The following is an 89,544-nucleotide window of genomic DNA, read 5'->3' as shown; positions in this document are numbered from 1 at the left end:
GGTGCCCCGCCCGTCGACTTCGGCGCGGGCCCGAACTCCGGTCCCGACTGCCGCGAATCCGTCGGCTGGATGATCCTGCTGGTGCTGCCGAACGGCTTTGACGGCAGCGCGCGGCTCTCGCGATAGGGCAACGACTCCGGGCCGTGCATCTCGTCGAGATGCGGCTTGTGCACGCGGGAGCCCTTAGCCCCGCCGGCCTTGAGCGCGGTTGCGGCACTCTTGTTCTTCATGGCGCTGACCGGGAGGTTGGCGGCATCGCCGTATTTCTTCGCTCCTGCATAGGCGCCCGCCTTGGTCGCGACGGTGCGCTGCTTGGCGGTGGGGTCGTCGACCACGGCGAGCTCGGTCGCGCGCAGGCGCTTGACCTCGTCGCGCAGGCGGGCGGCTTCCTCGAAGTTCAGATCGGCGGCGGCCTCGCGCATCCTCGTTTCGAGATCGGCGAGCACGGCTTCGAAATTATGGCCGATCGAGATGACGTCGTCGGTCATGTCGTGACCGCCGACCTCGACCAGCACGTGGTCGCGCTCGTAGACCGAGTTGAGGATGTCGCCGATCTGCTTCTTCACGCTCTCCGGCGTGATGCCGTTGGCGTTGTTGTACTCGACCTGCTTCTCGCGGCGGCGGTTGGTCTCGGCGATGGCGCGCTCCATCGATCCCGTCATCTGGTCGGCATAGAGGATCACCTTGCCGTCGACGTTGCGCGCGGCACGGCCGATGGTCTGGATCAGCGAGGTCTCGCTGCGCAGAAAACCTTCCTTGTCGGCGTCGAGAATGGCGACCAGGGCGCATTCGGGGATGTCGAGACCTTCGCGCAAGAGGTTGATGCCGACCAGCGCGTCGAAGGCACCGAGACGCAAGTCGCGGATGATCTCGATGCGCTCGATCGTGTCGATGTCCGAGTGCATGTAGCGGACGCGAATGCCCTGCTCGTGCAGATATTCGGTGAGGTCCTCCGCCATGCGCTTTGTGAGGACCGTGATCAGTGAGCGATAGCCCGCCTGCGCGGTGGCGCGCACTTCGCCGACGAGATCGTCGACCTGCGTGCGGGCGGGGCGAATATCAACGGGAGGATCAATCAGCCCGGTGGGGCGAATGACCTGCTCGACGAACACGCCGCCGCTCTCGTTCAGCTCCCAGCTGCCCGGGGTCGCCGACACCGCGACGGTCTGCGGCCGCATCATGTCCCATTCCTCGAAGCGGAGCGGGCGGTTGTCCATGCAGGACGGCAGGCGGAAGCCGTATTCGGCCAGTGTCGCCTTGCGACGGAAGTCGCCGCGGAACATGGCGCCGATCTGCGGGATGGTGACGTGGCTTTCGTCGGCGAAGATCAGCGCGTTGTCGGGCACGTATTCGAACAGCGTCGGCGGCGGCTCGCCGGGGCGGCGGCCGGTGAGGTAGCGCGAATAGTTCTCGATGCCGGCGCAGCTGCCCGTCGCCTCCATCATTTCGAGGTCGAAGGTGGTGCGCTGCTCCAGCCGCTGCGCTTCCAGCAGGCGGCCCTGGTTGTTGAGCTGGTCGAGCCGCTGCTTCAATTCGAACTTGATCGACTTGATCGCCTGCACCAAGGTCGGGCGCGGCGTCACATAATGCGAATTGGCGTACATCTTGATGAATTCGAGCTCGTCCTGCTTGTGGCCGGTGAGCGGATCGAACTCCTCGATGGTCTCGATGGTGTCGCCGAACAGGTTCACGCGCCAGGCGCGGTCTTCATAGTGAGCCGGAAAGATGTCGATGACGTCGCCGCGCACGCGAAACGTGCCGCGGGTGAAATCGGCCTGGGTACGCTTGTACTGCAGCGCGACGAGGTCGGCGATCAGCTGGCGCTGGTCGATGCGCTCGCCCTTCTTCAGCGCGAAGGTCATCGCGGTGTAGGTCTCGACCGAGCCGATACCGTAGATGCAGGACACCGACGCGACGATGATGACGTCGTCGCGCTCGAGCAGCGCACGCGTCGCCGAGTGGCGCATGCGGTCGATCTGCTCGTTGATCGAGGAATCCTTTTCGATGTACGTGTCCGTGCGGGGCACATACGCTTCCGGCTGGTAGTAGTCGTAATAGCTGACGAAATACTCGACCGCGTTGTCCGGAAAAAAGTTCTTGAACTCGCCATAGAGCTGGGCGGCCAGCGTCTTGTTCGGCGCCAGGATCAGGGCCGGGCGCTGCGTCGCCTCGATCACCTTGGCCATGGTGTAGGTCTTGCCGGAGCCGGTGACGCCCAGCAGCACCTGCGAACGGTCGTTGCGGTTGATGCCCTCGACCAGCTCGGCGATTGCGGTCGGCTGGTCGCCCTTCGGCTCGTAGGACGACTTGATCTCGAAGCGGACACCGCCTTCGGACTTCTCCGGGCGCGGCGGCCGGTGCGGCGTCCACACCTTCATGGAGCCGTCGCCCTTGCGGAACTCCGGCCGGCCCTCGCGGATCAGCGATTCCAGCGCATCGGCGGTCGCCTTGACGCCGAGCGCCTCCATCTTGGAACGCGGCGGGCGCGCCAGCGCTTCGGCATCGTCCTCCTCGGTGGGCAGGCCGAGCTGCCGCGCCAGTTCCGGATCGAGCGTCGGGATGGTGGCCGCAGTTCCGTAATTGGCCTGCGGTGCCTCCTCTAGCCCGGCAAGCTCACTGGACTGACGGGCGCCCGGCGGCTGCGGATTGGGCCGCAGCGGCATCGGCCGCGCCGCATCTTGCGGAAACTCCTTCGGTGTCGAAGCCCGCGCGCGATGCGCGGCGGCCTCGCCCCCGGCACGGCGGTCGCGCGAATTGTCAGGCGGCGGCTGCAGGCCGGTGCCCGATCCCAAGCCCGCATCGCCGCGGTTGATCGCGGGATTCAGCAATTCGGCCAGCGCAGGCCCGATCGGCTGCACATCGGGGCGATGCGCCTTCGATTTGGGGGATTTGCCGGATTTTTCGGGGGATGCAGGTTTCTTCGCCATGAGGCGAATATGGGACGAGTCCGCCCCGCGATAAAGGGTGAATGCCCCGAGCCATGCAGGCTGCTGACAGCAGGTTGGCAGCAGCCTTGCGGTTCACGCCGCGGGCAGCGGCCCCTCGTCGTCTCCGGCCGCGACATTCGGCTCGAGGATGTCGAGATGAATGCCGCCGCAATCGGTGCAGCGCATGGTCCAGTACTCGCATCCGGCGCGGCCGCCGATCACACGGAGCACCGTGAGATCGCCGTCGCATTCCGGGCAGTTGGAGAGCACTGCGCGGGCGTAGATCCGCGGCTGCACCGCATCGGTTTCGATGATGGACATGACCGGTTCCCCCCCTTTTTTTCGCCGCCCTGTCTCTGGTCGGCCTGCGGACCGCCTATTCGTCGGCGTCGCCGGCCCGCCGCCGGAAACGATCGATGTGGTGCTTGGCATCGGCAATCGCGGCATCGCGATCGGGCCAGGCGAAGCCGACTTCCATGGCCGGAAACAGCACGCCGTCGATGGCCACCGGGCTGAGATCGGCCCGGCGGATCCGCGCGTGCCACAGCCCCTTGCCAGCTTCGAAGGATTCGATGTCAAAGCCGTCGTAGAGGGTCGTCATGAGTGTAGGTCCCACGTTTCTTTTCGGAGGGTCACGAGACCACGTCTGCGGAATTTGGGATGTGAAGCCGTTCACAAGCAGACGGCTTTTTTGCCCGCCAGGCTTCAGTTCCGCGCTGCGGCGCGGCCGATCCGGCGCGGGCGGGCGGCGGGTTCCGATGCCGCCCGCATGATCCAGCGGCGGAAGGCGGCAAAGTCGCGCTGCTCGGTCTGGAAGCTGCGATAGAGCAGGTACCAGCGCATGCCCTTGGGCACTGACAGGTCGAACGGCGCCACCAGTCGGCCGGCCGCAAGATCGTCGTCGATATAGGGGCGGATGCCCATGGCGATGCCGAGCCCGTCGGCCGCGGCCTGCAGCGCCTGGCCGTAGAACTGGAACTCGGGCCCGCGCGCGTTGATCCTCGCCGTGCCCGCCGCCTTCAGCCAGATCGGCCAGTCCTCGGGTGAGTGCGCGACGCGGATCAGGCTCGGTCCTTTCAGGTCGCCCGGGCGCTTCAATCCGCCGGCAAGGCGCGGCACGCAGACGGGGGTGAGGTCGCCCGCGAACAGCGGCTCGGCGACGAGGCCGGGCCAGTCGCCGGTGCCGAGCTTGATGCCGCAATTCCAGTCCTCGCCGAACGGCACCGCGGCGCCGCCGGTGGTGAAGCGCACCTCGATGTCGGGCTCCTCGCTGCGAAACTCCGACAGGCGCGGGATCAGCCAGCGCATCGCAAAGGTGTGGCCGACGCCGATGGTGAGCACGCGCACGCTGGCGGGCGCCGTCACCTGCGCCGTGAGGCTCGCCAGCGCATCGAAGATCGGGGTCAGCCCGCTCTGATAGGCGCGGCCCGCCTGCGTCAGCACGAGCCTGTTGGCCTTGCGCTCGAACAAGGCGACGCCGAGCCGCTCTTCGAGCAGGTGCACCATGCGGCTGACGGCGGCCGCCGATACGCTCAGCTCCAGCCCGGCCGCAGCAAAGCTGCCGGTCCGTGCCGCCGCCTCGAACGCCTTGATGCCGTTGAGAAACAGCAGCCGCCGCAAATGACCCACCCTCAGGAAAGCTGATGCCAGGGCAAGATATCTCAGTTTGCGGAACAGGCGCAAGCGAGGCACAAACATCAGCGTATTCGTGCTGATTTGTTGAAGCAGGCGCGGTGCCTTCGACTCTCCCCGCCTGCGGTCCCTCACTCGCCCCCAGGAGATTCCTTTCGTGACGCCCATCATGGTCGCTGCCCTCGGATTGCTGATGGTGGCCACCGCGTTCCTGTCGGGGCTGTTCGGCATGGCGGGCGGGTTGATCCTGATCGGCGTGCTCTTGGCCCTGATGCCGCTGCCGACCGCCATGGTGCTGCATGCGGTCACGCAGATGGCTTCGAACGGCTGGCGCGCGTTCCTGTGGCGGGCGCACATCCGCTGGCGGCCGGTTGCGAACTATATGGTCGGCGCGGCCGTGGCGCTCGCGGCGTGGTCGCTGACCCGCTACGTGCCGGACAAGCCGGTCGCGCTGCTGCTGCTCGGCATCACCCCGTTCATGGCGCGGCTTTTGCCGGCGAACATCAAGCCGGACCCTGATAGCCTCTGGCAGGGCACGGTCTACGGCACGATCTGCATGGGCCTGATGCTGATGACCGGCGTCTCCGGCCCGCTGCTCGACACCTTTTTCCTCGGCGGCGATTTCGGCCGGCGCGAGAAGGTTGCGACCAAGGCGATGTGCCAGGTCGTCAGCCATTTCACCAAGCTGATCTATTTCGGCGGCATCATCGACCAGGCCGCGGGCCTCGATCCCGTGCTCGCTGCCGTCGCCATCGCAGCCTCGATGCTCGGCACCACGCTGGCGCGGCGCATCCTCGAAGCCATGACCGACCAGCAGTTCATCGCCTGGTCCAACAAGCTGATCACCACCATCGCCTGCTACTACATCGTCCACGGCGGCTGGCTGTTGCTGCGTGCGCCGGTTCTGGCCGCCTTCGACAAGGGAGGTTTGCAATGAGCTGTAACGCCGATCCGCTGGTGCTGGACTTCGTCGAATGGGTCGCGCGCGAGCCGCGCGTCTACGCCGAGGTGCTCGCGACCTGGAAGACCTCGTGCCCGCGCCTCACCATCTGGGAGGACGCCGCCGAGCGCGGCTACGTCGCGCGCGAGACGATTGCCGGTCTCGGGCTGGTGATCGCGGTGACGGAAGGCGGCGAGAGGCTGTTGCGCGCCAACGGGCGGTGACGCGCACATCTGCCTCCACATCGTCATTGCGAGCGCCAGCGAAGCAATCCAGAATGTCTTTCGCGGAAGCAGCCTGGATTGCTTCGCTGCGCTCGCAATGACGGAGCACTGCTCAATGTCGCTCAAACTCTACGAACTCGTCGGCACCGATCCCGCGCGCCCCTTCAGCCCGTATTGCTGGCGCACGCGGATGGCACTGGCGCACAAGGGCCTTGCGGCGGAATCGCTGCCCTGGCGCTTCACCGAGAAGAGCGCGATCGCGCCGCACGGCTCGGAGAAGGTCCCGGTGCTGCTGCATCACGAGAGGGCGGTGGTGGATTCCTGGACCATCGCGAACTATCTCGAGGACACTTTTCCGGATCGCCCGTCGCTGTTCGGCGGCGAGGGCGGCCGCGCCATGGCGCGCATGATCAATGCGTGGGGCGACATCGCCATCGTCGGCGGCATGTTTCCGCTCATCATCGCCGATATCCCGAACAATCTGAATGAGGTCGATGCCGCCTATTTCCGCAAGTCGCGCGAGGCGCGCTTCGGCGGCAAGACGCTCGAGGAGATCATGGCGGGCCGCGACACCGGCATCGTCGCGTTCCGCAAATCGCTCGAGATCATGCGGCAGACGTTCAAGACGCAACCTTTTCTCGGCGGGCAGGCACCGAACTACGCCGACTACATCGTGTTCGGCGGATTCCAATGGGCGCGCGTGGTCAGCCCGTTCAAGCTGCTCGAAGCGGATGATCCGGTCTATGTGTGGCGGGAAAAGCTGCTGGATGCATTCGACGGCTTGGCGCGCAAATCGCCAGGACATGAGGTGTAAACTTCGTAGCCCGGATGGAGCGCAGCGAAATCCGGGGCCGGTGCTAGCGGAACGATTCCCGGATTACGCTTGCGCTCCGTCCGGGCTACGCGTCGCCGCTTTCCGCAAACATTCCCGGCACAGGCAATCCTCCCCCTCGATCGGCATCGGCAGCCGTGCCGTCTCCTCCGCGCACCAGCAAGTCCCTGAGAGATCGCAGCCGAATTCGCTGCCGCAACGGGAACAGGTGAGACGGCGCGCAAGTGCCGGCGCTGACGGGATTTCTTTCGGATTTGTCATGTTTTACGTCGAAGCTTCGCCGTCATTTTCATGGCGGGTTCATCTGCCGCTGCAGTATATTACGCGCCGACCGCGTCGAAAGGAAAGCACCTCGCAGCGCGCGAAGGACAGATCATCGATGGCCCGCGATTCGCAAGCCGCTCTCGTCGCGCTCAACCGCTTCGGCTTCGGCGCCCGCGGCGGTGCATCGGGCGATCTCGTCAACGCAAGCTCCGACCCGCGCGGCTTCGTGAAGGCGGAGCTTTCGCGTGCCAATGGCGTGCTGCTGGAAGCGCCGGGCCTGCAATCGACGCCGCAGCTCGGGCAGGCCGTGTTTGCCTATCAGGACCAGGTCAAGCAGGCGCGTGAGGCGGCGAAGGCCGCTGCGCCCGCCGAGACGCCGCCCGCCGATCAGAACGCGCCCTTGCGCCGCAATCTCTCGCTGAATGCAGCGGCAGAGATCACCGGCCAAATGGCCGATGCAAAGCCCACAGGCAGCGCACCGAAGCCGGAGACCATGCAGCCGAACGCCGCGCAGCCCGCCGCCAAGCCTGCGCCGCAGCCGCTCAACGTCATCCAGAAAACCTTTCGCGCCGAGGCACTGGCGCGGCTGCAGCGCGCCACGCTCGCCGAATGCGGCTTCACCGAGCGCTTGGTCGCGTTCTGGTCCAATCATTTCTGCATCTCCGCCAGCAAGGGCGAGCTGGCGCGGATCTGGGCCGGGGCGTTCGAGCGCGAGGCGATCAGGCCGCACGTGCTCGGGCGCTTCGCCGACATGCTGAGGGCGGTCGAGCAGCACCCGGCGATGCTGTTCTTCCTCGACAACCAGCAATCGCTTGGACCTGACTCGCGCGCCGGGCAAAACCGCAAGCGCGGGCTGAACGAAAATCTCGCGCGCGAGATCCTGGAGCTGCATACGCTTGGCGTCGGCGGCGGCTACACGCAAGGCGACGTCACCTCGCTCGCGCGCATCATCACCGGCTGGACCTTTGCCGGCAGGCAAGGGCAGCTCGGGGTTCCCGGCTCCTTTGTCTTCAACACCAATGCGCATCAGCCGGGGCCGCAGGTCCTGCTCGGCAAGACCTACGATCAGGCCGGCCTCGCACAGGGCGAAGTTGCGCTCGCCGATCTCGCGCGGCATCCCTCGACCGCGAGTTTCATCGCCACCAAATTCGTCCGTCACTTCGTCGCGGACGAGCCGCCGCCGGCGCTCGTTGCGCGCCTGCGCGACGTCTTCGTCAGGACCGACGGCGATCTCAAGGCGCTGGCGACGGCGCTGGTCGATTCCGAGGAAGCATGGAAGGCGCCGCTCACCAAGCTGCGCTCACCATACGATTTCCTCGTTGCGAGCGGCCGGCTGCTGGCGCGCGTGCCGGAAGATCCCGGCGCCTATCTCAACAACCTCAATCTGCTCGGCCAGCCGCTGTGGTCGCCGCCGGGCCCCAACGGCTTTCCCGACAGCAATGCCGCCTGGGGCGCGCCTGAAGGCATCAAGCTCAGGCTCGACATCGCGGCGCAGATCGGCGCGCGGCTCGGCAACAACATCGATCCGCTCGACCTGCTGGAGTTCGCCGCCGCCGATGCCGCCTCGGCCGAGACGCGGCGGACCATCGAGCGCGCGGAGTCGCGGCAGCAGGCGCTGGCGCTGCTGCTGATGTCGCCGGAAATGCAGAGGAGATGATGACAACCGACTGCGTCGAGAACCGGCTCCTCACCTCCCGCCGCGGTCTCCTGCTCGGCGGCGCGTCCTTTGCAGCCTGGGCCTACCTGCCGAAATTCGCCCGCGCGGCCGACGGGCGCGATCCGCGATTGATCGTGGTGATCCTGCGCGGGGCGCTGGACGGGCTCTCGACCGTCGCGCCGCTGGGCGATCCCGATTATGCCGGCCTGCATGGATCGATCGCGCTCAGCGCCGACGGTGCCCATCCCGCGATCATGCTCGATTCCTTCTTTGCGTTGCATCCGGCGATGCCTGAGTTTGCGCGCATGTATCGCGACAAGCACGCGGCGGTGATCCACGCGGTGGCGACGCCCTATCGCGACCGCTCGCATTTCGACGGCCAGGACGTGCTCGAAAGCGGCTATGCCGGCCCGGGCCGCGTGCAGTCCGGCTGGCTCAACCGCGCACTGGAAGCGCTGCCGCGCGGCGAGCGCGTGTCGAGCGGGCTTGCGGTCGGTCCTACCACGCCGCTGGTGCTGCGCGGCAATGCGCCGACCGTCGGCTGGGCGCCGGTGGCGCTGCCGCAGGCCGACGACGACACGGCCATGCGCCTCGTCGAGCTCTACCGTCATCGCGATCCCGCTTTGGCCTCCGCGCTGTCGCAAGGCCTCCAGCTCGACAAGGTCGCGAGCGGCGACGACATGAAAGCGACGCGCGGCAATGCGGTCGCACAGATGCGCCAGATCGCGCGCGGCGCCGCAAAGCTGATGGCGGCTGATGATGGCCCGCGCATCGCCGCGCTCGCCTTCGACGGCTGGGACACGCATGCCAATGAAGGGGGCCCTGTGGGGCGTCTCGCCTTCCTGCTCGGCGGCCTCGACGGCGCGCTCGCGGAAGTCGAGAGCAGCCTGAGGGATCGCTGGCGCGATACGGTCGTGATCGTCGCCACCGAGTTCGGCCGCACCGCGCGCATTAACGGCACCGAGGGGACCGATCACGGCACCGGCACGATCGCCTTGCTCGCCGGCGGCGCGGTGCAAGGCGGCCGGGTGATCGCGGACTGGCCCGGCCTCAAGCTCGCGAACCTGTATGAGGGCCGTGACCTCAAGCCGACCACGGATCTGCGCTCGGTGATCAAGGGCGTGCTGCAGGATCAGTTCGGCCTGTCCGATCGCACGCTGGCCGAGACGGTGTTCCCCGACAGCGCAAGCGCAAGGCCGATGAAGGGACTGGTTACCTAACCCACAGATGCTGTCATTCCAGGGCGCGCCTCTTGGCGCGAGCTATGATGCGCAATTGCGCATCTGAGAATCCATACTCCCGATCGGGGTTATGGATTCCGGGCCCGCGCCTTGCGGCGCGTCCCGGAATGACGAGATAATGGCGCAGTATCAGGAGACACCACCCCATGTACATCGCCATGAATCGCTTCCGCGTCGCCAAGGGCTCCGAGGCTGCCTTCGAGCAGGTCTGGCTCACGCGCGACACCCATCTCGACAAGGTGCCTGGCTTCATCGAGTTTCACCTGCTGCGCGGGCCGGAAGCCGAGGACCACACGCTGTACGCCTCGCACACTGTGTGGGCGAATTATGCGGCGTTTGAGGCCTGGACCAAGTCGGAAGCGTTTCGCGCCGCGCATCATAAGGCCGGCGACAACAAGCCGCTTTATCTCGGCCATCCCCAGTTCGAAGGTTTCGAGGTGATGCAGACCGTGGGGCGCGGCGCCAAGTAACGCTGCCAAGTAACGCTGCCAGCAAAAAAATGCGGCCCCTGTCAGACGCGGCGACTGACGGGGACCGCTTGGGGCGCATGATCGGTGACGGGGGGCCTGACCAGACGCAGGGGCAGCCTAGCCTTGCTGTGTTACGCGCGGGTGACAGGTGGAGTTATCCACAGGCTCCCGGCACGCCTCAGAAGATCTTGCGATAGACGATGAAGCCGGAGCGCTCCGCGACCTTGTCGTACAGGCGCTGCGCCGTGAGATTGGTCTCGTGCGTCTGCCAGTAGACGCGCGGCGATCCCGCCAGCTTCGCCCGTTCGTAGACGCCATGGATCAGCGCCGAGCCGACGCCCTTGCCGCGCGCGGCCTCGGAGGTGAACAGGTCCTGCAGATAGCAGGACGGCTCGATCGCGGTGGTGCTGCGATGGAACAGATAATGCGTCAGCCCGAGCAGGCGGCCGTTGTCCTCGGCGACCAGCGCATGCATCGGCTCATAAGCATCGAAGAAGCGCTGCCACGTCATCGCAGTGATCTCGGGCGCGAGCGCGGTCGGACCGGAGCGGCCGTAAAAGGCGTTGTAGCCGTCCCACAGCGGCAGCCATTGATCGTAATCCTGCCTGGTGACGGCGCGAATGATGAGCGACATGTGAATTTCCGCGATCTCGGAGGTGCGCGATGAAGGGATGTCCTTCATACGTGATGATCGTATTGCCGATCAATCGCACACTCGCCTCACTCCGCAACGCGCAAGTACTGGATCAGCTTGCGGCCGGTCGGATCGCGCAGCGAGCGGTAGTAGTCGGCGCGCGCCGGCGCATCGGTGTGGCGCACGAGGTCGGTCACGGGCGTGTAGCTCAGCATCCGCCCGCCGTCCGGCAGTGCGGCGCAGACGAAGCGCAGCACCTCGCCGTTGCGCAGCGCGACGTTGATCGGCGTGGCATCGCCGACCCGCACCATCTCCATGCGCTGCGCGATGAAAGTGCCGAGCTCGTCCTCGGGCAGCGCGAACGCGCCGGTGTCGCGGCCGTGATACATCAGCGCGATGAAGGGTGGCTTCGCCTCGGCGACCTCGTCCGGCACCGCAAAATAGTCGCGGAACGCGCGGTTGATGAATTCGGCCCGGGTCTCGGCATCGAGCAGCACGATGCCGATATCGACCTTGTCGAGCGCGGCCGACAGCCGCGCGGCAATGGCGTGGCTGCGGCGCTCGGCCGCGAAACTGCCGAGCAGCCGCTCGCGCATCAGCCCGGTGATGCCGGCGGTTCCGAAAACGGTGACGGACAGGAGGCCGAGCGGCGCCAGATCGGCGGCGCCATGGCCGGAGACGCCGTGGCGGTTGAGGAAGAACAGCGCCGCGCCGATCACCGCGACAATCGCGGTCGTCACGGCGGAGGCGAGACCTGCGAGCGCGCCGGCGAGAGCCACGACGGCAACGAACAGCGGGGCGGGCGAGGGCGCGGGGACGAAGCGATCGAGCAGCATCGCCAGCAGCAGGGTCGCTGCCGTCAGCGCCGGACCGGAGATCGCACGCCATCCGAACCGCATGGACCTGTCTCGCTCCTCCCGAAAGAGGTAAGGCCGCAACACTGGCTGATTGTTGCGTGACTGCGATGCGATTTCGTGCGGCGTGCTTAAGGCGCGCTTGCGTGCAAGATTAAGGCTTTCGGATGATTTTAAAGCATGATCCGGAAAAGTGTGAAGCGGTTTTCCGAAAAGATGCTCAAACAATAACCTAAAGCGCGATGACGATTCATCCTAATCGCATCGCGCTTTAGACCATGTGCGCGCGCTGCTGCAGCGTCGGCGCATGCAGCGTCGACGTGCCCGTGCCCTTGCGCGTGCCGACGATGATCAGCAGCGAGGCCGCGACCAGGATGGCCGCAGTCAGGGTGATTGCAACGACTACCACAGGTGATTTCATCGACGTCCTGTCGCGATGCCGGTCGGCGCGGGCCGCACGGCGCCCTGAAGGCTGGTCCAGGATGAAACGGGAATCAGACCGGCAGGCCCATCGCCATGGTCGCCTTGGTCGACAACACCGTCAGGGTGACGATCAGGCACAGCGAAAGCGCGGCGACGGCGAGCGAAGCCGCGACCGCATGGGTGAGCCGGGAAGACGCGACGGTAGCGGATGGGCTCTGAAACCCCGCTGTGCCGGACGCCCGCATCATGGTCTAAATCCTTCAACACGCGAGCGAATCACCCGCGACTTTCCAGAATTTCCCAGTTTCAACCGGCAACATTGCGGCGGCGACCGCGCCGAAAGTGGCGGGATTGCGGCAAAGGCGGCCCTTATGCCCGCTATTCGCCGCGGACGCGCCTCAGGCGCTCGCGGCGATGCTGGCGGGGTCGTCGATGTCGGCCGGGCGCCAGTCCATGGTCACGAAGCCGGGCGCGGCTTCGACGCGTTTGAGCCAGTCCCGGATCGCCGGGAAGGCCTGGAGGTCGAAGTCGCAGCGGTCGGCGAGGTGGGTGTAGCCGTACAGCGCGATGTCGGCGACCGTGAGCTGGCGCGCGGCGAAATAGGAATTGGTCTTGAGGTGATTCTCCATCACCTGGAGCGCGCCATAGCCGCGCTCCATCCAGTCCTCCAGCGAATGGGTCTGCAGGTCGCGGCCGCCCTTGACCAGCGACAGCCAGAAATAGGCCGCGCCGATGTTCGGCTCGAGCGCGTGCTGCTCGAAGAACATCCATTGCAGCGCCTCGGCGCGGTCGATGCGGTTTTCCGGCGCGAGCGGCGTGCCGACGGCAACGTACCAGAGGATGGCGTTGGACTCGGCGAGATAGCGGTCCTCGCCGACCTCGAGCAGCGGCACCTGCCCCGACGGGTTCTTGGACAGGAAATCCGGCGTGCGGCTCTCGCCGCGCAGAATGTCCACCTCCACCGCTTCGTAAGGCAGGTTGAGCAGCGCCAGCGCAAGGCGGACCTTGTAGCTGTTGCCCGAGCGTTGCATCGAATAGAGCTTGTACATTCTGGCGTTCGAAATCCGAGGACGAGAAGACGCGGCGCCCGTTGCCCCGCGAGGCGGTTAAACAATGATGCCGATGCGAATCCGCCGCAAGTGCCGGCCGATAGAAAAACTCGAAAACCCTACCGCACTGCAATGGAGGGGAAGATCATTTTCGCGACGATGCAGTTCAGTTCACATGTACGTCAATCTGCGGACACATCGCTCTACGTAGGCTACCGCATAGACGATCGAGATTAGGACGCCAGTGTTTGCGCATCGTCATGGCCGGGCTTGACCCGGCCATCCACGTCTCACTTGCCGCACGAAGAACGTGGATGCCCGGGACAAGCCCGGGCATGACGACGAGCGGTTTCCTGGAGACCTGCACCATCCAGAATTGCTCCGAGGACAGGCCTTGTCGGATATGAGCAATTCCGGAGGCAAAAGTTACGGAATATTGCGGGAAACCGCGCCTCGCAGCGCTCCAAATCGTAAACTTTTCCGGGATCGGGCCGAAGTTTCTTGCGGCCCAGCGGCACACGTTTTAGGGTGGCTCATTCCCACAATCAGAGTCGTGAGGCGAAGGGCTTCACGACGCTCGCCAGGAGATGATGATGTCCTTCCTTGCCGCTGCGCTCGACCGTGTGAAGCCGTCCGCGACCATCGCGGTCACGGATAAAGCACGCGCGCTGAAAGCGGCGGGCCGCAACGTCATCGGCCTCGGTGCCGGCGAGCCCGACTTCGACACGCCCGCCAACATCAAGCTGGCGGCGATCCGCGCCATCGAGGCCGGCAAGACCAAGTACACCGCGGTCGACGGCATCCCCGAGCTGAAGGAAGCCATCATCGCGAAATTTCAGCGCGAGAACGGCGTCGCCTACAAGCCGAACCAGATCATCGTCGGCACCGGCGGCAAGCAGGTGCTCTACAACGCGTTGATGGCGACCATCAATCCGGGCGACGAGGTGATCATTCCCGCGCCCTATTGGGTCAGCTATCCCGAGATGGTCGCGCTCGCGGGCGGCGAGCCGGTGCCGGTGGTCTGCACCGCCGCGACCGGCTTCAAGCTCCAGGCCGAGGCGCTCGAGCGCGCGATCACGCCGAAGACAAAATGGGTCATCCTGTGCTCGCCGTCGAACCCGACCGGAGCTGCCTACACGCGTTCGGAACTGAAAGCGCTCACCGACGTGCTGGTGAAGCATCCCCACGTCTGGGTGATGACCGACGACATGTACGAGCATCTCGTCTATGACGACTTCCAGTTCACCACGGTCGCGCAGGTCGAGCCGAAACTCTACGACCGCACGCTCACCGTGAACGGCGTCTCGAAGGCCTATTGCATGACCGGCTGGCGCATCGGCTACGCCGGCGGTCCCGCGCAGCTCATCAAGGCGATGTCGACGATCCAGTCGCAGTCGACCTCGAACCCGTCGTCGATCGCACAATGGGCCGCGGTCGAGGCGCTGAACGGTCCGCAGGACTTTATCCCGGCCAACAACAAGGTGTTCAAGGAGCGGCGCGACCTCGTGGTGTCCATGCTCAATCAGGCCAAGGGAATCGAGTGCCCGCGTCCCGAAGGCGCGTTCTACGTCTATCCGTCCTGCGCCGGCACGATCGGCAAGACCGCGCCGTCGGGCAAGGTGATCGCCAATGACGAGGACTTCGTCACCGAGCTCCTGGAGACCGAAGGCGTCGCCGTGGTGCAGGGGTCGGCCTTCGGCCTTGGACCGGCGTTCCGCATATCCTACGCGACCAAGACCTCGGACCTCGAAGACGCCTGCAAGCGCATCCAGCGCTTCTGCGGCAATCTGCGGTAAGACGGTCGCGACAAGAATCGGAAAGGCCCGCTTCGGCGGGCCTTTTTTGTTGTTTTTCGATAAGAGGAGTCGGATGGACTTTTTGTTTCTGGTCGGCGTTGTGCCCGGCCCCTCACCCGGATCACATCTGCGATGTGATCCGACCTTTCCCGCGGAAGAGCGGGGAGAGGTTGAGCAAGGCCGGCGACGTTGCATTGTGAGGGACGCACGGCTCTCTCACTCCCTCGCCCCGTTCTTACGGGGAGAGGGTGGGGTGAGGGGTCTCTCCGCAAGTTCGATTCTAAACGCGCGCGAGCTGGCACGGCCGCGGCTCTTGTGGCATAGACCCGCAACACGGGTGGGGCGCTCTCTCTGCTCGCATCACACTTTTCGCCGGAGACATTCATGCGCCGTTCGTTCCTCTTCGCCGGACTCACCGCTGCCAGCCTCATCGCGTCCGTCGTGAACACCGGCGCGCAGCAGCGGATGGCGCGGGTCGGCGTGCTCGAATGCCGCGGCGGCGCCAGCGTCGGCTTCATCGTGGGATCGGTGACTCATCTCGGCTGCGTGCTGCGCGCCGACGGCTTGCCCGACGACCGCTACGTCGCGACCATCCGTAAAGTGGGCCTCGACATCGGCATCACCCAGGAGACGGCTTTGGCCTGGGGCGTGTTCGCGCCGGTCGACCGGCTCGGCCCCGGCGACCTCTCCGGCAATTACGTCGGCGCGCAGGGCAGCGCCTCCGTCGGTGTCGGCTTGGGGGGCAACGTGCTGGTCGGCGGCTCCAACAATTCGATCGCGCTGCAGCCGCTGAGCGTGCAGGGCCAGGTCGGCCTCAACATCGCCGCCGGCCTCGAGAGCCTGGAACTCCGTCCAGGCCGTTGAGATATACGGGCGAAGCTCTCTCCTTACCTCTCCCTTCGGGAGGGGTGGAACACCGAGCCTGCAGTCCGTGGAATTATAAGACTTGATCCAACTGACGACGCACCGCAGCGACGTTTGATGCTTGCCAAATCTCGGGGAGGGGCAGAGCATCGGCGTTTGCCGACCCAATCACGGGCCGAGCTCCACACCAAGGAGGCGGCGAAATGGGACAAGACGTCAGAAGTCCCCGAGGTCCACGGTGCATAGCGCTGGTGGGCCCTTTCCAAAGCGGTAAAACCACACTTTTGGAAGCAATATTGGCGCGAACGGGCGCAATCCCGCGCGCCGGCAGCGTCGACGCCGGAACGTCCGTCGGCGATGCCACGGCGGAGGCCCGTCATCACAAGATGACCGTCGGCCTTACTGCCGCCACCACGAGTTTCATGGGCGACAGCTACACCTTCCTCGATTGTCCCGGTTCCGTCGAGTTTGCCCACGACATGCGCGCCGCGTTGCCGGCGGTCGACGCCGCAATCGTGGTCTGCGAGGCCGACGAGAAGAAGCTGCCGCAGCTTCAGATCATCCTGCGCGAGCTGGAGGAGCTGAAGATCCCGCGTTTCCTGTTCCTCAACAAGATCGACCGCGCCAGTCAGCGCATCCGCGAGACGCTGGCGATGCTGCAGCCCGCCTCGCGCGTGCCGCTGGTGCTGCGCCAGATCCCGATCTGGAAGGGCGAGCTGATCGAGGGCTTCGTCGATCTCGCGCTGGAGCGCGCCTTCATCTATCGCGAGCACAAGGCCTCCGAGGTGATCGCGCTCGAAGGCGGCGATCTCGATCGCGAGAAGGAAGCCCGCTTCTCGATGCTGGAGAAGCTCGCCGATCACGACGATGCGCTGATGGAGCAGCTGCTCGAGGACATCCAGCCGCCGCGCGATGCCGTCTTCGACGATCTCGCCCGCGAATTGCGGGAAGGGCTGATTTGCCCGGTGCTGCTGGGCGCCGCCGTGCGCGAAAACGGCGTGTTGCGCCTGATGAAGGCGTTGCGTCACGAGGCGCCCGGCGTTGCGGAGACCGCAAAACGTCTTGGCGTACCGGAGACCAAGGACGCGCTCGGCTACGTCTTCAAGACGCTGCATTCGCAGCACGGCGGAAAGTTGTCGCTGACGCGGCTGCTCGCCGGCCATCTCGACGACGGCGCCACGCTGCAATCCTCATCCGGCGGTGCCGGGCGCATCTCCGGCATCCTCGCCGTCAACGGCGCCTACGACACCAAGCGCGCCTCGGCCGAAGCCGGCGAGACCGTGGCCCTCGCCAAGCTCGATCCGGTCAAGACCGGTGACACGGTGTCGAGCGGCAAGACGGCGCCCGCGGCATTGATCGCGATCGAGCCGACGCCGCCGGTGCTCGCGATCTCGGTCGCGGCCACCGACCGCAAGGACGACGTCAAGCTCGGCCAGGCGCTGACGCGCCTGCATGAGGAGGATCCCTCGCTCATGATCGTGCAGAACGCCAAGACTCACGACACTGTGCTGTGGGGCCAGGGCGAGATGCATCTGCGCGTCGCCAGCGAGCGCTTGCGCGACCGCTTCGGCGTCAAGATCACCTCGCATCCGCCTGCGATCGGCTATCAGGAGACCATCCGCAAGCCGATCACCCAGCGCGGCCGTCACAAGAAGCAGTCCGGCGGCCACGGCCAGTTCGGCGATGTCGTGCTCGACATCACGCCGCTGCCGCGCGGCGACGGCTTCAAGTTCGCCGAGAAGGTGGTGGGCGGCGCGGTGCCGCGCAACTACATCCCGGCGGTGGAGGAGGGCGTCGTCGATGGATTGGCGCGCGGTCCGCTCGGCTTCCCCGTCACCGACGTGCAGGTGACGCTGACCGACGGCTCCTATCACAGCGTCGATAGCTCCGATCTCGCCTTCCGCACGGCCGCGCGGGTCGGGCTCAACGAAGGCCTGCCGCAATGCCAGCCGGTGCTGCTGGAGCCGATCCACATGGTCGAGATCGTCTGCCCGACCGACGCTACCGCCAAGATCAACGCGATCCTGTCGGCGCGGCGCGGCCAGATTCTCGGCTTTGACACCCGTGAGGGCTGGACCGGCTGGGACTGTGTCCGCGCCATGATGCCGGAAGCGGAGATCGGCGAGCTGATCGTGGAGCTGCGCTCTGCCACCGCCGGCGCCGGCAGCTTCACGCGCCAGTTCGACCACATGGCCGAAGTCACCGGCCGCGCCGCCGACCAGATCATCGCCGCACATCAGCACGCGGCGTGACCGGTTAGGAAGGCACCGCTCTCTCGCTCCCTCTCCCCGTTCTTACGGGAGAGGGAGGGGTGAGGGGCTGTATCTACACGTGCGGCGTTTCACGGAGGCCGCGCTCTCCCCACGCGTCATTGCGAGCGAAGCGAAGCAATCCAGGATCCCTCCACGACCGGTGGCTCGCAATGAGGGAGGAGATGACGAGGCCTCCCCCTTGCACATGCGTGCAGTTGATGTACTTTACATCATTGTATATGTTCCAGATATCACTTATAACTGCTCGTAAGTGAGGCCAAGGTGATCACCTCGTTCCAGATGCGGGCAGCCCGCGCGTTGCTCGGCATCGACCAGAAAACCCTGGCCGAGCTCGCCGGCGTGTCGCTGCCGACCATCCAGCGGATGGAGGCCTCCACCGGCAATGTTCGTGGCGTGGTCGAGACCTTGATCAAGGTGGTCGAGGCGTTCGACCGGGCCGGCGTCGAGTTGATCGGCGAGCAGGCCCGCAGCGACAGCGGCGGACGTGGCGTTCGCTTGAAGGAGCCGGGGCCGCCGCGCCGTGTCGGAGCATGATCGCGCGTTGATCATGCCCGGGATCAAGATGGGCTAGCGCATCGTCGCACCTTAGGACGCACGATGCTTCGGAGCATTGTGGGGCCAGCGGAGCACCTTGCTGACATGAGCATCACGAGCGATCAGGCAGGACGGCTGCACCAGCTGCGTCAGCCGACCTTTGCCGAACTGTATCTGCCGAAGCTCGTCACCGTCTTTCGCGAAGGCTACGGCCTCGCGGATTTCCGCGCCGACGTCTTCGCAGGCCTCACGGTCGCGATCGTCGCGCTGCCGCTGTCGATGGCGATCGCGATCGCCTCGGGCGTGACGCCGGACCGCGGCCTCTACACCGCCGTCGCCGGCGGCTTCATCGCCTCCTTGCTCGGCGGCAGCCGGTTCCAGATCGGCGGCCCTGCCGGTGCGTTCATCGTTCTGGTCGCGGCGACTGCGGAGCGGCATGGCGTCGATGGCGTCATCCTCGCCACCATGATGGCGGGCCTGCTCCTGATCGCCGCGGGCCTGCTGCGCGTCGGCACCTACATCAAGTTCATTCCCTATCCCGTCACCGTCGGCTTCACCGCCGGCATCGCCGTCATCATCTTTGCCAGCCAGCTCCGCGATCTCTCCGGCATCACGCTCGCGGGCAAGGAGCCCAGCGAGTTCGTGCCCAAGCTCGTCGCGCTCGCCGGCGGCCTCAACACGATCAATCCGTCCGCCGTCGCGGTCGCCCTCGTCAGCCTCGGCATTATCGCCGCCTTGCGCCGCTGGCGGCCGTCCTGGCCCGGGATCCTGATCGCGGTCGTGTTTGCAGCCGTCGCCAGCGCGGTGCTGTCGTTGCCGGTCGAGACCATCGGCTCGCGCTTCGGCGGCATCCCGCGCGAATTGCCCTCGCCGGCGCTGCCCGCGTTCTCACTGGAAAAGGCAAGGGCGGTGTTGCCGGATGCGATCGCGTTCGCGCTGCTGGCGGCGGTCGAATCGCTGCTGTCGGCGGTGGTGGCCGACGGCATGACCGGCCGCCGTCATCGCTCCAATTGCGAGCTGGTGGCGCAAGGTGCGGCCAATATCGGCTCGGCGCTGTTCGGCGGCATCTGCGTCACCGGGCTGATCGCGCGCACCGCGACCAACATCCGCGCCGGCGCGCGCGGGCCGCTCGCGGGCATGCTGCATTCGGTGTTCCTGCTGCTGTTCATGCTGGTCGCGGCGCCGCTTGCAAGCTACATCCCTCTGGCCGCGCTCGCCGCGGTGCTGGTGGTGGTGGCCTGGACCATGGCGGAGAAGCATGAATTCGCAACTCTGCTGCGCTCGTCATGGGGCGATGCGGTGGTGCTGCTCGCGACCTTCCTGCTCACGATCTTTCGCGATCTCACCGAGGGCATCCTGGTCGGCTTCGCGCTGGGCGCGGTCCTGTTCATCCATCGCATGGCGGAGATGACCGGCATCGAGGAGCGCACGCCACTGGTTGCGGATGATCGCCCCGACGACGGCAACGGCGACCGTGTGCGTTACGATCCCGCGCTTGCGGTCGACCGCGACGTGCTGGTCTATCGCATCACCGGCGCGTTCTTCTTCGGCGCGGCCTCGGCGATCGGCAGCGTGCTCGACGGCATTGCCGACAGGCGTAAGGCCTTCGTGGTCGATTTCGCCGCGGTGCCGTTCCTGGATTCGACCGCGGCCAACGTGCTCGGCCGCGTCGCCGCCAAGGCGCACCGCCAGGGCATTCGGCTGTTCATCACGGGGGCCTCGCCCACGGTCCGCCGCGCGCTGCTCACCCATGGCGTCACGCCGCCGCGCGCGCGCTATCGCACGAGCCTCGAGCGCGCCATCGCCGACATCAAGGGCCGGGCCGCCGACGAGACCGCTGCGAGCTGACCGCGCGCGCTTGACAGAGCGGGCGCGACGCGAAATGGATCGCCTCGGAAACGACCCGAGGTAAAGATGACCGCGCCCAAGCCCCCTGCAGCCTGTCTGATCGGATGGCCGGCCGCGCATTCGCGCTCGCCGCTGATCCATCATCACTGGCTGCGCACGCTCGGCATCGAGGGCGGCTATGTCATCGAGGCGGTGCCGCCCGAGGATCTGCGCGATTTCGTGCTGCGGCTGTCGCTGCGCGGCTTCGTCGGTGCCAACGTCACCATCCCGCACAAGGAAGCCGTGCTGGCGCTGTCGACGCCCGACGCGCGCGCCAGGACGGTCGGCGCCGCGAACACGCTGTGGTTCGCCGACGGCGAGCTGCGCTCAACCAACACCGATGTCGAAGGCTTCATCAACAATCTCGACGCCAGCGCGCCCGGCTGGGACATGGCCGAGGCGGCGCTGGTGCTGGGCGCCGGCGGCTCCTCGCGCGCGGTCGTGTTCGGCCTGCTGGAGCGCGGCATCAGCTGCGTGCATGTCGCTAATCGCTCCATGGCGCGGGCCGAGACGCTGGCACAACAGTTCGGATCGAACGTGCATCCGCTGCCGTGGGACGCGATCGGCGACGTGCTGCCGCGCGCAAAGCTTCTCGTGAACACGACCTCGCTCGGCATGCATGGCCAGCCTTCACTCGACGTCGACCTCGCGCGCCTGCCGCAAGATGCCGTCGTCGCCGACCTCGTCTACGTTCCCCTGGTGACGCCGCTGCTCGCCGCGGCGACGGCGCGCGGCCTGAAGACCGCCGATGGGCTCGGCATGCTGCTGCATCAGGCGGTGCGCGGCTTCGAGCTGTGGTTCGGGCGGCGGCCCGAGGTCACCGCCGAGCTGCGCGCATTGGTCGAGGCCGATCTCACGAAGTCTTGAGAGGGGCGCGGCGAATAGCACACCATCTCTGGAGTTCTACGTCGTGGGACAATCGGAGACCGTCATGCCTGTTCAACGTGCAACTTTCACACGCCCCCTGATCGCCGTCGCGATGATGGTCGTCTCGACCTACTGCGCCTTCGCCCAGAGAGCGCCGGTGCCGACGCGCGTGCGCGGCACCATCGAAAGCGTCAATGGCGACACCATGCAGGTCAAGTCGCGCAGCGGTGAAGAGCTCAAGCTTCACCTCGCCTCCGACGTGAACGTGTCGGGCGTTATCAAGATCTCGCTCGCCGACATCAAGCCGGGCTCGTTCATCGGCGCCACCACCGTGCCGGGACCGGACGGCAGCCAGAACGCCGTCGAGGTGCACGTGTTTCCGGAAAGCATGCGCGGCACCGGTGAAGGTTCGCGCCCTTGGGACCTCAAGCCCAACTCCAGCATGACCAATGCGACCGTGGCCGAGAGCGTCGTCGGCAATGACGGCCACACGCTGCTGGTCAAGTACAAGGACGGCGAGAAGAAGGTGTTCGTCGCCGACGACACGCCGGTCGTGACCTTCGTGCCCGGCGACAAATCCGAGCTGAAGCCCGGCGCCAAGGTCATCGCCTTCATGAAGCAATTGCCCGACGGCTCGTTCGAGACCAACCGCGTCAGCGTCGGCCGCGACGGCCTGACGCCGCCGATGTGAGGGGCTGTGAGACGCGCACCTGCCGCCTGAAATGCCGCCGTCGTCCCGGACAAGCGTCAGCGCAGGTCCGGGACCCATAACCACAGGGAAAAGTTGTTGCGCGAAGCAGGCCACTCCGAGCCCCCATAGCCACACCCTTCTGTGGCTATGGGTCCCGGATCGGCGCGCGCTTTGGGCGCGCTTGTCCGGGACGACAGTGATTATTGCTGTGGCATCCCGGCAGACGCACTCACACCGCAATCACGTGATCGTCGATCTCGTCCACCCGGTTGACGCCGCACAGGCCCATCGTGGTGAGCAGCTCCTTCTGGATGATGTCGATCGCCTTGGCGACGCCGGCCTGGCCGCCGGCACCGAGGCCATAGGCATAGGCGCGGCCGATCATGCACGACTTTGCGCCGAGCGCCAGCGCGCGCATCACGTCCTGGCCGGAGCGGATGCCGCCGTCGAACATGATCTCCATCCTGTCGCCGACCGCGTCCGCGATCTCCGGCAGGACTTCGATCGAGGACGGCGCGCCGTCGAGCTGCCGGCCGCCATGATTGGAGACGACGAGGGCCTGCGCGCCGGTCTTGGCGGCTTCCTCGGCGTCCTCGACGTCGAGGATGCCCTTGATGATCAGCTTGCCGGGCCAGATGCTGCGGACCCACTCGACGTCCTTCCAGTTCAAGGAGGTGTCGAATTGCGAGGCCGTCCATTCGGCGAGGCGGTTGAGATCTTCAGTGTTCTTCACGTGGCCGGCGAGATTGCCGAAGGTGCGGCGCTTGCCCTGCAGCACGCCGGAGACCCAGGCGGGCTTGCTGGCGAAGTCCAGCAGCTTCGACAGCGACCATTCCGGTGGCACCGTCATGCCGTTCTTGATGTCGGCGTGGCGCTGGCCGATCACCTGCAGGTCGACCGTGAGCACCAGCGCGCTGCACTTGGCGGCCATCGCGCGCTGGATCAATTCCTTGATGAAGCCGCGGTCCTTCATGACGTAGAGCTGGAACCAGAACGGCTTCTCGACACTGGCGGCGATGTCCTCGATCGAGCAGATCGACATGGTCGATTGCGTGAACGGGATGCCGGCAGCCTGCGCGGCGCGGCAGGCGTGGATCTCGCCGTCGCCGTGCTGCATGCCGAGCAGGCCGACCGGCGCGAGGATCAGCGGCATCGTCGACGGCTCGCCGAGGATCGTGGTCGAGGTGTCGCGCTTGGAGACGTCGACCAGGATGCGCTGGCGGAACTTGATCGCCTGCATGTCCTCGCGGTTGGCGCGCAGCGTCTCCTCGGCGTAGGAGCCGCGGTCGCAATAGTCGAAGAATGCCTTCGGCACGCGGCGCCGATGCAGCGTGCGAAGATCGTCGATACAGGTAATATGCTTCATGTCGTTTCCCGGCCCGTCACGTACCAAACAGTCTTGCATCGGAAGATTTCGGGGTCATCTAGCATGGTTGGATGCACAGCCAAATCGTTTGCAGAACGTTTTGGAAGGAGAGTGCCAAGGAGAGCGTCATGACGAAGCCGCACGCAGGACCTTCGCCGGAAGAGATCAAGGAGAAGCATGATCTCGAGGAGGCGCTCGAAGAGGGGCTTGAGGAGACCTTCCCGGGCTCCGATCCCGTCAACGTCACCCAGCCGGCGCCCAGCCGCGCGGACGGCCATGTGAAGCGCTCGGATTAAGGCGAGTTCCACCGCTTTTCGCTGGTCACGCCGGAATTGCAATGTTAACAATCTGTTATCGGGGGCGGTCGCGGCGCCGGTTCCGTAATGATTCATCATATTTTTTGAAGCCAAGTTAGCCGCGATAGCTTTATAAGACCTCGGCAAATCAGGGATGCGGGTCCCGTTGGGGCAGCCCGTGGTTGTAGAGGGGAGTCCCTGGTTGCTGCTTGGGGGACGATATGAGCCGCAAATATTTCGGGACGGACGGGATTAGGGGCCGCGCCAACGGACTGATCACGCCGGAGCTCGCGCTCAAGGTCGGCCAGGCCGCGGGCCTTGCGTTTCAGCGCGGCGACCATCGCCACCGCGTCGTGATCGGCAAGGACACCCGTCTGTCCGGCTACATGATCGAGTACGCCATGGTCGCAGGCTTCACCTCGGTCGGTATGGACGTGCTGCTGGTCGGCCCGATGCCGACGCCGGCGGTCGCGATGCTGACCAAGTCGATGCGCGCCGATCTCGGCGTGATGATCTCGGCCTCGCACAATCTGTTCGAGGACAACGGCATCAAGCTGTTCGGCCCGCAGGGCTTCAAGCTGTCCGACGATGTCGAGCGGCAGATCGAGCAGCTGCTCGACGAATCCCTCGACAAGCGGCTCGCCCAGAGCGCGAGCCTCGGCCGCGCCCGCCGCATCGACGGCGTGCATGACCGCTACATCGAATTCGCCAAGCGCACGCTGCCGCGCGACCTTTCGCTCGAGGGCCTGCGCGTCGTGATCGATTGCGCCAACGGCGCCGCCTACAAGGTGGTGCCCGAGGCGCTGTGGGAATTGGGCGCCGACGTGGTGCCGATCGGCGTCGAGCCCGACGGCTTCAACATCAACAAGGATTGCGGCTCGACCTCGCCGGAGGCGCTGTCGAAGAAGGTGCGCGAGATGCGCGCCGACATCGGCATTGCGCTGGACGGCGACGCCGATCGCGTCATCCTGGTCGACGAGCGCGGCCATGTCGTCGACGGCGACCAGCTGCTCGCGGTGATCGCGCAGAGCTGGAAGGAGGACGGACGCCTTTCGCGTCCCGGCATCGTCGCCACCGTGATGTCCAATCTCGGGCTGGAGCGCTTCCTGCAAGGGCAGGGCCTCGAGCTCGTGCGCACGCCGGTCGGCGACCGCTACGTGCTCGAGCAGATGCTGAACGGCGGCTACAATCTCGGCGGCGAGCAGTCCGGCCACATCATCCTGTCCGACTACGCCACGACCGGCGACGGTTTTGTCGCCGCATTGCAGGTGCTCGCCGTGGTGCAGAAGCTGCGCCGCCCGGTGTCCGAGGTCTGCCACCGCTTCGATCCGCTGCCGCAGATCCTCAAGAACGTCCGCCACAAGGGCGGCAAGCCGCTCGATGATTCCGACGTCAAGTCGGCGATCTCCGACGGCGAGAAGCGCCTCAACGGCCACGGCCGCCTCTTGATCCGCTCCTCCGGCACCGAGCCCGTGATCCGCGTCATGGGCGAAGGCGAGGACCGTCACCTCGTCGAGGACGTCGTCGACACCATTGTTTCGGCATTGGGGCAGGCCGCGGCTTGAGTCCTTCCTTCTCCCCTTGCGGGAGAAGGTGGCGCGAAGCGCCGGATGAGGGGTTCTATCCGCTCGCAACACAGCTCGTGAGGATAGAAACCCCTCACCCGTCTCGCCGCTAATGCGGCGAGCCACCCTCTCCCACAAGGGGAGAGGGTAAGAGGCGCATCCCAGCCATTTGCGATTGACGCTGGTCCCACCGTCGCTTGCGTCGTAATCAGCACCTCGCGGCAATCTGCCGCGCCGGATTGCCGCCTTGAACAAGCCTGTCGTCGTCTCAGAGGAAACGCTGACCGAGCCCGTCGTCGTCGCCGAATTGGCGCCGGCCGCCGCCAAGGGGCCGGCCTATATCGTGCTCGCCGGCATCAGCGTCTCGCACTTCCTCAACGACACCATGCAGTCGCTGATCGCCTCGGTGTACCCGATCCTGAAGGACGCCTACGCGCTCGACTTCGCGCAGATCGGCATGATCACGCTGGCATTCCAGTTCACGGCCTCGCTGCTGCAGCCGGTGGTCGGGCACTACACCGACAAGAAGGCGCAGCCCTATTCGCTCGCGGTCGGCATGGCCTCGACCTTCTTCGGCCTGCTGCTGCTTAGCGTCGCGCACCAATATCTCGTCCTCCTCGTCGCCGCCGCGCTGGTCGGCCTCGGCTCGGCGGTGTTTCACCCGGAATCGGCGCGCATCGCGCGGCTCGCCTCGGGCGGACGCTACGGCTTTGCGCAATCGGTGTTCCAGCTCGGCGGCAGCTTCGGCACCTCGATGGGGCCGGTGCTCGCCGCGTTGATCGTGGTGCCGTTCGGGCAGGGCAGCATCGCCTGGTTCTCCTCGATCGCGTTTCTCGCCATCCTGATTCTCTGGCGCATCGGGCGCTGGTACGCGCCGCAGATCGCGACGAAGAAAGCGGCGCCCGTCCACACCCAGCCCGGTGCGCCGAGCTCGCGCCGTGTCGCGGTAGCGCTCGCAGTGCTCGTCGTGCTGTTGTTCTCCAAGCAGCTCTACGTCTCGAGCCTGTCGAGCTATTACATCTTCTACCTGATCGACCGTTTCGGCGTCTCGACGCAGGCAGCCCAGATCTATCTCTTCGTCTTTCTCGCGGCGAACGCCGTGGGTGCGTTTCTCGGCGGTCCGCTGGGCGACCGCTTCGGCCGCAAGATCGTGATCTGGATCTCGATCCTCGGCGCGCTGCCGTTCACGCTGGCGCTGCCCTATGCCGGGCTCGTTGCGAGCGCGGTGCTCAGCGTCGCCATCGGCCTGATCATCTCCTCGACGACGTCGTCGATCATCGTGTTTGCGCAGGAGCTGGTGCCGCACCGCTTCGGCATGATCTCCGGCGTGTTCTTCGGCGTCGCCTTCGGCATCGGGGGCCTGGGCGCGGCCGTGCTCGGCAAGCTCGCCGACCACACCTCGATCGAGTTCGTCTACCAGGTCTGCGCCTGGCTGCCGGCGATCGGGCTGCTCGCGGTGTTCCTGCCCAAGCTGCCGCGAAACGCGCGTTAACGCATCCTCTCTTGCCGCGTTGCGGCTTCACACATCGTTAGGGAATGCGGCGCCGATGTCGCATTTGGCGCGGCATTTTTGCAACGCTCGCACGGCGCGCGCGTGTAGGGTGAGAAAAAATCAACCTTAAAAATTAGGGTTAAGTGGCGCTTAAACATTTGCTGGCATCGTCCCCCCGTGAGTTTCCAGAACGTGAGGCGCTCGTATTCAGCCTCACCGGCCATAAGGACGAAGCCAATGCGTAGCGTTAAGTCTCTCCTTGCCGCGGGTGCGGCAACCCTGATCTCGTCGATGGCGTTCGCCGCCGATATGCCGATCGCCGCCCCCCCTCCGATGTACGCGCCGCCGGCTCCGCCCGCCGACTTCGGCGGCTGGTATCTGCGCGGCGACATCGGCATGACCAACCAGAGCGCGAAGCGCATCGAGAGCGCCCTGCCGGCCGGGTACTCGAAGACGACGGAAGGCCTCGGCTTCGACTCCTCGCCGCTGTTCGGCCTCGGCGTCGGCTATCGCTTCAACAACTGGTTCCGCGCCGACGTCATCGGCCAGTACCGGGGCAAGGCCAATTTGCACGGTAGCGACAATGTCGTGGGACCCGGCTTCGTCGGCGTCAACAACTACAGCGGCAGCAAGTCCGAGTGGCTCGTGATGGCCAACGCCTATGTCGACCTCGGCACCTGGTGGTGCGTCACTCCGTTCATCGGCGCGGGCGTCGGCGGCTCCTACAACAAGCTCAGCGGCTTCCGCGACGACGGCGTGTCCTACAGCCCGCTGCTCAACAACAGCGTCGCCTACTTTGCCGACAACGGAAAGTGGAACCTCGCCTGGGCCGCTCACGCCGGTCTTGCCTACAAGGTCAATCCCGGCTTCACCGTCGAACTGGCCTACAGCTACATGAACCTCGGCGATGCCGCGCCCGGCAACTACCGTTTGTTCGACAACAGCGCTTCCGGCCCGACCTCGATCAAGGTCAGGGACATCACCTCACACGACGTCAAGCTCGGCGTGCGCTGGGATCTCAACAGCCCGCCGGCCTACGTGCCGCCGCCGCTGGTCACCAAGGGCTGATCGCAACCTGATCGGTTAGGACTCCTTAACGGCGCGGGATCATCCCGCGCCGTTTTGCTTTGCGTATTTTTCATGGCGAGGTGCGGCGAAGGCGCCTGGCGCAACCATTGGTTAAGGTTAACAGGCGATGATCATCGCAACAGTTCGAGTCCGATGGAGCGTGGTGATGCGTAGGCTGGTGTTGGCAGCGGCGATGTTGGGGACGGTGTCTGCCGCGCAAGCGGCCGACATGCCGGACCTGCCCGTGCTGCGCGGCGGCTTCGCCGACGGTCTGTCGAAGACCTCCGTCAATTGGAATGGCTTCTATGTCGGCGGTCATGGCGGTTATACCGCAGATGCCACGGATTTCAGTCAGAGCGTGGTCGGACTGACCAACTACATCTTCCGCGACAGCGTACTCCAGGGGCCGACCTCGACGTGGTCGCTGCTGAACAAGACCAACACTCAAAGCACCAATTTCGGTGGCTTCGTCGGCCGCAACTGGCAATGGTATGATGCCGTTCTCAGTCTCGAGGGCACTTACAGCTACTTCAACGATATGGCGACATTGACGTCAGGAACCAACTCGCTCGTCATCGTCAACCCGCCTGGTGAGGTGCGGGCGCCCGGCGTCACCAACAACTATGCCGTCACGCTGACGGGTGCCGCGGCGGCACAGGTCAAAGACATGGTGACGCTCCGCGGCCGCGTGGGTTGGGACGGCGGCAGCTTCATGCCTTATGCCTTCATGGGCGCTGCCGTCGGGCGAATGGACGTGTCGCGCACCGTGACCAGCAGCGTCTCGATGCGACAGGACACGACGACGACGGATTTCTTCGGCAACACCACGACGATACTTGGAACGTGGGGCCCGGTTCCTGCGCAGTCGGGCACGCAAGGTCAGCACAGGACCAACACGTACGCAGTGGGTTGGACCGCCGGCCTCGGGCTCGAATACTGCGTTTGGGACGGCTTGTTCGCCCGCATCGAATACGAATATGTGAGATTCTCGCCCGTCATGAACACGCAGGTGACGTTGAACAACGCGCGCCTCGGCGTCGGCTACAAGTTCTGAGCCGTCCGCTTCCTGTTGACAGCTGCGCTTCGTCCTGATGCTCTCTCGTTCCGAAAGCGGGGCGGCAGCGATGAAGATCTACGGCGACAGCAATTCCGGCAATTGTCTCAAGGTGAAGTGGGTCTGCGACAAGCTCGCTGTGCCCTACCAGTGGATCGAGATCGACACCCGCAAGGGCGAGACGCGCACGCCGCAATTCCTGAAGATGAACGGCGCCGGCCAGGTGCCGACCGTCGCATTCGACGACGGCCGTACGCTGGCGCAGTCCAACGCCATCATCCGCTATGTCGCCCGCGACAGCGTGCTGGTTCCGCGCGACGCCTTCACGGCGGCCAAGATGGACGAATGGCTGTTCTGGGAGCAGTACAGCCACGAGCCTTATATCGCCGTGTGCCGCTTCCTCATGGTCTATCTCGGCAAGGATGCCTCCGAGCTCGATCCTGAAAAGGTCAAGCGCGGCTATGCGGCGCTCGACCGCATGGAGCAGCATCTCGCCGCCAGCCGCTTGTTCGCCGGCGAGGAGGTGTCGCTCGCCGACGTGTCGCTGCTCGCCTATACGCGCCTCGCGCATGAAGGTGGCTTCGACCTCGGTCGTTATGCCTCCGTCCGCCGCTGGATCGGCGACGTCGAAGCGTTTCTCGGCCTTCCGCCGGCGCGCTGAGGTGCGGAGTCGCCTGACATGAATGCCGAAGCCGTCTCTATCCGTCCCGCGCGCCGCGAGGACGTCGTCGCGATCGTGGCGATGCTCGCCGACGATCATCTCGGCCGCGCGCGCGAGCGCGTGGAGGATCCGTTGCCGTCCTCCTATTACGACGCATTCGCGCGGATCGCGCGCGATCCGAATCTGACGCTGGTGGTTGCCGAGAGTGAGGGCAGGGTGGTCGGCTGCCTGCAACTCGCGATTCTGCCGGGCCTGAGCTCGCAGGGCGGATCCCGCGGACTGCTCGAGGACGTTCGCGTTGCCACCGAGTGTCGCAGCCGCGGCATCGGCGAGCAATTGGTGCAATGGGCCGTGACGGAAGCAAAGGCGCGCGGCTGCAATCTGGTCGAGTTGCTCACGCATCAGACGCGCGTCGATGCGCAGCGCTTCTACAAGCGGCTCGGCTTTGCGGCGAGTCACGTCGGCATGACTGTCCGCTTTTGAGGCAGCGCGACGCGAGCGCTTCGCAGCCGGCGAAAAGCGGGCTTTTCATTCGGTCGTGTTAAGAGCCGGTAAACTACCGCTCCGTCGTTCACATTGATGAAGGAACGAAGGGTGCTACGGGGGCATCTGACACCGGGCTCGCTCGGTTCGGGACATTTCAATGACAAGCTATTCGATGATCAAGGTCGGCAACGACTACGTCGTGCAGGCCAATGACAAATGCATTTTGAAGGTCGGAAGCCGCCGCAAGGCGGCGCAATTGATCAGCGATGCCACGGACTTGCTGAACGCGCTCACTGTTGTCGAATCCCCTGATATTGCACCGGAAGCGCCATCACTGGCGCGTGAGGCCCCGGAACTTCCTTGACGGACCTTCCCGATTCCCGTATCAGCCGCGGCGGGACACCTCCCCCCAACGGGAGGCTTACTATCTGGAAGGGTAGATCATGACTGTAGCGAAGCCCGCTTCGCGGCCGACCGTGCCGCATTTCTCCTCCGGCCCCTGCGCCAAGCGCCCCGGCTGGAACGCCCAAAATCTCAAGGACGCAGCTCTCGGCCGCTCGCATCGCGCGAAGATCGGCAAGGCCAAGCTCAAGCTAGCGATCGACCTGACGCGCGAAGTGCTTGAGGTCCCCTCCGATTACCGCATTGGCATCGTGCCGGCCTCCGATACCGGCGCGGTCGAGATGGCGCTGTGGTCGTTGCTCGGCGCACGGCCCGTCACCACGCTCGCCTGGGAATCCTTCGGCGAGGGCTGGGTCAGCGATATCGTCAAGGAATTGAAGCTCAAGGACGTCACTAAGCTCAATGCGGCCTACGGTGATATCCCCGATCTGTCGAAGGTCGATCCCAAGAGCGACGTCGTCTTCACCTGGAACGGCACCACGTCGGGCGTGCGCGTTCCGAACGCGGACTGGATCAGCGCGAGCCGCGAAGGCCTGACCATCTGCGATGCGACCTCCGCCGCATTTGCGCAGCCGCTCGACTGGGCCAAGCTCGACGTCGTTACCTTCTCCTGGCAGAAGGCGCTCGGCGGCGAGGCCGCGCATGGCATGCTGATCCTGTCGCCCCGCGCGGTGGAGCGGCTCGAGACCTACAAGCCGGCCTGGCCGCTGCCGAAGATCTTCCGCATGACCAAGGGCGGCAAGCTCAACGAAGGCATCTTCGTCGGCGAGACCATCAACACGCCGTCGATGCTCTGCGTCGAGGATTATCTCGATGCGCTGAACTGGGCCAAGTCGATCGGCGGTCTCAAGGCGCTGATCGCGCGCGCCGATGCCAACACCAAGGTGCTGGCGGACTGGAAGGCGAAGACGCCCTGGATCGACTTCCTCGCCAAGGACGCTTCGATCCGCTCCAACACCTCGGTGTGCCTGAAGTTCACCGATCCTGCGATCACCTCGCTCTCCGAGGACGCGCAGGCGGAGTTCAGCAAGAAGCTGGTGGCCCTCGTCGAGAAGGAAGGCGCGGGCTACGACTTCGCCTATTACCGCGACGCGCCGGCCGGCCTGCGCATCTGGTGCGGCGCCACGGTGGAAGCAAAGGACGTCGAGCTGCTGACGCAGTGGATCGACTGGGCCTTCGCCGAGACCAAGGCCGCTCTGCCCAAGGCAGCGTGATGCTCTGACCCTCCCCTGGAGGGGGAGGGTCGACGCACCGCCAGGTGCGGCGGGGTGGGGTGATCTCTCCACACGACGTACCGGCGACTTTCTTTGTTGCAGCTTCACCCCACCCCGGCGCTTCGCGCCGACCCTCCCCCTCCAGGGGAGGGTGTGAAGGACAAATCCCATGACCAAACCCAAAGTTCTCATTTCCGACGCGCTCTCGCCCGCTGCCGTGCAGATCTTCAGGGATCGCGGCGTCGAGGTCGACTTCCAGCCCAATCTCGGCAAGGACAAGGACAAGCTGGCCGAAATCATCGGCAATTACGACGGCCTTGCGATCCGCTCCGCGACCAAGGCGACCGCCAAGATCCTCGAGAAGGCGGCCAGGCTGAAGGTGATCGGCCGCGCCGGCATCGGCGTCGACAATGTCGAGATCCCGGCCGCGACGGCCAAGGGCATCATCGTGATGAACACACCGTTCGGCAATTCGATCACGACCGCCGAGCACGCCATCACCCTGATGCTCGCGCTCGCCCGCGAGATCCCGCAGGCCGATGCCTCGACGCAGGCCGGCAAGTGGGAGAAGAACCGCTTCATGGGCGTGGAGATCACCGGCAAGGTGCTGGGCGTCGTCGGCTGCGGCAATATCGGCTCGATCGTCGCCGACCGCGCGCTCGGCCTGCGCATGAAGGTGATCGCGTTCGACCCGTTCCTGTCGCCGGAGCGCGCCAAGGACATCGGCGTCGAGAAGGTCGATCTCGACGATCTGCTCAGGCGCGCCGACTTCATCACGCTGCACACGCCGCTGACCGAGAAGACCAAGAACATCATCGACGCGGCCGCGATCGCCAAGATGAAGAAGGGCGTGCGCCTGATCAATTGCGCCCGCGGCGGTCTCGTCGACGAGCAGGCGGTGGTCGATGCGCTCAACGCCAAGCACATTGCCGGCGCCGCCTTCGACGTCTTCGTCGAGGAGCCCGCGACCAAGAGCGTGCTGTTCGGCCATCCCAACGTGATCTGCACGCCGCATCTCGGCGCCTCCACCACCGAGGCTCAGGAGAACGTCGCGCTGCAGGTTGCCGAGCAGATGTCGGATTACCTGCTCACCGGCGCGATCTCGAACGCGGTCAACTTCCCCTCGATCACGGCGGAAGAAGCGCCGAAGCTGAAACCGTTCATCGCGCTCGCCGAGAAGCTCGGCTCGTTCGCCGGCCAGCTCACCGAGAGCGGCATCCTCAAGGTCGAGATCACCTATGAGGGCCACGTCGCCGAGATGAAGATCAAGGCGATCACCTCCGCGGTGCTGTCGGGCCTGCTGCGGCCCATGCTGGGCGAGGTCAACGTCGTGTCCGCGCCGGTCGTCGCCAAGGAGCGCGGCATGGTGGTGGACGAGATCGTCCGCGCCGCGCAGAGCGATTATGAGAGCCTGATCACCGTCACGGTCACCACCGAGCGGCAGGAGCGGTCGGTCTCGGGCACCGTCTATGCAGACGGCAAGCCGCGCCTCGTCGACATCAAGGGCATCCGCGTCGACGCCGAGTTCGGCAAGTCGATGATCTACGTCACCAACGAGGACAAGCCGGGCTTCATCGGCAAGTTCGCGGGGCTTCTGGGCGACGCCAAGATCAACATCGCGACCTTCCATCTCGGCCGGGTCGCTCCGGGCAGCGATGCCATTGCGCTGGTCGAGGTCGACGGTGTGGTGCCGGCCGACGTGCTCGCCAAGGTGCAGGCCCTGCCGCAGGTCAAGCAGGCCAAGGCGCTGACGTTCTGAGCGGCTCCCACCGGCGTCATGGCCGGGCATAGCTGTCCGAAGGACGGCGTCGCTTCCGCTGGCCTATGACCCGGCCATCCACGTCTTGCCGCTCGGCGCGAAGAACGTGGATGCCCGGCCCTTCGCCGCGCCGAAGCGGCTTCGGCCGCGCAGGCGGGACAAGCCCGGGCATGACGTGTGGATAGAGCGGGCGCGCACGCCCCGGAATGACGATCATCATATCATATATTCCGACACGCGGAACAACGCCGTCTCCATCGCCGGAGGCGGCGTTTTCATTTTCCCCACCCCCAATCTTTGTGTACCAATGGCGTCAGGACGCTCCGTTCCAAATCGTTCGACAAGGGAGAAAACAATGCGTGAAGCCGTCATCGTTTCCTATGCGCGCACGGGCCTGGCGAAATCCGGCCGCGGCGGGTTCAACATCACGCCGCCGATGTCGCTCGCGGCCCACGCCATTCATCACGCGGTGGACCGCGCCGGCGTCGAGAAGGACTATGTCGAGGACTGCTATCTCGGCAATTGCGCCCATGGCGCGCCGAACATCGGCCGCCAGGCCGCGCTGCTCGCCGGCCTGCCGAAGACCACCGCCGGCGTGTCGGTGAACCGCTTCTGCTCGTCGGGCCTGCAGACCATCGCGATGGCCGCGAACTCGATCCGCTCGGACGGCGCCGATTGCATCGTCGCCGGCGGCGTCGAGAGCATCTCGATTCCGGGCGGCGCCACGCCGAAGGAATCGGTCGACCCGGAGCTGCTCAAGGTCGCCCCCGACATCTTCATGGCGATGATCGACACCGCCGACATCGTCGCCGAACGCTACAAGCTCAGCCGTGAATATCAGGACGAATTCTCGCTGGAATCGCAGCGCCGCATGGCCTCGGCGCAGCAGGCCGGCAAGTTCAAGGACGAGATCGTCCCGATGAAGACCAAGATGAAGGTCGTCGACAAGCAGACCAAGGCCGAGTCGATCGTCGATTACGTCGTCGATCGCGACGAATGCAACCGGCCCGAGACCACGATGGAAGGCTTGGCAAAACTCGAGCCGGTGAAGGGCCCGGGCAAGTTCGTCACCGCCGGCAATGCCAGCCAGCTCTCCGACGGCGCCGCCGCCGTGGTGCTGATGGAAGCCAAGGACGCCGAGAAGCGCGGCCTCAAGCCGCTCGGCCGTTTCGTCGCCTGGGCCACCGCCGGCTGCGAGCCGGACGAGATGGGCATCGGCCCGGTGTTCGCGATTCCGAAGCTGCTCAAGCGCACCGGCCTCAAGATCGACGACATCGATCTGTGGGAGCTCAACGAGGCCTTCGCCAGCCAGTGCCTGTATTGCCGCGACCAGCTCGGCATCGATCCCGCCAAGTACAACGTCAACGGCGGCTCGATCGCGATCGGCCATCCCTTCGGCATGACCGGCGCCCGTCTCACCGGCCATCTGCTGCAGGAAGGCGCCCGCCGCAAGGCCAAGTGGGGCGTGGTGACGATGTGCATCGGCGGCGGCCAGGGCGGCGCCGGCCTGTTCGAGATCTATAGCTGAGCCGATCCAACCACGGCTTGAACGTTGCAAACACGGCGCCGCTGGGCGCCGTGTTTCATTTTCTGGAACCTACTTGTGCACGCAACCGTGCACAGAAGCGAGCATTGTGACAAATACACGTATTCGTACGTGCCCGCAAATTAACGGAAGTTTTTACGCTTTATCGCCTCATCAAGCGTATCGATCACCAGCGGGTTCTCGTTAGATGCGGCTCCTCTCCCTGCGACTCACTCACAAGATCACCGCGATCGGCGTCATTGGCGTCATCGGCGTCGTCCTGATCGGCGGCATTCACCTCTACGGCGAGCGGAGGATGGGCGTCTATCGCGACGCGGCCGAGGATGCGCGCACCGTGTTCGAGCTGAACAACAGGATCGCGGTCGAGCTGCTCGAGGCGCGCCGCGCCGAGAAGGATTTTCTGCTGCGCAGCGATCCGGCCAGGGCGCAGCGACAGGTCGAGATCGGCCGGCAGGTGGCGCTCGACATCGAGACGCTCCGCGGCAAGATCGCAGCGCTCGGCCAGCCCGAGCTGGCGCAGAAGATCGACGCGATGAATGCGTCGCTGAAGACCTATCAGGCCCGCTTCGCCGCGGTGGTCGAGGAACGGCAGCGGCTCGGCCTCGACGAGAAGTCCGGGCTCGAAGGCCGCCTGCGCGCTTCCGTCCACGGTATCGAGAGCCAGGTCGACCAGTTCCAGAATTCCGAGCTCAAGGTGATCATGCTGATGATGCGCCGGCATGAGAAGGATTTCATGCTGCGTCGGAACGCCAGATATGGCGAGGAGATGAAGAAGCGCGCGTCCGAATTTGCCGCCGGCCTCGACGCGGCAGCCATTGCCGACGGCGCCAAGGCCGAGCTGCGCCAGAAGCTCGCCGACTATCAGCGCGACTTCTCCGCCTGGATGGAGACCGCGCTGAAGCTGGCGGCTGAATCGAAGGCGATGTCCGAGGCCTTCGCGTCGGTCGAGCCCGTGATCGAGCAGGTCTCGACATCGGTCGACCGCATCCGCGCCGATGCCGACCGTCTTAACGAGGCCGAGCGCACCAGCATCCAGTTCTGGATTGCGGTCGCGATCGCGCTGATTGCGACGGGCGTGCTCGGCCTCGGCATCTTCATCGGACGTTCGGTCTCGAGGCCTTTGACCGCGATGCGCGCGGCGATGATCGAGCTTGCCAACGGCAATTTCGCCATCGTTCTTCCCGGCCTCGGCCGGCCCGACGAGATCGGCGAGATCGCGCAAGCCGTCGAGACTTTCAAGATCAACGCCGAGCGGAAGGCGCAGGAGGAGGCCGAAGAGAAGATCAGGCAGGACAAGCTCGCCGCCGAGCGCCGCCGCGCCGACATGATCAGGATGGCGGACGATTTCGAAGGGGCGATCGGCGAGATCGTCGAGACCGTGTCGTCGGCGGCCAATGAGCTCGAGGCGTCGGCGACGTCGCTGACCACGACCGCCAGCCGCTCGACCGAGCTTGCCACGCTGGTCGAGGCGGCGTCCGAGGAAGCGGCGACCAACGTGCAGTCGGTGGCGTCCGCCGCCGAGGAGCTGACCGCCTCCGTCAACGAGATCAGCCGCCAAGTGCAGGCCTCCGCGCGCATGGCGGGCGAGGCCGTCACCCAGGCCGGGCAGACCAATGACCGCGTCAGCGAATTGTCCAAGGCGGCCGCGCGCATCGGCGACGTGGTCGAGCTCATCAACGCCATCGCCGGCCAGACCAATCTGCTCGCGCTGAACGCCACCATCGAGGCCGCGCGTGCGGGCGAGGCCGGACGCGGCTTTGCCGTGGTGGCTTCGGAAGTGAAGGCGCTGGCCGAGCAGACCGCGAAGGCGACCGGCGACATCGGTCAGCAGATCTCGAGCATCCAGGTCGCGACGCAGGATTCCGTCGGTGCGATCAAGACCATCGGCGGCACCATCGAGCGCCTGTCCGAAATCTCCTCCACCATCGCGGCCGCGGTGGAAGAGCAGGGCGCCGCGACCAGCGAGATCTCGCGCAACGTCCAAAGCGCCGCCGCCGGCACCACGCAGGTCAGCGCCAACATCTCCAGCGTGCGCCAGGGCGCGACCGAGACGGGATCTGCCTCCTCGCAGGTGCTGTCCGCGGCGCAATCGCTGTCGAACGACAGCAGCCGGCTGAAGATCGAGGTGAGCAGGTTCCTGGAGACGGTGCGGGCGGCGTGAGCCCCCGCCGTCGTTCCGGGGCGTCGCGAAGCGACGAGCCCGGAATCCATTGCACCACCATTGATGCGGATCGATGGATTCCGGGCTCGCGCCAAGAGGCGCGCCCCGGAATGACGGCTTGAGCGTGCCGCGCCCTACGCCCCCGCCAGCGCGGGCGCGAGCACCACCTCGATCAGCGTGCCGTGGCCGGCGCTCTTGATGTTGAACCGGGCGCGGTTGGCTTCGACCAGCGCTTTGGTCAGCGACAGGCTCAGCGCCGAGCTGTCGGCGGCATCGCCCGGCGGCGGCGTGCGGAACGGCTCCATCGCGGCGGCGACTTCGCGCTCGGAAAGGCCATGGCCGGTGTCGCGGATGCGCAACGCGATCTCGCCGCGATCGGTCAGCGCGGTCGAGACGATGACCTGGCCGCCGGCGCTGGCGAGCCGGATCGAGTTCGAGATCAGGTTCATGGTGATCTGCCGCATCGCGCGCGCATCGACGCTCACCTGCGGCAGCGCATGGGCGAGCGAGGTGCGGATGATGATGCGCTCGCGGTTGGCCTGCGGCTGCATCACCGTCACGCAGGCCTCGACCAAATCGTTCAGGTTCAAATTCGCGAAATTCAGATCGAGCTTGCCGGTCTCGATCCGCGACAGCTCCAGGAGGTCGTCGATGATGGCGATGACGCGCTCGCCGGAAGCGCGGATGTCCTTCATGTATTCGCCGTATCGCTCGTTACCGAGCGCGCCGAAGCGCTCGGAGATCATCACCTCGGCAAAGCCGATGATGGCGTTGAGCGGCGTGCGGATCTCGTGGCTGATCCGCGCCAGCATGTCGGCCTTGGCGTTGGCTGCGCCGTCGACGAGGCGGCGGGCCTTCGTCAATTCGCTCTCGCCCTTCTTGGCGTGCGAGAGATCGCGGAACACGGCGAAGAAGTTCGGCCCGTCGGGGCGGGTGCGGCCCATGATCATCGCGAGCGGAATGACGCCGCCCTTCTTCTCGCGGCCCAGCACCTCGCGGCCGTGATCGAGCAGGCTGGAGATGTCCTGGCTCTTCAGGCTTTCCAGATAATCCGCGACGATCTGCTGGCTCTCGGGGGCGAACAGCGTCAGCAAATTCTGCTGCAGCAGCGCCTCGCCGTCATAGCCGAACAGCGCCTCCGCGCTGCGGTTACAGGCGTGGATGTTGCCTTCGGCGTCGAACATCACGATGCCCTCGGCCGTGGTGTCGAGGATGGCGGCGAGATCCTCGGCATCGGCATCGCCGGCCGCGGGCTCCGCGTCCGCGGCGTCAGGCTCTGCGGCCACCACGGTCTCTGCGACAGCAGCCGCCGCGATCGGCGCCGCCTGCGGCAGCGCGCAGATCAGTGCATGCGCGCTGTCGCCGTCCCAGTCGATCGTGTGCAGATGCGCTTCCGTCGCGGCCGGCGGCGCTTCGCCATTTGGCGCCGTCGCGCTGATCGTGACGGGCGTGCCGCCTTGCGTGGTGCTGCTGGCCGCCGACACGCCCGGCTCGACATAGAGCGCATCCAGCCCGCCGGCATGCTCCAGCGCGTTCAGGCTGTCATAGCCGATGCGCGCGAGGAAGGCGGGATTGGCGTAGAGCAGGCGGTCGAGCCGGTAGATTAGGATGCCCGTCGGCAACAGGTCGAGCAGCGTGCGGTCGCGCGCGCTCATCCCGCGCGGCGGCGGTGCGGGCTCGGTCAGCCATTCGGCTGCGGCCTGCGGCGGCTCCGGCTCCGGTGCTTCGGCGCTGATCTCCGCCACTGGTCCGGCCGCGTCGGTCGTGATGGTCTCGCGCTCGCGTTCAAGCCGCTCGGACAATTGCCGCGCGAGCTCGTTGAACGCGCTGTTCTCGACCGGCGTCAGCGTCGGAGGCCGCGTATCGCCGGCGACGCGGAACGGCACGACATTGGGAGGCGTTTCCACGGGCGTGTCCAGTTCGGTTGGGTGTGAAGTCGTCTCGCTTGTGGGCTCTGGCAGGTCGGGTTCGGCTTGCGGTTCGGGCTCGGCTTGCGGCTCAGGCTCGGATGGCGCGATCGGCGGTGCCTCTGCTTCGCCCTCCGCCTCAGCTTCCGCCGCCGCTTCAGGCTCGGGCTCCGCATCGAACGCGACGGCCTCAGTGGAGCGATCCTGTGCCGGCGGCTCGACCAGCAGCTCGAAGCGCCTGAGCGCCTCGAGCCGGTTGAGCGCGTCGAGATCGCGGCAGACGCCGAAGCCGCGGAAGCCGGCGAATTCACGGTTGCGGTCGTAGACCGGCAGGCCCGCGAGCTCGACCGGAATGTGCTCGCCGCCGTCGGCCGGCCAGTTCACTGTGATGCCGGCCCAGGTATCCTTGCTTTCGAGCGCCTTCGCCACGCGCCCCTCGGGATCGAGCGAGAATTCCTCGGCGATCTCGCGCCAGGGGCGGCCGAAGCCGGCGGCCGTATGCGTGCCCATCAGGCGGATGAATTCATCGGAGCCGAGCACAAAGCGGCCCTCTTCATCCATCTGCCAGAGGAAGCGCAGCGGATGCTGACGCGGTGCGGGCGGCTCGTGCTGGCCCGACTGCTGGTCTGAAGTCGGCTCGACCATGCCTGCATTGATCGGCGCGGGCTGTGGCGAGGCAATGGCCTGCGGCTGGTTTTCAACCGGAGTTTTGGTCGCCACGTCAGCCGCCGCGGGGACGATCGGCGCGGGCGCGATGGTCTCGGCGGGTGATTCGGCAGGCTCGGCGAATGCGTCGAACAGCGCGATCGCAGACGGTGCCTCGTCTGGCGCAGGCTGTGCGTCCTCCGGCACCGCGGCCGGAGGCTGCGCGGGCGTCACGTCGGGTGCGGCCTCGTGCGCCGCCGTGGTGGCGGCGGGCTCGATCAGCGCGACCAGGCCGATATCGGCGCCGCTGCCAACCCGTTGCAGCACCATCTGGCCAATGCCGATCGGCGTTGCGGCGCGGCCGGTTGCCAGCGCATCGCTGCGGGCGCGATCGAGGCCGGCCTCGAGCAGATCGCGGAAGCCGAGCAGGGGGCGCGCGGCCTCGCTCGCGCCGACGAACAGCCCGTCCGGCGCGAACGCCGCCATCGGCACCTTGGCGCCGGCGACCAGCCGATGCAGCCGCTCGACCAGCGGCATGGTGCGCAGCGTCGGGTCCATCGCGATGACCAGAACCGCATGGCCGCCGTCGGCAAAGTCGAGCCGCGCGCAAGCACAGGTCATCAGCGCCCCTAACCGGGCGCCGAAGCCGCGCAGCCGCTGCAGCCGCATTGCGCCGTTCGCCGGCAGCTGGGGGGCGAGCCTGACGATTTGGCGGCGATGGCTGTCGGCGGGGCCGAACACCTTGTCCGCAAGGCCGGCGCTGTTGGCCGCGCCGAACAGTTTTGCGCCGACCGGATTGGCCCACAGCACGCGCGCGCCGTCGGTCGACCATAGCCAGGCCGGCAGGGCAGAGGTCGCATGCACGGCCAGCCGCGGATCGCCCACCCCTCGCAACTGGAAATCCGAACGCGTCATCAGGCCGGCTGCATCTCACGCTTCACGAGTGGCGGCTGCCGGGAATGACAGCCTTAAGAAAGGGTTAGTATCGCCCGGAAGGCGCGACCAGGTCCACGGCCCAAAGCCCGCAGGCGCTCCCCAAGCGGCGATAACCTTAATCCCGCCAACCCCGCAAGCCGAGCCGACGTTGCATCCAAGGGATTCAAGGCGTGGGGCGCTTGCGAAGAGACGCACCCGCGCGGCATCTCAGGTGCCCATCCTTCCCTAGAGGGGTCCGGGACGAGCGAAGCTCGCCCGTAGATCGGTTCGCACGCAGCGAAGCGGAGAGCGGACCGAGGTGGGGTGACAGTCTCTCCCCACAGGCGGTCCCCGAGCGGAGAGATCACCCCACCCCGGCTCGCATCGCTGACGCGTTGCGAGCCGACCCTCCCCATCCAGGGGGAGGGTAAGAGCACGTGTGTTGCCGGGCGCATCCCACTACCTCAACCCCCGGTTCCCCCATACCGGAACCTCATCCTCCCCGAGATTAAATTTCGCATCGCACCCCTCTGCCGCGTTGCGATGCACAATGTTGACATGATAGGCAGCCATAATTCTGGCGCTGGGCGAGCCATCTCATTGTTTCGCGTTTCCAGTCTTCGTACCCGCTCAATGCGCAGGGCCCATGGTCGGGGCCGGCGGGCGCGCCAGAAAGGCTCACTCCATTTTTTCAATTAGCGTGAGGGACCAACATGACAGGTGCGACTGATCCGTTTTCTGCCTCGATCATCCCGTTCGAGGTTCCCGAGCAGGTGCGTGCGTTCGCCGAGAAGGGCGCGGCGCAGGCCCGCGAGAACTACGCCAAGTTCAAGGACGCCGCCGAGACCCATAACGGCACCGTCGAGGCCGTGTTCACCTGCGCTTCCAAGGGCGCGAGCGAGTACACCGCCAAGTTGGTCGAGTTCATGAAGGCCAATTCCAGCGCCCAGCTCGACTTCGCCCAGCAGCTGTTCGGCGCCAAGTCGCCGACCGAAGCGATGGAGCTGTGGACCGGCCACGCCCGCAAGCAGCTCGAGACCTACCAGGCCCAGGCCAAGGAGCTGGTCGAGCTCACCCAGCGCGTTGCCAACGAGACCGCCGAGCCGATCAAGGCCAGCGCCTCGAAGTACTATCCGCCCGCCGCCTGAGCGGAGCGGATCGGTGTGAGATGCGAAACCCGGGTCGAGAGGCCCGGGTTTTTTCTTCGCCTCTCCCGCTTCGCATTTGGGAAGGTCGTCATGCCCGGGCTTGTCCCGCCTGCGCGGCCGAAGCCGCTTCGGCGCGGCGAAGGCCCGGGCATCCACGTTCTTGGGGCCGCGGGCAGAAGCCGTGGATGGCCGGGACAAGCCCGGCCATGACGATGTGGGACCTAGAACGCCCCAATCGTCGGGGTCATATGCGAGGTCTCCCCACCGCGCCCGATTTCCCCGCGCCGACGATGATTTCACCCGGTTTTTCACCCCATTGCGGCCTTGCCAAACCGGGCCGTTGCACCTAGTTTCCGCCCCGTCCAGCCCCCTCGGCGATGAGCCTTTTCAGGCAGCCCCAAGGCGCGGCTCGCAAGGATGCAGTTGTAGCTCAGTTGGTTAGAGCGCCTGTCTGTGGAACAGGAGGTCGGTGGTTCGAGCCCACCCAACTGTACCAGCGGGATCAACCAGTTAGCATCGGTCGCTATTTGCTCGACCGTTTGAGTGGCGCGCTCCCTACGGCCGCGGCTTAAAGAGATCGGCGAGCCTCTCGACGGGATCCTAAGGCAAAGCCACTCCCGGCGATCTCCAGATCGTCAAGAACTGACGGACTGCGTCTCGAAATCGCCGAACGACGCGGCGTGGCAGCGAGTGGAAACAATAAGTTTGCGGCGGAGCCAAACTTGCCGCGCTCTTTCGATGCTTTCCCGAGTTGCGCTTCGCACTTCTTAGGAACGCCAGTTTTCCGGCCTCAACTCGAGACGCAAACCTCAGGCTCAGCGCTAGCGCGCCACCACCCACACCACCACCGGTAACGTCACCGCCGCCAGCAGCGTGCCCAGCGCCACTGCGCCCGACACCGGGCTCACCATCCGCTGATACTGCACGGCGCAAATGTACGCATTGCGCCGGTCGGCATCGCCGCGAACAGCACGATGACGCCGGCGATCGGCGGCAGGTCGAGCAGTCTTGCAAACAGGAATGCAGAGGCCGGCATTGCCGCAAGCTCGAGCGCGCGCATCACCAAAAATGCTCTGCCGCTCGCTCTTCACCTCGCGCGAAACAAACAGATGCCGAGATTGATCAGCGCCGTCGGCGAGCCCGAATGCGCAAAGGATGTGATGATTGTTCGGAAGACTGCCGAGATTGCAGGTCGTGCATCAGGTAAGCCAGTCGATCTTACTGTTTGGGGCGCGCCTCAAACTCTTTTCGACGAAAGCGAGGACGGGTGTAAACTGTTTCACAGCAGCCGGCTGGCTGCGACCTTAAGATCGTTCTGCACTTCTACGTTCTTGTGCGGCTCGTCCGTACAAGATGTCGCTCTCTGTTGAAACAACGAGGAGCATGAAGATGAAGACGTTTCTTGCAACGAAATCTCCATTCCTGATCATCGCCACTCTTGCAGTTTGCATCGGCACTGCGCGTGCCGATGTCATCATGGACTGGAATGCGAAAGCAGATGCGATTGCCGCTGAAAAGAAGGTGCTGCCTGTGCCACAGGCCCGCACGATGTCGATGCTTCACGTTGCCATGTTCGAGGCCGTGAACGCGATCGACAGGCGATACACGCCATACAAGCTGGATCTCGTGGCAGACCGCTCCACGTCCAAGGAAGCCGCAGCGTCGACTGCGGCTTACAACATTCTTCTGACGATCTATCCGGACCAAAAAGCTGCCCTCGATGCGGCATTGATTGCATCGCTTTCCGGCATTCCGGACACGGAGGGAAAGGCGAAGGGAATCGAGCTTGGAAAGGTGGCCGCTTCCGGCGTGATGGCGTTGCGCAGGGATGACGGCAATGATGTCCAGGAGACTTATCGTCCCTATACAGCCCCGGGGGCCTATGTGCCGACCGTGGTGCCGATCGGCACGACGGCTGGAATAATGTCCCCTTGGGTCATGACATCGGTCTCACAATTCCGTCCAGCGCCACCTCCGGCGCTTGATTCCGAGACCTGGACCAGAGACGTCAACGAAATTCGGGAGCTCGGCGCTCGCAACAGCACCACCCGAACGGCAGAGCAGACCGCGATCGGACGAGTCTGGTTTCTGGTCGGGCCTCCCAGCTTCAATCCAATCGTCCGGCAGGTCGCCTTGGCCAAGCACATGGACGTCGTTGACTGCTCGCGCCTCTTCGCCCTCACCGAGATCGCTGCGAACGACGCAATCGTTGCCGTCCTTGATGCGAAGTATCATTACAACTTCTGGCGGCCTGTAACGGCCATACGCAACGCGGACATCACGCACAACCCGATGACGCCACGCGAAGCGTCTTGGTTGCCGCTGGGTGAAACGCCGATGCATCCCGAATACCCCTGCGCCCACTGCATCGTATCGGCGGCGGTGTCCACGGTTCTCCGGTCCATCGCGGGCGACGAGGTCGGAGAGCTAACGATGACCAGCCCCACTGCGCCAGGGGTGACTCGCAAATGGACCAAGCTCCAGGATTACAGCGATGAGGTCGCAAATGCCCGCATCTATGCCGGTTTCCATTACCGTTTCTCGACGGAGGTCGGAAAGGACATGGGCCGTAAGATCGGTGACTTGACTGTCGGGACACAGCTTCGCGGGCTGGAAGCGCGAGCTGAACCGAAGCAGTAAGCCGGCGTGCAGGTACACTGCGAACCACACAGAGGTCGAGAAGCGCTCGACATCGAGGCATCCAGGCTCGAGATGGCAGAACAAGTCGACGTTCGAACATGGTGGGCAGGGCCGCCAGTGCTCTGCCCACTCATATGGCGGCTTGCTGCCCGCTCTGAAGCAAATCGAACTTCATCGTCCTTCAGGAGATCATCGCCTTGACCTGCGCCGTATCCGCAAACTCGATCAGCTCGACGATCTTGCCATCCTGAAATCTGAACAGGTCCAAAAGCTCGGTACTGAACGTCTTGCCAGTTGGATGGTAGCGGACGTCAAGGCGGGAATGGACCGCGACGCGATCACCGTCGACCAGCTCGGCCAGGATTTTGCGGTTTTCGAAGCCGAAGTTCTTGATCAATTCACCGAAAACCCCTCGTAGGGCTGGGTGACCCTGCACGCTTCCTGCCAGTTCGAGCGTGCTCTTGTCGCCCTTCAAAGTGAATGCGCCCTCGGGATGAAAGGTCGTCACCAAGCCCTCGACGTCATCGTCGCCGCGCGCGGCGTAGGCGTGCCGGATCGTTGCGAGCATGTCTTCGCGCTGTGCCATGTTACCCTCCCTACAACGTATCAGGCAGACTAGCGACCTTTGCGTGTAAACGCAAAACTATCGCGGGTGGTGCGAGGGCTCCAGCGCGCCGAAGCAGCATCGTTCGTTTTCGTTCCCCGATACTGCAAGAAAACGGCGGCGAGCACCGGCGAACCTTTTCACGACCCCAGGTGTTTGTAGCTGCGGCAGGACTGACAACGCTGAGGGAGCTGAGCTATGAACGGTATCATCTATATCATCGGGCTGATCGTCGTGATTGCTGCGGTGCTCTCGTTCTTCGGCCTGCGCTGATGATGGATTGGGCGCAGCGAGGCCGTGAGGCGTCGCCGGCAAAGCCTTTGACGCCTCACCCCGCCACCACCCACACCATCACCGGCAGCGTCGTCGCCGCCAGCAGGGCGCCCAGCGCCACTGCGCCCAACGCCGGTTTCACCCGCCGCTGATACTGCATGGCGAAGATGTACGCGTTCGCACCGGGCGGCATCGCCGCGAAAAGCACGATGGCGCCGGCGGCGATCGGCGGCAGGCCCGGCAGCTTGGCCAGCATGAACGGATATTTCGGTGATAGTGCACGAAACTGCACAACATCGGGCGAGATCGATCTTGTCACCGCCCGCGGTCACCCTAACCTCGCGCAGTACTACGCGAGCCGCCTGAGTTTCCCGGAAAGTCTGCTCCTGAACACTTATATCAAGCCGCGCGATCGAATTGTGGGCCTGCGTTCGGCTGGACAAATTCGCCATTTGGAGTAGCCTTTTCAGACACAGCAACATGTTGGCGGAGGTTCTCCGTGGAACATCGCGGCGTAAGCTTCTCGGTCGTTGAGATGAGCTACCCGGCTGGTTGGAAGTGGACTGTCGGAAAGGGCCGAACAGTGTCGGTCGGTGTCTGTGCGACGAGGCTCGACGCGATCCGCCAGGCTCAGACCTTCATCGACGCGATCATGGACTGGGCTGCCTAGGCTAAAGTCAGAATACTCGCTCTCGATTGGTCATGCCGAGCACCGTAAACCAGCAGCTGAGTTTCTGTCGGCGCGGCGCTACCTCCCCCCTACGGTGACAGTGCACCAAACCCCGATTTCGTGGGGCGTTCATTAGACCACTGGCGAAGGCCAATTTTCTGGACTGTCACGGTACTGTAGCTGCCTCACGTCTGGGGCAACATCCCGAGATCAGCCAGCATCGACAATCTTTGGAGCCTGAGAAAATGATCTCAGCCGAATACTGCCGGCTTATGTCCCGCTACAACATTTGGCAGAACGCCTCTTTGGTAGCTGCCGCCGACCGGCTGACCCACGAGGATCGCTGGAAGGATCGAGGGGCGTTCTTCCGGTCGATTGCAGCTACGTTGAACCATCTCTATTGGGCTGATGCCCTCATACTGGAGCGGCTGACAGGGAATGCGCGTCCAGAGCAAACCATCAAGCACTCCCTCGCAAATCCCTCGGATTGGGAGGCCTTCAAGGCGCTCCGCTTGCAACGGAACGAGGAAATCGAAGCGTGGTCAGCGCGATTGCGCGACGCGGATCTGAACGGGATGCTCGTTTGGTATCCTGCAGACGGTTCGACTCGGATCGAGAAACCAAAGACGCTGGTGGCTGTTCAACTCTTCAATCACCAGACCCACCATCGAGGTCAGGTGCACGCGATGTTGACGGCAGCGGGTGCAGACCCAGAGCCGACTGACCTTCATCTTCTGGCGTAGCGCGAGGACGCTTCATCCATCTCGCAGGTCAGGAGATCATCGCCTTGATCTGCGCCGTATCCGCAAACTCGACCAGCTCCGCGATTTTGCCATCCTGAAATGTGAACAGGTCCACGATCTCGGTGCTGACCGCTTTGCCGGTCGGGTGGTATCGCACGGTGACGCGGGAGTGGACGGCGACGCGATCGCCGTCGACCAGCTCGGCGAGGATCTCGCGGCCTTCGAAGCCGAAGCCTTCGGTGAATTGATGGAAAGCTTCGCGCAGGGTCGGGTGGCCCTGTATGCGTCCTGTCAATTCGAGCGCACCCTTGTCGCCCATCAGGGTGAATGCGCCCTCGGGATGAAAGGCCGTCACCAGGCTATCGGTGTCACCGCCATCGCGCGCGGCGTAGCCGGCCCTGATCAATGCAAGCATGTCTTCGCGGTTCGCCATGTGCCCCCTCCCTGCAATGTGTATCGGGGCAGCCTAGCGACCTTTGCGTGCAAAGGCAAAGTGATTGCAATCGTGCTGCGATTGCTCAGCGTGGCGCGATCCAGGCCCGTTAGCTGGCTGTACAGCGACACCGCCTGAGCGCGCGTTTCGGTCCCTACGACCCCAGCCCAATGATCCTCCGCGCCATGCGCACATTGGCGTAGTCGATCATCTTGCCGTCCAGCGTCACCGCGCCCTGTCCCAGCGCCTCGGCCTGCTCCATGGCTTCGACGATCCGCCGCGCCTGGGCCAGCTCCTCGGCCGAGGGCGTGAACGCGCGCAGCGTCGGCTCGATCTGGTCGGGATGGATCACCTGCTTGCCGTCGAAGCCCATCGCAGCGGCCTTTTGCGCGCTGGCCTCGGTCAGTCCAGCATCGCGGAACGCGCCGCAGGGGCCATCGATCGCGCGCAGGCCGTGCGCGCGAGCGGCGACCAGCAGGCGCATCATCGGATAGGCGAACAGGTCGAGCGGCGCGGCGGCGTAGCCGCTTTGAGCTGATCCGACATGACGGTAACCATCCGGCGAAATGCCGATGTCGGAGGTGCGGGCGCCGAGCGAGGCTGCGAGGTCGCCGACGCCGAGATGCAGCGCGGCCACGCTGTCTTGGCACGCGGCGAGGGCGTCGACATTGACGAGGCCGAGCGCGGTCTCGATCAGCAGCTCGAGCGTAACAGGCGCGGCCCGATCGGGCGCGGCCGCGTGCAGCTGACCGGCGATGGCAACGATGTCACTCAACCGCTCCGCCTTCGGCACGATCAAAGCATCCAGCCGGGGCAGGGCCGCCAAGCTGCGGATCTCCTCTGCGATGAACGGGCTGTCGACGGCATTGAGCCTGACCGCGACGTGCTTGCTGCCCCAGTCGAGCGAGGACAGCGCGCGGGCGGCTTCCGTCAGCGCAACGCCCTTCTCCGCGGGCGGCACGGCGTCTTCGAGGTCCATGAACACCGCGTCCGCCGATGATGCCGCCGCCTTGGCGACGACACGGGCGCGATGCGCGGGAACGGCGAGATAAGCCCGCGTCGGGCGCTGCGAGGCCATTCTCACGTTCCCTTAACGAGGCCAAGTTCGCCGAGGATCTTCTCGTTGTGCTCGCCGACATCAGGCACCGGATCCATCCGCGGCGTCACGCCGGGAATGGTGAGCGCGGGCAGGAAGCTCATCACCGGCCCGCACGGCGATCCCACGCTTCTCACCCGCGCGCGGGCATGCAGCTGCTCATGCTGCAGGAACGCCTCGACCGAGTTCAGGTGCGCATTCGCGATCGCGGCTTCGTCCAGCAGCCGCAGCACCTCCTCGCTGGTCATCGAGGCAAAGCGCCGCTCGATATGCGCTTGCAGCTCGTCGCGGTTCTGCATGCGCAGCGGATTGGTGCGGAAGCGCAGGTCGTCGGCGAAGTCGGGGTCGCCCAGCACGATGCGGCACAGCGACCGCCATTCCCGGTCGTTCTGGATGCCGAAGAAAATGGTGTTGCCGTCGCCGACGCGGAACGGGCCGTAAGGCGCGATCGTCGCATGCTTGGCGCCGGTGCGCGGCAGCGGCCGGCCCGTACTCTCGGTGTAGAAGGCGGGATAGCTCATCCAGTCCGTGATGGAATCGAACAGCGAGGCCTGGAACGCCGTGCCCTTGCCGGTCCGTTCGCGCCGATATAGCGCCATCAGCACGCCGTTGAGGATGTACATGCCGGTGGCGATATCGACGACGGAAAGCCCGACCTTGGCCGGCTCGGCCTCCGTGCCGTTGATGGCGAGCACGCCGGCCTCGCACTGCACCAGGAGATCATAGGCCTTCTTGTCGCTGTAGGGGCCATCAGTGCCATAGCCCGAGACGTCGCAGGCAATCAGGCGCGGAAATCTGCGCAGCAGCGAAGCGGCATCGAGGCCGAGTCGCTCCGCCGCGCCGGGCGCGAGGTTCTGGATGAACACATCGGTGCGCGGCAGCAGGGCGTCGAGCACCTTGCGACCCTCGGGGCTCTTGATGTCGATGGCGAGGCTTTCCTTGGAGCGGTTGGTCCAGACGAACTGGCTCGACATGCCGTTCATCACATGATCGTAGTCGCGGCAGAAATCGCCGCTGCCCGGCCGCTCGATCTTGATCACCCGCGCGCCCCAATCGGCGAGGTGCCGGCTCGCCAGCGGCGCCGCGATCGCCTGCTCCAGCGACACCACCATCACGCCCGACAGCGGCAGCTCCGCTTCATTCCCCGTCATGTGATTGTCCTCCTCGTGTGCGCTTTTCGACCAGCGCAGGAGAGAGGCCGGCCACCCCACGCGCATCTTCTTGAGGGTGACATGATGCCCCTGTTTTGCCCGACAAGTCAAATTTGGCTTCGAAAAATCCTAAAATTCGGCGACGTGAGTGTTTGCAATGACTTGGCTACTGTGCATGGGGTTGTTTTCGCACTTTTGTGTTGGGGGGCACAGTCGCTCTCCCACCCACAGCTGTCATCCCCCGCGCAGGCGGGGGATCCAGTACGCCGCGGCTTCTCAGGGAACGTTGGACGTCTCTGGAATACTGGATCCCCGCCTTCGCGGGGATGACAGCTGTCCCGCCGCACCCTGTTGCCGAGAGCGCACACGTGCCGGCTTTCGCACTTGCCCTCGGTTGCCAACGAACCGCCGTTCACCCACTATTCGCGCTGACTCGTGATGTGGGGGGATCGATGCCGGCGTTTCGCTTCAAGTCCTTTGCAAAGCCCTTGGCCGTTGCAAGCCTCGCGCTTGCCCTGGCCATCCTGGCGCTGCCGCGCGCCGGCTTCGCCTACACCCAGGAGGAGCAGCAGGCCTGCACGCCGGACGCGATGCGGCTGTGCGGCGAGTTCGTCCCGAACGTCGATGCCATCACCGCCTGCATGATCAAGAAGAAGGCGCAGCTCTCGCCGCAATGCGCGGTGTTCTTCCGCCGCGGACCGGCGCCGCGCGAGCAGCGCGCCGGCAAGCCGACCCAGATCGCGCCCAAGGCTGCGAAGAAGACCGCCAAGCCGGCGCCCAAGAAGAAATCCAGCCAAGGCTGAGCGCCCGGCGACCAAAGCCGCGCCATCGCGCGCTTTCCTCGTTCCGGCCCTGACTTCGGCTTCGCGGGCAGCCAGCGGACTCGTTTTGTTCGCACGGCGCCGGAAGGCTTGCATCGATTGACGGGCGTGCGCCCCTGAAAAGAAAGCGCGCGGCAGGTTTGCGCGGCAAGGTTGCATTCCGCTTTTGTCCCGCGCGTTGCTCAAAAAACGCACAGACGCCTCGCACGGGCGGCATTTCGATGCGGCCCGTGTCCGCCTCCTGCGAAGCAGTGTGACTCAAAAGCCAACACGTCTTGTTATTTCGTGGCTGTCGCGCAGCTCCCGACAAATTTTTCTTTCACGAATCAGCGCGCTGATTCATTTTCGCGGCCTGGGGTCAATCTGGAGGCGGAAGGTATGAACGTCATTGTTTTTGCATCACGTAAAGGCGGTTCGGGCAAGAGTACCCTCGCCGCGCATCTCGCCGCGCAGATCAAGGCGAGCAAGCAGGTCATGCTGGTTGACGCCGATCCGCAGGGCTCCCTGACGCTGTGGCACAAGCTGCGCGGCACCAACGAGCCGCCGATCAAGGCTGCCGTCAACTCCGTCAGCGGCATCGTCTCCGCGGCCAAGCGCGACGGTTATGAATGGGTGTTGATCGACACGCCGCCGAACCTGTCGGCCGTCGTCGACGACGCGATCAAGAATGCCACCATGGTGGTCATCCCGGCGCGTCCCGGCGTGTTCGACGTCAATGCCGTGCAGGAAACCATCCAGATGTGTCGCGCCGCGCGCAAGCCCTACGCGGTCGTGCTCAACGGTGCCCCGGCCAAGCGTGACGAAGCCGAAAGCCCGATCGTCACCATCGCCCGCGAAGCACTGGCGAAATTCCGCGCTCCGGTGTGGGGCGGCCAGATCACCAATCGTTCGGATTTGTTGATGGCGCTCAGCCACGGCGAAGGCGCGCGCGAATATCAGGCCGAGAGCCGTGCGGCTCAGGAAATCGCAAGACTGTGGGCGGCGATCGAGCGTTCGGTGAAGGCTATCCGCGGCACCGCGTCGGCCTCCGGCGCAATGCACAAGCAGGCAGCTTAATTTTCATTGATCATGTCGAACGGCGAAAAACGCGCGGGAAGTCCGCGCGTTTTGCGTTTCTGATTTCGCTCACGCCACTATCAGCATGTAGAACACGATGACCGGCGACAGAGTCAGGATCACCGACCAGATGCCGACGGCCCAGAGAATGTCCTCGGTGGTAAAGCCCTGCTGTTCGGCGTCGAAATGCGACGCCATTTCATTCTGACTATTCACAAACGCCCCCGCGATTTCTTCGCTTATGGACGTCAGTGATAGCAGCGATGTTTTAAGATCCGGATCGCATCTGCCCGTGCATTTTGAACACAGGTGCTACCACGGATTAACCATCCCGCGCGCGCAGCTTCAGCCGACCAGCCAGACGCGAAACAGCAGCACCGGCATCAGGCCGAGCATCACGGCCCAGAACCCGAACGACGAGACGACGAGAATTCCCTTCAAGAGATCGGCGGGCGCGAACTGGCTCGCGGCCGTAGGCCGGGTGCGATACCCCATGGTCATTTCCCCTTCGGTAACTTTGGACAGAACGATAGGCGCAGTCACGTAAACGAGACGTGGATACGGATTGCGGCAGCTGCGAAGGCCGTTGGGGCGCGGTTAACCAAACGGGCACGCTTCACCCTCTCCCCTTGTGGGAGAGGGTGGCTCGCCGCGGAGCGGCGAGACGGGTGAGGGGTCTGTCTCCACACAAACAGTCTTGCGCTTGGAGAAAACCCCTCATCCGGCGCTTCGCGCCACCTTCTCCCACGAGGGGAGAAGGAAGAGCAGCGTGCACGGAGAGAAAACTACGCCGCGATCGTCACCCGTCGCTCGATCTCGCGATCGATCGTTGCCGCGAGCTCGCTGCTCACTTCCACCATCGGCAGGCGCACCTCCGGGCTGTCGATCAGGCCGGATCGCCACAGCCAGTACTTCGCCGGCGCGGGGCTCGGCTCGGCGAACAACAGCCGCGTCAGCTCGCCGGCCTCGTGCCAGCGCGCCAGCGCCGCATCGTGGTTGCCGCGCTTGTGCTCGCTATAGATTGCCGCAAACGTTGCGGTCTCGACATGGGCTGAGAGCACGATGCCGCCGTCGGCGCCGTCACTGAGTGCCTCGAAGAAATTGGCGTCCTCGCCGGTGAGCACGCGAAAGCCCTTCGGCCGGTCGCGCAAGAGCGCGATCGATTGCTCCCGGCTCGCGCCGCAATCCTTCAGGCCGACGATGTTCTTGTGCTCGGCAAGGCGCAGCATGGTCTGGTTGGTGATGTTGACGGCGCAGCGATAGGGAATGTTGTAGAGCGCGATCGGCCATGCGGCGTGGTCGGCGAGCGTCTCGAAATGCGCCAGCAGGCCGCGCTGCGACGGCCGCACATAATAGGGACTGGCGATCAGGTAACCGTCGATCGGCCAGTCCGCGGTCTCGTCGAGGCGCTCCTGCAGACGCGAGGTGTCCGCGCCCGACAGTCCGAGGCAGATCGGCAGGTTGCGGCCGGCGGTCGCCATCTCCTCGCGCACCACGGCGACGAGACGTTCGAGCTCGGCCGCGCGCAGTGTCATGCCTTCACCGGAGGTCGCGCCCAGGATGAGGCCGTCGATGCCGTGCGCGCAATAGTGCCGGGTCAGCCGCCGCAGCGACCTCTCGTCCAGCGCGCCGTCCTGGAACGGCGTCACCAGCGGCAACCACAGCCCGTGCAAGTGATCTCGTAGTGCGGTCATGTTTCCATCTCCTTCTCGGGAAAAATGCCTGAGACGGAGGGCACATGAAAAAACCCCGTCCAGGCGGCGGGGTTTTCGGGATTGGCTCGCGATGACGAAGTCAGCTTAGCGCGCGCAATATTCCGAGGCCCCCGGATGGGGGCCTTTTTTCGAAACGATTGCGCACGACTTCGTGATCATGGGCGAATGATGCGGGGTATGCGCGGAACTGTCAACACACGCGGAGAGCGAAGCACATTTTGACGAAAAAAAGCCGGACCCGAGGGCCCGGCTTAGGTATTGGCCACGTGAGGCCGACACAATCACCTTCCAAGAGGGATTACTGAACTCCCGCGCCACTGGAGGAGGGGGACAAATGCGCAACGCGAAGGCTCAGCGTGCAAACATTATGGGCTTGCCGAGTGCCTTGCAGCAACAGCCGAGGCCGCATGTCAGTCATGCGGAAATCAGGACGGCCAGCGTTGCGCCTTGCTCACCACGAAGTCACGGAACACCTGCACGCGCGCGACCGTCTTCAACTCCTCGGGATAGACGAAGTAGGTGTCGAGCTGGATCGAGTCCGACTCGCCGAACAGCTGCACGAGCTTGCTCTGCTCCTCGACTAGGTAATCGGGCAGGGCGGCGATGCCGAGGCCCTGCGCGCAGGCGCGCACGAGACCGAGGATGTTGTTGACCTTGAAGTAGGCTTCGCGCGGACCCGAGCCGTTGCGCCCGGCTTCGATCAGCCAGTTGCGGTTCTGCAGGTGCGGCGCGAAGTTGCCGTCCGAGAGCGTGATGATGCGGTGGGAGTCGAGCTCCTCCAGCGTGCGCGGCGTGCCGAAGCGCTTGATGTATTCCGGCGAGCAATAGGCGTGGAAGCCCATCGCGAACAGCTTGCGCTGGATCAGATCCGGCTGCGTCGGCTTGCGGGTGCGGATCGCGACGTCAGCCTCGCGCATCGACAGATCGAGCTCCTCGTCGGTGACGATCAGCGAGATGCGGATCTCCGGATAGAGCGCGGTGAATTCGCCGAGCCGCGGGATCAGCCAGTTGATGCCGACGCCGGGCGTGGTGGTGATCTTGAGATCGCCGCTCGGCCGCTCGCGGCTGTCGGTCAGCTTGGCGCGCGCCGCCTGCAGCTGCATGAACACGTCATGCGCCGTGCGGAACAACAGGTCGCCCTGCTCGGTAAGGATCAGGCCGCGGGCGTGGCGGTGGAACAGCGAGACCGAGAGCTCCTGCTCCAGCGCCGAGACCTGGCGCGACACCGCCGATTGCGACAGGCCGAGCTGCTCGCCCGCATGCGTGAAGCTGCCCGCTTCCGCCGCGGCGTGAAACACCTTCAGCTTGTCCCAGTCCATATCCGTAAATCCGTCGCGTGTTCGGGGCATGATTCTATTCCGCTGCCGCGCGCTCGCTGGCGCGAAGGGCCAAGAAACGTTCGGCTTCGAGTGCGGCCATGCAGCCGAGGCCGGCGGCCGTCACGGCCTGGCGATAGGTTTCGTCGGCGACGTCGCCGGCGGCGAATAGGCCGGGCACCGAGGTCGCGGTCGAGTTCGGGGCGACCTCGATATAGCCGGAGGGTTTCAGCTTGACCTGATCCTTGACCAGCTCGGTCGCGGGCGCATGCCCGATGGCGATGAAGATGCCGTCGGCCTTGACGTCCGTGAGCGCGCCGGTCTTGACGTTCTTGAGCCGGACATGGGTGACCTTGTTGGGATTCTCGGTGCCGCAGATCTCGTCGACCGCGGCGTCCCAGATCACCTTGATCTTCGGATGCTTGAACAGGCGCTCCTGCAGGATGCGCTCGGCCCGGAAATGATCGCGACGATGCACGATCGTGACCTGCGAGGCATGGTTGGTGAGGTACAGGGCTTCCTCGACCGCGGTGTTGCCGCCGCCGACCACGATCACCTCCTTGCCACGGTAGAAGAAGCCGTCGCAGGTGGCGCAGGCCGACACGCCGCCGCCCTGGAACTTGGCTTCCGACGGCAGCCCGAGCCAGCGGGCCTGCGCGCCGGTGGCCAGGATCACGGTCTCGGCGAGATAGACGTCGCCAGAGTCGCAGGTGAGGCGGAACGGCCGCTGCGCCGTCTCCAGCTTGGTCACCAGGTCGGAGACGATCTTGGTGCCGACATGGACCGCCTGCTTCTCCATCTGCTCCATCAGCCAGGGGCCCTGGATCACGTCGGCGAAGCCTGGATAGTTCTCGACGTCGGTCGTGATGGTGAGCTGGCCGCCGGGCTGGATGCCCTGGATCAGGATCGGCTCAAGCATCGCGCGCGCGGCGTAGATCGCGGCGGTGTAGCCAGCCGGGCCGGAGCCGATGATGACGACCTTTGCATGAACAGGAGCGGACATTTCGATGGACGCCTTTCACGGGGGATTTGCAGCGCGAGCGCGGAATGTGCCGGGAGGCGTAGCGGAGGCGCTGAAATATCAGAGCTAATCTAAGCAATCTGGCGAGCCATGCAAGAATTGCATTCCCTATCGGCGGATTTTTCCAACAGGGAACAAAAGTCGATTGCGCTGCACGCGCAATAAAATTGCGCCGGCGGTGCGGATTGGGCTATGAGGATTTCGACAAGTCCACCCAATACCGCCGCAAAGGCCAGGAGTTCCAATCACGTGTCGCGGAACCTAGACGAGATCGACCTGAAAATTCTCACCGAGATTCAGGCCGACGGTCGAATCACCAATGTCGAACTGGCCAAGCGCGTCGGCATCTCGCCGCCCCCCTGTCTGCGCCGCGTCCGGGCGCTGGAGGAGGAGGGTTACATCCACGGCTATCGCGGCCTCCTGGACGCACGCAAGCTGGGCTTCGACGTGACCGTTTTCGCCGCCGTGCACCTGTCCAGCCAGGCCGAAGCGGATTTGCGCGCGTTCGAGGAGTTCGTCCGCGCCGAGCCCCTGGTGCGGGAATGCTGGATGCTGTCCGGCGAGGTCGATTTCATCCTGAAATGCGTCGCACCCGACATGGCGACCTTCCAGGATTTCGTCACGCATCTGACGGCGGCACCGCATGTCCGCAACGTGCGCACGTCATTGGTGCTGCACAATTCGAAGTACGAGGCGGCCGTGCCGCTCGAGGTGAAGGGACGACGTTAGGGTCTTCTCCCTCTCCCCGTTCTTACGGGGAGAGGTGAAGACCAGTCCACGGTCCTCTCCGTCATTGCGAGCGGAGCGAAGCAATCCAGTGTCTTTCCGCAGAGGCAGTCTGGATTGCTTCGCTCCGCTCGCAATGACGTGTGGTGAGAACGTGTGTCCGCCACAACTCCAGCAACACGCCAAAAAGGCCGCGCACTGCGCGGCCTTTTTGAAACGTCAGCAGACGCAGCGGCAAGTCCTTACCGCCACTCCACTTTGGTGATCTCGTACGCCTTGGCGCCGCCCGGCGTGTTGACCTCGACCGTGGCGCCCTTCTTCTTGCCGATCAATGCGCGTGCGAGCGGCGAGGTGATCGAGATCCGGCCCTTCTTGGCGTCCGCCTCGACCTCGCCGACGATCTGCCACACCGTCTTCTTCTCGGTGTCCTCATCGACCAGCGTCACGGTGGCGCCGAACTTGATGGTGTCGCCGGAGAGCTTGGAGATGTCGATGATGTCGGCGCGCGCGAGCTTGTCCTCGAGCTCGGCGATGCGACCCTCATTGTGCGACTGCTCTTCCTTCGCGGCATGATATTCCGCGTTCTCCGACAGGTCTCCGTGCGAGCGCGCCTCCGCGATATGCTCGATGATCCGCGGACGGTCCACGGACTGGCGCTGCTTCAATTCTTCCCCGAGCGCGACAAAGCCGGCCTGGGTCATCGGAACCTTTTCCATCGTCTCTCTCGTCCTTCGATCGTGCGCCCCAGAATGCGGATGGGCGCCGCAACCTTGATTCGTCAGTCCTCCAGAGCCCAAAGAGGGGCTGCCGGACCTTGACAGATATGGGCTTTAGCGCCGGAACAGAACTGCCACCTGGCCGGATCGGTTCCTCCGGCCATTGTGGCTTCATTGCCAATCACTTAGCGGAAGCTTCGCTGCCGCTAGCGATCAGGTTTCCGAAAAGTAGCTCTGCAGGGTACGAACCTCAAGGTCCCCACCCAAATAGGCGCGGATGCCCTGCGCGGCCGCCACGGCCCCGGAAAGAGTGGTGTAATATGGCACTTTATGCAAGAGGGCCGCGCGCCGCAGCGAGCGGCTGTCGGCCAGCGCCTGCGGGCCTTCGGTGGTGTTGAAGACGAGCTGGACGTCGCCATTGGTGATGGCATCGACGATGTGCGGCCGCCCCTCCAGCACCTTGTTCACCTTCTCGGTCGGGATGCCTTGATCGGTCAGGAAGCGCGCCGTGCCCGAGGTCGCCAGCACCTTGAAGCCGAGCGAATGCAATTCGCGCACGGCATCCGCGATGCGCGTCTTGTCGCTTTCGCGCACCGAGACGAACACGGTGCCCTTGCGCGGCACCCGCGTGCCGCCGCCGAGCTGACTCTTGGCGAAGGCGACCGCAAACGAGCGGTCGATTCCCATGACCTCGCCGGTCGAGCGCATCTCGGGGCCGAGCACAGTGTCGACGCCGGGGAAGCGTGCGAACGGGAAGACCGATTCCTTGACGCCGACGTGCTTGAGCGCCGCCTTCTTCAGCTTGAAATCGGCAAGCTTCTCGCCGGCCATGATGCGCGCGGCGATCTTGGCGACCGGCGTGCCGACCACCTTGGCGACGAACGGCACGGTGCGCGAGGCACGCGGATTGACCTCGAGCACGTAGATCTCGCCGTCCTTGATGGCGTATTGCACGTTCATCAGGCCAATGACGTCGAGGCCGAGCGCGAGTTCGCGGGTCTGCCGCTCCAGCTCCTCGATCATTTTCTCATCGAGCGAGTGCGGCGGCAGCGAGCAGGCGCTGTCGCCGGAATGGATGCCGGCTTCCTCGATGTGCTCCATGATGCCGACGATGAAGGTGTCCTTGCCGTCGCACAGACAGTCGACGTCGATTTCCGTGGCATCCGACAGATAGCGGTCGAACAGCAGCGGGTTCTTGCCGAGCACGGTGTTGATCTGGCCGGTCTTGTCGTTCGGATAGCGCGCCTTGACGTCGGCCGGCACCAGCTCCGGCAGCGTGCCGAGCAGATAATCATTGAGCTGGTTCTCCTCGCGGATGATCTGCATCGCGCGGCCGCCGAGCACGTAGGACGGGCGCACCACCAGCGGCAGGCCGAGATCGGCGGAGACGAGGCGGGCCTGCTCGACCGAATAGGCGATGCCGTTCTTCGGTTGCTTGAGGCGCAGCTTGTCGAGCACGCGCTTGAAGCGGTCGCGGTCCTCGGCGAGGTCGATGGCGTCGGGCGAGGTGCCGAGGATCGGCACTTCGGCGGCTTCCAGCGCGCGCGCCAGCTTCAGCGGCGTCTGGCCGCCGAACTGCACGATCACGCCGTGCAGCGTGCCGTTGCTGCGCTCCTTGGCGATGATCTCCAGCACGTCCTCGGCGGTGAGCGGCTCGAAATAGAGCCGGTCGGCTGTGTCGTAGTCGGTCGACACCGTCTCCGGATTGCAGTTGATCATGATGGATTCGTAGCCGGCGTCATGCAGCGCGAAGCAGGCGTGACAGCAGCAATAGTCGAACTCGATGCCCTGGCCGATGCGGTTGGGACCGCCGCCGAGAATGATGACCTTCTTCTTGTCGGACGGCGCGCTCTCGTCCGCGGGCAGGCCGGCGAACGGCGCCTCATAGGTCGAGTACATGTAGGCGGTCGGCGAGGCGAACTCGGCCGCGCAGGTGTCGATGCGCTTGTACACCGGGTGGACGCCGAGCGCGTGGCGCTTGGCCTTGACTTCGGCCTCCGTCGTCTCGGCCAGCACGGCGAGCCGCGCGTCGGAGAAGCCCATGGCCTTCAGCGTGCGCATGCCGAAGGCGTTGCCAGGCAGGCCGTTCTTCCTGACCTTCTCCTCCATCTCGACGATGCCACGCATCTCGGCGAGGAACCACGGATCGATCTTGCAGGAGTTGAAGATGTCCTCGTTCGACCAGCCGAGCCGCATGGCCTGGGCGACCTGGAGGATGCGGTTCGGCGTCGGAGTGCCGAGCGCGGCGCGGATCGCGTTCTTGTCGTCGTCGCGGCCGAGGCCCTCGATCTCGATCTCGTCGAGGCCGGTCAATCCCGTCTCGAGCCCGCGCAGCGCCTTTTGCAGGCTTTCCTGGAAGGTGCGGCCGATCGCCATGACCTCGCCGACCGATTTCATCGAGGTGGTCAGCGTGGTCGAGGCGCCCGGGAATTTCTCGAAGGCAAAACGCGGCACCTTGGTGACGACGTAGTCGATGGTCGGCTCGAATGACGCCGGCGTGGCACCGCCGGTGATGTCATTGGCGATCTCGTCGAGCGTGTAGCCGACCGCGAGCTTGGCGGCGACCTTGGCGATCGGAAAGCCGGTGGCTTTCGAGGCCAGCGCGGAGGAGCGCGACACGCGCGGATTCATCTCGATGACGACCATGCGGCCGTCTTCGGGATTGACGCCGAACTGAACGTTGGAGCCGCCGGTCTCGACCCCGATCTCGCGCAGCACCGCCAGCGAGGCGTCGCGCATGATCTGGTATTCCTTGTCGGTCAGCGTCAGCGCCGGCGCCACCGTGATGGAATCGCCGGTGTGCACGCCCATCGGATCGAGGTTCTCGATCGAGCAGACGATGATGCAATTGTCTTTCTTGTCGCGCACCACCTCCATCTCGTACTCTTTCCAGCCGAGCACGGACTCCTCGATCAGCACTTCGTTGGTGGGAGACGCGTCAAGGCCGCGCTCGATGATGTCGAGGAACTCTTCCTTGTTGTAGGCGATGCCGCCGCCGGTGCCACCCATCGTGAAGGAGGGGCGGATGATCGCGGGCAGGCCGATCTCGGACAGCGCCATCATGGCCTGGCCGAAGGCGTATTCCTGGTAGCGCTTGCGACGCTCGCTCTCGCCGAGCGTCCACTGCCGGTCGAGCTCTTCGAGCGCGGCGCCCGACAGCTTTGCGCGTTCGGCCTGGTATTTCTCGCGGAACGACTTCTTCAGCTCGGAGGCGTTGGCGAGCCGAGACTTCGGCGTCTCGAGCCCGATCTTGGTCATGGCCTCGCGGAAGAGCTGGCGGTCTTCCGCCTTGTCGATGGCATCGGCGGTGGCGCCGATCATCTCGACGTCGAACTTCTCCAGCGTGCCCTGGCGGCGCAGCGACAGCGCGCAGTTCAGCGCGGTCTGGCCGCCCATGGTCGGCAGCAGCGCGAAGCCGCCGGGAATGACGTGACGTTCCTTCTCGATGATCTTGGCAACGATCTCGGGCGTGATCGGCTCGATATAGGTCGCATCCGCCAATTCCGGGTCGGTCATGATGGTGGCCGGGTTGGAATTGACGAGGACGATGCGATAGCCCTCTTCCTTCAGCGTCTTCACCGCCTGCGTGCCCGAATAGTCGAACTCGCAGGCCTGGCCGATCACGATGGGACCGGCGCCGATGATCAGGATGGTCGAGATGTCGGTTCGTTTGGGCATCACCGCTCACGGGCTGGGATCTGGGCACAAAAAAAGGGCGCGCTTGCCGCGCGTCCCCATTTGGCGAGAGCGCGGGGTCTCCCTCGCGCGCGGGTGGGTCTTAAACCAGTTTTTGGAGCGGCGAAACCCCGAAAAACGCCCATCAACCGCCAATTTTCAGGGGTTTGACGGTGCGTTGCCGGCATCGTCGGGGCGGGCGGGCAGTCCGTCTCCGCTTCCGCTATGCTCCAGCTACGCCGGACACGCTTCGCCCCTACGGGTCTTGCGTGGCTGCGCCACGCGTAGCCCCGCAGGAGCGAAGCGTGGAGACCCGGCCTGGATTTGAACCAGGATGAAGAGCGATGCACCGCCCCCGCGTAGACATTTCCGCCACCGGGCCATCAGGATTATTCCCGATCGGCGTGCGCCAGGCCACCTCAGCTGATCGTTATGCTTAACGGACCAGAGGCGGCCTCGCGATGAAGGTCATGCGCCAGCGGTTGTGCCCAATATTGCTGTGGGCGCGCTGGACCGCGAAGCCCGCCGCCTTCAGCTTGGCCGTGATCTCGTCCTCGCTGTAGCGCTGCAGTCCGATCTTCGAGCGCAGCTGGCGATAATCCGACAGCGCGGTGCTGATCAGCCCGATCAGCGCGTCCTTCAGAAATCCGTGACGCAGGCCGAACCCGAGCAGCGCCATCACATCCCTGACCATGCCGACATTGGGCTGTAGGATGTCGCCCAGCACCAGCTTGCCGGAGGGTTTCAGGATGCGGCGGATGTTCAATAGCGCCGCATCGAGCTCGTCCGGCGTCATGTATTGTGCGACCGAGTTCATCACGACGAGATCGATCGACTGATCCTGCATCTTGCGGACGTCCTCGAGCGAGCGGACGCGGATCTTGGTGTTTGGGGCAAACCGCGCGATCAGCCGGCCGCGCACGCCCGGCGCGGGCTCGGCCAGGATCAGCATGCCGCAGGCGGCTGCCACCTGGCTCGCCGACAGCGCTTCGCCGCAGGCATAGTCCAGCACCGTCGCATCGGGCGAGGGGATGTAGCCGATGATGTCCCGCGCAATGATCTGGAAGTGCAAGTTGCGATGCAGCTTGCTGACATAGATCGTATGCGTCGAGTCGTAATAATCGATCCAATCGTCCATTGGTATCCCGCCCAGGGGTTCCTATCTAGGAACCGCGCTGCCCACCTTGCGTTAGGGGTGCGGCGGCGCGCCGTCAATGTCCGCGTCCTAACAGGAAGGTCTCCCGTGAGCAAAACCAACAACAAGGTCTCGCCCGAACTCGATACCCCCACGGATCTGTCGCCCGACGGGGTCAAGAAAGTCTCTGAGGCGCTCAACGTGCTTCTGGCCGACGCGTTCGCGCTTTATCTGAAGACCAAGAATTTCCACTGGCACATCAGCGGGCGCCACTTCCGCGATTACCACCTGCTGCTCGACGAGCAGTCCGACCAGATCTTCGCCACGACCGACCAGCTCGCCGAGCGCGTCCGCAAGATCGGCGGCACCACGCTGAAGTCGATCGGCCAGGTCGCAAAGCTCCAGACCATCAAGGACAACAACGAGGACTACGTCCCGCCGCGCGAGATGCTGCGCGAGCTGATGCAGGACAACAAGCACGTCGCTGCCGCGATGCGCAAGGCGCACGACGTGTGCGACGAGGCCGGCGACGTCGCCAGCGCCAGCATTTTGGAGAACTTCATCGACGAGACCGAGCGGCGGACCTGGTTCCTGTTTGAAGCGACGAGGCAGGAGGGCGGCAACGAGGCGTAACGGGATGCGTAGGGTGGGTTAGCCTCGCAGAAGCGCGAAGCGCATCTGCAAGGCGTAACCCACCACTGTCTCTGTCCGCGGAAACAGAAGAGGTGGGTTACGCCTTTGGCTAACCCACCCTACTGCACCACGCGTGTGGCTACCGCCACAACCGCATCAGCGCGCCGTCCTTCCCCGTCACGGGATCAGCCGGCGGCAGCGCCACTTGCGGAATCGTCTTCAGCGCTTTCGCATGGTTCTCCGGCGTTGCGCGCGTGATCTCCATTTTTGCGCCTGGCGGATAGGCGCCGATCACGCAAAAATCATCGCTCGCCTTGATGCATTGATGTCCGGTGCCGGCGGGCAGGATCGCAACGTCGCCGGCCTTGATCTGAAGCTCCTGGCCGTGATCGCCGCCGAAACGCACGCGGGCGCTGCCGCGCGCGACGCCGAGCACCTCATGCACCGTCGCATGATAATGCAGATAATCGTAGACGCCGTTGCGCCACGTCCCGCCCCAGCCGTTCGCTTCGAACAGATTCTCGATGGTCTCTTCCGGGCGCTTTGGGTCGAGCTTCACCGCGCCCTGGTAGACCAGGAACGGAAGGATGTTGTTCGGCACGAGCCCGTCATCCTCGAAAACAATGGCGAGCGGCTCGGCCTTGTCGCGGACGACGGACATGGCTGTGCTCCTGCGCAAGAATAGCAGGGATCAACCAAACGCGTGCGGCGACGTTCCTCGTTCCACCGTCATTCCGGGGCGACGCGCAGCGTCGAGCTATGATGCGCAATTGCGCATCAGAGAATCCATGACACTGCAAAGTCTGTTGTCAGATGGATTCTGGGCTCGCGCTACGCGCGCCCCGGAATGACGAAAAGCCCGGGGCGAGCCCGGGCTTTTGTCGTGAAGTATCCGTGGAGAACGCGCCTTACGCCCTCTTCCTCTGCCGCATCAGGTCGGCGAAGCGCTGGAACAGGTAATGCGAGTCGCGCGGGCCGGGTGAGGCCTCGGGATGATATTGCACGGAGAATACCGGCTTGCCGTCGAGCTGGATGCCGCAGTTGGATCCATCAAACAAGGAAATGTGGGTCTGCGTCGCGCCCTTCGGCAGCGTCGTCTCGTCCACGGCAAAGCCGTGGTTCATCGAGGTGATCTCGACCTTGCCGGTGGTCTCGTCCTTCACCGGGTGATTGGCCCCGTGATGGCCCTGATGCATCTTCTTGGTCTTGGCGCCGACGGCAAGGCCCAGCATCTGGTGGCCAAGGCAGATGCCGAAGGTCGGCGTGCCCGACTTGATCACGTCGCGGATCACGGGCACGGCATATTTGCCGGTCGCGGCCGGATCGCCCGGACCGTTGGACAGGAATACGCCGTCCGGCTTCATCGCCAGGATGTCTTCGGCCGGGGTCGTCGCCGGCACCACCGTCACCTTGCAGCCGACGCCGGCGAGCAGGCGCAGGATGTTGCGCTTGATGCCGTAGTCGATGGCGACGACGTTGAACTCGGGCTTGTCCTGCCTGCCAAACCCCTTGTCCCAGGCCCAGGGCATCTCGTCCCAGGTGAAGCGCTGGCCGCTCGTCACCATCGGCACGAGGTCCATGCCCTCGAGGCCCGGCCATTCGCGCGCCTCTTCCTTGAGGCCGTGCAAATCGAACTCGCCAGACTTCGAGTGCGCGATCACGGCGTTCGGCATGCCCTTGGAGCGGATCAGCGCGGTCAGCGCGCGGGTGTCGATGCCGGAGAGCCCGATGATGCCGCGCGCCTTGAGCCAGGCGTCGAGATGCTTGGTGGCGCGGTAGTTCGAGGGATTGGTGATCGCGGTGCGCAGGATCACGCCGCGCGCGCCGGGCGTCGCGGCCATGTTCACCGTCTCGATATCCTCGTCGTTGGTGCCGACATTGCCGATATGCGGGAAGGTGAAGGTGATGAGCTGGCCGGCATAGGAGGGATCGGTCAGAATCTCCTCATAGCCGGTCATTGCGGTGTTGAAGCAGACCTCGCCGACGGCGTGGCCCTCGGCGCCGAGACCAAAGCCCTCCAGCACCGTGCCGTCGGCAAGCACGAGGAGCGCGGTCGGTTTGTGGTCCGGCCAGGCGGGATCGTTGTCATGTTGTGTCATGAGCCCGCTTCATAAGCCCCCCGCGTGTGCACGTCAAAGCGAGAGAGGGCCGATTCACATGCGTTTTTGCATATTTGACAGGCCTCCTCCCACCCTTAAGCTCGGACGCACAATTTCCGGCAATTTCCTGGGCTTGCGAGGCAATAATGGACCAGACCACCCCCATTGTGCTGGTTCCGGGGCTGGCGTCCTCGGCCCGGATCTATGCGCCCGTGATCCCTGCGCTCTGGCGTTTCGGGCCGGTGACGGTCGCCAACCACATCCGCGACGACAGCATGGTTGCGATCGCCCGCCGCATCCTCGCCGAGGCGCCGCCGTGCTTTGCCCTCGTCGGCCATTCCATGGGTGGCTACATCGCCTTCGAGATCATGCGCCAGGCCAGCGAGCGCGTGACAAAACTCGCGCTGATCAACACGCAGGCGCGGCCCGACTCGCCGGAGGCCACCGCGCGCCGCCGTGCCCAGATGGAGCGCGCCAGACGCGGTGAGCTCCGTGCCGTGCGCGAGGAGAGTTTTCCGGAGCTCGTGCATCCGTCGCGGCGCGACGATGCCGAGATTCTCAGGCTCGTGCATGCGCAGGACGAGGACGTCGGCGTCGAAGGCTATCTGCGGCAGCAGACCGCGATCATCGCACGGACGGATTCGCGCTCCTTGCTGGCGACGATCACATGCCCGACGCTGGTGCTGACGGGCGATGCCGACAACACCATCCCCAACGCCTTCTCCAAGGAGATGGCCGAAGGCATCGCCGGCGCCAGGCTCGTGATTCTCGATCGCTGCGGGCACCTGCCGCAAGCCGAACAGCCGGAGGCGACGGTTCAGGCGCTGACCGAATGGCTGGGGAGCCAGGTTGTGCGACGGCCGCAAAGGGCCTAGATCAGGCGTTTATATCGAAGGGATCACGATCATGCTGCGCGACGACATCAACAATGCGGTCAAGGAGGCCATGAAGGCCAAGGACGAGCGCAAGCTGTCCACGCTGCGCATGGTCAACTCGACCATCAAGAACGCCGACATCGACGCGCGCGGCAGCGGCAAGCCGCCGTTGTCGGACGCTGACATCCTCGCGGTGCTGCAGAAGATGATCAAGCAGCGTCAGGAGGCGGTCGAGCTCTACGACAAGGGCGGCCGCGCCGAGCTTGCCGCGCAGGAGCGCGAGGAGATCGCGGTGATCTCGGCGTATCTGCCGAAGCAGATGTCCGATGACGACGTGAAGAAGGCGATCGCGGATGCGATTGCCGAGACCGGCGCTGCCGGCATGAAGGACATGGGCAAGGTGATCGCCGTGCTGCGCGCGAAATACGCGGGCCAGATGGATTTTGGCAAGGCGTCTGGTCTCGTGAAGGCAGCGCTGTCGGGCTAGCTTCTTCCCCTCTCCCCTTGTGGGAGAGGGTGGCTCGCCGCGTAGCGGCGAGACGGGTGAGGGGTCTTTCTCCGCGAGCGATCCTCTCCCAGTAGTTCACGCGGATAGAGACCCCTCATCCGGCGCTTCGCGCCACCTTCTCCCACAAGGGGAGAAGGGGCACCTTTGATGCCGCATAGGTTCGGTCTACTCTCCCGGCAGAAACAAATCGGGAGCAACCGATGACCGCCATCAAGCCATTTCGCATCGCCATCGGCGACGACATCCTCGCCGACCTGAAGTCACGCCTTGCCCGCACGCGCTGGCCGGAGGCCGAGCTGGTCGACGACTGGAGCCAGGGCGCGCCGCTGAAATGGATCCAGGAGATCTGCACCTATTGGGCCAACGAGTATGACTGGCGCTCGCGCGAGGCAAAGCTCAATCGCTTTGCGCAGTTCACCACGGAGATCGACGGCCTCGACATCCACTTCATTCATGCGCGCGCGAAGGAGCCGTCGGCGCTTCCGTTGATCATCACCCACGGCTGGCCCGGCTCCATCGTCGAGTTCCAGAAGGTGATCGCGCCGCTCACCGATCCCGCCGCGCATGGCGGCAATCGCGCCGATGCCTTTCACGTGATCTGCCCCTCGCTGCCTGGCTTCGGCTTCTCGGGCAAGCCGGGGACCACCGGCTGGGGCGTCGATCGCATTGCCGCGACCTGGGCCAAGCTGATGGACCGCCTGGGCTACGCGCGTTATGGCGCGCAAGGCGGCGACTGGGGCTCGGCGGTGACGACCTCGCTCGGAGCGCAGGACCCCACTCATTGCGCCGGCATCCACATCACGCTCGCCTTCAACGCGGCACCGAAGGTCGAGGGCGAGCCGACGCCAGAGGAGAAGCGGGCGCTGGCCGGCCTCAAGCACTACGCCGATCTCGACTCCGGCTATTCCAAGCAGCAGTCGACGCGGCCGCAGACGCTCGGCTATGGCCTGACGGATTCGCCGAGCGGCCAGGCGGCCTGGATCCTGGAAAAATTCTGGGCCTGGACCGATTGCAATGGCCACCCCGAAAACATCTTCAGCAAGGACGAGCTGCTCGACAACGTCATGCTCTATTGGGCGACGCAGACGGCGACCTCGTCGGCGCGGCTCTATTGGGAGAGCTTTGGCAAGCGCCGCACCACGCCGGTGGTGAAGGTGCCGACGGGTGTCGCGGTGTTCCCCAAGGAGATCGTCACGCCGGTGCGGCGCTGGATGGAGCCGAACTTCCATGACATCACGCATTGGAGTGAGATGGAGAAGGGCGGTCACTTCGCCGCCTTCGAGCAGCCGGAGCTGTTCGTGCGCGATGTCCGGAAGTTTTTTGCGACGGTGCGGTGAGTCTCCGCCGTCATTCCGGGGCGACGCGTCAGCGTCGAACCCGGAATCCATCAAGCGGCATTTCCTGTGGCCCGATGGATTCCGGGCTCGCCCTTCGGGCGCCCCGGAATGACGGCGAGGGACTTGTCCCGTGCGCCCGCGGCCCTAGACTGAACGATAATAACAAGACACCGGAAACGACCATACCATGCTCACCGAAGCCGCAAGCTACGACGAACTCGTCCGCAACTTCCGTTGGGATATCCCCGCGCGCTTCAACATCGCGGAGGCGTGCTGCGATCGCCATGCCGACGGCACCGGCCGGCTTGCGCTGATCTATGTCGACGACACCGGCGCCACCAGCCGCACCACCTTCGACGAGATCGCGGAGATGTCGCGCCGCTTCGCCAATGTGCTGTGGGCGGACGGGCTTGTGCGGGGCGACCGCGTCGCGGTGTTCCTGTCGCAGTCGCTGGAATTGCCGATCGTGCACATGGCGGCGTTTCGCTCGGCCCTGATCTCGATCCCGCTGTTCGCCCTGTTCGGCGAGGACGCGCTGGAATTCCGTCTGTCGAACTCCGAGGCCAAGGCGATCGTCACCGACGAAGCCGGCTGGGAAAAGCTGTCCAAGATCCGCGACCGCCTGCCGGAGCTGAGGAACGTCTACATCGCCGGCGCGCGAGTGCCCGCCGGCACGACATCGTTCTGGGATGCGGTAAAGGCCGCTTCGCCCGACTTTACGCGCGCGGACACCTCGGCCGACGATCCCGCCCTGATCATCTACACCTCGGGCACGACGGGTAACCCGAAGGGCGCGCTGCATGCGCATCGTGTCGTGCTCGGCCATCTGCCGAACGTGGAGATGTGCCACAACTTCTTGCCCAAGCCCGGCGATCTCATGTGGACGCCGGCGGATTGGGCCTGGATCGGCGGGCTCATCAACGGTCTGCTCGCGTTCTGGTACCACGGCATTCCCCTGGTCGGCCATCGCGCGCGGAAATTCGAGCCGCAAGCGGCGATGCAGATGATGGCCGATCTTGCCGTTCGCAACGTCTTCCTGCCGCCGACGGCGCTGAAGCTGATGCGGCAGGCCGGCGTCAAGCATTCCGGCGTCAAGCTGCGCAGCATCTTCACCGGCGGCGAATCGCTCGGGGGTGAATTGCTCGGCTGGGTGCGCGAGACGTTTGGTGTCGACGCGCATGAGGTGTTCGGCCAGACCGAGTGCAACCTCGTGATCGGCAGCAACGCGAACCTGTTTCCGATCCGCCCGGGTTCGATGGGCAAGGCGACGCCGGGCTTCGATGTCCGCATCGTCAACGACAAGGGCCAGGAATTGCCGCGGGGGCAGCGCGGCATCATCGGCGTGCGCCAGCCGTGCCCCGTCACCATGCTCGAATATTGGCGCAATCCGGAGGCGACCGCGAAGAAATATGCCGGCGACTTCCTGCTCACCGGCGATCTCGGAGTGCAGGACGAGGACGGCTATTTCTGGTACGTCAGCCGCGAGGACGACGTCATCACCACCGCCGGCTATCGCGTCGGCCCCTCCGAGATCGAGCACACGCTGATGAAACATCCGTCGGTGGCCATGGCTGCGGTGGTCGGCATTCCCGATCCGATCCGCACCGAATCGATCAAGGCCTGGATCGTGCTGCGTCCGGGCTTTGCCGGCAGCGACACGCTCGCGCGCGAGATTCAGGACTTCGTCAAGGTGCAGCTCGCCGCGCACGAATATCCGCGCTTCGTCGAATTCACGGAGACGCTGCCGATGACGGCAACAGGCAAGGTGCTGCGCCGCGAGCTGCGGGCCAAAGGCTGACTTCTTACAAGGGCTGGCTTCCGACCATGGCAAAGACGTCTCAAGCCGCGGGGCTTCACCGCGCCTCGCTTGCAAAGCTGCACGAGCTCGATACGGCGCTGGAGCTCATGTATTACGGCTGGCGCGGCATGACGCTTGAGGCCGACGCATATCTGGCCAAGCAGGGCCTGTCGCGTCCGCACCATCGCATCCTCTACGTTGTGGCGCGCCGGCCCGACATCGCCATCGGCGCGCTGATCGAGATCCTCGGCATTTCCAAGCAGGCCCTCAACCGGCCGCTCAATCTGCTGCTGGAGCGCAAGCTCCTGACCTCGAAGCGGGCGCCGGAGCAGCACCGCTCGAAATTGCTGCGCCTGACGGAAGCGGGGCGGCGCATCGAGCAACGGGCCTCGGACCACGAGCGCCAGGTCCTGCACGAAGCGTTCGCGCGCGCCGGGGCGAGCGGTGCGGCGGGATGGATCGGCGTGATGGAGGCGATCGCCGACAACAACTGACCTAAATCTCAAGTCAACATAGTTGACATGAGGCGCGCGCTTTGCCACCTTCCGGGCCACAAGCCGAAGGGAGGATCCGTGTCGTGAGCGGACAGGCAATGGACCGCGCGGCCGCTGCAAGCTTCGTCGCGGCATGGTGCGCGAACTGGCGCAAAGTGGACATCGACGCGGTCGTCGCCCATTTCGCCGACGATGCACAGATGCGCAGCCCTCTCGCGCTCACCCTGACGGGGTCTCCGACCGTCACCGGCGCCGAGAACATTCGCGCCTACTGGCGGAAAGCCTACGGCCACATCGAAAGCGCCGACCTGAAGATCCTGGACTGGAGCTGGGACGAGGCGATCGCGCGACTGACGGTGTGGTGGCAATTGGGCGATACGCGCGCCAGCGAATTCATGGACTTCGACGATGCGGGCCGTGTGGTGCGCAGTGAAGCCTTTTACGGAAAATGACCATGCGATTTTCGGATATCGTCCTGCTTCTCAACACGCTCTGGTTCGTGGGCGCGTTCATCCAGTTCAGCATCGCGCAAACCAACACGTTGAAGATCCTGCTGCCGCGGGAGGAGCGCAGCAATCCGATCGCGCCGACCCTTGCGGCGAGCGTTGCGTTCCTCGGCGGCATGAATCTGCCGATCGGGCTCTTGTCGCTCTATCTTCTGGCCGCCCGTCCGTCCTTCTTCCAACCGGTCGAAGCGCAGCTCGCGCTGTTCCTGTTCTTTGCCGCCTGCCATTTCAGCCAGTTCGCCTATAACGTCCCGGTGCTGATGCGCGGCGGCCGCGTCGGGGTGGCCTATTGGCCGGTGTTGAAGGGCCCGATGCTCCGGATCTTCGTGATCGATGCGGCTCTGTTCGCCGCTAATCTCGCAATGGCGCTGCAGCTCACCATCGCGTCCTGATCTAGCGCGGCGGCTCCGAGAGGGCCGCGCGCAGCATCGCGGCGAGCTCCTTGCGCCGGAACGGCTTGGTCAGAATGCGCGCGTCGATCCCGTCGGGCGTCTTGACCGGATCCTGGCTGTAGCCGGACGTGAAGAGCACCTTGAGGCCAGGCCGCAGTTGAACGGCCTGCCTCGCCAGCTCCGGCCCGAACATGCCGCCGGGCATCACGACGTCGGTGAACAGCAGCTGGATGTCCGCGGACTGGCGCAGCACGTCCAGCGCCGCGGGGCCGTTTGCCGTCGTGATGACGCGGTAGCCGAGCGCTTTCAGCTCGTTCTCTACATAGGCGCGCACCATGTCGTCGTCCTCGACGACGAGGATCGTTTCGTATCCCTCGGGTGCGGCGACACGCGCTGCCGGTGACGGCTCCTCGCTCGACGACGTCGGCAGGCGAGGAAAGAACAGCCTGACCACGCTGCCTTGACCCGGTTCGGACTGCATCTGCACGAGTCCGCCGGATTGCTGCGCAAATCCGTAGACCATGCTGAGGCCAAGGCCGGTCCCCTTGCCGACCTCCTTGGTGGTGAAGAACGGCTCGAACGCGCGCTGCAACACCTCGCTGCTCATGCCGGACCCGGTATCCTTCACGGCCAGCATGACGTAGTCGCCGGGCCGCGGCTCGCCGTTGACGTCGAGGTCGGATTCACCGAGCGATGCATTCCGCACCTCGACCATCAGCTTGCCGCCGTCAGGCATCGCGTCGCGCGCGTTGAGCACGAGGTTGAGCACGGCCGTCGCCAATTGGCCGGGATCGACGCTGGCGAGCCAGAGATCCGGCGCGAACGTGAAGCTGGATTCGATGTGCTCGCCCAGGGTCCGCTGCAGAAGCTGCTTCATGCCGGTCACCTGCTCGGCGATGTCGATCTCGCGCGGCCGCAGCGGCTGCTTGCGCGCGAAGGCGAGCAGGCTCCGCGTCAGGTCGGAACCCCGCTCGGCGGCGGTCGCAATGTCGTCGGCGATCCGGTGCAATTCCTTGTTACCTGCAAGCCTGTCGGCGAGGTGTTCGGAATTGCCGAGAATGACAGTCAGGAGATTGTTGAAATCGTGCGCCACGCCGCCCGTGAGCTGGCCCATGGCTTCCATCTTCTGCGACTGGCTGAGCTTGTGGCTGAGATCGGCGATGGCGGCGCGCTGCTGCTCGAGCGATTCGGCCGTGCTGTTGAGCAGCGTCATCAACCCGCCGAGCTCGCCCCCCGGGTGGGGCTCCGGAATGCGCGCGCTGAGATCGCCGTGCCCCAGGCTCTTCGCCATGGCGGCGAGCCGCCCGACCTGCCGTCCGATGCTCACCGTCGTGAGGATCCAGAGGCCGGCGAGGAGCAGCAGCGAGGCCACCGCCAGGATCGCCATGTCCTCGTAAAGCCGGCGGTTCGCTGCCGCGATCAGTCCGTCCTTGGACCGCCCCACCAAGATATAGAGTCCGGCCTTGCGGATCGCGGGCGAGCGGGCAACGCCCCAGATCTGCGTGCGGCCGTCGCGATCGGCGATCTCCCGGAATGGTTCGCCGTCGGGATCTGCCGCGAAGCGGAACAGGTCGGAGCCCGCAATGGAGCCGCCGATGGGTACGCTCCAGCCGCCGCGCTTGGGGGCGGCCAGGACCGTGCCCTTGGCGTCGACGAGCAGGATGTCCTTCTCGGCGAGCAGCCGCTTGTCGTGAAACTCCGCGAATTTGTTCAGGTTGAAGGAGGCCAGCAGCACGAATTTCAGCGCGCCTGTATCCGATCGCACCGGATAGGCGATCTGCAGCACCGACAGTCCGGTGAGGCGGCCGAACACCGGTTCCACCGCGACGAGGCCGTGAAGAGTCTGGACCTCTTTGAAATAGCCGCGGTCGTTCAGGTCGAGCGTGCGGTTGGTCCGCAGCGAGTCGCAGAACAGCCTGCCGTCGGGATCGATGGTCAGGATACCCGTGAACTGCGGATATTCCTCGCGGACATCCGACAGAAACGCCGAGCATGCCGCCTTGTCGCGCGTGTCGAGGTCGCGGGCGCGGGCGAGCCCGTAATGAAGCTGGGCAGTCCCCTGGATCTTCTCGCCGAGATCGCTGGCGATGTCGTCGGCGGATGCGGCGAGATTGGCCAGCGCCGCGTCGATCTCGCTCGTCCGGTTCTGCACGAAGCGCAGCCCGACCAGAATCGCCGGCACAAGCATGGCCGCGATGACGAGGATAAGTAACCGGGTACGCAGGCTCATCGGTGGGCGATCGGCTCTCGGGCGACGGTATTCGGAGGTGCAATTTGCGGCACGATCATCTGCCCCGTCCATAGCGGTCGGTGCAAAAATCGCGCGAAAGGCTAACGATTTCGCCGTGCGAGCATCGTCCCTTCGCTGCTACCCTTCGCGCCGGCCGGCTTCAAGTTGCGCCGCCGCGCGGCGGCGCTAATATCGCGGCATGCGCGCGACGAAGATCGCGCCGATGTGCGGAGGAAGCTGATGTCCATCTCGGGCAAGGTCGATCCGGTGGTGCGTCCAGTGGCGGCGGTCGACATCGCCGAGGCGCTGGTCGAGGGCCTCCGCGATTTCCAGGCGCTGCCGCTCTACGGTCTCTGCTTCGGCGCGCTCTATGCCGCCGGCGGCATCGTCATCATGCTCTGTCTCACTGCCTTCGGCATGGTCTACCTGGTCTATCCCCTCGCTGCCGGTTTTGCGTTGATCGGACCGTTCGTTGCGATCGGCCTCTACGAAGTCAGCCGGCGCCGTGAGCGCGGCGAGCCGGTCTCGTTCGCTGCGATCTGGTCCGCGATCCGCTCGCGCAGCGAGATCGGCTGGATGGCCTTCGTGACGTTGTTCGTCTTCGTGGTCTGGATGTACCAGGTGCGGCTCCTGATCGCGCTGCTGCTCGGCCTCAACGCCTCGTTCTCGAGCTTGCAGGAATTCATGACGGTGGTGCTGACGACCAGCGAGGGCCTCTTGTTCCTGGCCATCGGCAATGCGGTCGGGGCCGTGCTGTCGCTGATCCTGTTCTCGCTGACCGTGGTGTCGTTCCCGCTGCTGCTCGATCGCGAGGTCGATTTCGTCACGGCCATGGTGACGAGCGTGCGCGCGGTGGTGACGAGCCCGCTGCCGATGATCGGTTGGGCCGCATTGATCGTGATGCTGCTGATCGTCTCGGCGCTGCCCTATTTTCTCGGGCTGGTGGTCACGCTGCCGGTGCTCGGGCATGCGACATGGCATCTGTACCGCCGGTTGGTGGCGCCGGTGGCTTAGTGTCGGCGCTCTTCCTTCTCCCCTTGTGGGAGAAGGTGGCGCGAAGCGCCGGATGAGGGGTCTCTCTCCGCGGACTCATTGAGAGAAGTGTGCGCGGAGAGAGACCCCTCACCCGTCTCGCCGCTTTCGCGGCGAGCCACCCTCTCCCACAAGGGGAGAGGGGAAGAAGCGACCTACGCTTGTCCTTCTTCAATTACGGCACCTTGATCCCCATCGCCTTCAGCGCCTCCAGCAACCGCACCGGCGGGGACATCTCGATATGCGGCGCCTTGCCGGTCTCCAGCAGGCTCTTCAATCCGGAGAGGATCGCGGGCCAGCCGGTGCGGCCGCCGGAAAGGATGTCGTCGCTGAGCTCGCGGTCGTGGCGTTGGCTCAGGGTGAGGCGGACGGCTTCGCCGGCCTGCTCGATCTCGTAGGTGACGATGGTGGTGCCGAGCTTTTCCACGAGGTCCGGCCAATTGACGTTCCAGCTCACCGTGAGCCTCCTCGGCGGATCGTATTCGAACACTTCGCCGCGGATGTGCTCGGAGCCGTCGGGCGCGTGCACGACGAAACTGCCGCCGAGCTTCGGCTCCATCTCCACCGCAAAGCCGGAAAAATATTTCCGGCTGAACTCGGCGGACGTCAGCGCCTCCCACACCTTCTCGGGCGTCGAGGCGATGTAGATGGTGTAGACGGTCAGCGGCTTGAATTGATCGAGGTTCATCGTGCATCAAATCCTTCGTTGAGCGGACTCACTCGTCGCCGTTCTCCAACTGACGTTTCAGCTCGTTGAGCGCGGCGAGCTTGCTGCGCTCGAACTTCCTGATCCAGCGTTCGCCGATCTGATGGATCGGCACCGGGTTGAGGTAGTGCAGCTTCTCGCGTCCATGCCTGATGGTGGTGATGAGGTTCGCTTCCTCCAGGATGGCAAGGTGCTTGGTGACGGCCTGTCGCGTCATCGCAAGCCCCTCGCAGAGCTCGTTCAGTGTCTGGCCGTTTCTGGCGTGAAGCCTGTCGAGCAGCGAACGTCGCGAGCTATCCGCGAGCGCCTTGAAGACCTCATCCATGGCGGCGATAATAGGCAACTAAATGGTTGCATGTCAAGGGATCGGCTTGGAGCGACTGACGCGTCTTCCGTTCCAGCGCTCGCCATGCATTAATGCGGCGAAACCGCCTTCAGCGAGTCCCTCCCATGATGTCCATGCAAGCCTACCTCGCCTTCGTCGCCGCCTGCATTGCGCTGGCGCTGCTGCCGGGGCCGATCGTCACCCTCGTCATCGCCAATGGCCTGCGCCACGGCACGCGTGCGGCGCTCATCAACGTGGCCGGCGCGCAGGCCGGGCTTGCCATCGTCATCGGCATCGTTGCGATCGGCCTGACCTCGCTGATGGCGACCATGGGCTATTGGTTCGACTGGGTGCGCTTTGCCGGCGCCGCCTATCTCGTCTGGCTCGGCATCAAGCTGATCTGGGAGCCGGTCGAAGGTGTCGATGTCGACGCGCCGCCTCCGCCGCCGCGCGGCGGCTTCTTCCTGCAGGGATTCCTGGTGCTGCTGTCGAACCCCAAGGTGCTGGTGTTCTTCGGCGCTTTCATCCCGCAATTCATGGACATGAGCCAACCGCATTTCCCGCAGGTCGCGCTGCTGGGTGCCACCTTCATGGTGACGGCGGTGATGACCGATGCGCTCTACGCGATTGCCGCCGGGCGCGCCCGAAAATTCTTCTCGGCGCGGCGCACGCGGATGGTGTCGCGCATCTCAGGCGGCTTCATGATCGGCGGCGGCATCTGGCTGGCACTGACGCGGGCGAAGTGACCGCTTAACTCATTCCCTGCTCGCGCAGCGCGGCCTCGATCTCGCGCAGGATCCGGGCCAGCCGCTCGGCCCATTGCTGCTGGCCGCTCTCCTCAGTGATCAAGTCCTGGCGGATCTCGATGCCGGTGTTGACGAGGCCGCGCGCCTCGCCGTGGACGGGGATGGTATAGTCGGTGATGTCGCTCACCGCATAAGGCTGGTTGTCGCCGACGACGAGCGCGCTCTCGGCCCGCAAATGCTGCAGCATCAGCCGCGGCAGCACCGTGTCGCGGTGATAGAGCGTGCCGATATGCCAGGGCCGCGGCTCGCCGTAATAGACCGGCGTGAAGCTGTGCAGCGCCACCAGCACCGTCGGCCTGCCCGCCCTGATGCGCGCATCGATCGCCGCGCCAATCCGGCGGTGATAGGGATCGAAGATCTCGCGCCGGCGCATTTCCTTGGCCGCGGCCGAGAGCTCCTCATTGCCGGGGATGGCGGTCGCCTCGGAGATCACGGGAATCGAGCTTGCGACGCCCGGCGGGCGGTTGCAGTCGATCACCAGGCGCGAATAGCGCTGCGCGATCAGATGCGCATCGAGCATCGCGGCGAGCCGCTCGGCGACACCGGCGATGCCGATGTCCCAGGCGATGTGCCTGACGAGATCGGTCTCCGCGACGCCGAGATCGCCGAGCGCGCGCGGCAGCACCCGTCCGTAATGGTCCGCGGTGAGCAGGAACGGCGATGTCCCTGCCGTATTCACCTCATGCACGGGCGGAATGTCGCCCTCGCCGAGCAGCTGGTCGGTTGCGTCGGCTATATCCAAAGCCATCCTGATTTGCCTATGGAATGACAAACTGTGTAAACGGAGTAGCGGTATCGCACCGACGCCGCAACGTTGGAACGGCATGAGCTCGGATAGACTTTTCGTTTACGGCACCCTGATGCGCGGCTTCGACCACCCGATGGCGCGGCTGCTGGCCGGCCATGCGGAATTCCTCAGTGAAGCCACCTGCCGCGGCCGGCTCGTTCTGGTGAAGCACTATCCGGGATTGCTGCTCTCCGAGAGGGCGTCGGACATCGTCCATGGTGAGTTGTTTCACCTGCGCGTGCCGGACGAGCTCCTGCGCGAACTCGACATGTACGAGGCCTGCGGCGAGGGCTTTCCGGAGCCCACCGAATATCTGCGGCAGATGATCGAGGTGACGCTGCCCGACGGCACCACCGGGAAGGCCTGGACCTACGTCTACAATTGGCCGGTTACCGATCTGCCGCGCATCGAGTCCGGGCGCTTCCTTGATCGCTAGATATTCTCGAGCGTGATCTTCTCGGAAAACCGCTGCGCACTTTTCCGGATCATGCTCTATGCCGACAGCACTTCCTTCACCACGCGCACGTCGACCTCGCGCTCGACATAGCTCCACTCCTCGGTCCGCCGCAGCATCGCCACCAGCTCCTCGAACAGCGAGGCGTGCACGGGGGCGAATTCGAACCAGGTCAGGAAATCGAAGGGGCCGCCGAGGTCGCGGCAATGATAGAGCTGGCGCGCGATCGCGGGCAGGAAACGAAGACTGCTCGCGATGTGGTGCGACTTGTCCTCGAAGATCTTGCGGCGCTCTTCCTGGGTCAGCTCCCACCAGGCCTGCGATTTGCGGATCGGGATCAGTGCCGCGCTGGTGGCCTCCAGCCGGCCGAGGCCGGCCTGCACGGCAACGAGCTGCTGCTTCTCGGCCCGCTCGGTGTAGCGCAGGCTGCTGGCGACGCCGACCAGCCGCCAGGCATTGCGCGAGGGCACCAGCGGCAATGAGACGGCCTCGCTGTCGGTCACCGACAGCGCCGGCACGAAGGGCAGGGACTCGCCCGTCACAGGCGAGAGCGAGGTCACCCGCCAACCCCCGGTCTGGCCGCCCCGAAAGGTCCTGAACATGGCGGTATGGAAGCGTGGAACCGGGCGCGGTTCAAGCTTTCTGTCATTCCGGGGCGCGCGCAGCGCGAGCCCGGAATCCATTTCTCCCAGCATTCCAGTGGCTCGATGGATTCCGGGCTCGCCCCTTCGGGGCGCCCCGGAATGACGGAGAGGGCTGTGAACAGCGCGGATAAGCCCGACAAACCTGGCCTTTGACCGGGCCGTCCCTATATCCCTGATCCTTCGCCCGACTCAAACGCTCGGCTAAACTCGCCCCATGCGCTTCACGCCCCAGTTCCTCGACGAGCTTCGTGCCCGGCTTTCGGTCTCCGAGGTCGTGGGCAAGCGCGTCAAGCTGAAGAAGGCCGGGCGCGAGTGGAAGGGGCTGTCGCCGTTCCAGCAGGAGAAGACGCCGTCCTTCTACGTCAACGACCAGAAGGGTTTTTATCACGACTTCTCCTCGGGCAAGCACGGCGACATCATCACCTTCGTGATGGAGACCGACGGCCTGCCGTTCGCCGAAGCGGTGGAGCGGCTCGCCAATATGGCGGGCCTGCCGCTGCCGGCGGTGACGCCCAACGCCGCGCGCGAGGAGCAGCGGCGGCGCTCGCTGCATGACGTGATGGATCTCGCGGCGAAATTCTTCGCCGAGACGCTGGCCTCGCGCGTGGGCGCGAAAGCGCGCGGCTATCTCGCCGATCGCGCCATTTCGCCGGCGACGCAATTGCAGTTCCGCCTCGGCTATGCGCCGGGCGAAAGATTCGCGCTGAAGGAGCATCTCGGCAAGCTCGGCGTCTCCGTCGAGGACATGGTCGAGACCGGTCTGTTGATCGGCGGCGACGACATCCCCGTTCCCTACGATCGCTTCCGCGATCGCGTGATGTTTCCGATCACCGATCTGCGCGGCCGCGTCATCGCCTTCGGCGGGCGCGCGCTGGAGAAGGACGTTCCGGCCAAATACCTGAATTCGCCGGAGACGCCGCTCTTCCACAAGGGCGACAATCTCTACAACCACCAGACCGCGCGCAAAGCCACCCATGACGGCAGCCCGCTGATCGTGGTCGAAGGCTACGTCGACGTCATCGCCATGGTCACCGCGGGCTTTGCCGGCAGCGTCGCGCCGCTCGGCACCGCGCTCACCGAAAGCCAGCTCGCGCTGCTCTGGAAGATGGCGGACGAGCCGATCCTCTGCTTCGACGGCGACCGCGCCGGACGGAAGGCGGCGTATCGTGCTGCGGACCTTGCCTTGCCATTCCTCGCACCCGGCAAGAGTCTTCGCTTTGCGCTGCTGCCGGAAGGGCAGGACCCCGATGATCTCGTGCGCTCGGGCGGGCGCGGCGCGATCGAGGAGGTGATCGGCGCTGCCCGCCCGCTCGCCGACATGATCTGGTCGCGCGAGCTCGAAGGCGGCAATTTCGCCACGCCCGAACGGCGCGCCGCGCTGGAGGCCCGCATCAAGGATCTCACGAACGGCATCCGCGACGAGGTGGTGCGGCGCTATTATCGCGACGACTTCGTCGAGCGGCTGCAGCGCACCTTCGCGCCCGAAGGCGGGCGCGGCTTTGGCGGCCGGGGCAATTTCCGCCCCGGTGGCGGCCGGCCGTTCCAGCCGCGGGGCGGGGCGAATCGATTCGGTGGACAAGGGTTCGGCGGCCGCCGCGGCGCCCCGGGTCCGACCCCGCTGCCCTCCGGCCCCTACCAGGCGGCGAGCCCGCAGCTGGCGGCAAGCCCGATCCTGCGGGGCCAGCGCAGCGCCATCTCCCGTCGGGAGGCCCTGATCCTGCAATGCCTGATCAACCACCCCTGGCTGCTGCACGAGCATCTGGAGGAGGTCGCCGCCCTGGAGCTGGCCCATCCCGAGGCCCACAAGCTCAGGGCCGGCATCATCGCCGCCTTCGCCAACGACCATCACCACTCGCCGGACCCCGGCGAGCAGGCAGAAAAGATGCGCGGCGACCTCGAAAAGGGCGGATTTTCTCAAACTCTTCAGAGGGTTGAGAATGTCATCACGACCCAGGCGGTGTGGGCCGCCCGCGAGGGCGCGGCGAGGGACGACGTTCTTGCCACCTGGCACCAGCTGGTTGCCTTGCATCGGCAATGGCATTCACTACTTAGAGAGCTGAAAGACGCCGAGCTGGCCTTGGGGGAGGATCCCAGCGAGGCCAATTTGGCGTGGCTGCGTGACGTCAAGGCTCGGATAGGGGAAGTCGACGGTACCGAGGCCCTGATCGAGGGTTTTGGCGAGCTGTCTGGCCGGCTCCAGAAGAGCATGTGATGAAAGAAACATGCGGACGGCCACGGCTGGAACCGCTAAAAGACTCGCCAAATCCTAGGTTTGGCGGCAAAAACAGGGTTAATCGAGGCTTAACGGTCTTGTAGCACTTTGGCCCAGAGGCGGCCGCAGGCATAACAGACGCGTCAGGAATGAATCCGCGCAATCGCTGTTGGCACTACACCTGCATCCGCCGCGACAAAGAGGCTGACGAAGCGTTAGGCAATTCCGGCGAGAGAGAGTTGGGGGTGGCGAGAGGTTTGTGCGCCGCCCTTTCCGTGTCGAGAGCTGCCGAAGCGAGAGCGTCGAGCAACAGGTTCATGTGAATTCACGCGAAGGCGCGGCGGGCGTCTCGCATGAAGCGCGTTTAGGAGCAATGGATGGCCACCAAGGCAAAGACGCTGCAGGCGAAGGACAAGGAAAAAGACGACAAGGCAGCGGATGCGCCGGAGAAGGATTCCCAGGACGCGCCCTCGCCCTTGCTCGACCTGTCCGACGCCGCCGTGAAGAAGATGATCAAGCAGGCCAAGAAGCGCGGCTTCGTGACCTTCGATCAGCTCAACGAAGTCTTGCCGTCCGACCAGACCTCGCCCGAACAGATCGAGGACATCATGTCGATGCTCTCGGACATGGGCATCAACGTCACCGAAGCCGACGACACCGAAGGCGAGGAGGAGAAGGACGAGGGCGACGACGAGACCGATAACGAGCTCGTCGAGGTCACCCAGAAGGCCGTCACCGAGGTCAAGAAGAGCGAGCCGGGCGAGCGCACCGACGATCCCGTGCGCATGTATCTGCGCGAGATGGGCACGGTCGAGCTGCTCTCTCGCGAGGGCGAAATCGCGATTGCCAAGCGCATCGAGGCCGGCCGCGAGGCGATGATCGCGGGTCTCTGCGAAAGCCCGCTGACCTTCCAGGCCATCATCATCTGGCGCGACGAGCTCAACGAAGGCAAGATCTTCCTCCGCGACATCATCGATCTCGAAGCCACCTATGCCGGCCCGGATGCCAAGGGCGGCATGAACGCCGCGATGATCGCAGGACCCAATGGCGAGGGCGGCGAAGCCTCGGCCGAGGGCGGCGAAGCCACCGCGTCCGCCGCTGCGCCCGCGCATGTCGCGCCGCCTGCCGCGCCCCCGTCGCCGACGCCGTTCCGCGCCGCGCCTGCGGCCGCCCCCGAGGGCGAGGAGAAGGATCCGGGCGAGGCCGCCGCCGAGTCCGACATGGACGACGACGAGTTCGAGAACCAGATGTCGCTCGCGGCGATCGAGGCCGAGCTCAAGCCGAAGGTGGTCGAGATCTTCGATCGCATCGCCGACAGCTACAAGAAGCTGCGCAAGCTTCAGGAGCAGGACATCCAGAACCAGCTCCAGAACGAGTCGCTCTCGCCGCACCAGGAGCGCAAGTACAAGAAGCTGAAGGACGAGATCATCGTCGAGGTGAAGTCGCTGCGCCTCAACCAGGCCCGCATCGATAGCCTCGTCGAGCAGCTCTACGACATCAACAAACGCCTCGTCTCGCATGAGGGCCGCCTGATGCGCCTTGCCGACAGCCACGGTGTCGCCCGCGAGGATTTTCTGCGCAACTACACCGGCTCGGAGCTCGATCCGCGCTGGCTCAACCGCGTCTCGAAGCTGTCGGCCAAGGGCTGGAAGAACTTCGTCCACCACGAGAAGGACCGCATCAAGGACCTCCGCCACGAGGTGCATCAGCTCGCCGCGCTGACCGGCCTCGAGATCGTCGAGTTCCGCAAGATCGTGCACTCCGTGCAGAAGGGCGAGCGCGAGGCACGCCAGGCCAAGAAGGAGATGGTGGAAGCCAACCTCCGTCTCGTGATCTCGATCGCCAAGAAGTACACCAACCGCGGCCTGCAATTCCTCGACCTGATCCAGGAAGGCAACATCGGCCTGATGAAGGCGGTCGACAAGTTCGAGTACCGCCGCGGCTACAAGTTCTCGACCTACGCCACGTGGTGGATCCGGCAGGCAATAACCCGCTCGATCGCCGACCAGGCCCGCACCATCCGCATCCCCGTGCACATGATCGAGACGATCAACAAGATCGTGCGCACGAGCCGGCAGATGCTCAACGAGATCGGCCGCGAGCCGACCCCGGAAGAGCTCGCCGAAAAGCTCGGCATGCCCTTGGAGAAGGTCCGCAAGGTCCTCAAGATCGCCAAGGAGCCGCTGTCGCTGGAGACGCCCGTCGGTGACGAAGAGGATTCGCATCTCGGCGATTTCATCGAGGACAAGAACGCGATCCTGCCCATCGACGCCGCGATCCAGTCCAACCTGCGCGAGACCACCACGCGCGTCCTCGCCTCGCTCACCCCGCGCGAAGAGCGCGTCCTCCGCATGCGCTTCGGCATCGGTATGAACACCGACCACACGCTGGAAGAGGTGGGGCAGCAGTTCTCGGTGACGAGAGAGCGTATCCGCCAGATCGAAGCGAAGGCGCTGCGGAAGCTGAAGCATCCGTCAAGGTCGAGGAAGCTGCGGAGCTTCTTGGATAATTGATCCGATTTCAATCCGAACGAAAACGGCGGGCCAACAGCCCGCCGTTTTTCTTTGACTCGGCTCTCGCCCCGTCATTGCGAGGAGCGCTTGCGACGAAGCAATCCACCAGGCGATTGCCCTACCCATGTCCCATTCCATTCCAACAGCAACAAAAGTGCGGACGGTGCCCGACTTCCGAGATGGGCCGAAAGCGGAAGTGCCGGTCCGGGGGGCGACTTTCCTTCTTCAAAGCGCGGGATTTCGATGCAGGTAGATCTTCTCGACTACCTTCACGCCAGCTTTGTTCAGCAGGTGGAAGGTTCGAGGCTACGCAGATAACCAGCTCAGTTCGATATGTTCACGTGAGACGTTCGACCGACCCATGGTGTGTCGGCGAGATCGGCTAAGCGGCCACGCTGCTATTTTGTGATCCGCCGGGTTGACGCGACAGTTGTGGTCGGCGCTATCGGCGACATTGAGAACGTCAGCCAAGTGTTCCAGCCAGCCGGCCGATTCTCAGTGGCGAACTCGCCATATCCCTTCAGATTCAAATACCCCTGCATGTCGCCTATTGGAAATAGAAAGCCAATTTGCGGACCGACTGCGAAGACTCGGGACCGAAATCTGCCTAAAGCGGGATGCTGGCCAAAGTCATCAGTTATCTGCTGATAGGCATAACCAACGAGGCCGACGAAAGTTTGCTTTGACAGAAACTGCGAGGCTCCCCAGTCAACGTGAAGATCGATGCCGTTCTGGTACTGCGTATCCGGATTCTTGAAATTGTAGGTGAGGCCCGCCACCGCGGAAAACTCGTGGCCAGTTTGCGGATTGAAGTAGGTGTAGCCGGCGCCGCCGTCGATGGCGCCATGCCCGATGCCGAGATTGGCGAGACGGGACGAACTGTAAGCGCCGACGGGAACATCTCCGGTTACGTAGGTCATGAAGTTATGGACGCCTGCATTCCACTTGAGCGTCGCCTGCGGGTAGAGATCCCCGACTGACGTGATCGAGTCGCCGAAGCTGCCCGTGCGCGTCACGGCCAGGGGGCCGACAGTTGCGGTGAGCGTTCCTGCTAGATCAGCGCTCGATCGTCCGAACAGTCCTGTCACTCCGATGGCCAGTTGCCCGCCCAGCACGGGGGTTGCGAACGTGTATGTAGGATTGAGCAGGACGAGATCCCCCCGCCCATTCAGACGCAAGTTCAGATCGACGTTTACTGTTGCGGGGATTCTGCCGACGTGAATTTCCCTTGCGGCAGCCGCGGTGCCGAATGCACTTACGCTGGTGTGGTAGTAGACCGCTGCCATTGACCAGCCGGGGGCTTGAGGGGTGGCGGCAAGGCTGCTGAAGCGGCCAGGGAGCCAGTAGGAAACGCCACCTTCGTCGGCGTAAGCCGTGGCAGCAGGCACCGACAGCGTCATGACTGCCGAGGCAATGGCTGCATTCCTGAACGCAGAAGAGAGAGACGGCTTTGTCGCGCTCCGTCCAACGCGCTGTTTTCCTTTTCCAAGGTGAAGTGCCGACATCATGGCCTCCTGCATCGCGAATGCCGTGTCATTCGGCCCAGAAAACCCAAAGCGAGTACAGCGTGCTGTGGGGCATCTGGGAGCGGCCTAGCAATCATGCCGGCGCATGCGCGCCGGCATGATTGCCTGCTCTAGGCTCCGACTTTTCTGGCGGCCGGGACCGTCCATGTGCCGTTGATGATCGAGGGGTCCGTCTCCTGGGGCCAGTACATACGCAACATGAGGATGAAATCTCCCTCAGGCGCAGGTAGCCAGTTCGACTCCTTCTCTTTGCCGGGAGAGTCCTTCTGGATGTACAGATCAGTTGATCCGTCCGGATTCTCCTTCAAGTCTTCCCGAGCGCTGACGGAGTACCTGTTGAGCGGGTTCTTCACGAAGAAATAGCCGCTGTCGTACATCGTAAGCGACCAGAATCCCTCCGCTGGAGGCAAGTGACCTTTCGGAAATCGCATCACGTACTTGTTCGCGCCGCTGTACTTGTGACCGTCGGCGTCTTTTTGCGAGGTCGGATAGACGGCATCCTGCGGCCGGTTGGCACCAAGCCCGATCGCGGTTACCAAAGCCCGCATCAAATAGTCGGTGCCGTAGATGCCGGTCTTGGTCGTGAACGCGAACCCATTCTCGTCTTTGATGGCCTTGTTGATTTTGAACTGAAGCATGATCCGGTCGAACGACACCTCCGGCAGGCGCCTCAGAAAATCTGCCTTCAGCTTACTCTCATCAAAATCCTGCCCTGGGACGATGCCGATGCGGGCAAACTTCGCAAGTTGAGGCGCGTCCGCGGCGTATGGCGGATTAGTCTTCATGAGTTCGCAAAGCAGCTTGAAGTATGAGACCGCGTCCATGCGATTGACCTGCTCGCGGACCGCCGTCTTCATATCGATTGTTGGATCCACCTTCCCGGGGGCGGGCGTGTAGGCTTTGCCATAAGCGCTGAGCGGAACGAGCTTGCATTCGTCTTGCAACTTGTGCACCGCAGCGTAATCGTCCGCCGTGCCGGTGCAATAGATGCGGCCGAGCAGCCACACGATATTGGTGGCCGACTTGTACTCCTTGACACCCGCCGGCAGCGTGCCCTTCCAACCCGGCCCCGTGATCGCGTAGGTCTGCGCCCCGGTGCCGGTGGTGCGCTTACCTGGCACGTGAAACACGGTGGTCCAGCCGTCCAGCATCGGCATCAGGAAATAGCGGCCCTTCATGTCCGGAATGCTGAGTATCCAGGGCTCCTTTCCGACGTCGAAGAAGGATGTCGTGTACAAGGTGTCGGCATTCGGTGCCGTCACATCCCTGAAGGTGGCGTCGGGATACTGGCGCAGCTTGATGATGTGTCCCATCGGACCGCGCGTGCCGACGGGCTCGGCGACATTCGTGATGATCCGCCGGGTCATCTCCATCGTCACCAGCGGGTAGCCAAAGATGTAGGCGTCGCTGGCCAGCCAGAAATCCTCCAGGCCTTGTCCCACTCCGAAAAATGAATCCTGGGCAAGAGCCGGTCGTGTGGCGGCGGCTCCCGCGAGCAGCCCCATTCCGCCAAATGCAAGGGATCGACGGGTGATGTTCATCGCTAATCTCCTTCCTATAGAAAACCAGTCACGTGGATTCGCAGTTCACGCCTTTGCAACGGAGCCACTCGGGCGAACGGCTCAATAGCAGGGCGGATAGGGGTAGTAGCCGCAGCGCGGTGAGTAATAGGGATACGCCGCAGCCCCGGCCACAGCAGCGGCTCCTGCCACGGCAGCGCCGCGGTAGAACGCTCCGCGCCAGGCGGTGCGGCGAGCGACGCCGGCGAAAGACAACGGCGTCAACGGACGGCCAATGATATCGATAAAGACAGATGCCGGCCCGTCCGCCCCGGCGAGATCACCTTCGAGGATATCGACGTCGAACGTCAGCTTATCACCTTCAAACTTGGGGGATTTCAACACGACGACGGCATCCAACACCGACGATCCTTCTTTCTTGAATCCTGACACCGTGGCGTTGGGCGGGTCTTTAGCGAAGTTGTCGCTGCCATGGCCCCAGTCCTCGACAATCCGGGAGGTCAGATCATGCCCGGCGGCACGAACCGGTCGGTCGGCAAACACAATCGCATTCGGAGAAACGCCGCTTAGCACCAGCTTACCCTCTTTCAGGCTCACCCCGCGCGAGTTGAGGACAAAAAGCGATGGGACCACTTCCGGCTTGGCCTGACCAATCGATTTCTCAAGCGGAATGTGCGGCTTGGGTTCGGCCGAAGATTGAGCAAGGAGCTTGTGCGGAATTACCACTAAGCCAGCGGCGCAGACCGCGATCAAGGCCAGGCGGATTGTCATAGCGGTCTTCTCCTTTGCAGGCTGGTTGTTTTCCTCGAGCAGCACGTGAGCAATTCGGAAGCGATAAACCGTCGCTAGTGCCGGCGGCATCTCTGCATTTCGCGCCAAATCACGCGGCGCGTCTTGCCATTTCGCGCCAATCGTCAGGAATCATTCAGCGGCTAGTAGTGCGAGAACGTCGGCGGACAAGCGACCGATCATGCTCGCGGCCACGTTGCTGTCGCCGATAAACGATAGGTTGAATTTTCATCAAACGCACGAAAGCGCGGCTGAAGCTGCTCGCGTTCGTGTATCCGAGAAATTCTGCAATATCCGACAAGCGCTTACTCGTATCGGCCAGCATGCGGCACGCAATCTCTAGTCGGACTTCGTCGAGCATCTTGCTGTGGCTCGTGCCCATGCGTTCGAGATGACGCTGCAATGTGCGCCCACTAATTCTGAGCGCATGCGCTGTGCTATCAAGGGTTGCGTCACCGTGCCGCAGTGATGCAACGATGGCGGCGCGGACCGCCGTGGATGAAGGCAAGCGGACGGCTCTCATCGTTTGGCGGCAGGCCTGAAGCCCATGCTCCCACAGTGAAAAATCAGTCCATGGGACTAGGGGAAGCTGAAAGGCCCATCTGGCCATCGGGCGCCAAAACTTTCGTCGAATGGAATGAGGTGGGACTGAGATCCTCTGGAGGCATTGCCAGACGACAAAAACAAGCAAAGAGCCTTGCAGTCCTGATAATCTAAGCGCGTGACAGGCGTCAGCTCTCCCCGGGTAGGGAGCTGTCGTCCTGCGACGCCGCTCGTGCGCTGAATTTTAGTGATCGAGACGCACCAATGCCAAAGATTCATTTGACGCGTTGTCAGCACCTCAGTCCCTTCGCTGACATTCTGGAGAATCTCGGCGCGCCAACCGCTTCTTTACTGGAAAAATATCGGCTGCCCGCTTCTCTGGAGGAAAAAGCCGATCATTACGTGCCGATTTTGCCTGCGATCGAATTTGCGGAGTTTGCCAGCCGGTCGCAAGGTATTGAAGATTTTGGATTCCACGCTGCCAAGTCGCTCAATTTCGCGCACCTTAGTGAGAAGACCAGGTATCTAATCAGTCATTCCCCGACTTTGCTCGTCGCGCTGCACCAGGCCTGTAGATTGGCTTCGCTCGAAGATTCAAACTTGACCAACTGGGTCGAGCGCCACGGCGACCATGTTCGCTATTGCAGCAAGCTAGCCGGCACTGCCGGACTTCAGCATCTCGAGCATTCACAATGGCTTCAGAACGTTTTCCCGATTTACATCGTCCGGCAATTCGCCGGGCCGGACTGGGCACCGGCAACTATCGCCTTTGAGGCGCGGTACACGCCGGGTCCGGCATGTCGGTCTTTCTGGCCGACGTCCCGCTTCCTGTCTGGTCAAGAAGCTTCGTGGATCGACGTACCTGTTTCATTGCTGGGCCTTCCTAACAGATTGAAGCAAGCTCCTTCTCATCCGAAGAGCGACTTTGTCGAACATTCGAACTTTGACTTTATCCACGCACTTAAGCTGATGCTGCCATCCTACATGGACGAGCGGCCTCCGGCGCTGGCGGAAGTCGCGGAGATGGCGGGGGTCAGCGCACGCAGCCTTCAACGCAAGCTATCTCGCGCCGGGATGACATATTCGCGGCTGTTGGATACCGTGAGGTTTGAAAATGCCAGAAAGCTTTTGCGAGATACGGATTCCAAGATCATCGAGATTGCGTTTGCTTCGGGCTACGCAGATCCCGCCCATTTTACCCGTGCATTCCGCCGGGTTGCAGGCGTGACGCCCGGCCAATTCCGCGAGCAATGGAGGGCTCGATAGTCGAGTTGTCATTCGCTGCATCATGTCCGCTTCGGGGGCACAATGCGAAGAACTCAAGTTGAGCAAATCAGGTCTGCTCTGCCGCCCATCCCCACAGACGCATCTCTGGATTGCTTCGCTGCGCTCGCAATGACGGGGATAGGGCCGAACCCTGCTTCTTCTTCGCCTCCTTTCAATCCGCTCGATCTCCAGCGCCGACCTCCCGCTCTTTTACGCGACTCTCGATCCTGCTCCCAATGAGGTTGCGCGCGGCTCGCCGCCGTCGAGGCTGCCGCGCAATTCGGCGGGCCGAGGTCGGGTCGTCCTTCTTTGTGCCTTTGTATCGGCAGCTTCAGCCGAAGGCGTTTATCTGGCTTTCTCTCGGACTATAATTCCGACGAGAAAGGCTCATTGATGCCACCCCACCTCACCGTCTACTACAACACCCGCTGCCCCGTCTGCGACGCCGGCATTGACTGGCAGCGCAACAAGCTGCTGGCGCTGGTGCGCGCGGGCACCGTCGAGTTCAGGGACATCAACGAGCAGCCTGATGCACTGGCGCACTTTGGCGCTTCGCTCGACGACATCAGGCGGCGCCTGCACGCGACGGATGAGGCCGGGCGGCTCGTCGTCGGCGCTGATGTCGCGATTGCGCTGTGGCGGTTGACGCCGGGGCAGGGGTGGCTTGCGGTGCTGTTCGGCAATCGCGTGGCGCTGCCGGTCACGCGGTTTGCCTATGACCGGTTTGCCGATCTGCTATTTGCCTGGAATAAATGGAGCGGGCGCTGGTGAACGCCCCGCTGTGCCCGCCTACTTCTTCTTCGCTCCCACCCGCTCGATCCGCTTGATCTCCAGCGCCGGGCGGCCGCTCTTTTCCGCGATCTCGCGGTCCTGTTCCATGATGAAGTTGCGGGCGGGTTCGTCGCCGTCGAGGCCGCCGAGCAGTTCGGAAGGGACGCGGCGGTTGGAGCGTTGGGAATCGTCTTCGTAGACGACGTTGAAGAAGGCGAATTCGCCTTTGGGGTTGGTTCCGGGTTTTTTGGCCATGGCGGCTTGTCCTCGATCAGGACGCCGCAGTCAAATGACTTTCGGGATTGTGACCTTCGCGATCGTCGCCACGCCCTTCAATAAACGGCGGGCCGAAGCCCGCCGTTTATCTTTTCAGCGTCGCCCGGGGCTGGCAGGGCGACAACCTAAAATAGAAGGCTATAGAAGGCGCGCCGCGATGGCAAGGTAAATCGTCGCGCGACGATGTCGCAGCAGGCGCATCAGATATGCAGCTGATGGATATCGCGATTTCCCACAATTTCGAAAATCAGATGCTTTGGATCCTCGAAGTACTTTGTTCATCTTGCTGCGCTCTCGGAAGGCAACGAGAGCGCGCGGGCGTCAGCGTCTGGAGTCTTGCGATGTTGGCACCATACCACTGTTTTGCCCGACGGTCAACGTAGATTCGGAAAAATCGCAAAGATCACATCAAGACTTCTACTGTGCATGGGGTTGTTTTTGCGGTTTTGTTTCGGCGCCGACGCGCACGCTTCGCGCTGCGCGCCTCAATCCCGCCGGCGGTGCACCACCTCCTGCACGGCGAGCCGCGATCCCCGTCCGCCGCCTTTGTTGCTACGCTCCTTGCGTCCCTGCGCCATGATCGCGCTGCCCATCGCGGCCGAGCCGAAGGTGATGAGGAAGGAAGCGAGCAGCAGCACGAGCGCAATGGCAGGTGCGCGGTCGGCGAAGATCAGCTCCCGCAGATGCCCGGGATTGAGCCAGAGCAGGCCGCCGACCAATAGCACGGCGGCGCAGGCGCCGATCGCGAGATTGATGGCGAGCAGGCGAAATAGCGGGATGCGGAGGAGCGAGCGGGTTGATGGAGGCTGCTGGCGATTGGGCATGGCGATGACGTTCCCCTCACGCCGCCGGCGCGGCGCGCGCGGCCTGCTGTCGCTCCATCATGGTCTGCCACAACGTCGCGATGCTCTGTTGCGTCTGCGGCGCGATCAGGCAATGGCCCTCATTGTCGAAGCCGCAGAACCGC

87 protein-coding genes and 1 tRNA gene (1 of these 88 only partly in view) are annotated in these 89,544 nt (G+C 64.5%); 48 read left to right on the top strand and 40 right to left on the bottom strand.

Annotated features, from left to right (window positions below; translation table 11 throughout):
* From uvrB to I6F12_RS32820, 4 genes are all read right to left on the bottom strand, one after another.
* On the bottom strand, positions 1-2,927 hold a 2,927-nt coding region (gene uvrB, locus I6F12_RS32835), incomplete at its 3' end, for an excinuclease ABC subunit UvrB (RefSeq protein ID WP_225158113.1).
* A 93-nt stretch (positions 2,928-3,020) separates the two neighbouring features.
* Entirely contained in the window at positions 3,021-3,248 is a 228-nt protein-coding gene (locus I6F12_RS32830) for a hypothetical protein (RefSeq protein ID WP_225114102.1), read from the bottom strand.
* A 55-nt stretch (positions 3,249-3,303) separates the two neighbouring features.
* Positions 3,304-3,528 carry a hypothetical protein gene (locus I6F12_RS32825; protein WP_225158112.1) on the bottom strand — a complete coding sequence of 75 codons (225 nt, stop codon included), beginning with the start codon at positions 3,526-3,528 and terminating at the stop codon, positions 3,304-3,306.
* A 104-nt stretch (positions 3,529-3,632) separates the two neighbouring features.
* On the bottom strand, positions 3,633-4,547 hold the full coding sequence (locus I6F12_RS32820; RefSeq protein WP_225148094.1) for a LysR substrate-binding domain-containing protein: 915 nt from the start codon (positions 4,545-4,547) through the stop codon (positions 3,633-3,635).
* Between the two features lie 169 nt (positions 4,548-4,716).
* On the opposite strand from I6F12_RS32820, the gene I6F12_RS32815 reads away from it, so the two are divergent.
* The 3 genes from I6F12_RS32815 (at position 4,717) to I6F12_RS32805 (ending at position 6,537) form a co-directional block, all read left to right on the top strand.
* Positions 4,717-5,496 (top strand): sulfite exporter TauE/SafE family protein, encoded by a 780-nt coding sequence (locus I6F12_RS32815; RefSeq protein ID WP_225158111.1) that lies wholly within the window; start codon positions 4,717-4,719, stop codon positions 5,494-5,496.
* On the top strand, positions 5,493-5,723 hold the full coding sequence (locus tag I6F12_RS32810; protein WP_036009448.1) for a hypothetical protein: 231 nt from the start codon (positions 5,493-5,495) through the stop codon (positions 5,721-5,723). Before I6F12_RS32815 ends, I6F12_RS32810 begins: the two co-directional genes overlap by 4 nt.
* Positions 5,724-5,838: 115 nt before the next feature.
* Entirely contained in the window at positions 5,839-6,537 is a 699-nt protein-coding gene (locus I6F12_RS32805) for a glutathione S-transferase family protein (RefSeq protein ID WP_225158110.1), read from the top strand.
* Positions 6,538-6,600: 63 nt separating this feature from the next.
* Here the strand turns inward: I6F12_RS32805 and I6F12_RS32800 are convergent, their stop codons facing one another.
* Positions 6,601-6,816 (bottom strand): cysteine-rich CWC family protein, encoded by a 216-nt coding sequence (locus tag I6F12_RS32800; RefSeq protein ID WP_109145300.1) that lies wholly within the window; start codon positions 6,814-6,816, stop codon positions 6,601-6,603.
* 118 nt (positions 6,817-6,934) lie between these two features.
* Between I6F12_RS32800 and I6F12_RS32795 the strand changes: the two genes are divergently transcribed.
* The 3 genes from I6F12_RS32795 to I6F12_RS32785 all read left to right on the top strand — a co-directional run bounded on the left by I6F12_RS32795 (position 6,935) and on the right by I6F12_RS32785 (position 10,187).
* On the top strand, positions 6,935-8,476 hold the full coding sequence (locus tag I6F12_RS32795) for a DUF1800 family protein (protein WP_225158109.1): 1,542 nt from the start codon (positions 6,935-6,937) through the stop codon (positions 8,474-8,476).
* A complete protein-coding gene (locus I6F12_RS32790; protein WP_225158108.1) occupies positions 8,473-9,696 on the top strand; it encodes a DUF1501 domain-containing protein in 1,224 nt (407 codons plus the stop codon). The genes I6F12_RS32795 and I6F12_RS32790 overlap by 4 nt, the downstream gene beginning before the upstream one ends.
* A 167-nt stretch (positions 9,697-9,863) precedes the next feature.
* Positions 9,864-10,187, top strand: coding sequence for an antibiotic biosynthesis monooxygenase (locus I6F12_RS32785; protein WP_036030903.1), 324 nt, complete (start codon positions 9,864-9,866; stop codon positions 10,185-10,187).
* 178 nt (positions 10,188-10,365) lie between these two features.
* Here the strand turns inward: I6F12_RS32785 and I6F12_RS32780 are convergent, their stop codons facing one another.
* From I6F12_RS32780 to I6F12_RS32760, 5 genes are all read right to left on the bottom strand, one after another.
* Complete coding sequence (locus tag I6F12_RS32780) at positions 10,366-10,821, bottom strand: GNAT family N-acetyltransferase (RefSeq protein ID WP_036030968.1); 456 nt, start codon at positions 10,819-10,821, stop codon at positions 10,366-10,368.
* An 86-nt stretch (positions 10,822-10,907) separates the two neighbouring features.
* Positions 10,908-11,720 carry a PAS-domain containing protein gene (locus I6F12_RS32775; RefSeq protein WP_225158107.1) on the bottom strand — a complete coding sequence of 271 codons (813 nt, stop codon included), beginning with the start codon at positions 11,718-11,720 and terminating at the stop codon, positions 10,908-10,910.
* Positions 11,721-11,946: 226 nt separating this feature from the next.
* The gene (locus I6F12_RS32770; protein WP_036009463.1) at positions 11,947-12,096 is read right to left on the bottom strand and encodes a hypothetical protein; all 150 of its coding nucleotides are present in this window, start codon (positions 12,094-12,096) and stop codon (positions 11,947-11,949) included.
* A gap of 73 nt (positions 12,097-12,169) precedes the next feature.
* Positions 12,170-12,346, bottom strand: a complete 177-nt coding sequence (locus I6F12_RS32765; RefSeq protein ID WP_162832045.1) for a hypothetical protein — start codon at positions 12,344-12,346, stop codon at positions 12,170-12,172.
* Between the two features lie 150 nt (positions 12,347-12,496).
* Positions 12,497-13,147 (bottom strand): glutathione S-transferase family protein, encoded by a 651-nt coding sequence (locus tag I6F12_RS32760; RefSeq protein WP_025032208.1) that lies wholly within the window; start codon positions 13,145-13,147, stop codon positions 12,497-12,499.
* A gap of 593 nt (positions 13,148-13,740) precedes the next feature.
* Here I6F12_RS32760 and I6F12_RS32755 point away from each other — a divergent pair.
* From I6F12_RS32755 to I6F12_RS32725, 7 genes are all read left to right on the top strand, one after another.
* Positions 13,741-14,943, top strand: coding sequence for a pyridoxal phosphate-dependent aminotransferase (locus tag I6F12_RS32755; RefSeq protein ID WP_036009490.1), 1,203 nt, complete (start codon positions 13,741-13,743; stop codon positions 14,941-14,943).
* 384 nt (positions 14,944-15,327) lie between these two features.
* Positions 15,328-15,807, top strand: coding sequence for a DUF992 domain-containing protein (locus I6F12_RS32750; RefSeq protein ID WP_036009480.1), 480 nt, complete (start codon positions 15,328-15,330; stop codon positions 15,805-15,807).
* 203 nt (positions 15,808-16,010) lie between these two features.
* Positions 16,011-18,059 (top strand): elongation factor G, encoded by a 2,049-nt coding sequence (locus tag I6F12_RS32745; protein ID WP_225158106.1) that lies wholly within the window; start codon positions 16,011-16,013, stop codon positions 18,057-18,059.
* A 282-nt stretch (positions 18,060-18,341) separates the two neighbouring features.
* A complete protein-coding gene (locus I6F12_RS32740; RefSeq protein WP_008566993.1) occupies positions 18,342-18,614 on the top strand; it encodes a helix-turn-helix transcriptional regulator in 273 nt (90 codons plus the stop codon).
* Between the two features lie 105 nt (positions 18,615-18,719).
* On the top strand, positions 18,720-20,462 hold the full coding sequence (locus tag I6F12_RS32735; RefSeq protein ID WP_225158105.1) for a SulP family inorganic anion transporter: 1,743 nt from the start codon (positions 18,720-18,722) through the stop codon (positions 20,460-20,462).
* Positions 20,463-20,528: 66 nt separating this feature from the next.
* Complete coding sequence (locus tag I6F12_RS32730; protein ID WP_225158104.1) at positions 20,529-21,368, top strand: shikimate dehydrogenase; 840 nt, start codon at positions 20,529-20,531, stop codon at positions 21,366-21,368.
* A gap of 64 nt (positions 21,369-21,432) precedes the next feature.
* Positions 21,433-22,059, top strand: a complete 627-nt coding sequence (locus I6F12_RS32725; RefSeq protein ID WP_225158103.1) for a hypothetical protein — start codon at positions 21,433-21,435, stop codon at positions 22,057-22,059.
* Positions 22,060-22,288: 229 nt separating this feature from the next.
* On the opposite strand, the gene I6F12_RS32720 is transcribed toward I6F12_RS32725, so the two are convergent.
* Positions 22,289-23,425: an alpha-hydroxy acid oxidase gene (locus tag I6F12_RS32720; protein ID WP_225144287.1), complete on the bottom strand. Its 1,137-nt coding sequence runs from the start codon at positions 23,423-23,425 to the stop codon at positions 22,289-22,291.
* A gap of 128 nt (positions 23,426-23,553) precedes the next feature.
* Between I6F12_RS32720 and I6F12_RS32715 the strand changes: the two genes are divergently transcribed.
* From I6F12_RS32715 to I6F12_RS32660, 12 genes are all read left to right on the top strand, one after another.
* Complete coding sequence (locus tag I6F12_RS32715) at positions 23,554-23,721, top strand: hypothetical protein (RefSeq protein ID WP_167361667.1); 168 nt, start codon at positions 23,554-23,556, stop codon at positions 23,719-23,721.
* A gap of 221 nt (positions 23,722-23,942) precedes the next feature.
* On the top strand, positions 23,943-25,286 hold the full coding sequence (gene glmM, locus I6F12_RS32710) for a phosphoglucosamine mutase (protein WP_036009507.1): 1,344 nt from the start codon (positions 23,943-23,945) through the stop codon (positions 25,284-25,286).
* Between the two features lie 247 nt (positions 25,287-25,533).
* Positions 25,534-26,778, top strand: coding sequence for an MFS transporter (locus tag I6F12_RS32705; RefSeq protein ID WP_275970275.1), 1,245 nt, complete (start codon positions 25,534-25,536; stop codon positions 26,776-26,778).
* Between the two features lie 237 nt (positions 26,779-27,015).
* A complete protein-coding gene (locus I6F12_RS32700; RefSeq protein WP_036009511.1) occupies positions 27,016-27,846 on the top strand; it encodes an outer membrane beta-barrel protein in 831 nt (276 codons plus the stop codon).
* A gap of 166 nt (positions 27,847-28,012) precedes the next feature.
* Positions 28,013-28,900 carry an outer membrane beta-barrel protein gene (locus I6F12_RS32695; protein WP_036009512.1) on the top strand — a complete coding sequence of 296 codons (888 nt, stop codon included), beginning with the start codon at positions 28,013-28,015 and terminating at the stop codon, positions 28,898-28,900.
* Positions 28,901-28,970: 70 nt separating this feature from the next.
* Positions 28,971-29,561 carry a glutathione S-transferase family protein gene (locus I6F12_RS32690; RefSeq protein ID WP_036009513.1) on the top strand — a complete coding sequence of 197 codons (591 nt, stop codon included), beginning with the start codon at positions 28,971-28,973 and terminating at the stop codon, positions 29,559-29,561.
* Positions 29,562-29,579: 18 nt separating this feature from the next.
* Positions 29,580-30,044, top strand: a complete 465-nt coding sequence (locus I6F12_RS32685; protein WP_225142218.1) for a GNAT family N-acetyltransferase — start codon at positions 29,580-29,582, stop codon at positions 30,042-30,044.
* 160 nt (positions 30,045-30,204) lie between these two features.
* Positions 30,205-30,411, top strand: a complete 207-nt coding sequence (locus tag I6F12_RS32680; RefSeq protein ID WP_036009515.1) for a hypothetical protein — start codon at positions 30,205-30,207, stop codon at positions 30,409-30,411.
* 79 nt (positions 30,412-30,490) lie between these two features.
* Positions 30,491-31,663 carry a phosphoserine transaminase gene (locus I6F12_RS32675; RefSeq protein WP_225158102.1) on the top strand — a complete coding sequence of 391 codons (1,173 nt, stop codon included), beginning with the start codon at positions 30,491-30,493 and terminating at the stop codon, positions 31,661-31,663.
* Between the two features lie 169 nt (positions 31,664-31,832).
* The gene (gene serA, locus I6F12_RS32670) at positions 31,833-33,422 is read left to right on the top strand and encodes a phosphoglycerate dehydrogenase (RefSeq protein WP_036030940.1); all 1,590 of its coding nucleotides are present in this window, start codon (positions 31,833-31,835) and stop codon (positions 33,420-33,422) included.
* A gap of 355 nt (positions 33,423-33,777) precedes the next feature.
* On the top strand, positions 33,778-34,950 hold the full coding sequence (locus I6F12_RS32665) for an acetyl-CoA C-acyltransferase (protein ID WP_225158101.1): 1,173 nt from the start codon (positions 33,778-33,780) through the stop codon (positions 34,948-34,950).
* A 205-nt stretch (positions 34,951-35,155) separates the two neighbouring features.
* Positions 35,156-37,129: a methyl-accepting chemotaxis protein gene (locus I6F12_RS32660; protein WP_225158100.1), complete on the top strand. Its 1,974-nt coding sequence runs from the start codon at positions 35,156-35,158 to the stop codon at positions 37,127-37,129.
* Between the two features lie 134 nt (positions 37,130-37,263).
* On the opposite strand, the gene I6F12_RS32655 is transcribed toward I6F12_RS32660, so the two are convergent.
* The gene (locus I6F12_RS32655; protein ID WP_225158099.1) at positions 37,264-40,596 is read right to left on the bottom strand and encodes a PAS domain S-box protein; all 3,333 of its coding nucleotides are present in this window, start codon (positions 40,594-40,596) and stop codon (positions 37,264-37,266) included.
* A 713-nt stretch (positions 40,597-41,309) separates the two neighbouring features.
* Between I6F12_RS32655 and I6F12_RS32650 the strand changes: the two genes are divergently transcribed.
* Both I6F12_RS32650 and I6F12_RS32645 read left to right on the top strand, forming a co-directional pair.
* Positions 41,310-41,744, top strand: a complete 435-nt coding sequence (locus I6F12_RS32650; RefSeq protein ID WP_225158098.1) for a phasin — start codon at positions 41,310-41,312, stop codon at positions 41,742-41,744.
* A gap of 419 nt (positions 41,745-42,163) precedes the next feature.
* Positions 42,164-42,240: transfer RNA gene (locus tag I6F12_RS32645), tRNA-His, on the top strand.
* A 408-nt stretch (positions 42,241-42,648) separates the two neighbouring features.
* On the opposite strand, the gene I6F12_RS37400 is transcribed toward I6F12_RS32645, so the two are convergent.
* Positions 42,649-42,780: a hypothetical protein gene (locus I6F12_RS37400; protein WP_275970271.1), complete on the bottom strand. Its 132-nt coding sequence runs from the start codon at positions 42,778-42,780 to the stop codon at positions 42,649-42,651.
* A 353-nt stretch (positions 42,781-43,133) separates the two neighbouring features.
* Between I6F12_RS37400 and I6F12_RS32640 the strand changes: the two genes are divergently transcribed.
* Positions 43,134-44,384 carry a vanadium-dependent haloperoxidase gene (locus I6F12_RS32640; RefSeq protein WP_225114086.1) on the top strand — a complete coding sequence of 417 codons (1,251 nt, stop codon included), beginning with the start codon at positions 43,134-43,136 and terminating at the stop codon, positions 44,382-44,384.
* A gap of 181 nt (positions 44,385-44,565) precedes the next feature.
* On the opposite strand, the gene I6F12_RS32635 is transcribed toward I6F12_RS32640, so the two are convergent.
* Positions 44,566-44,970, bottom strand: coding sequence for a nuclear transport factor 2 family protein (locus I6F12_RS32635; protein ID WP_036040132.1), 405 nt, complete (start codon positions 44,968-44,970; stop codon positions 44,566-44,568).
* Between the two features lie 346 nt (positions 44,971-45,316).
* Positions 45,317-45,517, bottom strand: a complete 201-nt coding sequence (locus I6F12_RS32630) for an AEC family transporter (RefSeq protein ID WP_225114085.1) — start codon at positions 45,515-45,517, stop codon at positions 45,317-45,319.
* On the opposite strand from I6F12_RS32630, the gene I6F12_RS32625 reads away from it, so the two are divergent.
* Together I6F12_RS32625 and I6F12_RS32620 are read left to right on the top strand one after the other, a co-directional pair.
* Positions 45,516-45,722: a hypothetical protein gene (locus I6F12_RS32625; RefSeq protein WP_225144281.1), complete on the top strand. Its 207-nt coding sequence runs from the start codon at positions 45,516-45,518 to the stop codon at positions 45,720-45,722. The two genes, I6F12_RS32630 and I6F12_RS32625, sit on opposite strands and share 2 nt — an antisense overlap.
* Before the next feature lie 454 nt (positions 45,723-46,176).
* Positions 46,177-46,674, top strand: a complete 498-nt coding sequence (locus I6F12_RS32620; RefSeq protein ID WP_225151054.1) for a DinB family protein — start codon at positions 46,177-46,179, stop codon at positions 46,672-46,674.
* Between the two features lie 28 nt (positions 46,675-46,702).
* Here the strand turns inward: I6F12_RS32620 and I6F12_RS32615 are convergent, their stop codons facing one another.
* The 3 genes from I6F12_RS32615 to I6F12_RS32605 form a co-directional block, all read right to left on the bottom strand.
* Complete coding sequence (locus I6F12_RS32615) at positions 46,703-47,107, bottom strand: nuclear transport factor 2 family protein (RefSeq protein ID WP_225114083.1); 405 nt, start codon at positions 47,105-47,107, stop codon at positions 46,703-46,705.
* Positions 47,108-47,261: 154 nt separating this feature from the next.
* Positions 47,262-48,185 (bottom strand): CoA ester lyase, encoded by a 924-nt coding sequence (locus I6F12_RS32610; protein ID WP_225158097.1) that lies wholly within the window; start codon positions 48,183-48,185, stop codon positions 47,262-47,264.
* A gap of 2 nt (positions 48,186-48,187) precedes the next feature.
* Positions 48,188-49,354: a CaiB/BaiF CoA-transferase family protein gene (locus I6F12_RS32605; protein WP_225158096.1), complete on the bottom strand. Its 1,167-nt coding sequence runs from the start codon at positions 49,352-49,354 to the stop codon at positions 48,188-48,190.
* A 452-nt stretch (positions 49,355-49,806) separates the two neighbouring features.
* On the opposite strand from I6F12_RS32605, the gene I6F12_RS32600 reads away from it, so the two are divergent.
* A complete protein-coding gene (locus tag I6F12_RS32600) occupies positions 49,807-50,157 on the top strand; it encodes a hypothetical protein (protein ID WP_036009533.1) in 351 nt (116 codons plus the stop codon).
* A gap of 396 nt (positions 50,158-50,553) precedes the next feature.
* Positions 50,554-51,231, top strand: coding sequence for a ParA family protein (locus I6F12_RS32595; protein WP_025032179.1), 678 nt, complete (start codon positions 50,554-50,556; stop codon positions 51,229-51,231).
* Positions 51,232-51,300: 69 nt separating this feature from the next.
* Here the strand turns inward: I6F12_RS32595 and I6F12_RS37395 are convergent, their stop codons facing one another.
* The 5 genes from I6F12_RS37395 to trxB all read right to left on the bottom strand — a co-directional run bounded on the left by I6F12_RS37395 (position 51,301) and on the right by trxB (position 55,265).
* On the bottom strand, positions 51,301-51,429 hold the full coding sequence (locus tag I6F12_RS37395; protein WP_275970264.1) for a hypothetical protein: 129 nt from the start codon (positions 51,427-51,429) through the stop codon (positions 51,301-51,303).
* Between the two features lie 147 nt (positions 51,430-51,576).
* On the bottom strand, positions 51,577-51,726 hold the full coding sequence (locus I6F12_RS32590) for a hypothetical protein (RefSeq protein ID WP_167361666.1): 150 nt from the start codon (positions 51,724-51,726) through the stop codon (positions 51,577-51,579).
* Positions 51,727-52,016: 290 nt separating this feature from the next.
* Complete coding sequence (locus tag I6F12_RS32585; protein WP_225158095.1) at positions 52,017-52,925, bottom strand: 4-hydroxy-tetrahydrodipicolinate synthase; 909 nt, start codon at positions 52,923-52,925, stop codon at positions 52,017-52,019.
* A 446-nt stretch (positions 52,926-53,371) separates the two neighbouring features.
* Positions 53,372-54,295 (bottom strand): LysR family transcriptional regulator, encoded by a 924-nt coding sequence (locus tag I6F12_RS32580; protein WP_025032176.1) that lies wholly within the window; start codon positions 54,293-54,295, stop codon positions 53,372-53,374.
* 4 nt (positions 54,296-54,299) lie between these two features.
* Positions 54,300-55,265, bottom strand: a complete 966-nt coding sequence (gene trxB / locus I6F12_RS32575) for a thioredoxin-disulfide reductase (protein ID WP_036009535.1) — start codon at positions 55,263-55,265, stop codon at positions 54,300-54,302.
* Between the two features lie 267 nt (positions 55,266-55,532).
* Here trxB and I6F12_RS32570 point away from each other — a divergent pair, with 267 nt between their 5' ends.
* Positions 55,533-56,012 carry an Lrp/AsnC family transcriptional regulator gene (locus tag I6F12_RS32570; RefSeq protein ID WP_008135853.1) on the top strand — a complete coding sequence of 160 codons (480 nt, stop codon included), beginning with the start codon at positions 55,533-55,535 and terminating at the stop codon, positions 56,010-56,012.
* 239 nt (positions 56,013-56,251) lie between these two features.
* Here the strand turns inward: I6F12_RS32570 and greA are convergent, their stop codons facing one another.
* The 3 genes from greA to I6F12_RS32555 all read right to left on the bottom strand — a co-directional run bounded on the left by greA (position 56,252) and on the right by I6F12_RS32555 (position 61,538).
* The gene (gene greA / locus I6F12_RS32565; protein ID WP_036009537.1) at positions 56,252-56,725 is read right to left on the bottom strand and encodes a transcription elongation factor GreA; all 474 of its coding nucleotides are present in this window, start codon (positions 56,723-56,725) and stop codon (positions 56,252-56,254) included.
* Positions 56,726-56,938: 213 nt separating this feature from the next.
* On the bottom strand, positions 56,939-60,403 hold the full coding sequence (carB, locus tag I6F12_RS32560) for a carbamoyl-phosphate synthase large subunit (RefSeq protein WP_225158094.1): 3,465 nt from the start codon (positions 60,401-60,403) through the stop codon (positions 56,939-56,941).
* A gap of 433 nt (positions 60,404-60,836) precedes the next feature.
* Positions 60,837-61,538 (bottom strand): class I SAM-dependent methyltransferase, encoded by a 702-nt coding sequence (locus I6F12_RS32555; protein WP_036030319.1) that lies wholly within the window; start codon positions 61,536-61,538, stop codon positions 60,837-60,839.
* A 105-nt stretch (positions 61,539-61,643) separates the two neighbouring features.
* Here I6F12_RS32555 and I6F12_RS32550 point away from each other — a divergent pair, with 105 nt between their 5' ends.
* Positions 61,644-62,168, top strand: coding sequence for a DNA starvation/stationary phase protection protein (locus I6F12_RS32550; protein WP_036009542.1), 525 nt, complete (start codon positions 61,644-61,646; stop codon positions 62,166-62,168).
* Between the two features lie 139 nt (positions 62,169-62,307).
* Here the strand turns inward: I6F12_RS32550 and I6F12_RS32545 are convergent, their stop codons facing one another.
* Together I6F12_RS32545 and carA are read right to left on the bottom strand one after the other, a co-directional pair.
* Entirely contained in the window at positions 62,308-62,829 is a 522-nt protein-coding gene (locus tag I6F12_RS32545; RefSeq protein ID WP_225114077.1) for a cupin domain-containing protein, read from the bottom strand.
* Positions 62,830-63,076: 247 nt separating this feature from the next.
* A complete protein-coding gene (gene carA / locus I6F12_RS32540; RefSeq protein WP_225134873.1) occupies positions 63,077-64,267 on the bottom strand; it encodes a glutamine-hydrolyzing carbamoyl-phosphate synthase small subunit in 1,191 nt (396 codons plus the stop codon).
* Positions 64,268-64,413: 146 nt separating this feature from the next.
* On the opposite strand from carA, the gene I6F12_RS32535 reads away from it, so the two are divergent.
* From I6F12_RS32535 to I6F12_RS32505, 7 genes are all read left to right on the top strand, one after another.
* Positions 64,414-65,142, top strand: coding sequence for an alpha/beta hydrolase (locus tag I6F12_RS32535; protein WP_225158093.1), 729 nt, complete (start codon positions 64,414-64,416; stop codon positions 65,140-65,142).
* Between the two features lie 31 nt (positions 65,143-65,173).
* Positions 65,174-65,629, top strand: coding sequence for a GatB/YqeY domain-containing protein (locus tag I6F12_RS32530; RefSeq protein ID WP_036009550.1), 456 nt, complete (start codon positions 65,174-65,176; stop codon positions 65,627-65,629).
* A gap of 221 nt (positions 65,630-65,850) precedes the next feature.
* Positions 65,851-66,987: an epoxide hydrolase family protein gene (locus I6F12_RS32525; RefSeq protein WP_225158092.1), complete on the top strand. Its 1,137-nt coding sequence runs from the start codon at positions 65,851-65,853 to the stop codon at positions 66,985-66,987.
* A gap of 187 nt (positions 66,988-67,174) precedes the next feature.
* A complete protein-coding gene (locus I6F12_RS32520; protein ID WP_225114073.1) occupies positions 67,175-68,785 on the top strand; it encodes an acyl-CoA synthetase in 1,611 nt (536 codons plus the stop codon).
* A 26-nt stretch (positions 68,786-68,811) separates the two neighbouring features.
* Entirely contained in the window at positions 68,812-69,279 is a 468-nt protein-coding gene (locus I6F12_RS32515; RefSeq protein ID WP_225158091.1) for a MarR family transcriptional regulator, read from the top strand.
* Positions 69,280-69,362: 83 nt separating this feature from the next.
* Positions 69,363-69,731 carry a nuclear transport factor 2 family protein gene (locus I6F12_RS32510; protein WP_225126766.1) on the top strand — a complete coding sequence of 123 codons (369 nt, stop codon included), beginning with the start codon at positions 69,363-69,365 and terminating at the stop codon, positions 69,729-69,731.
* Positions 69,732-69,733: 2 nt separating this feature from the next.
* On the top strand, positions 69,734-70,177 hold the full coding sequence (locus I6F12_RS32505; protein ID WP_225158090.1) for a hypothetical protein: 444 nt from the start codon (positions 69,734-69,736) through the stop codon (positions 70,175-70,177).
* A 1-nt stretch (position 70,178) separates the two neighbouring features.
* On the opposite strand, the gene I6F12_RS32500 is transcribed toward I6F12_RS32505, so the two are convergent.
* Positions 70,179-72,407, bottom strand: a complete 2,229-nt coding sequence (locus tag I6F12_RS32500; protein WP_225148057.1) for an ATP-binding protein — start codon at positions 72,405-72,407, stop codon at positions 70,179-70,181.
* A 240-nt stretch (positions 72,408-72,647) separates the two neighbouring features.
* Between I6F12_RS32500 and I6F12_RS32495 the strand changes: the two genes are divergently transcribed.
* On the top strand, positions 72,648-73,421 hold the full coding sequence (locus I6F12_RS32495) for a DUF2189 domain-containing protein (protein WP_036009562.1): 774 nt from the start codon (positions 72,648-72,650) through the stop codon (positions 73,419-73,421).
* 193 nt (positions 73,422-73,614) lie between these two features.
* On the opposite strand, the gene I6F12_RS32490 is transcribed toward I6F12_RS32495, so the two are convergent.
* Positions 73,615-74,127 carry an SRPBCC family protein gene (locus I6F12_RS32490; protein ID WP_036009564.1) on the bottom strand — a complete coding sequence of 171 codons (513 nt, stop codon included), beginning with the start codon at positions 74,125-74,127 and terminating at the stop codon, positions 73,615-73,617.
* Between the two features lie 28 nt (positions 74,128-74,155).
* Positions 74,156-74,470, bottom strand: a complete 315-nt coding sequence (locus I6F12_RS32485; protein WP_036009566.1) for a helix-turn-helix domain-containing protein — start codon at positions 74,468-74,470, stop codon at positions 74,156-74,158.
* A 125-nt stretch (positions 74,471-74,595) separates the two neighbouring features.
* On the opposite strand from I6F12_RS32485, the gene I6F12_RS32480 reads away from it, so the two are divergent.
* Positions 74,596-75,216 carry a LysE family translocator gene (locus I6F12_RS32480; RefSeq protein WP_225158089.1) on the top strand — a complete coding sequence of 207 codons (621 nt, stop codon included), beginning with the start codon at positions 74,596-74,598 and terminating at the stop codon, positions 75,214-75,216.
* A gap of 4 nt (positions 75,217-75,220) precedes the next feature.
* On the opposite strand, the gene I6F12_RS32475 is transcribed toward I6F12_RS32480, so the two are convergent.
* Positions 75,221-76,024, bottom strand: a complete 804-nt coding sequence (locus tag I6F12_RS32475) for an N-formylglutamate amidohydrolase (protein ID WP_225158088.1) — start codon at positions 76,022-76,024, stop codon at positions 75,221-75,223.
* Positions 76,025-76,100: 76 nt separating this feature from the next.
* On the opposite strand from I6F12_RS32475, the gene I6F12_RS32470 reads away from it, so the two are divergent.
* Positions 76,101-76,499 (top strand): gamma-glutamylcyclotransferase family protein, encoded by a 399-nt coding sequence (locus tag I6F12_RS32470; RefSeq protein WP_225158087.1) that lies wholly within the window; start codon positions 76,101-76,103, stop codon positions 76,497-76,499.
* A 56-nt stretch (positions 76,500-76,555) separates the two neighbouring features.
* Here I6F12_RS32470 and I6F12_RS32465 read toward each other — a convergent pair whose 3' ends face one another.
* Positions 76,556-77,119: a chlorite dismutase family protein gene (locus I6F12_RS32465; protein ID WP_057027835.1), complete on the bottom strand. Its 564-nt coding sequence runs from the start codon at positions 77,117-77,119 to the stop codon at positions 76,556-76,558.
* Positions 77,120-77,375: 256 nt separating this feature from the next.
* Between I6F12_RS32465 and dnaG the strand changes: the two genes are divergently transcribed.
* Positions 77,376-79,373, top strand: a complete 1,998-nt coding sequence (gene dnaG / locus I6F12_RS32460; protein WP_225158086.1) for a DNA primase — start codon at positions 77,376-77,378, stop codon at positions 79,371-79,373.
* Positions 79,374-79,750: 377 nt separating this feature from the next.
* Positions 79,751-81,886: an RNA polymerase sigma factor RpoD gene (gene rpoD, locus I6F12_RS32455; RefSeq protein ID WP_036009578.1), complete on the top strand. Its 2,136-nt coding sequence runs from the start codon at positions 79,751-79,753 to the stop codon at positions 81,884-81,886.
* Positions 81,887-82,284: 398 nt separating this feature from the next.
* Here the strand turns inward: rpoD and I6F12_RS32450 are convergent, their stop codons facing one another.
* The 4 genes from I6F12_RS32450 to I6F12_RS37390 all read right to left on the bottom strand — a co-directional run bounded on the left by I6F12_RS32450 (position 82,285) and on the right by I6F12_RS37390 (position 86,244).
* Positions 82,285-83,286, bottom strand: coding sequence for a transporter (locus I6F12_RS32450; RefSeq protein ID WP_225158119.1), 1,002 nt, complete (start codon positions 83,284-83,286; stop codon positions 82,285-82,287).
* Positions 83,287-83,522: 236 nt separating this feature from the next.
* On the bottom strand, positions 83,523-84,953 hold the full coding sequence (locus I6F12_RS32445; protein ID WP_036009581.1) for a DUF1254 domain-containing protein: 1,431 nt from the start codon (positions 84,951-84,953) through the stop codon (positions 83,523-83,525).
* An 81-nt stretch (positions 84,954-85,034) separates the two neighbouring features.
* The gene (locus I6F12_RS32440; protein ID WP_225158085.1) at positions 85,035-85,793 is read right to left on the bottom strand and encodes a hypothetical protein; all 759 of its coding nucleotides are present in this window, start codon (positions 85,791-85,793) and stop codon (positions 85,035-85,037) included.
* A gap of 64 nt (positions 85,794-85,857) precedes the next feature.
* Complete coding sequence (locus I6F12_RS37390; protein WP_225158084.1) at positions 85,858-86,244, bottom strand: AraC family transcriptional regulator; 387 nt, start codon at positions 86,242-86,244, stop codon at positions 85,858-85,860.
* A 284-nt stretch (positions 86,245-86,528) separates the two neighbouring features.
* Between I6F12_RS37390 and I6F12_RS32430 the strand changes: the two genes are divergently transcribed.
* Together I6F12_RS32430 and I6F12_RS32425 are read left to right on the top strand one after the other, a co-directional pair.
* Positions 86,529-87,530, top strand: a complete 1,002-nt coding sequence (locus I6F12_RS32430; RefSeq protein WP_225158083.1) for an AraC family transcriptional regulator — start codon at positions 86,529-86,531, stop codon at positions 87,528-87,530.
* Positions 87,531-87,923: 393 nt separating this feature from the next.
* Positions 87,924-88,301, top strand: coding sequence for a DCC1-like thiol-disulfide oxidoreductase family protein (locus I6F12_RS32425; protein ID WP_109145269.1), 378 nt, complete (start codon positions 87,924-87,926; stop codon positions 88,299-88,301).
* Positions 88,302-88,319: 18 nt separating this feature from the next.
* On the opposite strand, the gene I6F12_RS32420 is transcribed toward I6F12_RS32425, so the two are convergent.
* From I6F12_RS32420 to I6F12_RS32410, 3 genes are all read right to left on the bottom strand, one after another.
* Positions 88,320-88,556 (bottom strand): hypothetical protein, encoded by a 237-nt coding sequence (locus tag I6F12_RS32420; RefSeq protein WP_036009587.1) that lies wholly within the window; start codon positions 88,554-88,556, stop codon positions 88,320-88,322.
* 506 nt (positions 88,557-89,062) lie between these two features.
* On the bottom strand, positions 89,063-89,401 hold the full coding sequence (locus tag I6F12_RS32415) for a hypothetical protein (protein WP_225134850.1): 339 nt from the start codon (positions 89,399-89,401) through the stop codon (positions 89,063-89,065).
* A 16-nt stretch (positions 89,402-89,417) separates the two neighbouring features.
* Positions 89,418-89,544, bottom strand: the final stretch of a protein-coding gene (locus I6F12_RS32410) for a hypothetical protein (RefSeq protein WP_109145267.1). The gene runs 380 nt beyond the window's last position; only the last 127 of its 507 coding nucleotides appear in the window; the start codon falls outside the window, past its right edge — the gene reads right to left on this strand; it ends in the stop codon at positions 89,418-89,420.

The organism is Bradyrhizobium sp. IC4059, from assembly GCF_020193615.1.
In the GTDB taxonomy this organism is placed as follows: Bacteria; Pseudomonadota; Alphaproteobacteria; order Rhizobiales; family Xanthobacteraceae; genus Bradyrhizobium; species Bradyrhizobium yuanmingense.
This window is presented reverse-complemented; position numbering and strand designations above follow the sequence as displayed.

Coding starts and splice junctions, on each gene's coding strand:
- I6F12_RS32830 (WP_225114102.1), bottom strand. CDS start 3,248: ATGTCCATCATCGAAACCGATGCGGTGCAGCCGCGGATCTACGCCCGC.
- I6F12_RS32755 (WP_036009490.1), top strand. CDS start 13,741: ATGTCCTTCCTTGCCGCTGCGCTCGACCGTGTGAAGCCGTCCGCGACC.
- I6F12_RS32675 (WP_225158102.1), top strand. CDS start 30,491: ATGACTGTAGCGAAGCCCGCTTCGCGGCCGACCGTGCCGCATTTCTCC.
- I6F12_RS32525 (WP_225158092.1), top strand. CDS start 65,851: ATGACCGCCATCAAGCCATTTCGCATCGCCATCGGCGACGACATCCTC.
- I6F12_RS32535 (WP_225158093.1), top strand. CDS start 64,414: ATGGACCAGACCACCCCCATTGTGCTGGTTCCGGGGCTGGCGTCCTCG.
- I6F12_RS32700 (WP_036009511.1), top strand. CDS start 27,016: ATGCGTAGCGTTAAGTCTCTCCTTGCCGCGGGTGCGGCAACCCTGATC.
- I6F12_RS32470 (WP_225158087.1), top strand. CDS start 76,101: ATGAGCTCGGATAGACTTTTCGTTTACGGCACCCTGATGCGCGGCTTC.
- I6F12_RS32770 (WP_036009463.1), bottom strand. CDS start 12,096: ATGAAATCACCTGTGGTAGTCGTTGCAATCACCCTGACTGCGGCCATC.
- I6F12_RS32425 (WP_109145269.1), top strand. CDS start 87,924: ATGCCACCCCACCTCACCGTCTACTACAACACCCGCTGCCCCGTCTGC.
- I6F12_RS32490 (WP_036009564.1), bottom strand. CDS start 74,127: ATGAACCTCGATCAATTCAAGCCGCTGACCGTCTACACCATCTACATC.
- I6F12_RS32440 (WP_225158085.1), bottom strand. CDS start 85,793: ATGCCGCCGGCACTAGCGACGGTTTATCGCTTCCGAATTGCTCACGTG.
- glmM (WP_036009507.1), top strand. CDS start 23,943: ATGAGCCGCAAATATTTCGGGACGGACGGGATTAGGGGCCGCGCCAAC.
- I6F12_RS32630 (WP_225114085.1), bottom strand. CDS start 45,517: ATGCTGGCCAAGCTGCCGGGCCTGCCGCCGATCGCCGCCGGCGCCATC.
- I6F12_RS32515 (WP_225158091.1), top strand. CDS start 68,812: ATGGCAAAGACGTCTCAAGCCGCGGGGCTTCACCGCGCCTCGCTTGCA.
- I6F12_RS32625 (WP_225144281.1), top strand. CDS start 45,516: ATGAACGGATATTTCGGTGATAGTGCACGAAACTGCACAACATCGGGC.
- dnaG (WP_225158086.1), top strand. CDS start 77,376: ATGCGCTTCACGCCCCAGTTCCTCGACGAGCTTCGTGCCCGGCTTTCG.
- I6F12_RS32580 (WP_025032176.1), bottom strand. CDS start 54,295: ATGCCCCGAACACGCGACGGATTTACGGATATGGACTGGGACAAGCTG.
- I6F12_RS32760 (WP_025032208.1), bottom strand. CDS start 13,147: ATGTACAAGCTCTATTCGATGCAACGCTCGGGCAACAGCTACAAGGTC.
- I6F12_RS32485 (WP_036009566.1), bottom strand. CDS start 74,470: ATGGATGAGGTCTTCAAGGCGCTCGCGGATAGCTCGCGACGTTCGCTG.
- I6F12_RS32715 (WP_167361667.1), top strand. CDS start 23,554: ATGACGAAGCCGCACGCAGGACCTTCGCCGGAAGAGATCAAGGAGAAG.
- trxB (WP_036009535.1), bottom strand. CDS start 55,265: ATGTCCGCTCCTGTTCATGCAAAGGTCGTCATCATCGGCTCCGGCCCG.
- I6F12_RS32750 (WP_036009480.1), top strand. CDS start 15,328: ATGCGCCGTTCGTTCCTCTTCGCCGGACTCACCGCTGCCAGCCTCATC.
- I6F12_RS32445 (WP_036009581.1), bottom strand. CDS start 84,953: ATGAACATCACCCGTCGATCCCTTGCATTTGGCGGAATGGGGCTGCTC.
- I6F12_RS32520 (WP_225114073.1), top strand. CDS start 67,175: ATGCTCACCGAAGCCGCAAGCTACGACGAACTCGTCCGCAACTTCCGT.
- I6F12_RS32780 (WP_036030968.1), bottom strand. CDS start 10,821: ATGTCGCTCATCATTCGCGCCGTCACCAGGCAGGATTACGATCAATGG.
- I6F12_RS32635 (WP_036040132.1), bottom strand. CDS start 44,970: ATGGCACAGCGCGAAGACATGCTCGCAACGATCCGGCACGCCTACGCC.
- serA (WP_036030940.1), top strand. CDS start 31,833: ATGACCAAACCCAAAGTTCTCATTTCCGACGCGCTCTCGCCCGCTGCC.
- I6F12_RS32690 (WP_036009513.1), top strand. CDS start 28,971: ATGAAGATCTACGGCGACAGCAATTCCGGCAATTGTCTCAAGGTGAAG.
- I6F12_RS32415 (WP_225134850.1), bottom strand. CDS start 89,401: ATGCCCAATCGCCAGCAGCCTCCATCAACCCGCTCGCTCCTCCGCATC.
- I6F12_RS32605 (WP_225158096.1), bottom strand. CDS start 49,354: ATGACGGGGAATGAAGCGGAGCTGCCGCTGTCGGGCGTGATGGTGGTG.
- I6F12_RS32660 (WP_225158100.1), top strand. CDS start 35,156: ATGCGGCTCCTCTCCCTGCGACTCACTCACAAGATCACCGCGATCGGC.
- I6F12_RS32650 (WP_225158098.1), top strand. CDS start 41,310: ATGACAGGTGCGACTGATCCGTTTTCTGCCTCGATCATCCCGTTCGAG.
- I6F12_RS32795 (WP_225158109.1), top strand. CDS start 6,935: ATGGCCCGCGATTCGCAAGCCGCTCTCGTCGCGCTCAACCGCTTCGGC.
- I6F12_RS32790 (WP_225158108.1), top strand. CDS start 8,473: ATGATGACAACCGACTGCGTCGAGAACCGGCTCCTCACCTCCCGCCGC.
- I6F12_RS32595 (WP_025032179.1), top strand. CDS start 50,554: ATGAACGTCATTGTTTTTGCATCACGTAAAGGCGGTTCGGGCAAGAGT.
- I6F12_RS32825 (WP_225158112.1), bottom strand. CDS start 3,528: ATGACGACCCTCTACGACGGCTTTGACATCGAATCCTTCGAAGCTGGC.
- I6F12_RS32620 (WP_225151054.1), top strand. CDS start 46,177: ATGATCTCAGCCGAATACTGCCGGCTTATGTCCCGCTACAACATTTGG.
- I6F12_RS32480 (WP_225158089.1), top strand. CDS start 74,596: ATGATGTCCATGCAAGCCTACCTCGCCTTCGTCGCCGCCTGCATTGCG.
- I6F12_RS32610 (WP_225158097.1), bottom strand. CDS start 48,185: ATGGCCTCGCAGCGCCCGACGCGGGCTTATCTCGCCGTTCCCGCGCAT.
- I6F12_RS32585 (WP_225158095.1), bottom strand. CDS start 52,925: ATGACCGCACTACGAGATCACTTGCACGGGCTGTGGTTGCCGCTGGTG.
- I6F12_RS32695 (WP_036009512.1), top strand. CDS start 28,013: ATGCGTAGGCTGGTGTTGGCAGCGGCGATGTTGGGGACGGTGTCTGCC.
- I6F12_RS32685 (WP_225142218.1), top strand. CDS start 29,580: ATGAATGCCGAAGCCGTCTCTATCCGTCCCGCGCGCCGCGAGGACGTC.
- I6F12_RS32615 (WP_225114083.1), bottom strand. CDS start 47,107: ATGGCGAACCGCGAAGACATGCTTGCATTGATCAGGGCCGGCTACGCC.
- I6F12_RS32810 (WP_036009448.1), top strand. CDS start 5,493: ATGAGCTGTAACGCCGATCCGCTGGTGCTGGACTTCGTCGAATGGGTC.
- I6F12_RS32600 (WP_036009533.1), top strand. CDS start 49,807: ATGCCGGCGTTTCGCTTCAAGTCCTTTGCAAAGCCCTTGGCCGTTGCA.
- I6F12_RS32495 (WP_036009562.1), top strand. CDS start 72,648: ATGTCCATCTCGGGCAAGGTCGATCCGGTGGTGCGTCCAGTGGCGGCG.
- I6F12_RS32730 (WP_225158104.1), top strand. CDS start 20,529: ATGACCGCGCCCAAGCCCCCTGCAGCCTGTCTGATCGGATGGCCGGCC.
- greA (WP_036009537.1), bottom strand. CDS start 56,725: ATGGAAAAGGTTCCGATGACCCAGGCCGGCTTTGTCGCGCTCGGGGAA.
- I6F12_RS32655 (WP_225158099.1), bottom strand. CDS start 40,596: ATGACGCGTTCGGATTTCCAGTTGCGAGGGGTGGGCGATCCGCGGCTG.
- I6F12_RS32640 (WP_225114086.1), top strand. CDS start 43,134: ATGAAGACGTTTCTTGCAACGAAATCTCCATTCCTGATCATCGCCACT.
- I6F12_RS32805 (WP_225158110.1), top strand. CDS start 5,839: ATGTCGCTCAAACTCTACGAACTCGTCGGCACCGATCCCGCGCGCCCC.
- I6F12_RS37395 (WP_275970264.1), bottom strand. CDS start 51,429: ATGGCGTCGCATTTCGACGCCGAACAGCAGGGCTTTACCACCGAGGAC.
- I6F12_RS32465 (WP_057027835.1), bottom strand. CDS start 77,119: ATGTTCAGGACCTTTCGGGGCGGCCAGACCGGGGGTTGGCGGGTGACC.
- I6F12_RS32720 (WP_225144287.1), bottom strand. CDS start 23,425: ATGAAGCATATTACCTGTATCGACGATCTTCGCACGCTGCATCGGCGC.
- I6F12_RS37390 (WP_225158084.1), bottom strand. CDS start 86,244: ATGAGAGCCGTCCGCTTGCCTTCATCCACGGCGGTCCGCGCCGCCATC.
- I6F12_RS32530 (WP_036009550.1), top strand. CDS start 65,174: ATGCTGCGCGACGACATCAACAATGCGGTCAAGGAGGCCATGAAGGCC.
- carB (WP_225158094.1), bottom strand. CDS start 60,403: ATGCCCAAACGAACCGACATCTCGACCATCCTGATCATCGGCGCCGGT.
- I6F12_RS32765 (WP_162832045.1), bottom strand. CDS start 12,346: ATGATGCGGGCGTCCGGCACAGCGGGGTTTCAGAGCCCATCCGCTACC.
- I6F12_RS32775 (WP_225158107.1), bottom strand. CDS start 11,720: ATGCGGTTCGGATGGCGTGCGATCTCCGGTCCGGCGCTGACGGCAGCG.
- carA (WP_225134873.1), bottom strand. CDS start 64,267: ATGACACAACATGACAACGATCCCGCCTGGCCGGACCACAAACCGACC.
- I6F12_RS37400 (WP_275970271.1), bottom strand. CDS start 42,780: ATGCCGGCCTCTGCATTCCTGTTTGCAAGACTGCTCGACCTGCCGCCG.
- I6F12_RS32555 (WP_036030319.1), bottom strand. CDS start 61,538: ATGGACGATTGGATCGATTATTACGACTCGACGCATACGATCTATGTC.
- I6F12_RS32475 (WP_225158088.1), bottom strand. CDS start 76,024: ATGGCTTTGGATATAGCCGACGCAACCGACCAGCTGCTCGGCGAGGGC.
- rpoD (WP_036009578.1), top strand. CDS start 79,751: ATGGCCACCAAGGCAAAGACGCTGCAGGCGAAGGACAAGGAAAAAGAC.
- I6F12_RS32545 (WP_225114077.1), bottom strand. CDS start 62,829: ATGTCCGTCGTCCGCGACAAGGCCGAGCCGCTCGCCATTGTTTTCGAG.
- I6F12_RS32420 (WP_036009587.1), bottom strand. CDS start 88,556: ATGGCCAAAAAACCCGGAACCAACCCCAAAGGCGAATTCGCCTTCTTC.
- I6F12_RS32785 (WP_036030903.1), top strand. CDS start 9,864: ATGTACATCGCCATGAATCGCTTCCGCGTCGCCAAGGGCTCCGAGGCT.
- I6F12_RS32500 (WP_225148057.1), bottom strand. CDS start 72,407: ATGAGCCTGCGTACCCGGTTACTTATCCTCGTCATCGCGGCCATGCTT.
- I6F12_RS32665 (WP_225158101.1), top strand. CDS start 33,778: ATGCGTGAAGCCGTCATCGTTTCCTATGCGCGCACGGGCCTGGCGAAA.
- I6F12_RS32505 (WP_225158090.1), top strand. CDS start 69,734: ATGCGATTTTCGGATATCGTCCTGCTTCTCAACACGCTCTGGTTCGTG.
- I6F12_RS32800 (WP_109145300.1), bottom strand. CDS start 6,816: ATGACAAATCCGAAAGAAATCCCGTCAGCGCCGGCACTTGCGCGCCGT.
- I6F12_RS32450 (WP_225158119.1), bottom strand. CDS start 83,286: ATGACGCTGTCGGTGCCTGCTGCCACGGCTTACGCCGACGAAGGTGGC.
- I6F12_RS32735 (WP_225158105.1), top strand. CDS start 18,720: ATGAGCATCACGAGCGATCAGGCAGGACGGCTGCACCAGCTGCGTCAG.
- I6F12_RS32680 (WP_036009515.1), top strand. CDS start 30,205: ATGACAAGCTATTCGATGATCAAGGTCGGCAACGACTACGTCGTGCAG.
- I6F12_RS32430 (WP_225158083.1), top strand. CDS start 86,529: ATGCCAAAGATTCATTTGACGCGTTGTCAGCACCTCAGTCCCTTCGCT.
- I6F12_RS32725 (WP_225158103.1), top strand. CDS start 21,433: ATGCCTGTTCAACGTGCAACTTTCACACGCCCCCTGATCGCCGTCGCG.
- I6F12_RS32745 (WP_225158106.1), top strand. CDS start 16,011: ATGGGACAAGACGTCAGAAGTCCCCGAGGTCCACGGTGCATAGCGCTG.
- I6F12_RS32590 (WP_167361666.1), bottom strand. CDS start 51,726: ATGGGGTATCGCACCCGGCCTACGGCCGCGAGCCAGTTCGCGCCCGCC.